The organism is Phyllobacterium sp. 22229 (assembly GCF_052056495.1).
In the GTDB taxonomy this organism is placed as follows: Bacteria; Pseudomonadota; Alphaproteobacteria; order Rhizobiales; family Rhizobiaceae; genus Phyllobacterium; species Phyllobacterium myrsinacearum.
Genome location: NZ_JBQEPA010000007.1, coordinates 173,014 through 262,287 on the forward strand (window position 1 = coordinate 173,014; position 89,274 = coordinate 262,287).

Consider the following 89,274-nt stretch of genomic DNA (forward strand, 5'->3'; position numbering starts at 1 on the left):
TGCTGCCCAGATGGCCCAGACCGATGAAGGTCGCAGGATTGGCGACGATGATCCCGGAATTCTTCAGCGCGATGAAGGCGAGGAAGAGGCCGATGCCCGCCGCAATGGAACTGCGCAGCGATTTGGGAATGCCGGCGACAAGCCAGCTGCGCACGCCCGTAACGGTGAGCAGGATGAAAATACATCCGGAAATGAAAACGGCACCCAGCGCCTGCTGCCAGGTGAAGCCCATCGCCGCCACGACCGTGAAGGCGAAGAAGGCATTGAGGCCCATGCCCGGCGCCATGCCGATGGGCCAGTTGGCGACAAGCGCCATGACCAGCGAACCGACCGCCGCGGCGATGCAGGTTGCGACAAAGATGGCATTGCGGTCCATCCCCGTGGACGACAAAATCTCCGGGTTGACGAAGATAATGTACGACATCGTCAGGAATGTCGTCAGTCCCGCGAGCATTTCGATGCGCGCGGATGTGTTGTGTTCTCGTAGCTTGAAAAGCTTTTCGAGCATGATTCCTCCCCCTGGCTCTCGCCGAGTCTCCGGTTGCTGCGTGACCCCCAGGATTGGCGAGTCGCATGGCTGCCTGTTTTGAGTTTTCGAACGTCTTCAATCAAGAGAAAACTGACGCATGCTCCTCCACGGCCAGCCTCTCCTCAGTGCTTCCACTGCGGGCTGATAGTGCGTCTTCCGGCGCGGCGATGCTAGGCCATGATTTCCGCAGACATGAGCGAAACAGCTTCAATATTTTATTGATGCCAGCTCAGTTTCGGATGGGAAAAGAGGCAGATAGCGGCGGCGGCTATCCCTCTCATTCATAGAAACATTTGCCGCATCCCGCAAGCGTCCTGCGTCGACTTAACTCAACCACAGACTGGACAGTGGCATTGCATGCAACTTTTCGCCGAAGGGCGTGATCCGGTCATGATCGTGCAGCACGATGCCATGAACGAAGCGGTCGCCGGCCGCCTCCTGCAGCTGGCGCAGCCCGCGCAGATCCTGCTGGCGCACGGTGGCCGCCGCCTTGACCTCAATGCCGATGACCCGCCCGCGCCTGTCTTCGATGACCAGATCAACCTCATCCTGATCCTTGGTGCGGTAATGCGAAAAGGTCAGGCGGCGCTCGGACCAGGCCGCCAGCTTGAAGATTTCCGACACGACAAAGCTTTCAAGAACCGGGCCGAACCGGGAACGGTCGCTGAGCACGTCGTCGGCATCGGTGTCGCGCAGGGCTCCGAGCAGGCCCGTATCGAGAAAATGCAGCTTGGGTGTCTTGATCAGCCGGGTCAGCCGGTTGGTGGACCAGGGCGGCACGGTGCGCACCAGGAACAGACGCTCGAGAATGGCGACGTATTTCTGCGCCGTCACGCTGGAAAGGCCGAGCGCCGCGCCGAAACTGGAATGGTTGGTCAGTTGGCCCGCATGTTCGGCCAGCACATCGAGGAGCCGCGGCAGGCGGTCGAGTTGGTCGATATTGGCGATGTCCCGCACGTCCCGGTCAAGAATGAGCGAAACATAATCCTCCAGCCAGGCCTTGCGGCGCGCCGGCTGCGACCGGCGCACCACTTCCGGATAGCCGCCGCGCAGCACGATATCGCTCAAAGCTTTGCCGGTGACGGGTTCGGACGTCAGCCGCAGGTCATCCCCGGCAAACAGCCGGTCGAGAAAGTCACCCGGCGTTCCCGCCAGCTCGCATTGGGCAAACGGCAGCAGCGGAATGACCGCCATGCGTCCCGCGAGGGAGTCGGCGATGGCCGGAACCGTGGCAAGATTGGCCGATCCCGTCAGCAGGAAGCGCCCCGGCTCCTGATCCGTGTCGACGCTCTCCTTGATCGCCAGCATCAGTTCCGGCGCGCGCTGCACTTCATCGATCACGGCCCGTTTCAGCCCGCGAATGAAGCCGACCGGATCGGCGCGGGCCGCCTGCAGGGTCGCGGCGTCGTCCAGGGTCAGATAGGGCCTGTCAGCCCGGGCGAACTGGCGGGCGAGCGTCGTCTTGCCCGCCTGGCGCGGACCGGCGATCAGCACCACCCGCGTGTCCGACAGGGCGGTTTCAACGTGCGGCCCGACGCGTCTTTCGATCAGGCCATGCTTTTCAGGCAGGGAATCACTCATGCGTCCATTCCTAAATCATTTACCGTCTGATTTAAAGCGAATAGACGTCTATTTTAAAATTACGTGCGCGAAGCAATACAGGCGAACGCCCGGCGCTTCAGCGCGGAACAGGCCGCGCCTGCCGCCTTCGCATCACGGAAACCGCCAAACCGCACGCGAAAGAGCTTGGCTGCGGGTTCAATATAGCCCTTGGCTTCTGGCAAAATGGACCGGACCAGTCTATCCGCCTTGCCAAGCAGGCGTTTGGCATCGGCGCGCGTGTCCACGGCACCGATCTGGATATTCCATTCCCCGCTTGTCTGCAAAGGCTGCAGCCCGCCATCGCCCTGCTCGATATCAGATTCATCGATCAGCCCGGCAATACTGGGTTTGCGTTGCGGTTCGGCTCTGGCGACAAGATGGCTGCCGCGCCTGGCACCATCGCTTGCCAGGGGCATGTATTGCGTCAGCAGCTGTGCCATGCGGTCATCGCGCGCGCGTCCGGTTTTGCCGCCGAGGACAACGCCGACAATATGCCTGTTGTTGTCGGAGAACGAGGAGACCAGATTGAAACCGGCCGCATCGGTATAGCCAGTCTTGATGCCATCGACCCCGGCATAGCGGTACATCAGGTTGTTGTGGCCGTTGATCTGCCTGCCGCGGAACACGAAAGAGCGCTGGGAGAAGAGAGGATATTCCCGCGGGAAATCCCGCATGACGGCCACGCCGAGCGTTGCCATGTCCCGCGCCGTCGTCACCTGCCCCTTCTCCGTCAGGCCGGAGGCATTGCGGAAGACGGTGTTCCTGAGACCAAGCTGGCGCGCGCGCTGCGTCATCTGCCGGGCAAAAACCGCTTCCGAACCGGCGAGATGCTCGCCCATGGCCGAGGCCGCATCATTGGCGGAGAGGATGATCATGGCGTTGACGGCTTCACGCACGCTGAGCGTATCGCCGCCGCGCATCCACAGCTTCGCCGGAATCTTGCGGGCGGCATTGGCCGACATGACGATCCGGTCATCCCATTTCAGCTTGCCCTTCCGGATCGCCTCGAAGGTCAGATAAAGCGTCATCATCTTGGCCAGAGAGGCCGGTCCGTGCGGGGCATAGCCGTTGCCCTCGCCCAGGACCTTGCCGGTCGGCACGTCAAGCACCAGCCAGGGCTGGTCCGCCGCCTGCGCAACGCCCGCCAGACCGGTGGCAAGCGCACAGGCCAGCGCAAGCGTTCTGGCGTGGCACAACAGGCTTTGACGAGCGAAACCGAGCAGCATTCCGGCATCTCCATGCGAAAAGGGGGCGAAGGGCATAATTCAGCGGACAGGGCGCCGGTTGAGACTACCGAGGCTGAGGTTGATAAGGTGTAAACAATCATGGTGAACGGCGCGATCTTCACCGCTGATTGAGCAGAAATTGCGGCAGGCCATTCCGCCCCGTCCATGGTGCACGGGGCACCGAGGTTCATCGAATTGTCATTGGCCTGAAACGCAGCTGTCACAGACCAAGCCTATGAAGACCCCGCGCCGGGGCCGGCCGGAATCGGCTTGCCTGCGGCACGCCATGCGCCCCTCATTGTTCGATTTTGAAGAGAGATATCCTGTGCGGATCATCCAGATTACCGACACTCACCTCAGCCCTTCCAAGGTCCATTTCAACGCCAATTGGTCGCCCCTGGCCCAATGGGTCGCGGAGCAGAAACCGGACCTGGTGGTGCATACGGGCGATCTGTCCATCGACGGCGCGGATATCGAGGATGACCTGGCCTTCTGCGCCGGATTGCTGAACGCGCTCCCCGTCAAGGTCCTCAGCCTGCCCGGCAACCACGACATCGGCCACATGCCCGGCAGCCCGCAGCCGGTCAACGCCACGCGCATCGACCGCTGGCGCGAAATGATCGGACCGGACCGCTGGATTCACGACATGGACGGCTGGCGCCTGGTCGGCCTCAACAGCCTGATCCTCGGCAATGACAGCCTCGAAGAGGAAGAACAGTTCGACTGGCTTGAGGACGCGCTGGCCGAGGCGCAGAACCGCCGCATCGCGCTCTTCGCCCATAAGCCCTTGTTCGTCGACGCCGCCGACGAGGGCGAAACCGGTTACTGGAGCGTTCGTCCGGCGCCGCGCAAGCGGCTGCTCGACCTGATCGCGGAATATGATGTGGCCCTGCATGCCAGCGGGCACCTGCACCGCGCCTGGCAGGGCATGCACAATGACACCAGTCTCGTCTGGGCTCCGGCTTCGTCGTTCATCGTCGGGGACCTGGAGCGCGACATGCCCGGCCAGCGCATTCTCGGTGCGGCGGTCCATACGCTGACCGATACGGCAGAAACGGAAATCGTCGAGATCGGCAGCCTCTCCCGCTTCGTCCTCGACGATGTCATCGAGGAGGTCTATCCGCGTGCACGCATAGCGCAGGCGCCGGAGACGGCCGCATGAGCGCGTTCGCCCTCAGGAACATCTCAAAATCCTACGGCACCAACAGCATCCTGAACGATGTCAGCATTGAAGCGGAAGACGGCGAGTTCATAGCCCTCGTCGGCCCATCGGGCTGCGGCAAGAGCACCTTGCTGCGCATCGCCGCCGGTCTTGACCACGGCGACACCGGCAGCATCTGGATGGGCGGGCGCGAAATCACCGCGGAGCATCCGGCCGACCGCAATGTGGCGATGGTGTTCCAGTCCTATGCGCTCTATCCGCACCTGACGGCCGAACAGAACATCGCCGTGCCTCTGGCCATGCGCACGCTTTCCACCCTGCAGCGCATGCCCTTGCTCGGCCGCTTCGTCGCGGGCAGAAGCGCCGCGCAGGCGGCAATCAAACAGCAGGTTCTGGCCACGGCAACCAGCCTGAAGATCGACCACCTGCTCGACCGCAAGCCGGGACAGATGTCCGGCGGCCAGCGCCAGCGCGTGGCGCTCGCCCGCGCACTCGTACGCCAGCCTGGCGTGTTCCTGATGGACGAGCCGCTTTCCAATCTCGACGCCAATCTGCGCGTGCATACCCGTGCGGAGATCGTCGACCTGCACCGGCGCACCGGCGTGCCGACCATCTACGTCACGCACGACCAGTCCGAAGCCCTCAGCATGGCCGACCGGGTTGCCGTCATGATGGGCGGCAAGGTTCTGCAGTTCGCCTCGCCCGCCGACATCTATGACGATCCGCGCCATGTCGAGGTGGCAAAGTTCGTCGGCAGCCCGCGCATCAACATCATCGACGCCGTCACCGCCGACAATGGCGCCGTGTTTTTCAGCGGCAAGGCCGTGGTCGACGGCGTCACCGGTCCGGCCGGCACCCCGGTCCAGCTCGGCATCCGGCCGGAGCGCATCAGGCTGAGACCGCAGGGCGCCAAGGGCATTGCCGCCATCGTCATCCGGCTGGAATTCCTCGGCTCGGAAGTGCTGGTGACAACACAGGCCGACGGCGCCGGGGACGGCATTGTCATCAAGGCCGCCCCGGCCGACGTGGCCCATCTGGGTGCGGGATCGCCCGTTGCACTTCAGATCGATGCGGATGCCTGTCTCGTCTTCGGGCAGGACGGGCTGCGCGTGCCCCTGCGGGCAACGGCAAGGATTGCCGTCGATGCATGAGACCGCAATAGCGAACCTTCTTCCAGCGGATCGGACCACCGCCCGGCAGGCAGCCATCCGCGCCGCCAAACGCGAGGAGCGCGTGGCCTGGCAGCTGGCTGCACCGGCGATCCTGCTCATCATCGTCCTGATCCTGCTGCCGACGCTGGCCGTCTTCGTCTTCAGCCTGACCAATTACGAGCTCGGCTATGACGACTTCCAGTTCATCGGCCTCGACAATTATATCGAGCTCTTCGGCGACCGGACGTTCCTCATCTCGCTGAAGAACACCGCCGTCTACACCGCCATCGTCACGCCCTTTTCCGTCTTCATCGGCCTTGGCGTCGCCCTGCTGATCGAGAGCGAGACGCGCGGCCGCGCCTTCTTCCGCACCGTGTACTTCCTGCCCGTCGCCTCGCTGCTGGTGGCCATGGCAACGGTGTTCCAGTACCTGCTGCACCCGACCATCGGCCCGGTCAACGCCATGCTGTCGATGCTGGGCATTGCCGGTCCCAACTGGCTGGGCAGCAGCAGCACCGTGCTGATCAGCCTGGCGATCATCGGCATCTGGCAATCGGTCGGCTTCAACATGGTGCTGTTTCTCGCTGGCCTCACCGCCATCCCGCGTGAACTCTATGCCGCGGCGGAAGTGGACGGCGCCAAGGGCAGCTGGGAGCGCTTCCGCCTTGTCACCTGGCCGATGCTCGGACCGACGACCCTCTTCGTGACAACCATCAGCGTGATCAATGCGGTGAAGGTGTTCGAGACGGTCAAGACGCTGACCGAAGGCGGCCCGAACAAGGCTTCGGAAGTGCTTCTGTGGACCATCTATCAGGAAGGCTTCGTCTATCTGCGCGTCGGCTATGCCTCGGCCATGACCGTCATCTTCCTCGCCTTCCTCATCGTGCTGATGCTCGTCCAATACCGGGTTCTCGACAGACGGGTGCACTACACATGAGAAACACCGCCTTCTTCTCCATGCGCAACCTGCGCCTCGCCATGCTTTCGGCCGGAGCACTCGTTTTCCTTGCGCCCTATATCTGGATGATTTCCACCGCGGCGAAATCCCGCGAGGAAATCTTTTCCTCCTCGCTCACCCTTTTGCCGCAACACTGGGCGCTGTGGGAAAACCTTGCCAAGGCGCTCACGCGGGTGCCAATGGGCCAGCTCCTGTGGAACGGGCTTGTCGTCTGCGGCCTGATCTTCTTCTTCCAGGTGGTCATCGCCATTCCCTGCGCCTATGCCATGGCCAAGCTGAAATTCCGCGCCGCCCGCACGATGATGACGCTCGTCATGCTCGGGCTGCTCATCCCCATCCATGCCACCGCCCTGCCCATCTATGTCGCCCTGAACAAGGCCGGCATGCTCAACAGCTATTTTGCCCTGTCCGCGCCGTTTTTCATCTCGGTCTTCGGCATCTTCCTGTTCCTGCAGTTCTTCCGCGCCATGCCCGATGACCTGATTGCAGCCGCCCGGCTCGACGGCATGTCGGAGCTTGCCATCGTCAACCGGGTGATCGTTCCCAATGCCTGGCCTGCGGTCACTGCCTTCGCCATCTTCTCGGTGGTGGCGCACTGGAACGACCTGTTCTGGCCGCTTATCGTCATCACCGGCAGCGAACGGGCGACACCGCCTTTGGGCCTCCTGTTCTTCCGCGCCGCTGAAGCGGGCGACGATTACGGCGCGCTGATGGCCGCAACCCTCATCATCACCCTGCCGCTCGTTGCAGCCTTCCTGCTGGCGCAGCGGCGTTTCATCGAAGGCATCACCCTCACCGGCCTCAAAGGCTGACCGTTCCCAAGACCAGGAGATAACCATGAGCTTCTTCCGAAAGACGATTGCGGCAGCCGCGATCGCCACCGCGTTCAGCGTTCCCGCTTTGGCGGAAACCACCCTCAACGTGCATTATCCGATGCCCGGTTTCTTCAAGGATGTGATGGATGTCATCTCCAAGAAGTTCATGGAAGAAAACCCCGATATCAAGATCAGCTTCGTCAGCCCCTCGGCCACCTATGAGGAAGGCATCCAGACGATCCTGCGGCAGGCGGGTACCGCCGAAATGCCCGATATCACCTTCATCGGCCTCAACCGCCTGCGCATGATTGCCGAGCGCGGCGTCAATGTCGACATGAAACCGCTGATCGCCAAGGAGCCCGACATGGCGGCCCAGGGCTTCAGCGACAACATCCTTCGCCTCGCTCAGGTCGGCGAGCAGCAGGTTGGCCTTGCCTTCGCCACCTCCAACCCGATCATGTACTACAATGCCGACCTGATCCGGCAGGCGGGCGGCAATCCCGACCAGCCGCCAAAGACCTGGGACGAGGTCATCGCCCTCGGTGCCAAGGTCAAGGCGCTCGGCAACGGCAATGAAGGCATCGACTTCCGCTGGCAGGGCGACGACTGGATGTTCTCGGCCCTGCTGTTCGGCGCGGGCGGCACCATGCTTTCCCCGGATGAAAAGAAAGTCGCCTTCAACGGCCCGGAAGGCATCGCTGCCTTCAATCTCGTCAGCCGCCTCGTCAAGGAGGGCGGCATGCCTGTCCTGACCAAGCAGGCGGGTGAACAGGCGTTCGTTGCCGGCAAGGTTGGTCTTTCCTTCCAGACGACCGGCGCGCTGCGCAACACGATCAAGAATGTCGGCACGAAATTCGACCTGCGCACCGGACCGCTGCCGCTGCTCAATCCGGAAAAGGGTCATCTGCCCACAGGCGGCAATGCCGTCGTCATCCTGACCAAGGACGCCGCCAAGCAGCAGGCCGCATGGAAATTCGCCAAATTCGCCGCTGGTCCCTACGGCGCTTCGGTCGTGGTTCCCGGCACCGGCTATGTGCCGAACAATGAACTTGCGGCCAAGTCGCCGGAATATCTTGCGGATTTCTACAAGCAGAACCCGCTGTTCCAGGCCGGGCTCAACCAGATGAACCGCATGATCCCCTGGTACGCCTTCCCCGGCACGAATGGTGTCAAGGTGACCCAGACCATCGTCGACAACCTGTCGCGTGTCGTCGAACAGTCGGCCACACCGCAGGAAGCCTTGAACAACGCCGCCGACGAGGTCCAGAAGCTTCTGCCACGCCGCTGAGGCTGACGCGATCAAGGACAGGCGCCCCGCCAAACCCGCCGGGGCGCCCGTCCGCATCTGTCATATTTGACACCTTGGTATAACGGTTTTGCAATGGTTTGAGGCTATGACCATCAGGGACAACCACCGGCTTGAAATATGTATCCCGGATACGTACTCGCGCCGGATCATCAATCCTTGCTGGACCCATCATCGATGCCACCAACCGAATCCGGCCACAAGACGGAAAAGCGTATTGAGGAACGCAAGCGCACACGCCTGCGCTCAGGAAAGCTTGCAACGCTTGAAGGCCAGTTTCTGACCGAGTGCCACTTTCACAACATTGCCGGCGGCGGCGCCCGCATCCGCACCGTGGGACCCTGCGCCATTCCCAACCGCTTCTGGCTGTTCGACGATCAGTATCGCGGGGCGCTGATGACCGAGATTGTCTGGCACCGGGATGGCGACTACGGCGTGCGCTTCATCGAGGATGCGCATGTGACGCCGCTGAGCGAAGCGGTCCTCAGCGCCCTTGCCGGAAAATACTATTCTCTCTGAATGGCCTATGGCGCCGCTGGCGCCTGCCGCGACAGGCCCTTGGTGTTCTGGTCGCGGATTTCCTTGGCGGTGATGTAGTTGAACTGCTCGATCAGGAGATCGCGCACCAGCGGTTCGGGGAATTTGGCGTTGACCCCGTCGATGACCGATTGCTTGACGCTGGCAAATTCAACCTTCTGCACGTCTTTCACATCGGAAAAGCGGCCGTAGAACTGGCGGAAGATCTCATCATTGATGAATGGCGCAACCGGCACGGTGACCATTGCCTTGACGCGGCTGTCGAGCGTGTAGCCGAGCTGCACCACGATATAGCCTTCCACTGCCCCGTCCAGAATGATCGGGACGCTGAAACTATCGGTCTTGCCGAAATCGAGCACATCCTTGCTCTGCGAGGAAACGGCTGCGGTCGCCGAATTCTGCCACACGGCAAAATACAGCGATCCCAGCGCCACGCCGCAGATCCAGAGGCCGATCAGGACGATACGGATCATGCGCCCTGCCCGTTCCTCAACTGCTGGGCGGTATAGGTGCCGTCGGCTTCCTGCGTTTCCAGCGCATCGCGGATCAGGCCGGTCAGCTCGGTCACGGCCCGCAGATGCAGTTTGATGGCGTCACAATTGCGGTCCAGCTTCTGCTTCAAGGCATCCAGCACCGGCTGCAGCGATTTCAGCGCCGGTACCCCGGCGGTTTTCGCGGCCTTGTTCATCGCCTTGTTGAAATCCCGCAGGCCGCGGCTCTTGTGCGCGTTGATTTCGGCGAGATCGATGGTCTCCCCGTCGAGCAGCAGGTTGGTTTCGCGCTCGACGACCTCTTCAAGGCGCTTGATGGCGAAGAGGACAGGCTCTAGCGCCGGTTCGATCTCGGGTACAAGGGGAGCGTGTTCGATCACGGTGCCGTTCTCTTCATTATCGTTGATTATATCCATATTCATTTCCTCCAATCTTGCCGGCATCAGCCCCGTTTGATCGCGTCAAGAGGTTTCGTCGTCTTCAATTGCTTGTGAATGAGTTGCCGTTCGATCTGGTACAAAATGACATTCGGGTCCGGGCTCTGATCGCCCGGGATTGCAGGCGCGGCGCTCGCCGCCGCGGTCTTCGCCTTGTTGGCGCTTTGCTGTTCCAGCATCCGCGCCACGCCAATGCCGCCGGCATCGGCCATCTGCTTGGCCACAGCCTCTGCCATCATCGATTTCCAGTAATCACCGGCAATGCCCTTGCCGAACACGGCCTGGTTGTCGCCGGTAAACATGGATTCGACAAAGGATTGCAGCATGAATGACTCGAATTTCTTGTAGGCGGGGTTCGGCGCGCCCGGCGCGCTGGTGCTCCCGATGGAAACCGTCGGTGTCCCGGCCTGCTGGATGGACGCGAATGTCTCGCGCGACAGCCGCGTCTGGGCTTCGACGCGCGCCGCGGCAAGGCTGCGCAGCTTCTCGACCGACGCCTGCAGGATTGCCGGATCGGCCGCATTGGCAACATCCAGCACCAGATCGGAAGGTGGATTAATGGCCATCGGTCACTGTCCCATCGTGTTTCATGCTTCGTACCTTAGCGCGCCAAACTTACGGGAGGCTTGTGCCGCCAACGATTGTATGGATGACATATTCCTCGATTTCCTCGGCGGACGCGGCCCGTTCCATCTCCTGTTCCAGCTGGCGCAGGCGGCCGCGCAGGATGTCGATGGTGCGCGATACCGCCAAAAGGTCGCGTTTTTCCCGCACCATCCGCTCGGACAGGCCCGCCTGCTTCGCCTTGTTGGTTTCCAGCCGCTTCATGATGAGATCGGCCGGGACGATCCCCGCGCCATTCTCGAAGCGGTCATTCTGCATCCTGAACAGCGCCGCATTCTCTTCCGTGATGGCACCGAACTGCGCATTCAGCCGCGACAGCTCCATCTCGTGCCGGGCCTTGGCCAGCACCTGCAGTTTGATCATTCCCCGCAGGGATTGGCGTGAACCGGGCTTGATGCTCATGTCAGAAGTTCCGCAGATAGGTGCCGGCCTCGCTGGTGAAGAAGCGCAGGAGATCCGGCATGCTGAAGTAGAGAAGCATCATGCCTCCGGCGAGAACGAAGGGCATGGAGATGAAGTAGACGGGAATGGTCGGCGTCAGCTTGTTGATCAGCCCGACCGCAATATTCACCACGACGGCGAAGACAATGAAGGGCGCGGCGATGCGGATGGTGCTGAAGAAGGCCTTGGACAGCGTATCGGTGAGATTGACCATGGCGGTCGCCGGCTGGAAAACCCCATCCACCGGAATGGCCGAATAGGATGAAAGCAAAGCGCGCAGCACTTCCAGATGCAGGTCCATCACGAAGAACATCAGCAATGCCGACAAGGTGACGATGGTGGCGACGGCCGCCTGCGCTTCCTCCGATTCGATGCCCGCCCCCGGCGCGCCGGAATAGCCCGTCGCCATGGCGATGGTATTGGCCATGAACTGCAGCGCCCAGAAATACATGCGCGCCAGAATGCCGATCAGCGCGCCCACGATGGCTTCGATGACGATGATGCGCATCAGGACGAGCGGCGCGGCATTGGCGGCCGGCGCCATCTGCTTGAACACCAGCGGCACCACCATGAGCGAACAGGCCAGGGCGAGGAAGAGCCGTATCTGCAGCGGAATGCGCGGGCTGGAAATTCCAGGCATCACCAGAAGGCACGAGCCGACGCGGGCGAACACCAGAAAGGCGGCGATCACCATGTCGCTGAGCGCCAGGTTCTGCAGCATGGGTCAGGGCCTCACGAGATCGTGCCGAGCGAACGCACTTCGACGCCACGGGCAATCTCGACATGGGACAGCACGGACAGCGTGGCGAACAGCCGCTCGATGATCATGCGGATATAGGGCCGTGCCTCCGGCGAGGCGACGAGCACGAAGCGCTCGCCCGCGTCCAGATGCTTGCGGATGGCGGTGCTGGCCTCGGTGCCGAACTGTTCGAGCAGGCGCGGGTCGATGTCGAACTCGACGATTTCACCCTTGGCATCGCGCTTCAGGCTCTGGTGGAACACCATGTCCCAGCGGTTGCCGAGGCGCAGCACGCTGAGCACGCCATTGTCCGCCAGATCGCCGCAGATCTGCTGCGACATGCGCATGCGCACATGCTCGACGATCATTTCCGCACGGCGGATATGCGGCGCGACCTCCGCGATGGCTTCCAGGATCAGGTTGAGATTGCGGATCGACACCCGTTCCGACAGCAGCAGTTTGAGCACGGCCTGCAGGCCGGAATAGGACAGGTGCACGGGGCAGATATCGTCGAGCAGCTTGCGGTATTCCGGGCCGAGCCGGTCGAGAAGGGCCCGCATGTCCTTGTAGGACAGGAGCTGCGCCAGGTTGTTGCGGACGATCTCGCTCAGGTGGGTCAGCAGCACAGAGAGATTGTCGACGGTCATGTAGTTGTCGCGCTTGAGGTCGGCGGCAAAGGTTTCCGGCACCGAATAGGCCTTCATGCCGAAGGCGGGCTCGCGCACCTCTTCACCCGGAATTTCCGGAATGGGCCGGTCGCCGGGGATCACCAGGATTTCACCCACCCGCAGCTCCTGCGAGACCACAACCGTGCCGTGGATCTTGATGCGATAGACCTTCGGCGGGATGAGGAAATCATCGGTCACCTTGATCTCGGGAACCACGAAACCGTATTCGGTGGCGAATTTCTTGCGCATCTTGTTGACGCGGTGCGCCAGCTCCAGCTGCGAGGCCATCAGGCGGGTCGACAGCTGCTTACCGAGGCACAGCTCGATCTGTGCGGTTTCCAGCGAAGCGCGGACCGAGTTGCGGTCCTCGTCCTCGGCCTCCTTCTTGCGGGCGTTCTGTTCAGCCACGGCTGCTGCCGCCACCCGGGCGATCTTGCGCGGAACGGCAATGCCGATGGCGACAAGACCAAGGGCGAGAATAAAGAACGGGAATGCCGGCAGTCCCGGCAGGACACCCAAAACGAACAGCAGGAGCGCAGCGACGAACAGGGCCTTGGGATAGGCGCCGAGCTGGCCGAAGACGGCCTTGTCGGTGGAGCCGCGCGTGCCGCCCTTGGACACGAGCAGGCCGGCCGCCAGCGAGACGATCAGCGCCGGAATCTGCGTGACCAGACCGTCGCCGACCGACAGCTTGGTGAAGACGTCGGCCGCCTGGCTGACTTCCATGCCATGGCGGGTGACGCCGATGATGATGCCGCCGAAAATATTGACGGCGGTGATGATGAGGCCGGCAATGGCATCGCCGCGCACGAATTTCGACGCACCGTCCATCGAACCGAAGAACGCGCTCTCCTCTTCCAGCTCGCGGCGGCGGTGCTGCGCTTCCTTTTCGTCGATCAGGCCGGAGGAAAGATCCGCATCGATCGCCATCTGCTTGCCGGGAATGGCATCGAGCGTGAAGCGCGCGCCGACTTCCGCGATGCGCGTGGCGCCCTTGGTGATGACGAGAAAATTGACGATGATCAGGATGGCAAAGACCACGAGACCGATGACGAAATCGCCGCCCATGACGAATTGGGAGAAACCGTGGATCACCTGCCCCGCGGCGGCATAGCCTTCATCGCCATGGGTGAGGATGACGCGGGTTGTCGCGATGTTGAGCGACAGGCGCATCATGGTGGCAATCAGCAGCACCGTCGGAAATGCCGAGAAATCGAGCGGGCGCTGAATCCACAGGGACACCATGAGAATGAGAACCGAGAGCGCAATGGAAAAGGCCAGGCCGATATCGAGCACCATCGGCGAGACGGGCAGAAAGAGCACGGTCAGAATGATGACGATGCCAAGCGCCAAACCGACGTCGCTGCCGGTCAGATAGCCCTTGTCGCCCAGTTTCTTTACGGCAGCCTGTTGCACAGCATTCTCCTATGATCGCTGCAAGCATAGGGAGCGAAGCTTACGCGAAGCCAAAGCGGCCGCGCTGGCCGGTTGCCACGCCCGCTTCTGCGTCTGGCTGTTGAAAGAGGAGAATGACGGGCGGTCCTTGGAACGCGGGTCTTGGGGTATGCTGTATGCGATGCTTGCGATCCAAGGACCACCCGCTCCGGCGGTTTTGAGGTTTTACCCAATGGGCCAGCATTGAGCCAAACCTCCCCGGCCGCTCGAGGTTTTCTTCCCCGTGAAGCCGAAGCGCCGGTCCTTTCCCGACTTTCGAAAGTTTCCGGAAGCATTCCCGCCGGAAAGGACACGAGAAAGATAACTTGGGTTGGGAGAACGTGGATAAGTTGGCGTGGTTTTTATTTGGGTGGAAAAATTACAGTGCGCGGTTCGACAGGCTCAAAAGCCCTTTTCGATCCGCGAATAGGTGAGCAGGGTCAGCGTGTTGATCTGCGAGCCGACAAAGGGAGCCGTCAGCGCCAGCACGGCGAGAATCACGATGATCTTCGGAACGAAGGTCAGCGTGACTTCCTGGATTTGGGTCAGGGCCTGGAACAGGGCGATGATGACACCGGCCAGCATGGCGGCGCCCACGGCCGGGCCAGCGGCGACAATCACCGTCCAGATCGCCTGGTTGACGATGTCGAGCGCATCGGCCTCATTCATAGTCGGCGGCGGGCGGTCAACTGATGACGATGCCGGCGGTGATCGGCAGTTCCGCCCCGCCCTTGAGCTTGGCGATCATGCCGTCGCTGTAAATCTTGACCGATTCCACCACGCCGGTGACCTTGCCGTCGGCGCTGGTGACGGTCCGGCCGATGATCCCGTCCGCCTGCGACAGCGAGGAACTGGCGAGAATCTGGTCGAGCTTCTTGTTCATCAGCGTCGCCTGCTCGACATTGGAGAACTGGGCGAGCTGCGCCACGTACTGGGTGCCGTCCATCGGCTGCGTCGGATCCTGGTTCTTCATCTGCGCCACGAGCAGCTTCAGGAAGGACTGGTAGTCGACGCTTGGTCCGCCGGTCTTGGACGTGTCCGGTGTATTGCCGGTTGATGATCCTACGGGAGGTGTGGTGGTCATGCGATTGCCTCCGGCCGGTTTGGCTGATCCGAATGGGTGGGATGGGTGGTTTCAAGCGTGCCGGAGAGGATTTGCGCCTCCAGCGGATAGAGCAGCCGTATGGCCTTGAGCGCCTCGAACACCCGGTCGTTGCAAACGATCTCGTCGATCAGCTTCAACTCCTTGAGCATCAGCGGATTCTCGAAGGTGGCCAAAAGGTTTGCCAGCATGCGCTTGAAGGTGATGTTGGCTTCGTTCCTGATCAGCGGATTGATCAGCATGATCTGTGCCGCATAATAGAGCTGGCGCAGCGGCGTCGTCGTCTCGTCCGCCTGCAGGACGTGGCTCTCGAGCAGGAACGTCACATCGTTGAGAAACTCAAGGGAAACCTTGCGGTCAGCGCACAGGATAGCGCCGTTGATGTAGACTTTCTCGCCGGCGCGCAGGGTGATTTTCATGGTGCTCAGATCCCGTCCCGGATGGTTCTGGTGATCTCGATGATGCCGTCATAATCGGTCGACCGGCCCTGGCGGATCTCTTCGAGCTCCTTGAGGATATAGATGCCGATCGAGATCAGCGATGCCCGCAACTGCGGCGGCAGGCCGTTTTCCGGGCTGCCGAGATCTTCGATCACGATCACCCACAGGCGCGAGGTGAAATGCACCGCTTCAATGCTCTTGAAGGAATGTCCGTCTTCGTCGCGCGCTTCCTCCAGCATCATGATCGACTGGTCGAACAGCGAGCGCTCGCGCTCTTTGGCGCTGGCTGCGCCGTCGTCCATGATGTCGTTGTATCGGGCCTGGTACATATGTCTTTCCGGTATCGGCACAAACGGGCACGGCCACCGCGCCCGCCATGGCTATTTCAGGTAATTGAGCAGGCTCAGGCTCTGCAGCTTGACAGTCAGGGCGTAGGAAGCCTGGATCTGGTTGGTCAATGCACTCACGCGGTTTGCCGCCTCATAGGGATCGACAGCCTCCAGATCGAGAACGGAGCTGTTGAGCACCTTGAGCTGCACGGTCAGGCGATCCGTCGCATCCTTGGTCCGCGCCTGGGCGTCGCCGAGGAAAGCCTGTGCGCTGGTCAGCGAGGTGACAGCCTGGGTTGTCGTGGAGATCGCCTTGTCCATGACCGCGTCGAAAGCGCCCTGGTTGAGGCCGATATTGCTCAGTTCGGCAACCATGGTGTAGCTCATGGCCATCTGCCGGAACCCGGCATTGTTGGCGCTGACCGAGGTCTCGGCCAGTTCCGTCGGTGCGATCCGGCTTTTGACCAGCGTGTCCGAAGCCGACGACCAGTTGCTCGACCAGGAACCGGCACTGAACTGGGCCGTCATCGTGGTGTCGAGGAAAGTCTTCATCTGGTCGGCGGTGATGTTCTTCACCTGCGGATCCGTCATGGGGAAGCCGAACTGTGTCTGGAAGGCGGTCTGGATGGCTGCACGCGCCGGGTTGCCGGCAGCGTAGTAATCATCCATCGGCTGCACGTCCGTATTCACGCCAGCAAACACGTACTCGCCATTGTAGTTGGTGTTGGCAAGGCCCGTCATGGTCTGCAAACCGCTTTTCGCCTTGTCCAGGGCGACCGAATGACCGTCGGACGAACCGCGCAGCGCGGTCACGGTGCCGAGAAAATCCGTCGCGCCCTTGACGAGATTGCCAAGCGCATTCTGCGATGTCGTCATGCGCTGGCCGATCAGATTGTTCGTTTCGGTCAGAACCGTCAGCCGGTCATATTCCTTGCGCAGGGAAATGGACTGGCCTGTGCGGCTGCCGAGCGCGAGACCCGTGTCGGACACGAATCCGGTGGTCGACTCTTCCTTTGCCTTGATCAGGTCGGCCTGAGCCTTGGCCAGGATGTTCCGGGTCGAATTGGCCAGCATGTAAGATGAAATCGATTGGGTTTTCATCGTTATTTCACCGCGTTCATGAGTTCGTTCAACATGGCGTCCACGGCGGAGAGAATCCGGGCGGATGCCTGATAGGAATGTTCAAGCTGCAGCATGGATTGCATCTCGACATCGATGTTCACGCCCGATGCATTGGAAATTGCATCTTCGGCCCGCGATGCCAGCACGCCATTGTAGGTATTGGTCTCGGTGACGGATTTGCGTTTGGTTTCGAGCGAACTGATCGAGGCGGCGGAATAATCCACAAGGCTCTTCTGGCCGGTGATGCCGGCATTCGCATCATAGCTGCGCGGTGCATTGATGGCACCGATCAGCCCCTGCAGGCGGTTTGAAAAGCCGGCCGATCCAGAGGGGTTCTGCACATAATCCGGATTGGCCGGATTGGTGCCGCCATCACGCAGGAGCGTCGGGCTGCCGCCCTGCGACTGAATATAGGCCGAGGAAACCTTGATGGTGCCGGCGATACCGGGCGATATCGTTCCATCCGCAGGCATGGCCGGCGCACCGGAATAGGTGAAAAGCCCCGGCACATCCGGCAGGGTCGGCGGCGTCTTCTGGTCTTTTTCGGCAAACATGCCGACAAGGCTGCGCGCGATCTCGTCGAGCTGGTTCTGGTAGGCGGGCGCTGTCTGGTCGCGCAGCTGCAAGAGGCCGCTCAGCCGTCCCGTCCCGTAGGGCTGCTGGAATGTATCATGCGACAGCGGCACGCCATCGACATAGACCTGGTTGCCGGTGGTTCCCGCAGCGAATGCGGCCGTGGGCGTAAAGCTGACCTTGCGCGGCGAGCCCTCGAACAGCGTGACACCGGACTCGGCGAAGATCACGACATCATTGTCGCCGCGCACCATCGTGGTGATGCCGATTTCACCGGAAATTTCCTTGAGCAGGCCATCGCGCTGGTCGAGGAAATCCGACACATCGGCGCCCGAACGGGTACCGTTGACGACGCGGTTGTTGATGGTTTCGAACTTGGCCAGCAGCGCGTTCAGATTGCTGACGGAATCCTTGATGTCATTGTCGGCATCCTGCCGCAGCTTCTGGACCTCGCTCGTTCCCTTGTTCAGGGCATTGGCCAGATTGACAGCCTTGGACACCGCCGCCTCGCCGACGGAATTATTGCCTGGCTGCGATGCATAAAGCTGCAGGGAATCGCGCAGATCACCCAGGAGCGCGCTTGGCGAGCCCGACGCATTGTTGGCGGAGTAGATACCGGAAAGCCTGTCGAGGCCGCTCTTCAGCGTCGAGGACGAACCGAACTGGCTGTTTGTCTCGATATATTTGGACAGGAGCGCATCATCGGCTGACCGGCTGACGGACAGATAGGTCGATCCGTTGGGCCCGCTGACGACTGAACCGATGCGGCGCGAGAAATTGGGATCGTTGGCACCGGCAAGATTGCGCGATACCAACGCTGTCTGTTTCGACGTCGTCGTCAGAGCACTCTGAGCGGTAAGGAGCGCCGAGCTTAATGACATGCCTTAGGTCCAATCAACATTTGGGATGCTACCTCTTCAGATTGACCAGCACGTCCATCAAATCCGCGCCGGTCTGGAAGACCTTGGAATTGGCCGTGTAGCTTCTCTGCGCCTCAATCATCTCAGTCAGTTCCTGCGCGATATCAGCGTTCGATTCTTCCAGCGCGCCGGATGTCAGCGTTCCGAAGCTGCCCTTGCCGGGCCGGCCGAACTGCACATCGCCGGATTCGGCGCTGGGCGAAAAGACGTTGCCGGAGAGGACAAGAAGTTTATCGGGGCTGGGAACTTCGGCCAGCGCAATCTGATAGATGGCGCGCTGCGCGCCGTTCTTGTAGCGGGCAACAACCGTACCGTCGGCCGCGATGTCGACATTCTCGATCGGGCTCGGCGTGCTGCCGTCGATCTTTGCCTCGATCGGCGTGTAATCACCCGCCAGCTGCTTGGTGGCCGACATATCGATCTGCAGCAGCTGACCGTTGGGAATCTGCACCGAAAGGGACTTGTCGGCCGACGTCATCTTGCCGGTGACGCCGTCGAAATTGTAGGTTTCGGTGGTCAGGGCCGGCTTTGAATAGGGGAAGCCGCCGCTGGCTGCCGCATCGGCCTTGTTGTAGACGGTGGCCTCCCACGTGGCGTTCTTGGTGATGGGATCCTCACCCGTCTTGGTGAAGTAGACATCGAGCACGACCAGATTGCCGAGATTGTCAAAGCTCTGCAGCGAGGTCTTGGCGGTGTATTTGGCCGTTCCGGCGGTGTTGGCCGCCGCATTGGACGGAAGGTCGGCGGCGGCAACAACCGCCGAACCCGCTGGCAGGTTGGCCGTGAAGGTGCCCTTGCGGCTCGGATCGGCGACAAGATCGTTCTGCTTGACGTTGATCTTCTCAAGCCCCTGATATCCGTTGATGACCGAATTGGTCTGGCCGTTCACGATCGGGTTGCCCATGAGATAATAGCCGGCCGCATTGACCAGATTGCCCTGCGCATCGGGAACAAAGGAGCCGGCGCGGGTCAGATAGGGCGTTCCGGCGCTGTTGCTGACCACGAAGAAGCCGTTGCCCTTGAGGGCAAGGTCCGTTGACGACGTGGTGAAGCGCAGCGAGCCATCGTCGGAAATATGGTGACGCACAACCGTTTCGACGCCGCCGGAATTGTAGGCGCCGCCCGAGCTTGGCAGGACCAGCGAAGCAAACTGTGTGCTGGCGCGCTTGTAACCGGTGGTGCTGGAATTGGCGATGTTGTCGGACACGGTCGACAGGCGGTTGGCCTGGGCGTTCATGCCCGATACACCCGTCCGCATCATTCCATAGAGGCTCATTTCCGTCTCCTTGCGCGATGATTCCGTTGCGGATCGTAACCTGACGATGCTTGCGTGAACCTGACGCCTTGAATGTTTCGAGAACTTAGCAAACACCCCGCCGCCGGCGGAGCGGTACGCGGACTCAATCGAGATTGATGCAGTAACCGAGGAAACGCTTCGAATCGATCGGATCGTGGCCGAGCTGCTCGCGCAGTTTCTTGCGCAGCTTGCTGATATGGCTCTCGACCACGCTTTCCTCGACTTCGCTGTCGAAAATGCCGTAGATCGCGCTGAATATCTGCGCCTTGTTCAGGCGCCGTCCACGGTTGGCGATCAAATATTCCAGGATGCGGCGTTCACGCCGCGGCAGCGAGAACTCGACGCCGTTGACCTGCGGATCGCGTCCGTCGGAAAAGACGCGGATGGGGCCGACCTGCGTGCCCGTATCGCCATTGCCGTAGCGCCGGCGGATCGCATTGATGCGGGCGAGAATTTCGCGCACATGCATCGGCTTGCGCACCACGTCGTCGACACCGGCCTGGAAGAGTTCAAGCGTGTGTTCAAGCGACTGCGTTTCGTTGACTGCAATGACCGGCGCCGAACAGCGCTCACGAATCTTGTGGGGAAACTGGCTGCGGTTCGCACATTCCCCTATCAGAAACGCCTCAACCGCCATAATGTCGCTCTGCTGGACGGTCGAAACCCAGTCACCGAAATCATCGGGAGCGAACCCTGTTGTTGTAATGCCCTCACGGGCGAACCACGCCGAATACCCACTCGTCACCAGACTTCGTTCGTCGACGACTACAATCACGACCCCACCTTCCGAATCAGTAAAAACCCCACACAACACACACCTAGCGGGGTCGATGACTCGCCGACAATCCCCAACTAATTGACCGCAATTAATTGGGAGTCTGAAATGGGGATGATGGAGGGGAAACGGGAGGGAAACGCGATGCGACTCGCATGGCTGAATGTCTACCGGTCACACCTTAACGAAAGATGACCGCGTCAACAAATTCACGTTTTATTACCGATCATTAACACCTTCACTTATCGCAGAACATTCGCGCCTTCTGCGTCCAGTTGCCGAAGCCCGATGCCACCATATTTTCCATGACCCGGCAAACATATTGCTTCTGGGCCGGATTGTTGTTGGGACCCGCGTGGTAGCGGGCCACGGCCATGGTCCAGTTGCCTTCACGTGCGCGCAGCTGTTTGAGAAAGCGCGCGGCGTAATCGACATTGGTTGCAGGATCCAGCATCGCCCCAACGGAGGGGAACGCGCTGGCATGAAAATAGTGATTGATCTGCATGCAGCCGAGATCGATCAGCTTGGCACCCTGGCTATGCGCTTCGTTGAATTTCATCACGGCGGCGGCCGCGGACGGCATGAAAACCGCCTTGCCTTCGATGTTCATGGCATAGGGCTGCAACGAGTCCTTGCGCCCGGTTTCGGTCAGTCCCACCGCATAGAGAATGCCGATCGGTATATCGTATTTGCTCGACGCCCGGTGCATTTCGCGCTCGCAGAGATTGTCGGCGCGCGCGGCCTGCACGGTCAGCAGGCCGCTACACGACCAGACCGCGAGACAGAGTGCGATCAGCCATGGATTTGGCAGTCTTGTCGTCGCTTTCATCGGGTCTGCTGTCTCCAAAATGCTGCTGGCCGGACGAGCGGTCGCCCTGTGTTCCCTGCGAACCGGCATCGGCCTGCCCCCGGCTTCCCGTCTGCTGGTCCTGTCCGGTCGTGGCCTGCTGGCCCGGCTGTGCGCTGGCCGTTGCTGCGCTGCGATCAATCACGGAAATGGTGACGGCGGATGCGTCATCGGCCACACCGGCGCGCTGCAGAGCCTTGCCAAGCGCTTCATGGTCGCGGGCCAGATGCTCGGCTGCCGCCTTGCTCTCCGCCATCAGCTGGATATGCATGCCATCGCCGGTCAGGCGCAGGCGCGCGGTCACGGTGCCAAGCTCGACCGGCTGCAATTGGATCACCAGCGTTCGTGCCGCACTGGTGCTGTTGTCCGAGATGATCTGGACATTCGCGATGGCGGGACGGCTTTGCGGCGCTGCTGGTGCTGTATCGGCAAGGGTTGCCATGGCGGCACGCGGATCGGCGGCGGGGGCCGGCTGGACAACCGGAGCCGGAGTGCTGACGGCGGGCGGCTGCGCCTGTTCGGGAGCCTGTCTTGCGCTGACGCGGGCCTTGGGTGCATCGGTGGAGGCAGTCTCGGCTGGCTGCGGCGAGGTATCGGACTTGTCCGGCTGAGCCCCGGCTGCAGGACTGGCAGCGGTCTTTGCAGCCGGCTTGTCAGCCGCATCAGCAATGGACGCCGCATCCGTGCGCGGCGCAGGCGGGAGCGGTTCGTCCTTGCCATTCGCGCCAGCATCAGGCGCCGTTTCTCCATCGGCCAGCGCATTGGCGTCCACGGCCTGCGCCAGCTTGTTCCCATGCCGCAGCTGACTGCCGCCATCCGGCGGCTGCCGGTCAAGCAGCTGTTCCAGGGCGAGGATCGACTGGCCGAACAGGGCCTGCACCGACGGGCCGGTGCTTGCCTGATCATCGTCCGTTTCAACCTCCGGCTGGTCGTCCATCGCGGCAACGTCATCCGGCGCCATCCCGTCGCCCGCCTCGGCCGGCAGGCGCAGCGGCTTTGCCTCCAGCATGGACCTGAAGTCAACCGCGTCGTCCTTGCCCTTGGCCGTCTTCTTGTCGGGCAGGCGGTTTCCCTTGCCTGTCTCCCCGACAATCGCGTCCTTGAGTGATCTGAGCGGCATATCCGGTCCGATGGTCATTTCCTGGCCTTCCCTAGAAGCGCATCGATTGCGTCGAGCTTCTTGCGTGTTTCATCGATCATCGGATCAACCGCGATTGCCGGCCTCGATGCGCCGGTCCTTGCCTTGGCGTCCGCCGGTGCTGCGCCGGCTTTCACAAGGGACCGCTGCGGTGTTTCCGCGGTGTCGGCAGACGGCTGTTCGAGGATTTTTCCGCCCATCGCTGCCGCTGCTTCCAGCAATTTGACATCGCGCTCATGCAGGCGGTCGCGCGGCAATTCCGAAAGCATTTTCATCGCATCGTCGGTCTTCTCCGTACCGACATTGCTGATCCCGAGATAGAGCCGTGCCTGCGTGTCATCAGCTTTCAGCGATTGCGCCAGGGCTTCGGCTTTTTCCGACATGAAGCGGGCGCGCTGCATGTCGCCGCCGACGATGGCGCCGCGGGCGATGCGCAGGTAAAGCGGCAGCCGTGCACCGGTCCAGGCCAGAGATGCCATCTCCTCGATCTCGTCATTGCTGATCTTGGCCTTCAGCACCATGACCGCATCGACCAGCTGGCGGAAGAAGTCCTCCGAATAGGGTGAAAGGGCAAAGCGCTGCAGATAATTGCGGGCCAGCAGCCTGACCTTGTCCTTGTCGCCCAGATTGGCGGCCATCATCAGGCCGCGCCGCAAAGCCGCCTCTTCCAAGAGGGTTCCCGGCGCCGTCAAGCGGATATAGTCCAGACGCTTCAATGCCGTCGGCACGTCGATGGCGGCAAGCTGCGCTGCCGTCACCAGCGAGATCGAGGCGATCAGTTCGCTCGGCACATCCGGCGGCAGCTCTTCGCTGAAGTTCTCGACGATGCCAAGCGGGTTGCCATCCGCATAGGCGAGCGAACCGGCAATCAGTTTGGGACTGATGCTCTCAAGCTTCGTCGTGGTGAGGATGGTGCGCACGACCTGCGGATTGCCGCCATTGAGGAGATAGATGACAATGGCATAGGCGTTGGCGGGCTTGTGCCAGACATCCGGATTGGCGGCCTGAAGCTGTGCCGCAATGTGCCCCAGCACGCGGTTGAGCATGGGCAGTGCCTCCGGCTTGCCGGAGGCCACCTGATCCTGCAGCATGCGCATGGAGCGCACCAGCAGATAGGGCTCCGGCGACGGCATGTCGGCCTTGGCCGTGCCAAGAGGCAGGCTCACAAGGCCGATCAGCAGCCATCGCAGACGGGAGCCCCACTTCATCTCTTGGCCGTTTTCAGAAAGATGTCGATGCGCCGGTTCTGGGCGGCATAGGGATCGGCAGGCACTTTGGGATCGCGGTCGGCATAGCCTTCCACGCGCAGGATGCGTTTTGAGTCGAGGCCGCCGCGCGTCAGCATGTAATAGGCCATGTGCGCGCGCGCCGACGACAAGCGCCAATTGTCATAGGTCTCGCTCTTGAACGGGCGCGCATCGGTGTGGCCGCTGATGATGACGTCGCCCTTGCGCACGGCAATGATCTTGCCGATCTGCTCGAGAACCTGCACCACCCGCTTGTCGGGCTTGGCCGATCCGATGGCGAACATGCCGTAATCGACCTTGTCGGTCAGCTGGATCATGACCCCCTCATCGGTGGGAACCACCGTAATATCCGGGGCCTTTTCATCGGCGGCAGTGCTGGTCTTCTTCGAAATTTCCGAGGCAAGTTCGCGTGCCGATGCAAGCTGGCCCGCATCCGGCTGCTTGTCGCCCTTTGCCGCGTCAACAGCGACATTTGTTCCGGCGGGCGCACTGGCGGAGGCACCGGCGGGTTGAGCTGCAGTCTTTTCCAGCTTCTGCGCCTGCTGCGCTGCATCGGCCGCCATTGCTCCGGCCGTTTGCGCCTGCGCACCGGCCTTGTCTTCCACGCCCGCAGCCCGCTTTTCCAGCTGCTCCTGCGAGGGCGGCGGCACGGCGGGACTGTCGGTCAGCGGGAAAAGATCGTCCTCCACATGGGTCGACCAGTAATTGGGATTGAACGGATCGCGATAGGCGTCGCCACCCTCCGCCCCGGTGGACGGACCGGCAGTGTTGGACCCGCCGTCGCCCTTGGCGGAACGGTTCTGCAAGACACCGGAATCGGTGGCGATTTCCGCCAGCACCGCATAGGGGTCCTTGAACATCTGGCGTTCTTCGGTCTCCGGCTTCGCCTGCTGTTCCTTTTCGTTGCGGGCACTCTTGGTTTCCGCATCGGTGGAATTGGGCCGTTCGAAGCGAACCTTGCCTTCCTGATTGTCCGTGGCTTCGATGCCTTTCGGCCGCGCCTGCCGGTCCATCAGCTTGACCGGGTTGAAATAGCTGGCAACGGCCGCCTTGGTTTCCTCATTGGCGGCATTGATCAGCCACATGACCAGGAAGAATGCCATCATCGCGGTCATGAAATCCGCATAGGCGATCTTCCACACACCGCCATGGTGCCCGTCTTCGCCATCGTTGCGGCCGCGCCGGACAATGACGATTTCGCGGCGGGTTTCCGGGTCGATATTCATCGGATCGTATCCTTCACCGCGTCAATCAGGTGACCAAGCCGCGTTTCGACAACCACATCATCGAGTTTCATCGACAGTTCCGGCTGTTCCGACCGGGTGAACGTGAAGCGCATGAGATCGATGCCCGGACGGTTGCGCAGGGCATCGATGAGGTGCTGCGGCCCGGAAATATCGATCATCACGCCTTCCAAACCCTGTGTCAGCCGCGCAATTTCCCCGGCAAAACCGGCAACGGCGCGCTCGCGCAGATTCTTTTCAACCAGAGGGGAAAGAACGGTTGCAAGACTGCTCGACAGCCCCGTTGAGATCACCGCCAGCCCCGCTTCCACCTGCTCGTACAGGCGGGTTCCGATCCGATCCATGAAATCCGCTTCCGCCGCGGCCAGCTGTTCCTGGAAATCCCGTTCCAACCGCAGCTTCTCCGCGTCGAACAGCACGGAGGCTTCCGACTGCCCCTCGGCCCGGCCGAGCTCGAAGGTCTCCTTGATCTTCAGCTCGATATCGATGAGGTCGACGACATCGTCGGCAACCGCATCATCCTCCGATATTTCAACCCGTTCACGCGTCGCGGCAGCAAAAACCGTCACCCGGTCATCGGGCACGTGTTTCGGCGTGAAGTCGGTGAGCATGCTGGCAATCGAACGGCCCATATCAAGCTGCCTCATGAACCCATTGCTTCAGGATCGCTGCCACGCGCTCTTCATCCATCTCGATCATCTGCTCAAGCCGGTTCTGCGCGGGAACGCGCATGCGCCGCCGCAGTTCACTCAGGTCGTCATAGGGCAGGCTCTGGTCGGAATTGGCGGCCAGCGCCGGCTGCGGCCGCGATGCGGCGGTGAAATCGGGCACAGTCACGTCGGTGCCGGCAGCCAGCTGCAGCGCATCCTGCGGCTTGGTCATTTCACGCATCAGCGGACGGACGCCGAACCACAGGATGAGACCGACGGCCACGACAAGCGCAGCGGCATTGACGAAGCTGCCGGCCTGGCGGAAAATCGTCTCCGACAGCGGCGTGGCGGCCGGCTGCAACTGATCGCCGGTCGCTTCCATGAAGTTCAGCGCCGTCACGTTGATGACGTCACCGCGCTTCTGGTCAAGGCCTGCCGCGGTTGCCACCAGTTCTGTGATCTTGGCGATCTGCTGCTCGACGAATTTGTCCGGAACAGGGGTAACGCCCGCTGTTGCCAGCAGCCGCGCCTGGTCGATGACGACGGCAATGGACAGGCGCTTGATCTGGTAGCTGTCGCTGACGGTCGAGATCGTCTTGGAATTGACCTCGTAATTGGTCAGCTCTTCGCGCTTGTCGGTTTTTTCCGTCGAGCTGTCGCCATTCTTGCTCTGGATTTCCTCCTGCGGGATGTTCTGTTCCACGCCGGTCGCGTTGTCGCTCTTCGAATTCTTTGAATCGCCGCTCTCGCGCACGACGCGCACCGACCGCTCAACCTTCGATTCCGGATCGAACACGGTCTCGTTGGTCTGGCGCTTGTCGGTGTCGAGCGCCACCTGGACGCTCGTCTGGAAATGGCCGATGCCGAGATAGGGCGCCAGCGCCTTGCGGATATTGTCGTCAACCGAGGCGGAAACATTCTGCTCCAGCGTCGCCGACATGACGGCACCGGCATTCGAGCCGTCGTCCTTGGAGGCCAGGAGCCGTCCATTGGTATCGAGAACGGTGACTTCGGACGCGGTGAGCTGCGGCACGGCGGCCGCGACAAGCTGGCGGATCGACTGCGCCGATTCCATCGAGAACCCGCCCTCGGTGCGGATCACCACGGAAGCGGACGGCGCCTGGTCGCCGCGGCGGAAGCTGCCCTTTTCCGGCAGGACGATATGCACGCGGGCCGCCTTGATGCCGCGGATCGCCTGGATCGTCCGGGAGATTTCGCCTTCCAGCGCCCGTACCCGGGTAATCTCCTGCATGAATGAGGTAAGGCCCAGCGAGCCCATATTGTCGAAGAGTTCATAACCGGCATTGTTGCTGGTCGGCAGTCCCTTTTCGGCCAGATACATGCGGGCCTGGTCCGCCTTGCCGAACGGGACGAGCACCGAGGTGCCGTCGGCCTTTACGTCGAACGGAATGCCGGCTTCGCCGAGAGCCATGCCCATGCGGTTGACGTCATCGCGGCTGAGGCCGACATAGAGCGTCTCATATTGCGGGCGGTTGAGATAAAAGCTGGAGACAAGAATAGTGGCAAACAGGGTGACGCCGACAAGGGCGAGCCCGATGAGCCGCCGCGCGCCAAGCTTCTTCATGGCACCCAGAAACTGCTCCAGAGACTGTCTGATATTCTTTTCCATCAATGCCCACCACGCTTGCGTCGTCCGACCATAGAGGCCGAAGCTTGCGCGAAGTTAGAGCCGGAAAGAAAAAGGCCACGCGCAAGGCGTGGCCCAATTCAGAACCGATCCCGAGGGATCGTCATCCTTAGCGGAACAGCTGCTGGATGGTCTGGTTGCTTGCATTGGCAATCGACAGCGCCTGAACGCCGAGCTGCTGCTGAACCTGCAGAGCCGACAGACGAGCCGATTCCTTGTTCATGTCAGCGTCAACGAGCGTGCCGATACCACGATCAACAGCGTCCGAAAGCGCGCTGATGAACGACTTCTGGCTGTCGATGCGGGTCTTGGCAGCACCGAGCTGCGAAGCGCCGGAAGCCAGGCCCTTGGCAGCAGCTTCGATACCGGTCAGCATGCCGTCAATCGCCGTGTTGTCGACGCCTGCAGCAGAAACGTCGATCGTCAGGATCGAGGTCTGTGTTGTAACAGGTGTGGTTGCCGCGTTGGTTACAGCAAACTGCTTGTCGAGAATACCGGTCTTGGTTGCAGCAGTGCCGCCCGTGTCGATAAGACGGGTGTTTGCCAGAGCAACGTCGATCGAACCGGTCGTTACCTTGCCGGTCGAATCACGGCTGTAGGAAGCGATCGTGCTGAAGTTTGCCGTTGCAGGAGCGGCGTCAACAGCCTGGTCGGTGGTCAGCAGGTTGGAACCGGCATAGGAAGCGCCTGCGTTTTCCTTCAGGGCACCGATAGCCGAGTTGATCAGCAGCTGGTTCTTGGCGCGGTCTTCAGCGCTGGCGTTCTTGGAAGCCAGAACCAGGTTCTTGATGGTGTTTACCGAATCAATGGCCTTGTTCATTGCGGAATAGGCGGTATCGATCTTGGAGCTGCCGAGACCGAGAGCGTCCTGGATAACCGAGTTGGCACCGTTGTCCGAACGCATTGTTGTGGCGATCGACCAGTAAGCGGCGTTGTCGGAAGCTTCGGAGATCTTCAGGCCCGTTGCAATGCGGTTCTGAGTGGTGGCAAGATTTTTGCCGGTTGCAGTCAGTGTCTGGAGCGCGGTCATTGCTGACGCGTTGGTAAGAATGCTGGCCATGAAAAAAGCCCCTATAAAAGATACATGTGATGGGGACATGTCGGATCGGAACCGACCTAACAGAGCGGCATGATGCCTGTAACCGAAGCGGTCACCTGTTATGCCGAGCAGGAGTACGCCAGAATTGTTACCGTTTCAATAATGGGCAGGATTAATTTTTGTCATGGTTACGAAAACGACCGGATCAGACTGCCGACCAGAATGTTCCAGCCGTCGATCAGCACGAAGAACAGAATCTTGAACGGCAGCGACAACACCGTCGGCGGCAGCATCATCATGCCCATCGACATGGTGAGCGTCGCAACGATCAGGTCGATGACGAGAAACGGCAGGACGATGAGAAAGCCGATCTCGAAACCGCGGCGCAGTTCGGAAATCATGAAGGCGGGCACGAGAATGCGCATATCCACGGCCTCATTGGCCTTGGTGCGGAAGGATTCGTCCGCCAGATCCTCGAACAGCCGCAAATCCTTGTCGCGCACCTGCCGCAGCATGAATTCACGGAACGGCGACGTGATCTCGCGGATCGCGACATCCTGGGTGATCTGGTTGTTGACCAGCGGCTGCACGCCGTTCTGCCACGCCCGGTCAAACACCGGCGCCATGACATAAAAGGTCATGAACAGCGCAAGGCTGATCATCACGAGGTTGGCCGGTGTCGTCTGCAGGCCGAGGCCGGAGCGCAGCATGGAAAAGGCAATGGCAAAACGGGTGAAACTCGTTGCCATGATCAGGATGCCCGGCGCGATGGACAGCACCGTCAGCACCGCCAGCATCTGCATGATCTGGCCGCTGGTCGACGCGCTGCCCTGCGGGATCAGGCCATCGAGCAGCGACGGCGTCTGGGCCATGGCGGTGCCGCCGAGCACGAGCAGCAGCAGGGGTGTCAGCAGACGCCGTTTCATTCCATCACCAATGCCCAGATGTACACTTTCTCGATCTTGCCTTCGGAGCGCATGCGCGCCCTCTCCTGCAGATCCATGCGCAGATATTCCAGCCCCGCTGCCCCGCGCAGCTGCATCAGATTGACGGTGCGCAGGAAGGCCATGAAATCGCCGGCAACGGTTGCCGCCAGTTCGTCGGATATTTTCTCGCCGGGCTTGGCCACGACGCCCGCCTCCAGCCTGATCCAGACGTCCTGCGGGATTTTGACGTTGGTCAGGATCGGCTTGAGCGCCACGACATTGCCGGATGGCACGTCGGCACCGGCAGGACGCGTCTTCTCGCCGGTTCCCGCGGCCTGACCGGCCGGGACATTCAGGCCGAGCTGTGTTCCGAGAAACCAGCCACCGGCCGCCGCAATCAGGGTGAGAACCGCCACCGCAGCAATGATCGCCACGCTGGACGGTGCTTTCGGTGCGGGTGTCGTATCGTCGGCGAGCGTGCTCATGTCGGTCAGATCGGCGATACTTGATCGAGGATCTGCTGACCCCATGCCGGCTGCTGCGTCTCGCTCTGGCGCCCGCGGCCGCCATAGGAAATGCGCGCTTCGGCGATCTTCTCGTAGGAAATGACATTGTCGCCGGAAATATCACGCGGGCGGACAACGCCAGCGACGTTCAGCACCCGCAACTCGTAATTGACGCGCACTTCCTGCGAACCGCGGATCACCAGATTGCCGTTGGGCAGGATATTGGTGACGATGGCCGCAACCCTCAGCACGATTTTCTCCGATCGCTCGATCTTGCCCTCGCCCTTGGTGCGGCTATCGGATTTCAGATCGAGATTGCCGCCGATATTGCCAGCAGAGAAGCCGCTGCCGCTGATATCCGCCTTGCCGCCGACATCGGATGAGGCGACGCGCGAACGGCTGTTCTTGTTGTCGAACGTCGCTTTTTCGTCGATCAGAATGTTGACGGTCAAAACATCGCCCGGATTGGTCGCACGCGGATCGCGGAAGAACCCGGCGGCGCGGTCCTGCCACAGCGAATAGCGTTTCGGCTGCGGCTGGGTCGGATAGTAGGACGGATCGGAAACGCTGAAGCTCTGCCCGACGCCCGCGCCCACCGGCGACATCTGCGGCGTGCGGTTCAGATCGCGGAAATTGTCGGCGCATCCCGAAAGGGCAACGGCACTGGCGATGGCAAGCAGGGATGCCGCTTTTTTCATTGCGCGGTTCTTTCTTTCTTTGTGACCACGCGGGATCCGACAATCACGCGGGCAAGGCGCGAGGATTTTTCCGCGGGCATTTCATTCAGGATAACGCTGGAAACACGGGGATTGAGCTTCAGCAGCAGCGCGGCGGCGGGCTCGTCGCCCATCAGCGCCATCTGCGCTGCAGCTGCATCCGGCCGCATCTTGGAAATGATGCCCACGAGCGAATCCTCAGCCTTGTCGACGAATTCGTCGCGCCGTTTCAGCCAGACTTCATATTCCTTGCGCTTGGCTTCCAGTTCCTGGATGCGGCTGTCGATATCGGCCCGCAACTGCTCCAGCTCGCGGGTTTGCATGGCATAGCGGGCATCGGCGGCCTTGTCGGTGATGTTGGTGCAATAACGGCCGATTTCCTGCCCGGTTTCATCCTTGGGAGCCGCATCCTGCGCCATCGAAGCGGATGGCAGCAAGCATATCGCCAGCAGGAATAGAGCAGCCTTGCAGGACGCCGTCATGTTCCGTCCCATGGTCATTGCAGCACTCATTGGACCACCAGCTCCGCATGCAGCGCGCCCGCCGTCTTGATGCCCTGAAGGATGGCGATGATGCCCTGCGGCTTCACGCCGATCTGGTTGAGACCCTTCACCAGGCTTTCAAGGTCGGTTCCCCCCAGCACGCCGATCTTGGAGGTCTGCTGGACCTGGATATTGGTGTTGGGCTCAACCGCCGTCACACCGTCACTGAACGGTTCCGGCTGAATGATCGTCGGTGTCTCGGTGACCTTGACTGAAAGGGTGCCATGGCTGATGGCGACCCGCGATATCCGCACTTTCTCACCGATGACCACGGTCCCGGTGCGCTCATCGACGACGACGCGCGCCACTTCATCCGTCGGCACCGGCAGGCCTTCGATTTCCGCGAGAAAGCGCGCTGCGGTCATATCCTTCGGCTTGCGCAGACGGATGGACTTGGCGTCGCGCTCCTTGGCAACTGGCTGGTTGTAGCGGCGCTTGGCGAAGGCATTGATCGTATCGGTGATGCGCACGACCGTGGTGAAATCCGGCTGCCGCAACTCGACCAGAAGTTCACCCTCCTGGCCGAAATTTCCGGAAACCTCTTTTTCGACCAGGGCGCCGTTGGGAATGCGTCCGCTGGTTGGCACACCCTGTGTAAGGGTGGCGGCGTTGCCCGACGCCGTGAAACCGGACACGATCAGGTTGCCCTGTGCCGCCGCATAGACCTGCCCGTCGGCACCGGCGAGCGGCGTCATGACCAGCGTACCGCCGGAGAGCGACGTGGCGTCACCCAGCGATGAAACGGTGATATCGATCCGCGAACCGCGCCCGGCAAAGGGCGGCAGATTGGCGGTGACGATGACGGCCGCGATATTCTTGGAACGCGACGCGCCGGCCGGCGGGCTGATGCCGAGATTGTCGAGCATGGCGCGCATGGACTGCTCGGTAAAGGGCGCGTTGCGCAGGCTGTCGCCGGTTGAATTCAATCCGACAACGAGACCATAGCCGACGAGCTGGTTTTCGCGCACGCCCTGAATGGCGGCAATATCCTTGAGCCGGACGATGACCCCGCCTTCGCCGAACTGGGAAGCCGGCCCGCCCCAGCGTCCTTCGTCAGCTTCCTTCTGCCAGGCGGCCTGGGCCTGTGCAGGTGTCTTGTAACCCTTCTCCTTGGGCGACGATTCGCCCGCATGCAGCGCGGACGTTGCAAGGAAGGCCAGAAGGGCAATCGCGATACGCCGCATCATTGCATGCCCACCTGTATGCGCCCGTCAGCAAGGATGGTGCCCGATACGGTGATACCGCTGTCGATGTTGCGCACCTTGATGAAATCCCCGACGCGCCCGGCCTCCAGCGGCGTGCCGCGCGCCGTGATGACGAGAGCGCCGGCGTCATAGACCAGCACCGCCGGAACCCCGCGCTGCACCATGTCGGGTTCATTGACCGACGACAGGAGGATAGGCTGGCCCGGCAGCAATGTCCGGCGCGAGACCTTGCCGACCAGCTGATCGGGCGTGAGCACATACTGGGCGGCAGCGGAGGCGCGGATGGTAAAATACTTTTCCGTCAACCCGGCATTGCCGATGGTCTGGCCGGGATAGATGATCTGGGAAGGCACCAGGAACGCAATGCGCTCGGCACGGGCGGCAACGGAAAAGACCAGCGCGCACAGGCCGGCTGCCAGCACGCGCAGAGTCCAGTTCCCAATGATCTTTGCCGCCGCCATGATCGTCCTCAGCGCAGGTTCTTCGACACGACCGATGCCATTTCATCGGCGGCCTGGATGACTTTCGAATTCATTTCATAGGCGCGCTGGGCCGTGATCAGGTCGGTGATTTCCTTGACCGGGTCCACGTTGGAGTTTTCCAGATAGGCCTGCTTCAGCGTACCGAAACCGGGATCGCCGGGAACGCCGACAACCGGAGCGCCCGACGCATCGGTCTGTTTGTAGAGATTGTCGCCCAGCGGCTCGAGACCCGCTTCATTGGCAAAATTGGCAATGGTCAGCTGGCCGAGATTGACCATGGGCGTCTGGTCGGACAGTTTCGCAAAAACCTGGCCGGAATCGGTGATCTTGACTTCGATGGCATTGGTCGGGACAACGATGTTGGGCTCGACCAGATTGCCGTTGAGCGTCACCAGCTGCCCTGTCGCATTGGTGTTGAACGCCCCGGCGCGGGTATAGAGAGTTTCACCGGCGGTGTTCTGGATCTGGAACCAGCCGCGGCCCTTGAGGGCGACGTCGAACGGATTGCCCGTCTGGTTGAGACCGCCCTGAATATGCAGGTTGCGAACGGCCGATGTCTGCACGCCGAGCCCGACCATCGCGCCCTCGGGAATGATGTTCTGGTTTGCCATGTTCGGCACACCGGCACTGCGCTCGGTCTGGTACAGCAAATCCGAGAACTCGGCCTTTGCGCGCTTGAACCCGGTCGTGTTGATGTTGGCGATGTTGTTGGCAATCACTTCCAGATTGAGCTGCTGGGCATTCATGCCTGTTGCAGCGATGGTGAGCGCTTTCATTCTTTTTCCTTAAATCGGCATACGGCTGATTTCGAGATAGGCCTGGACGATCTTGTCGCGGATGGCGATCGCCGTCTGGAGCGATTTTTCCGCATCCATGACCGCATTGACAACGTCACGCGTCGGCACATCGCCGGTCATGCTCTTGAGCGAAACCGCTTCGGCATTCTGGAGCTTGCCGGTAACCTGCGACAGCACGCTGTCAAAGGAGGGCTGGCCGGTTGCCGCTGCCGGAGAAGCGGCGCCGGGCATGGATGCCGGGTTGACGGTTTCCGACAGCTTGGAAAGAGCGTTGCGGGTGGAGACACTGAGGAGCTGGTCTATCATCAGGAATTCCTTAAGAGATCGACGGTCATGGCAATCAGTTCACGTGCCTGCTTGACCACCTGGAGATTGGCTTCGTAGGAGCGATTGGCTTCGCGCATGTCCGCCATTTCGACGACCATGTTCACATTCGGATATTTGACCATGCCCTTGGTGTTGGCGGCCGGGTGGCTTGGATCATATTCTTCGGTAAAGGCGGAAACGTCATGCCCGACTTCGGCGATGCGCACGGTCTCGACGCCGCTGCTGCGGTCAAGCTCGGTGGCAAAGGAGACAGTCTTGCGGCGATAGGGATCGCTGCCCGCCGTCTTGCCGGTCGACTGGGCATTGGCCAGGTTCTCCGAAACGATGCGCAGGCGGGTCGACTGGGCGTTGAGGCCGGAAGCGGCAACCTTGAGCGCGGCCTGGAGCGGATCTGACATCGGTTTCAGCCCTTTACTGCGGAGAGCATCATGCGGTGAAAGGCCTTCACGATGCTGGTGTTGAGCGCGAACTGGCGATTGATCTCGCCGGACTTGACCATTTCGGCTTCGAGACTGACCGTGTTCTTCGAATGGTTCTGTTCCGTTACTTCGTTCTTGCGCAGGGCGGTGGCGGCGATGCCGGATGCATTGATTTCAAGGTGTTTCGCATTTGTCGCCGCCATGGTCAGCTGCGTCTGCTGCAGCACGTCCTTGAACGGCTCCACGTCCCGCGCCTTGAAACCCGGCGTATTGGCATTGGCGACATTGCCGGAAACCGCGGCCTGCCTGACGGACAGCCACTCGGCCTGACGTGATGCCAATTCGAACAGATGAATCCCCTGCATGTGCCTGCCTCGCGTCCCGGACCAATCAATGGAGGTCACTCTATGCGGTCAATCTTGCGTGAGACTTGCGGCACGGACAGCCACGGAACTTATGCGCCGGCCACGAGGCATTTGATCAGTTTGTCCGGCTGATCACTTCGCCGTCGGATGTCTTGATCTGCCACGAACCATTGCCATTGCCGCGCTCTATCGCCACCAGTGTGCTTCCATCCGGCAGGGGCGATCCCTTTTCGACAAACCAGTAGCCGGTATTGTCTTCGATCATCACCAGACCGCCGACCACTTCGCGCACCAGGAACACCGGCTTGTCGGGAAAAGGCTGCTTGCTGGCGGCGTTGATCCCGGCGAGCCGGTCGCCGGTGAGCGCCGAGGTGGTTGCCGTGGTCATGAGGTCCAGTTCGCCGCTTTTGGTTTTCGACAGCGAAACCTCGGTTCCGTTGTTCTTGCGCACGACCTTCTGATTTGTCCGGTCCAGGGGATCGCGGACGGTTTTACCGGTCGCTTCCGGCTTGGGCCGCGCTTCCCAGATGTCGTAATACATCACGAAGGGCAGGATGGCGCAGATGGTTGCAAGGACAAATCCCGCGCCCTTGATATAGCCGTCGAAACGCTTGTCACGCTGGCGGGGCACGGGAATCTCCGCTGCCGGATCGCTTTCAGGCGCCAGGCCCGTGGTCTTCTGTTTGGTCATGCCCCCTCCTTTGGCCGAAGTGCCGCCGCCAGATCGCTGTAGGGATCGAGCGAAAGCGGCGAGGCCGGTGTCTGCTGCATAGCGTCGTAAATGCGTGGAACCAGATGCACGGCCTGATCGAGCAGGGGATCGCCCCCCTCCTGATAAGCACCGATCATGCGCAGGTCGCGCGTCTCCTCGAAGCGCGCAATCAGCCCCCGCATGCTGGTGGCAAGTTTCGCCTGTTCCGGCGACCAGTTGTGCTGCGCCAGGCGTGAAATGGACCCGAGAATATCCATGGCCGGGAAACGGCCCTGCGCGGCAATGCTGCGGTCGAGCACGATATGCCCGTCCAGCGTGCCGCGGATCGCATCGGAAACCGGATCATTGTGATCGTCGCCATCGACCAGAACGGCATAGATGCCGGTGATCGTCCCGCTGTCCGACAATCCGGGCCCGGCGCGCTCAAGCAGGCGCGGCAACTGGCTGAACACGCTCGGCGGATAGCCGCGCGAGACCGGCGGTTCACCGGCGGCAATGGCGATTTCACGCGCCGCATGGGCAAAACGCGTCACGGAATCTACGATCAGAAGAACATTGTCGCCCAGATCACGAAAATATTCGGCGATGGCCGTTGCCGTGTTGGGGGCGAGCCGGCGCATCATCGGGCTTTCATCGCCGGTCGACACAACGGTGACGGTCTTGCCGAGCTTGCCGGCCATGGTGTCTTCGAGCATGTCGCGCACTTCGCGGCCGCGCTCGCCTGTCAGGGCCAGGACAACCGTGTCGAAATCCGTCGCCTTGGTCATCATGGCCAGCAGCGTGGATTTGCCGACGCCGGACCCGGCAAAGACGCCCATGCGCTGGCCGAAACACATCGGTGCAAAGACATCAACGACATTGACGCCGGTGCGCAGGCCGATTTCGACGCGGCTGCGGTTCATGGCGAGCGGAGCCGGGCAATCCACGGGCTTGGGGTTGTCGCCCGCAGTCAACAGGCCTTTGCCGTCGAGCGGCAGGCCAAGGGCATTGATGACCCGCCCCTTCCAGTCGGGTGCGGGCGCAATGCGAAACGGCCCCTCGGGAAAGACAGGCGTTCCAAGCGACGGCACGATCCGGTCATCGAACGGCTTGACCAGCACGCGCGACTGTTCGATCCGTACCACTTCGGCTGGATGCAGCTGGCCGCCGCTGCGGATGGTCACCATATCACCGAGCTGCGCCCGTTCCGAAATACCGCGCACGCCGATGGCGGAGCGCGACACCTCGTTGACGTAACCGCCGATGGCCACTGGCGCGGGCGCCGTCACGACCTGCGAGACAAGCCGCGCCAGCGCCTCGAGACTGCCTGTCCCGGTGCTCATTGTCGGCAGCGCTGCTTCCAGATCCTGCATGCTTATCCGGCCGGGTCAGAGAGACGGTGCATCAGGTCTTCGATCCGAGTGTCTTGATGGCTTCGGAAAAAGTGCCCTCATTGCCGCGCAGCAGCGCATCGACCCGTTCGAAGGCACGGGTAACACTCATGAGCCGGGTCATCTCGCCGATCGCGTCGACGTTTGATCCCTCGATGGCGCCCTGCACAACGCCCGCATGCGGATTGTCGATGGTCGGCTGCGCGGCGACACTCGGAATAACAGCCGAATTGTCGAAATAGGTCAGCTTGGCATTGGGACTGATCGTGAACAGGCCGATGGAGCCCAGCTGGCGCTTGTTCTGATAGATCGCGCCGTCGGCCGAGATCTCCGGCGGACCGGCGTTGGGATCAATGACCAGGGGCTGCCCGCCCGCATCCAGGATAGGATATCCCTTGACTGAGCGCAGCTCACCCGCCGACGTCATCTGCATGCGGCCGTCACGGGTATAGACCTGCCCGGCCGGTGTCTGCAGCGAAAACCACACGTCGCCCTTCGCGGCGATATCCAGGGGGTTGCCGGTCTGGCTGATCGGGCCCGCTTCCGTCTTGATATAGCTCTGACCGGCCGAAACGAAGCTGGAATCTTCGGCCGCCTTCGACACCATGGTTTCGAATTTCATGCCCGTGGCGCGAAAGCCCGGCGTCGACATGTTCGCCACATTATGCGCCAAAGCGTCGAGACGGCGCTCCAGCGATATCTGCGAGGACAGGCCGACATAGATCGAGTTTTCCATCAGCGGCCACCCAGCTTGAATGACTGCAGGGTCATCAGGATGCTTTGCGAGATACCGACTGGCGTGTCGCCGCCAATCAGCAGCGAGGGAATGGCGGAAGCGGTCGAGGGATTGTTCATTTCATACATCGCGGTAAACCGGGTGAGGAGTTTTTCGAGCTTCACCGGGTCCCTTAGGGATTTCAGGTCGAGCTTGTCGGTGACCATCTTGGCCTGCCGGTCGATATCCATGTTCGACGTCTGCGCCGGAATGGAAAAGGTCGTCTGGAACACCTTGAGCAAGGCCTTGTCGCCAAGGATTTCATAGGCATTGGTGATCGTGGGCGCCTTGCGGGCAAAATAGAGCGCAAGCCGCACGCCTTCATTGTCCTGCCCGGCTTCCTGCTCCAGCGTCTGGCGCGCATATTTGTCCGTCACCGGCTTGAGCACGGCCGGCTGGCTCGTCGCCTTGTCGCCAAGCTTGGCAAAATCGAAGGTGGTGGCAAACTCCATGTAGCGCTTGTCCGTCAGCTTGCTGGCAAAGCTGTCCTTGCCGGTGCCCTCGGTGAGGACCTTGCGGATAAAGGCCTTGGCGAAGGCCATGTCCTCCAGGCCGACGGCCTTCAGGGCATATTTGTACAGCCGGTCATTCTTCATGAAGTCGTCAATGGTTTTCACCTTGCCGATATTCTTCAGATAATAGTCCGTGTCGCGCTGGACGGCCGGTTCCTGCGCCACCCTTGTCAGCGAACGTGTCAGATTCGAAGAGATCAGTTTGTAGCTGGTCATCGTGTTGATCATGGCAATGGCACTCCCAAGGCTTTCGCCTATCTGTGCCAAAGCAAGCTTGCCTGAAGCTGTCCGCGCAATTCCAGCCAAGGCTCCCCTGCTTCCGTCTGCAAGGTTCACGCAAGCCGCACTTGCTAGTACCAGCTGGCTGGCAATATTTGCAGGAGAGTGCTTTGGGTATCCTTGTTGGACTTGTTGTAACGATGGGATGTCTCCTTGGCGGCTTCATTGCCATGGGCGGGCATGTCAGTGTCCTCATGCAGCCGTGGGAATTCGTCATCATCGGCGGCTCGGCGCTCGGCACATTCCTGGTTGCCAATCCTTTCTCGGCAGTCAAGGATACCGGACGCGCCTGCATGGAAGCCTTCACCAACAAGGTCCCCAAGCAGCGTGATTATCTCGATGTGCTCGGCGTGCTCTACGCCCTGATGCGGGAACTGCGCGCCAAATCGCGCAACGAGGTGGAAGTCCACATCGACAATCCCAATGAATCGGCGATTTTCCAGGCCTTTCCAAGCGTCCTGAAGAACCATGATCTGACACAGTTCATCTGCGACTACTGCCGCCTGATCATTATCGGCAACGCCCGCTCGCACGAAATCGAAGCGCTGATGGACGAGGAAATCCACACGATCTCCCGTGACAAGCTGAAGCCATACCATGCCATGGTGGCCATTTCGGAAGGTTTGCCGGCACTCGGCATCGTTGCTGCGGTGCTCGGCGTGATCAAGGCCATGGGCGCGCTGAATGAATCGCCCGAGGTGCTGGGTCACCTGATCGGCGCCGCGCTGGTCGGCACCTTCGCCGGCATCTTTCTGTCCTACGGCGTGGTCGGCCCGATTGCCACCAAGATCAAAACGACGCGCGAAAAGCAGAACCGTCTTTACATGATCGTCAAGCAGACGCTGCTTGCCTACATGAACGGCGCCCTGCCGCAGATCGCCCTCGAATATGGACGCAAGACGATTTCGGCCTATGATCGTCCGTCCATCGACGTGGTCGAGCAGGAAACCATCTCCACCGTTCCGATGCAGCAAGCGGCATAGGCTGAACAATGGATGTCGAGACAGAACAGAAACGACCGGATGTGCTGGCGGAAAGCATCCTGCGCGCCGCCGGCATGTCGGTGGACGATCTCAAATCCCTTGAAGCCGTCTTCCGCGATCTCGTAACGACATTTGCCGGCAAAATAGCCAGCCAGTCCGACGTCGCCGTAGCGGCGGAATTCGTCCGCATGGAATCGATCGAGAAGGATGCCATCACCAGCACCCTCATGCGCTCGGGGCTGGTTGGAACTGTGCAGGTGGTCAAATGGGCATCGCGCCTGCTGCTGGCCGCCGACCGCGCCTTCGTCGATTGCGGCGTCGATGCGCTTTTCGGGTCCGGCGCCAACCAGGATCACCAGCCGCACCGGCCAATGACATCGGTCGATCTTGGCGTTGCCCGGCAGATTTTCACCGATGTCACAGCTTCGCTGGATCACATGTTCGCCGGCGGCAGCGACACGCTGTTCCAGACCGCCGAACTGACGGAAGCCGCGCATTTTTCGGTTGCCTCGGTGACCGACACGCGCATGATATGCTGCACGATGCTCCTCAAGGTTGGCGGGCACAGCGGCCAGATCATCATCATGATGCCGCGCTCGAGCTTCCGCCCCATGCAGGATGCCATCGCGCGGATGCTGCAACAGCCGGCACACCATTCCGATCCAACCTGGGCCAAGAAACTGCGCCTGGAAGTGAGCCGGGCGCATATCGACATCGAGGCCTTCATCCAACAGGGATCGATGACGCTCGAACAGATCGCCCTCCTGAAACCCGGCCAGATTCTGCAGCTGCCCAAGGACGCCATCAATCAGGTGCGCCTGCGCAGCGGCAAACAGGCACTCTACAAATGCCGTCTGGGCAAGACCGGCACGGCATTCACGGTGCGCATCACCGACCCGATCAATGAAGAAGAGGACCTGCTCGATGAGCTTGCTGCTGGCTAATCTCATTTCCGCTGCCCTGATTGCAACCGGGCTTGCGGTCTTCTTCGTCGCCCTGCGCAAGGCCAACCGGCTGACGGCCATGAGCCGCGCCATGGCGCAGCAGGTGGCGGGTTCAGCCCGGAGCCTCGAGCAGGCGCTGCTTATCCTGCAGAATGAGCGTGAGACCTGCCGCGACGAAAGCGTGCGCCTGGAAGCCAAACTCAAGGATTCCGATCGCGCCCGTTCGGAAATGACGCGCACCATCCGCATGGTCGAACGCGCGAAAAACGAGTTCAAGGACAATGTGCGCCCCTTCCCGGCCGCCGATGCCGCCCAGCGCGTTGCCGCCCCCGCCTTTGTGCAGCCGGTTCCGGCGGCGCCGGCCGAGGCCCGTCACGGCACGCCTATCCACAACCAGCCCGCGGCTCCGGCGAAAGTCCTGCCCGTGTTCGTCAATCGCATCGTCCGCAGTGCTGACGTGGCGAATGCCGTCCTTTAACCCAGTGTGAACGGGATTTCCCATCATGGCCATTTCCGACAAGAATTCCATCGAAGACGAGCTCAACGAAGCAATCGAAGATCTCAAGCGCGACGAACCGCAGCCAAGCCGCAAGCCCGCCGGATCGAAACCGAACATCGATCTCATCATGGGCATTCCCGTTGATGTACAAGTTGTTCTCGGCAGCACGTCGATGCCGGTGGCCAATCTCATGAAGCTCGGCCGCGGCGCTGTCGTGACCCTCGACAAGCAGATCGGCGATCCCGTCGATATCGTCGTCAACGGGCGGGTGATTGCGCGCGGCGAAGTCATCGTCCTCGAGGATGACTCCTCGCGCTTCGGCGTCAGCCTGACCGAAGTCATCGGCAGCGGCAGCTAAGCCGTCCGCCGCCAGACCGCCTTCCTCCAGAAAAGCACGAGAAGCCAGACCGCATGAGCGATCAAGACACACCTCAGGGCGAAAACACCATCCAGGACCTGACAGGCCCGGAAAAGGTGGCTGCATTGCTTGTGGCGATCGGGCGGCCATCCGCCTCGCGGCTTCTCAAACATTTCAATGCGGACGATCTACGTTCGCTTGCCGGCCATGCCCGCAAGCTCGAGCCGATCACCCCCGGTGATTTCGAAGAGCTGGTCAAGGAATTCGAAAACGCCTTCGCCGACGGCGCGCCGGTTTCGGAAGCCGGCATGCGCTTTGAAGGGCTGCTGCGCGAAACACTGTCGGCGGAAGAGGCCAGCGCGGTCATCGAGAACCGCCGTCCTGAGCTGCTGACGCAGGAATCCGTTTGGGATATCCTGCCGCGCGTGCCGCTTGACGTCCTGCAAGCCTATCTGTCGACGCAGCATCCCCAGGTGACGGCCTATGTGATTTCGCGCCTGCCTTCCGATATCGCCGCGCGGCTGCTGATCGGCTTTGGCCCGCAGGAGCGCGGCGCGATCATCCAGCGCACGCTGCATATCCGCAAGGTGGGGCCATCGACCATAGCGATGCTGGAAGGCATCCTGCAGCGCGAGGTCACCGGAAAGGACAATGGCGGCGGAGAGAAGAGCCATCACGGCACCGTTGCCAATATCATCAACCAGCTGGAAAAATCGGAGATCGACGAACTGCTGGCGAGCCTCACCGATCTTGGCGCCGAAGACCTTGCCAAGATCAAGGCCAAGCTCTTCACCTTCGAGGACATCGTGCGCATATCGCAGCGCGCCCGCCTCATCCTCTTTGATGAAATCCAGACGGATGTGGTTACCTCGGCGTTGCATGGCTGCGAGCCACGCCTGCAGGAACTCATCCTGCAGTCCCTGTCGACACGCGGACGGCGCATGGTTGAAACCGAACTGTCGAGCCAGACAAACATCAACGCCAATACCGTCACCGAGGCACGGCGCTCGATTGCCCGCACGGCGATTGCCCTTGCCGAACGCGGCGATATCAAGCTCGAACCGCAAGAACCCGAAGCATGATCGGCAGCCTCTAGAGCATGTCGGACGGACCCGACAAAGAGAGTAAAACCGAGGAAGCAACTGAGAAGAAAATCAGTGATGCGATGGAGAAAGGCAATCTGCCGGTCTCACGCGAAGCGCCGATTCTCGCCTCCATCGCCGCCTTTCTCGTCATCATGGTTTTCGTTGCCATTCCCAGTGGCTCGAAACTGGTGGCGTTCCTCTCGGCCCTGCTCGACAAGCCGGAGGAATGGCGGCTCAACAGCGCGCAGGATGCCCGGCAATTGTTCGGCATCGTCGGCCTGGCGGTCGGCGCGGCCTTGCTTCCGGTGTTCATCATCATTCCCACCGCCGGCATTCTGGCATCGGTGCTGCAGAACGCCCCACGCATGGTTTTTGACCGCATCCAGCCGCAGTTTTCGCGCGTGTCCATCGCCAAGGGCTGGACGCGCATTTTCGGCGCATCCGGGCGCGTCGAATTCCTCAAGTCGGTGTTCAAGTTCGCGGCAGCCAGCATCATCGTTTTCATGATGTTCTTCCGCAACAGCCATTTTTTCGTCGATACGATCATCACCGAGCCCAGCCAGCTGCCCGAGCTCATCCGCAGCAACATCACCCGGCTTCTGGCGTCGGTGACAATTGCCGTAACCGCGCTGGCAGCCTTCGACCTTGCCTGGGCCCGCATCCACTGGCGCAGCGAACTGCGCATGACCAAGCAGGAGATCAAGGACGAGCACAAGCAGGCGGAGGGCGATCCGCTGCTGAAGGCGCGGTTGCGCTCGCTCGGCCGTGACCGGGCACGCCAGCGCATGATCGCCTCGGTTCCGACCGCCACGCTCATCGTCGCAAATCCGACACACTTCTCCGTTGCTCTACGCTACAGTCCGGCGAAAGATCCGGCCCCTATCGTGGTCGCCAAGGGGCAGGATCTGATTGCTCTCAAAATCAGGGAGATTGCCTCGACACATGACATACCGGTTTTCGAGAATGTGGAACTGGCGCGTGCATTGTATAAGCAAGTTCAAGTGAATAACGCCATTGCGCCGGAATTCTACAAAGCCGTGGCAGAACTGATCCAATTCGTTAATGTACGACGTAAATAATAAAGTCGTTTCCAATCGGGTAAACAGCAGATGAAGAGAACGCAATATTCGGTTGCCCGGGTTGAAATCATTTCAAACCACCTGACAGAAGTCATCCAGGATCTCCGTCTCGTGGATGTTGCCGACTATATTGCCTTCATCCGCTGCGAACTGTTCGGCAACATTGCCGACATCGTCAATTCAGCAACGGAGCTGACATTCTATCCGGATACGCTGACATTCGGCCTTGGCGGTGAATATGCACTGGACTGGAACACCGCACCGAAAGTCATGCTTGATCTCGAATTCAGCAATATGGGGGTCAATGCCTATTTCCGCCTGACGCTGTCATCCGAAAGCGCCGAGATCGACCTGCACCATCTGCGATTTGCCGAGACCGGCCACAGCCCGGCGCAAAACACCGCATTGCTGGCCCAGGCATTCGAGAATGCCCGCCTGCCGCAACTCTCAGCATCGGCAAAGGCGCAATAGCCGCCTCCCTAGAGATAGGCCTTGGCAACCGTGGGTATGTCGATCACGCCGAGAGCAAGGGCTGTCGCCACGGTCGATGTCCGGTTGGAGCAGCCAAGCTTGTTCTTGGCATTCTGCAGATAGGTCACCACCGTCCAGCGTGCAATGTTGAGAATCTCGCCGATTTCACCATCGGTCTTGCCATTCGCCGCCCAGAACAGGCAGTCGATCTCGCGCTTGGTCAAAAGATTGGCGACAATCGCAGCCAGGGCCGGATTGCGGGTGCCGTGCAAGGCGTTGTGAATCCGGGCGGATGCTGCGGATAATTGTTTGCGCCTGCGCTCGACAAAGGCACCTTGCTCCGCCTTTTCCACGTCGAAGCTGAACAGCGTGATCCCGCGGAAACCGAAGGCATTCGTCGCGCAAATCGCAAGGTACAGATTGCCAAGCCCGCGCCGTTCCGCATCCATGAGATACCGTCTAACCGCCAGCGAAAGGGTCATGTCGGCGGTCAGGTCGCTGATCGTGCCGGGCGCGTCGGCACGCGGCGGAAACAGCGCCATTCCCTGCATCACCGGATCGATCTTCAGATAATCCTTGGCAAAATAACGCAACATCCAGCTGACCGGATAGGTCATCAGCAGCGGAACGTTCTCATCCACCACTTCGCTGCCGGGACGCGGTTCGGGGTGGCCGACATGGGCGATGTGGCGGCAGCCAATCTGCGCTTTGACATCGTTGAGCATTGCAAGCGTATCCGAAGCCACCGCGTCCTTGAACAGACCCTTTTGAAAATCGGGAAAATGAGCCAGTTCAAGCAGCATTGGATACAAGTCATTCCTCTTGGCCCGCAAAGTGCCGGCTTCCGCAACGGTATTCTTCTGGATTTCAGATGGCTCTTAATCGCATGGAACTAACAGCTCCTTCATGCTCGCACGAGACAGACAGGCAGACAAGGCGATGAACAATTGTATTTGCAGTTTTTCACATAATTGCTGCAAAAAACAATTAGCAGTTGTTCTATCAAAGATTGAAAGCCGCTTGCAACCTCTGATTACCAGTATCAATCTCAACAAACCAGACATACGCGTGCCTTTTGAAGTAAATTATCCGGCATTTCCGGTCATTTTACCTCAAAATTCGGGCATTGCCTCCGGACTGTTGCGATCGCCCGACGTGTGGCTACAACTCCTGCGCGTATGGTTCGTCCGGCCCTGTTTTGCCCTGGCGGCAGGCCCGCGCCATCGCCATATTCACCCTGCCCGTCGCCTGTTCCCGCACAATATGCTAATTGCCTTGCATGGGCGCCATCGCAAATGACGATTTCTTCGATTCGCTTCCCGTCTTCGTTGAATTCGAAGGCGTGGCCGATGCGCGCAATTATCAGCCTCTCCCCGGCGACTGGCTGCTCGCCGTTGCCGATATTGTCGGTTCGACCAAGGCGATCGAAGCCGGTCGTTACAAGGCCGTGAACATGGCAGGCGCAAGCGTCATCTCCGCCCTGCTCAATGCGCTCGGCAGGCACAACTACCCCTTCGTCTTCGGCGGCGATGGCGCGCTTGTCGCCATTCCGGCCTCCGCGGCCGCGCGGGCGCGGGAAGCCCTTGCCGCGGTGCAGGCCTGGGTACATGCGGACCTGCAATTGACCCTGCGCGCCGCCCTCGTGCCGATGAGCGAGATCAAGGCGCAAGGGCTTGACGTGCGCGTCGCCCGCTTCAGCGCCAGTCCCGAGGTCTTCTACGCGATGTTCACGGGCGGCGGCAGCAGCTGGGCGGAAGCACAGATGAAAGCCGGCAAATATGCCATCGCCGCCGGTCCATCCGAATCGCGCCCCGACCTGACGGGGCTTTCCTGCCGGTGGAATCCCATTCAGGCGCGCAATGGTGAAATCCTGTCGATCATCGCAGTTCCCGGCGATGCGGGGGCAACAGCGCCGTTCCAGCAGCTTGTTGCCGAGATTGTCGCGATTGCCGCCGAACAGAATCGCGGCGCCCATCCTCTGCCGGAGGACGGGCCGCCGATCACGTTCAACACCAGCGGCGTGGAGACGGAAGCGCGCGCGACGGCCCGCAAGGGACAACGCCTCATCCGCAAGATCGCGATCCTCGCGCAGATCGCCCTGACCGTTACTCTGGACAGACTTGGCCTGCATTGGGGAAAATTCGACCCGAAACAGTACAAGCGCGACGTGGCGCAGAACTCGGATTTCCGCAAGTTCGATGACGGGTTGAAGATGACGATTGATATCGATTCCACCCGGTTGCAGCGCATCGAGGCCCTGCTGGAAAATGCATCCAAGGCGGGTACTGCCCGTTTTGGCCTGCACCGGCAGGATTCTGCCCTGATGACCTGTCTTGTCCCCACCGCCATGGCGCGCAACCACATGCACTTCATCGACGGGGCATCGGGCGGCTATGCCATGGCGGCCGCCAATCTCAAGGCCAAGCTGTCCTAGTCCTAGGATTTGACGATATGCCCGGCGGCGAGCCCGCGCCTGGTGAAAATATTGCGCGTATCGACGATCAGCGGCGACCATTCGGCCAGCGCCGCATAATCCACGCCGTCATGGTCGGTCGAAACCAGGACAGCATCGTAGGATTTCACGGTTTTCTCATCCAGAGGCACGGATGCACGGCCTTTGAGCGCCATATATTCACGGGTCGAGGGTATCTCGCCGACAAACGGATCGTGGTAGTCCGCATGGCCGCCACGCTCCTCAATGATTTCAATGAGGCGCAGCGACGGGCTTTCGCGGATATCAGGCACGTTCTTCTTGTAGGCAAGCCCGAGAACCAGCACGCGCGAGCGGCTGAGCGCCTTGCCTGCCCTCATATCCAGCGCTTCGGCCAGTTTGCCGACCACATAGCGCGGCATGGCGGAATTGATCTCGCCTGCCAGCTCGATGAAGCGGGTCGGCAGTTCATATTCGCGCGATTTCCAGGTGAGATAGAAGGGATCGATCGGTATGCAGTGGCCGCCGAGGCCGGGGCCGGGATAAAACGGCATGTAGCCAAAGGGTTTTGTTTTGGCCGCCTCAATGACCTCCCAGATGTCGATACCCATGGCGGCATAGACAGTCTTCAATTCGTTGACAAGCGCGATGTTCACCGCCCGGAAGATGTTCTCCGTCAGCTTGACCGCCTCGGCCGTGGCATTGGACGAGACGGGAACAACGGTCTTGACCGCCGCACCGTAGAAAGCCTGCATCAGTCGGCTGGCCTCCTCCCCATCGCCCGCAACGATCTTCGGTATGGTCGAGGTCTGGAAGTCGCGATTGCCGGGATCTTCCCGCTCGGGCGAAAAGCCGAGGAAGAAATCCGCACCGGATGTGAGGCCGGTCTTTTCCAGAATGGTTTTGACGATGTCATCGGTGGTTCCGGGATAGGTTGTCGATTCAAGCACGACAAGCTGGCCGGGCCGCAGCGTCGCCGCAATCGAGCGGCAGGTTGCTTCGACAAAGGACAGGTCGGGATCCCTGTGCTTGGTCAGCGGCGTCGGCACGCAGATGACGATCACATCGCACTGGGCAAGCCGGGTAAAATCGCTTGTCGACCGGAACCGGTTCTGCGCCGTTTGCGCACCGAGCGCCGCGTCGGTCACCGCCTCGATATAGGAACGGCCGGCATCGAGCGCGACAATCTTCTTCGGATCGATATCAAAGCCGGTAACGGAGAACCCGCTCTGGGCAAGAGTAATGGCGAGCGGCAGCCCGACATAACCAAGCCCGATCACCCCCGCCTGGGCGGTGCGCGCATCGATTTTGGCGGAAAGATCGGAGAAGGGAGAGGAGGAAACGGCCAAGGCGATCTCTTCTTTGCGAAGCACGCCGCGTGAGCGGATGCGGTTGAGGGCGCAGCGGCGGCCCGGAATGCGTCCGGTTTAGATGGCTGGTCCGGCCACCGCTGTCAAGCAAGGCAGGCTTCATCCGGCCTGTCACAAACAGTTGATGCGCCGGCAAGCCCGGTCTGGCGGCCTGCTGACAGGAGGTTGTCAGGAGAACGCCCCGAACCGGCGAATTAACCGCCGCGGCTCTATTGTTTCAGATCGGTGACATGCCCATCTCACTGTCACCACACAATCAGGATCGATAGAGAACCATCCGCCCAGCCATCCATCCGCACAGAACCGGACACTGCGTTTGCAGCTGGCAGCTCCCCTGCCAGCGTTGACACCGCCGTCCCGTTCGCTCATCTTGTTTCCGTATCTGCTTGTTTTGGGTATGATTTTTCATGTGCCCCGCCGATCACGGAACAGCGCATCGAAGCTGGACGCGGTTCGCAAGGACAAGGACGAGTGATGAGCACGCAAACGGATGTTTCCACCATACTTCTCGACAAGGTCGCAGACTGGCTCACACGTTCTTCTCTCGCCGGTGAGAATCTTGAGACAATCATACGCGGTTTTTGTGAACGCATTGCCGCGGCCGGGCTGCCGATTGCGCGGGTCCATCTGACCTTCTCCATGCTGCACCCGCTTTACGATGCGCTTGGCTTCACCTGGCAGCGCGCCAGCGGTCTTGTGGTGGAAGGCTATCGCCACAATGCGGGTGAAAAACCCGAACGTTTCCTGCTCAGCCCCTATTACTATCTCCTGTGCAACAATCTGGAGCATGTGCGCCGGCGCATCGATGCGGACGGGCCGCATGAATTCCCCATCTTCGACGAATTGAAGAAGCAGGGCGTGACGGATTATCTGGCCTTCGTGCAGCCCTTCAGCGGCGAGTCGACACAGGGCATGATGGGCTCCTGGTCGACGGACAGCAGCGCCGGTTTCAGCGAAAGCATGATCGGCGCGCTGCTGAAGTTGCAGAACCATCTGGCTGTCGCCGCCAAAATGGCGGTTCTCGGCAAGCTGGCCGACAACATGCTGACCACCTATCTCGGCGGCAATGCCGGCAAGCGCGTTCTCAACGGGCAGATTCGCCGGGGTGACGGCGAAACGATCCGCGCCGCCCTGGTGATGGGCGACATGCGCCAGTCGACCATGCTGGCCGAGCGAGAAGGCCGCCAGGCCTATATCGATACGCTCAATCATTTCTTCGATGCGATCGCAGCGCCATTCAATCGCGGCGGCGGCGAAATCCTCAGCTTCATGGGCGACGGATTTCTGGCGGTCTACCCCTGCGGCCGGCACAAGGACCCGTCAAAGGTCGCCTGCCAGGCGGCCCTTTCGGCTGTCTTCAAGGCACAGGCCCGCGTGGCGGAGCTTAACCGGGACCGGCGCAAGGACGGCCTGAGCGACATTCGCTACGGCATTGGCCTGCATGTCGGCAATGTCATGTTCGGCAATGTCGGCCTGAAGGACCGCCTGACCTTTTCCGCCTTCGGTTCCGCCGTCAACGAGGTGCAGCGGCTGCAGGGCCTGACCAAAAAGTACGCGCGCGAGATCGTCGCCAGCCAGGCATTCGCCAATTACTGCGGCGGTGACTGGACCACCCTGGGTGAAGAGAAATTGCGCGGTGTCGGGCAAAAGGTCACTGTTCTCCTGCCCAAACAATCGGCTACTGTCGTGGCGGACGAAGCCTTTGATGAAGTGGCCTATGACGGCCTGTCGGAGGCAGAACAGGTCATGCTGCTGCACCGCGACGCCAAGACCCAGGATCAAAGGCCTCTTCTGGAGAAGTTCATGCAATGAAGCGAAAGACCGTTCTGATGGCTGCTCTGGCTGCAAGTATGACCCTCTCATCCCATGCCGGCGCAGAGCCAGGGAGCGACGTGCTCATCGATCGTTTTGACGGCAAGGACTTTTCTCCGGCCGGCGGCCTCTATTACCGCAAGAACTTCGAGCAGAGCGCCGGAACGGTCGAGTTTCAGTCCGATGTCATTCGCAACGGCCGCGGCGCCCTGAAGCTGAGCGTCAAGCCCTTATGTCCGGGCACGAAGCACAATTGCAGTGAACGGGCGGAAATCTGGGAAAAGACCGACAAGCGCGTGCCATACAATCAGGGGGTCTGGTACGGATTTGCCGTCAAGTTTGCCGACCCCATTCCCAGCGACGATCACCGTTATCTGATTGCCCAGTGGAAACGCGAAATCGGGCCGAAGGCAGTCGGCGATTTCAGCCCCTTCCTGGCGCTGCGGCTCAACCAGGGAAAACTCTTCGCCACCATCGAGACCAATTACATCGCGCCAGCCAAAAAGAACGGGATCGCGGCGGATCAGCCATGCACCGGCGGGCAGACGCCGGTGTGGCTGCGCCCTGAAACCAACCAGATGCGCGCCCTGGTCGCCACCGATTCCAACTGGTCATCCGGTGATGGCGGGCAGTTCACCACCTGCACCAGCGCCATCACGGTGACGGACCGCGGCAACAGGCTGCCAACGCCGGATTCCGGCTGGATCGACTTTGCGATCTACACGAAGCCCGGCCCTGACGGCTCGGGCCATGTCGAGATTTTTGCCAACAACAAATGGATCGTGACGGTCAAAGGCCATATCGGCCATGCCGACAAGGGACTGGGCAAGAACCAGTACTTCAAATTTGGCCCGTACCGTGCAGCCGACGACAAGGAATGGACGCTCTATTACGACGATTTCCGCCGTTCGCCGCGCTGCGAAGACGTCATGGACGCACAGTTCTGCCCGGTGCTTTAGCGCCCGGCCATACAAAAATAACCCTGAAATGCCAGAGTGATGTCATCGGCGTGTGACCTAGCTAGACTCACTGTATATCGTGCGATAGTCTTGATCGTAATGGCGATAATAAAAACGCTCTGGGGGAATGAAAAACTGGCATGACGTCGGGGTCTGATCTGTTGCGTATCGAGAATCTCGGCATTTCGTTTTCGATGCTGGGCGGGCGTATGCATGTCGTCAAGGGCGCGAATCTGCGCATCCTTCCGGGAAAAGTAACGGCATTGGTGGGCGAATCCGGATCGGGAAAATCCGTCATCAGCCAGTCCGTCATGGGAATTCTGCCCAACACCGCCGCCGTAACCGGCAAAATCCTGTTTACGGACCCGGTCGACGGCAGAACCACCGATATCCTGCAACTGGAGCGCGATGGTCCCGATATAAGAGCTCTGCGCGGCAGCCGCATGGCCAAGATATTCCAGGAACCCATGACGTCGCTCTCGCCGCTGCATACCGTCGGCAATCAGATCAGCGAAGTTTTGGCCATCCACACCAAGGCGACCAAATCCGAACGCCGTTCGCAGACCGAGGAAATGCTGGGACTTGTCGGATTCTCCAATCCCAAGCGGACCTACGACATGTATCCGTTTGAGCTGTCAGGCGGCATGCGCCAGCGGGCGATGATTGCCATGGCGCTGATCTGCCGTCCTGCCCTGCTCATTGCCGACGAGCCGACCACCGCGCTTGACGTCACCATACAGGCGCAGATCCTGGAACTGCTGCGCAATCTCCAGCACAAGCTCAACATGGCCATGCTACTGATCACCCACGATCTCGGCGTCGTCGCCAACATGGCCGACGAGGTGGTGGTGATCTACCACGGCGAAATCATGGAGGCGGGGCCGGTCGACGCGATTTTCCGCAACCCGCAGCATCCCTATCTGAAGGGGCTGATGGCCGCCATTCCGCATTTCGACATGAAACCCGGCGAGCGCCTGAAGGCTCTGCGGGAGGTGCCGGTCAATTCCGGTGCCCTGTGGGGCAAGCGAACGCATGAAGAAACGGCACCCGAAGTGCTTGTGTCCGTGCGCAACCTTACCAAGAGCTATGGTATCCGCAAAGCCGGTCTTTTCGGCAAACAGGACAAGACCCGCATACGCGCCGTCGACGGTGTCAGCTTCGATATCCGGCGCGGTGAATGTCTTGGCCTCGTCGGCGAGAGCGGCAGCGGCAAGACCACCGTCAGCAAGATTCTCATGCGGGCGGTTACCCCCGATGGCGGTTCAGTCACCTTCGATGACGGCAAGGGCAAGATCGATGTTCTCGCCGCGCAGGGTGCCAAGCTCCTGGAATTGCGCACCAAAATCCAGATGGTATTCCAGGATCCGGTGTCGTCGCTGTCGCCGCGCATGACCGTGCAGAACATCCTCAGCGAGCCGCTGGAAATTCACGGGCGCGGGGATCGGGCATCCCGGCTTGAAACGGTGCGCGCGCTGATGCAGGCGATCGGCCTCGACCAGCGCTACCTCAACCGTTACCCCCACAGCTTTTCCGGCGGCCAGCGCCAGCGCATCGGCATTGCGCGGGCGCTGGCGCTTGGACCGCGCCTGCTGATCTGCGATGAACCGGTTTCGGCGCTCGACGTCTCGGTTCAGGCACAGATTCTCAACCTCCTGAAGGACCTGCAGAAGGAACTCGGCCTGACCTATCTGTTCATTTCGCATAACCTTGCCGTGGTTGATTACATGGCTGATCGTATTGCCGTGATGTGTGCCGGGCGCATTGTCGAGATCGCACCGCGCGAGATTATCCTGCGCGATCCCGTCCATCCCTACACCAAGGCACTTTTGGCCGCCGTCCCGTTTCCGGACCTCGACCGGCCGCTGGACTTCATCACGCTCAAGGCCAGCGGTGCATCGGACGAACGGGCCTGGGGGCCAAAATTCTCCGGCGGCGACAGCGATGACCCGCTCTCTCCGGCGGATCTCGGCAATGGCCACCTGGTGCTCGCCCGGCGCAATGTCGACACACGGGAACTACGCTCGTGGTAACGCGGCGGACAGTCCTGGGCGCGCTGGCGTCCGCCATGGTCCCGGTGACGGGCAAGGCAGCCGATCGCGAACGCGAACCGGATTTCCTCGAGGACCGGCTGCGTGCCACCAGCCTGCCGCCGCTCGCCCAGCGCATTCCCAAGCGGCCGCGCATCGTCAATCTGAAGGAGATGGGCCGCGTTCCCGGCCAGTATGGCGGGACGCTGCGCACCATCATCGGCAGCCAGAAAGACATCCGGTTCATGACCATCTACGGTTATGCCCGGCTGGTGGGATATGACGAACATCTGGTCCTGCGTCCGGATGTGCTTGAATCGTTCGAATCGGAAAACGACACCGTTTTCACCTTCAGATTGCGCGAAGGGCACAAATGGTCCGACGGTTCGCCGCTGACGACCGATGATTTCAGCTACTGGTGGAACGATGTTCTGCTTAATTCGGATTTGACCCCTGCCGGCGGCGCGCTGGAACTGCGCATCGACGGGAAGCTGCCTAAGTTCGAGGTGCTCGATCCGCTGACCGTGCGCTATTCCTGGGATGCACCAAACCCCGATTTCCTGCCCAGCTTGGCGGCCCCGCAAGCCCTGGTTGTGGTTGGCCCCTCTGTCTACCTGAAACAGTTCCACAAGGATTATCAGGACAAGTTCCGCCTTGCCGCCCTGATGAAGGAAAACCGGGTCAAGAAGTGGGCTGATCTCCACATCAAGATGGCGCGCCAGTACCGTCCGGAAAACCCCGAACTGCCGGTGCTCGACCCCTGGCGGAACACGACCACGCCGCCGGCCGAGCAGTTCGTGTTCGAACGCAATCCCTTTTTCCATCGCGTCGATGAGAATGGACGGCAGCTGCCCTATGTCGACCGCTTCATCCTGAACATCAGCTCATCCGCGATCATCCCGGCAAAGGCGGGTGCCGGCGAAAGCGATCTGCAGGCAACCGGCGTCGATTTTGCCGATTATACCTTCTTGAAGGATGCCGAGAAGCGCTATCCGGTGAAGGTCGACCTGTGGAAACTGACCCGGGGTTCACGCGTCGCCATCCTGCCCAATCTCAATTGCGCGGACGATGGCTGGCGCTCGCTTTTCCGCGATGTGCGCTTCCGGCGTGCGCTTTCACTGGCCATCGACAGGCATGAAGTCAACATGGCGGTTTTCTACGGCCTGGGCACGCCGAGTGCCGATACCGTGCTGCCTGAAAGCCCGCTCTACCGGCCGGAATATGCCAAGGCGTGGATTGCGTTCGATCCGGACAAGGCCAATGCGCTGCTGGATGAAGTGGGCATGGACAAACGCAACGACGACGGCATCCGCCTGCTCCCCGATGGCCGCCCTGCGGAAATCACCATCGAAACCCCAGGCGAGAGCACGCTGGATTCCGACGTGCTCGAACTGATCGTCGACCATTGGCGCAAGGTTGGCCTGGCGCTGTACACCCGGACCTCCCAGCGCGATATTTTCCGCAGCCGCGCCAAGGCGGGCCGGATCATGATGTCCATCTGGTTTGGTATCGCCAACGGCGTGGCGACACCGGACATGAATCCCGGACAGCTGGCCCCGACGGCGGACGATCAGCTGCAATGGCCGCTCTGGGGCATGCACTACCTGTCGCTCGGACAGAGCGGTCAGGCGCCCGACCTGCCGGAAGCCCTGGAGCTTGTTGCGCTGCAGAACAGCTGGCGCAAATCGACCCACATGGCGGAGCGAACCGAAATATGGCACAAGATGCTGTCGCTCTACACGGATCAGGTGTTTTCGATCGGCCTGGTCAACAGCACATTGCAGCCCATCATGCGTTCGTCCCGTTTGCAGAATGTTCCGGAGAATGGGCTATACGGGTTTGACCCGACCTGTTACCTCGGAATCTACATGCCCGACACGTTCTGGCTGAGCGGGGAGAAGTAGACGTGCTGCGATATATCCTCTGGCGCATCGCCGCGATGGTCCCGACGCTGCTGATTATTTCGGCGCTGGTTTTCGTCATCATAGAACTGCCGCCCGGCAACTTCTTTGAAAGCCAGATCGCCGAAATGCAGGCCCAGGGCGAAACGGTCAACCTGCAGGACCTGGAACAGCTCCGCCACCAGTATGGCTTCGACCAGCCGCCGGTCCTGCGCTATTTCCATTGGCTCGGCGGCATGCTGCAGGGGGATTTTGGCTACTCCTTCGAGTATCAGCTGCCCGTCACCGCCGTGGTGGGCGACCGGTTATGGCTGACCGTCCTCGTCTCGTTCGTCACAATCCTGGTCACCTGGCTGCTTGCCTTCCCCATCGGCATGTATTCGGCAACGCATCAGTACAGCTGGAGCGATTACGGGCTGACGCTTTTCGGCTTGCTCGGCATCGCCATTCCCAACTTCATGCTGGCCCTGATCCTGATGTATTTCGCCAATATCTGGTTCGGCACATCGATCGGCCATCTCATGGACCAGAAATATCTGAGCGAACCCATGAGCTGGGAAAAGGCGCGGTCTATCCTCGCCCATCTGTGGATTCCCGTCATTATCGTGGGAACGGCCGGGACGGCCGGCATGATCAGGCGCCTGCGCGCCAACCTGCTTGACGAGTTGCAGAAGCAATATGTGATGACAGCGCGGGCCAAGGGGCTGCATCCCTTCCGCACCCTGGTCAAATACCCCCTGCGCATGGCGCTGAATTTCTTCGTTGCCGATATCGGTTCAATCCTGCCGCATATTATTTCCGGTGCGGAAATTACCGCCATTGTGCTCTCGCTCGAAACCACCGGGCCCATGCTGATCAAGGCCTTGCAAAGCCAGGACATGTATCTCGCCGGATCGTTCCTGATGTTCCTGGCGTTTCTCACGGTGATCGGCGTGCTCATATCCGACATTGCCCTGGCCTTTCTCGATCCACGCATCCGATTGCAAGGCAGGAGCACGAAGTGACAGCACAGCTCCCCCTCCCCGGCGCACCCCTGCAGCACTACGTCTCCAGCGCACCGTTCGATCCGCTGTCGATCGAGGCGATGACCGACGCCCAGGCCAAGGTCCATCTCGCATCGCAATTGCGGCTGATGTGGTGGAAATTCAGGCGCCACCGCCTTGCGCTTGCATCCGGCATCTTCCTGCTCGCGCTCTACGGCATGATCATTATTGCCGAGTTTGTGGCGCCCTATAATCTGCACACACGCAATGTTGATTTCATCCATGCCCCGCCGCAGCGGGTGCGCCTGTTCCATGACGGAAAGCTGATCGGACCATATGTCTACGGCCGTGAAATGGCGCTGGATATGGACTCGCTGAAACGCGTATACACGGACAACAAGAGCGACGTGCAGCCGCTGCGCTTCTTCTGCCGCGGCGACGATTATCGCTTGTGGGGCCAGTTTGCGACCAATGTCCATCTGGTCTGCCCGGCCAAGGGCGGACAGCTGTTCCTGCTGGGAACCGACCGGCTGGGCCGCGACGTGCTTTCCCGGATTATCTATGGCGCGCGCATTTCCCTGACCATCGGCCTCATCGGCATCACCATCAGCTTTGTCCTCGGCATCATCATCGGCGGGCTTGCGGGATATCATGGCGGGTGGTTTGATCTGCTCGTCCAGCGCGTCATCGAGGTATTGCAATCATTGCCTAGTCTGCCGCTATGGATGGCGCTTGCCGCCATCATGCCGGTGACATGGAGCCCGATCATCATCTATTTCGGTATTACGCTCATTCTTGGCATGCTGGACTGGACGGGCCTTGCCCGTGCGGTGCGCTCCAAGATTCTGGCGCTACGCGAAGAGGACTATGTTCTGGCCGCCCAGTTGATGGGCGCGAAAAGCGGACGCATCATCGGGCGCCATCTCGTTCCGGGATTCATGTCACATCTGATTGCAACGGCAACCATATCCATTCCAGGCATGATTCTCGGTGAGACGGCGCTGAGTTTTCTCGGCCTCGGCCTTCGCCCGCCCATCACCAGCTGGGGTATTCTGCTGACCGAAGCCCGCAGTGTCAGTGTGATCGCCTTCTACCCCTGGCTGCTTTTTCCAATGATTCCGGTCATTCTTGTTATTTTGGCGTTCAATTTTCTGGGAGATGGGTTGCGCGACGCCGCAGACCCCTACAGATAAGTGGAAAGTTGACATACCAATGGATTTGCATTCTCCCAGCCGTCCCGAATGTGCTGTGCAGGTGAACCTGCCAAGGCCATTCGTCTCAAAGAGGTTTTGACCATGATGCGGCGTTTTGAAGATGCTCGGATCCTCATGTACAGCCATGATACGTTTGGCCTCGGCCACCTCAGGCGCTGCAGGACCATCGCCCACTCGCTTGTGGAGGACTATCGCGGGCTTAATATACTCATCATCTCCGGTGCGACCATCGCCGGGGCATTCGACTATCGCGCCCGCGTTGACTTCGTGAAGGTTCCAAGCGTGATCAAGCTGCGTAACGGCGAATACACCTCGCTTGCCCGGCACATCGATCTGCATGAAACCCTGAAAATGCGCCAGTCGATCATCCGGCACACCGCTGAAACGTTTCAGCCGGATATATTCATCGTCGACAAGGAGCCCATGGGCCTGAAGGGCGAGGTCGAGGAAACCCTGGCCTACCTCAAGTCACGCGGCACGACACTTGTGCTGGGTCTGCGCGAGGTCATGGACGCACCGCATCTGCTCGAGGCCGAATGGAAAAAAGCCAATGTGATGCAGAAGATCGACCAGTATTACGACAATGTGTGGGTCTATGGCCCGCCGGATTTCTACGATCCGCTGGTTGATCTCGACGTGCCGTCCGGGGTGCGCAACAAGATGGAGTTCGTCGGCTTCCTGCAGCGCAGCCTGTCGCATGACAAGGCTTCGGTGCATGTGCCGGAGGGCGACTACATCCTGGTGACGACCGGCGGCGGCGGTGATGGCGCCGATCTCGTCCACAACGTCATCCATGCCTACCAGCAGGACCCGACGCTGACGCACAAGGCCTTCATCGTGCTCGGGCCCTACATGCCCGCCAAGCAAAGGGCCAAGCTGGTGAAAAAGGGCGGCAAGATCCCCTATATCGAAGTCATCGAGTTCGACAACCGCATGGAAGAGCTGATTGCCGGTGCCAAGGCCGTGGTGGCCATGGGCGGCTACAACACCTATTGCGAGATCCTGTCGTTCGACAAGCCGGCGCTGATTGTGCCGCGCATCCAGCCGCGTGAGGAACAGCTGATCCGCGCGCAGCGCGCCTCGGAGCTTGGTCTTGTCGATATGCTCCTGCCGGAAGAGGCCGAAAATCCGCAGCTGCTGGCCGAAGCGCTCAAGCGCCTGCCCGAACGCGCGCCGCCATCGAAAAGCGGCAAGGGGGAAGGCATGCGCCTGGAGGGACTGGTGCATATCTCGACCATCGTCGGCGACTGGCTGGATGAACGCCAGCAGCAGCAACCTTTGGCCGTTGCCGAGTAAAGAGCCGATTTTGCCCCTACGCCGTAAAACACTGGTGGTGCTGAAAGGCTATCCGCGCCTGTCGGAAACCTTCATCGCCCAGGAACTGCTCGGGCTGGAACGCGCCGGGTTCGACCTGACGCTCATCTCCATGCGCAAGCCGACCGACAAGAAGCGCCATCCCATCCATGATGAGATCAGGGCGCGGGTGGTCTATCTGCCGGAATATCTGCACGAAGAGCCGCTGAGGGTGCTCCGGGCACTGTTTGCCGGCCGGTCAAAGCCGGGTTTCAAACCTTTGCTGCGGCGCTTCTGGGCCGATCTTCGCCGCGATCTGACCCGCAACCGGTTCCGCCGCCTCGGCCAGGCCCTGGTGCTTGCCCATGAATGGCCCGATGCCGGGGAATGGCTGCATGCGCACTTCATCCACACGCCCGCGTCGGTGACCGCCTATGCCAGCATCATGACCGGCGTGCCGTGGACATGCTCTGCCCACGCCAAGGACATCTGGACCTCGCCGGACTGGGAACTGACGGAAAAGCTGGCGGAGGCCCGCTGGAGCGTCACCTGCACCCGCAGCGGCTATGAACATATGCGCGCGCTGACCGATCGCCGGGAACAGGTGCACCTCAGCTATCACGGCCTTGACCTGGCGCGGTTCGGCCATTTCACCGAGGCACGATCCGGCCGCAATGGTTCGGACCCGGCCGATCCCGTGCAAATCCTCAGCGTCGGACGTGCGGTGGAAAAGAAGGGCTATGATGTCCTCCTGCGCGCGCTGGCGGCTTTGCCCGGCGATCTCGACTGGCGGTTTGTCCATATCGGCGGCGGTGACCAGCTGGCCAGGCTCAAGCCGCTGGCGCAGGAGCTTGGTATTGCCGGCCGCATCACCTGGAAAGGCGCGCTCGCACAGGAAGAGGTGCTGGCGCATTACCGCCGCGCCGATATTTTCGCGCTGGCCTGCCGCATTGCAGCGGATGGCGACCGCGATGGCCTGCCCAATGTCCTTGTGGAAGCCTCAAGCCAGAATCTCGTCTGCATCTCCACCAATATTTCCGGCGTTCCGGAACTGCTGACCGACCGGGAGAACGGTTTTGTCGTGCCGCCGGAAGACCCGGCGGCCCTGGCGCAGGCGCTGGAAGAAGCAATCCGCACACCGGCGCTGCGCCATCGTCTCGGCCATGCCGCCGAAGCGCGTGTGCGCGAGCACTTTGATCACAATTCCAGTATCCGGCAATTGACCAGCCTGTTTGAAACCGAATGGCGAAGGACGCAATGACCGCCCCCCGTGTCCTCATCTATGTCCAGCATCTTCTCGGCATCGGGCATCTCGCCCGCGTCAGCCGTATTGCCGCGGCGCTTGCCCGCGATGCTTTCGATGTGACGGTCATCACCGGCGGATTGCCTGTTCCGGGATTTCCGGGCCCCGATGTCAAAGCCGTGACCCTGCCCGCCGTTGTCGCCAGCAATGCCGGCTTTTCCGGTCTGGCGGATGCGAACGGCAATCCCGTTGACGAGGACTTTCTCCATCGCCGCCGCGATCTTTTGCTCGAAACATTTCATGCCGTCCGGCCCGATATCGTCATTATCGAGGCCTTTCCCTTTGGCCGCAGGCAAATGCGCTTCGAACTGCTGCCGCTGCTCGACGCCATAGCGGCGGCCTCGCCCCGGCCCAAACTCGTCACTTCCGTGCGCGACATATTGCAGGAGCGGTCCAAACCCGGACGGGACGAGGAAACCGTTGCGCTGATCAAGGCGCATTTCGATCATGTGCTTGTCCACGGCGACCCGGATTTCGTCACTCTGCCCGAGACCTTTCCGCTGGCCGCCGAAATCGCCGGGAAGATCATCTATACCGGCCTCGTGGCCGCGCCTGTTCCCGCACTCCCGGCGGAAAGCTTCGACATCGTCGTTTCTGCCGGCGGCGGTGCCGTCGGCCTCGACCTGATCCGCGCGGCCCTCGAAGCAGCGAGGATCTCGAGCCATCACGGCCGCTGGTGCCTGATAACCGGCCCCAATCTGCCTGACGCCGATTTCGCCGCACTTGCGCGCGGCACGCCCGGCAATATCAGCCTGGTGCGTTTCCGAAAGGACTTCCCTTCCCTGCTGCGGGGCGCGGCGCTGTCCATATCGCAAGCCGGTTACAATACGGTCTGCGACGTGCTGCGCGCGCAATGCCGTTCGATCCTTGTGCCATTCACCGCGGGCGGCGAAACCGAACAAACGGTGCGGGCAAACCGCCTTGCGGAACTCGGCCTGGCGGTGGCGCTGCCTGAGAACGGCTTGACCGGCCATCTGCTCGGCGAGACCATCAAGGCATCGCTCGCCCAGCCCAAGCCCGGTGCCCATCGTCTCGACCTGAACGGGGCGGAACGCACCGCGACGCTCTTGCGGGACATGCTGTAGCGGCACCTGGCTCCCGGCAACAGCGGCGGCCGGAGCATTCCAGGTTCATTACCACTTGTTATCCCGCCTGCTGTATAGTCGCCCCAATACAGTGTGGATGAGATCACGCGAATGCCAGTAATACGGCCTTACAAATGGCAGATTGTGCCGCAAGTTACTCTGGTTATCGCTCTCATCATCTTGGGAAGCCTTGCCGGATCATGGATCGGCAGGCTTGTCATCATCCGCAGCGACCGCGGGCACATGCTGTCCCTGTCGAACCAGTTGCTGAAACGCGCCGACTTCGTTTTCGCCGAGGCGGATACGATCCTGTCCAAAGCGAATGCAACCGGCTTTCCGTTCTGTTCGGCCAGCGAGATCGACTACCTGCGCGATACGCTCTTCGATACAAAATATCTGAAGGACATCGGACGCGTGCAGGATGGGGCATTTCATTGTTCCGCAGTGTTCGGTTCGGCAAAACCCTCGCCGCTCGCCAAGCCGGATCTGGCAACGAATGACGGCACTCTTGTCTACGCCAATACACCCCTGGCCATTTCCAACACCACGGCGCCCATCATCGGCAGGGGAAATGCGAATGTCGTGCTCGACCCCACCGCTTTCGACGCCATGACCGATCCGAACTATAGTTTCGGCATCCTGTTCAAGCCGCCCGGCGCGCAAAATCCCGTCGCGATGTTCGGCGGGCTGGAAGCGGGCAAGCGGTATGAAAAGCTGCCGGAGGGTGCCGGGCGGGACGGCGATATCGTCTTCCGCAATCTCTGCGGCGAACGGGCATGTGTTTCGCTGCAGGCCCATGTCACGGACCTGGAGGAGGACGCGTTTCCAATTGAGGCCAGCATCACCGGACTCGGCGGCACTCTCGGCGGGGCACTCGCCCTGATCGTCCTCCTTTTGCAGCGCAAGCGGCTTTCGCTGGGTGCCAGACTGGCCCAGGCGCTCGACAAGCGGCGTCTTACCGTCGTGTACCAGCCCATCTTCGATATCGGAACGAACACACCGCGCAGTGCCGAAGCACTGGTGCGCTGGGTGGACGGTAAGGAGGCCATCCCGCCGGACATCTTCATTCCGGTCGCCGAAGACGAGGGGCTGATCAAACGCGTTACGCTCTCTGTCCTTGACCGCGTTCTGGCCGATATGACTGCCTTCCTGCAAGCCGACCGGACCTTCCGCATCAATATTAACATATCCGCTGCCGACCTCATCGATCCGGCATTTGCTTCGGCGCTGGAACAGCGCCTGCGGCAGGCCAATGTCAGAAGCGAACAGCTCGGTCTTGAAATTACCGAGCGCTCGACAGCCAATGCCGCTGCGGCGGTTGATGCCATCCGGACGCTTCGCGCCCGCGGTCACAGAATCTATATCGATGATTTCGGCACCGGCTATTCCAGCCTGGCCTATCTCGGCAACCTCAACGTCGATGGCATCAAGATCGACAAATCATTCACCCAAACGATCGGAACCGGCTCGGTAACCGTCTCGATTGTTCCGCAGATCGTCGACATGGCCCGTGTCCTCAACCTCGGGATCGTTGTCGAAGGTATCGAGACGGCCACGCAGCGGGACTATTTCGCCGGGCTGCAAACGCCGATCGACGGTCAGGGATGGTTTTACGGCAAGCCTGTCAGCGCCGCCGCGATGCAGGAACTGGTGCAGGAAAAGTTCTAGAGCCGCGGCGCCCAAAACGGCGCGGTATCCTTGAATGCCCGCCATCTGCCAATCAGCTGCTTGCCGCCCGCGGCCTGGCGGTGCCCCTGCCAGCCGATGATGGCCCCGATGGCCCGGTTTGCCTCCGCGCCGAGGGAATCATGGTCGAGCGTCTCCATGAGCTCATGCGCGCTCCTGATGTCGTTCGCCTCACCCAGAAGATCCTGCAGCCGGGCCAGACGCTTGATGTATTTTGCGGTCACCGGCCGGCCGGAATAGAGCGGCAGAAAAAACTCCGCGGCATAGCGCAAGCGCTTCAGGCCAAGACGCAGCCGGTGGCGCGCATCGGCGTGAAGATGGCGAAAGCCGTGCCCCCGCCTGCGGACCTGCCGTTCCACCCGGTCCAGCACCCGTGCCGCAAACTGCCCCAGCGGCTCGGTCAGGATGCGCAGATCCTCGCTGGCAATATCGTTGCGCCAGCTCCTCTGTTCGATCACAAGCCCGAGGGACAACAGGAACCGGTTGGTCCTGGGATCGCCGATAATACGCCGGACGGTCTGGTAGGCCTGATCGTGAGCGGGCATGCATGCGGCACGAAACGCGGATATATTGACATGCGGCAGAGCGGCTTCTTCAATCTCCGTCAGGGTCGAATGCAGGAAAACGTCCCAGTTTCGGGCGGGACCCAGCGCCTGCCCGAACAGTTTTGCCTCGGTGTTGAGGCTCTCCAGCGACGGGGCCTGCAACTCGCGGCCGAGAAAATGCAGCGCCACGCGCAATCGCCGGAGCGCGACACGCAACTGGTGGACGCCCTCCGGCTCCAGTCCGGTTTGACTGGCGCCAAGATTGGCCATGATCTGCTGCTGGCAATTGGTCAGAAGCTTGGCGATCGCCTCGTCGACCGTGTCAGCCCTGACGAAGCCGGACGGTGCCGCCTTGACCGCCGATGGCTCATCGCCAAGCGCCAGGGCATAGCCCCGCGCCGACTTGCTCTGCGTTTCCAGGCAAAGCGGCGCAATGTCCATCAGATTGAGACCGAACTGATAAAGCGCCGCGACTTTCCCCTGCTTCAGCTCGAGTTCGACTTCCGACAGCGGCACGCGTGTCGCGCCAAATTCAATGACGCCGTCATCGAGCGCCAGTTCGATCCGGGCGTCCTGATGGTCGAGCACAAGCAGATGCCGCCGGACTCTGGTCGCAAAAACCGGTGCCAGCTCGTCCGCTGTCATCCCGTCCAAGGGCGCGCCGATTTCGGCAAGCGACAGCAGGGCAAGGTCCGGCGCCATGTCAGGCACCACCGCCTCCCACTCATTGCGCTGCAAAGAGCCGTGCGCCGCTGCCCGCTTGACGGTCTGGACATGATGACGGCCCTCGCGCCGGACACGCAAAGACAACCCCGCCGCAAACAGCCGATGGTCGGAGGTGTCGTAATAGGTGGCTTCAAGCCGCCGGATCAGGCCCTTGTTGCGGGCGGCCTGCTGAACCGCCGCGGAGGCGCGAATGTCATCGAGCATACCGGCGGGGGCGCGCAGCTTCAGCTCAATCTCGACAGGAGCACGCAGCGCAATGGCTGCGGCATCGGTACCCGAACCATCCTCTGTTCCCTGAACCGAAGCTCCAGCCATTCCGTCCGCTCCCATCGATCGTCCCGTTGCACAGGCCATACTATCGCGTGCGCGCCATCTTGGTAGCGCAAATATTGTTGAAGCTGCATGGCCCGCTGGACCGGGCGCCGTGGCGGTTGTCATGAGCGTATTACATTCCGGTTCTAGACCCTACCGGAAAGGTCTCCTTGCGCGATTGCGGGGGTGCGGTCTCTTCCCAAGACCGGCTCCGAGACCACCCGCCACACTGTCTTGTCAAAGGATTTTTCCATGCGCCACCTGCCGTCAATCCTGTTGCGGTTGCTTGCAACCTCCATGGCCATCTTTCCCGCTGCAGCCTTTGCCGATAATTCGGTTGCGATCAGCGGTACAACGCTCGTCAACAAGGGACTGGTCGGCGTCGGACGGATCCCGGCCAATCAGCGCGACAAATTCGGTGAAACCTTCGGTTCCGGCTCGGGCATGGCGATGAACCCGGCCGACTGGAGCCGCGACGGCAACAGCTACAAGGGCACGATGCTGCTCCTGCCCGACCGCGGTTACAATGTGGCGGGTACAACCGACTATCGCCCCCGCCTCAACATGCTGTCGATCCGGTTCACGCCGGTGGCCCCCGGTGCAACACCGTCCGCCGACAAACAGCAGAGCGGCGTCGAGGCGGCACTCACCGACACATTGCTGCTGGTGGACGACAAGGGTGCCGATACGACGGGCCTTGATCCCCAGTCCGATGTCCGCGCCGCAGCGGGGGATTTCCCGATGCTGCCGCAGGCCGCCAATGGCAAGATATCCCTGGACAATGAAGCCATCGTCCGCCTCGCGGACGGCACGATGTTCATCAGCGACGAGTATGGACCGAATATTTACCGCTTTTCCGCCGAGGGCCGCATGATGTCGGCAACCCAGCCTCCGGCAGCGCTGGTTCCCATGCGCCATGGCAAGGCGAATTTCTCCTCCAACAATCCGGGGCCTGGCGCACAGGCGCCCGATCCGAAGGATCCCGATACCGGCCGCCAGAACAATCAGGGCCTGGAAGGCATGGCGCTGACACCCGACGGCAAGTTCCTGATCGCCGTTCTCCAGTCGGCCGCCCGGCAGGATGGCGGCGATTCCAGTTCAACCCGCCAGAACACCCGCGCCCTCGTCTATGACGCGGCCGATTCCGCCCATCTGAAGCTGGTGCATGAATATGTCGTGCCGCTTCCTGTCTTCACCAATGCCAAGGGCAAGAAGGCTGTGGCCGCGCAGAGCGAAATCGTGGCTTTGTCCGATAAGGCATTCCTGATGCTGGCACGCGACAGCGGCAATGGCTATGGCCTTGACGGCGACACGTCGCTTTACCGCAACATCACCGTCGTTGACACTTCGGCGGCCACCGATATAGCCGGAAGCGGTTTTGATGCCGACAAGGCCGTTGCCCCCAAGGGCGTTCTCGACCCTTCCATTACACCGGCAAAGCTGACCCCCTTCATTGACATCAATGACAATGCAAACCTGTCGCGTTTCGGCCTGCACAACGGTGCGCCCAATGACCGCAACAACTTGTCGGAAAAATGGGAAGCCATGGCACTTGTCAGCGTCCTCGATCCCAAGCTGCCGGACGACTATTTCCTGTTTGTCGGCAATGACAATGACTTCCTGACCCAGGATGGCTTTCAGGTCGGCGCGAGCTACAAGGCCGAGGGCGGCGCCGATGTCGACACCATGTTCCAGGTGTTTCAGGTCACCATTCCCGGACTGCACAAGTAATCCGTTTGGCATATCAGCGGAGAGGGAAGCCCTCTCCGCTGATGCCGCCCTCCATGCATCCCCGTTCATGTTATATGGTCGGGTAAGCTGCGTACCATGGAGCAAAACAGATGCTGCGACTTCTCCTGCTTCGCCATGCCAAATCGGACTGGCCAGACGGTGTTGACGACCACGAGCGCCCGCTTGCAGAGCGCGGCCGCCGGGCGAGCCCCCTGATGGCCCGATATATGGCGGGGGAAGGCCTCATACCGGATCTCGCCCTGGTCTCGACGGCGCGGCGGACGCAGGAGACATGGGAACTGCTTCGTCCCGTCATCGGAGACGATACACGCTGGCGGGAGGAGCCGCGTATCTATGAGGCGCCGGCACGGGTGATCCTGGATGTTGTCAGGGCGGCGGAACCCGGAATCGGGACACTGCTGGTTGTCGGCCATAATCCGGGGTTGCACGACGCGGCCCTCCGGCTTGCTGGCAGCGGACGGGAGCCCGATCTCACCCGCCTCCGGCAGAAATACCCCACAGCGGGCCTTGCTGTCATGGATTTCACCGCCGGGCGCTGGTCCGATCTTGCCGATCAATCCGGGGAACTGGAACGGTTTGTGACGCCGAGGACAATCGGCCATGGGTGAGGCCATTCGCTCAAACCCCGATTCCATCGGCACTCATGCGCTGGAAATAGCTGCACGGAGGCGGTCATTTCAACTTTCAGCTGTTGATTATGACAATCATTTTTCGAATATGTGACAGGACCATTCACTGCAAACCGCGATTGGACGTCAGGATGCGCCTTAGAGAACTTCAGGAAATCAGGTACGAAGAGGAAACCGCCAACCTCAAGCTTTCGGGCCTCAACCCGTTCAAGGAAGTCAAGAGCGTCAACATTTCCATCGACAATCCCGAAGCATTCCTCAATGCGATCAAGACGGCGCTTGCGGACCCTGACGGCAAGCCTGTGAAATTCGGCAAGGTCAAATAGGCCTCCACTCCGGTTACCAAACAGCTTCTCCTGGCAAATGAAAACGTGGCAAGCCAGCAAGATAATGCTTGCCACGCCGCGCGTTATTCCGTTCATTCTCGGGACGACCCAGCCAAGGCCCCACGCGCTATCCACCATGTCCCCAGTGTTGAGCCAAAGGAGCTCCTGTGACTGAACCGACCATCGCGCCCGCTCCGCCCGTCACCCTGGTCATATTTGGCGCAACGGGCGATCTGACCCGGCGCCTGCTCGTTCCCACCGTCCTCAACATGACGCAGAGCGGGCTTGTGAGCGACAGCCTGCACATTCTTGGCATCGGCATTGAACCCGGCGACGACGAAATGCTGCGCGCCAAGCTTGAGGACTTTCTCACGACATCCAACATCAAGGCCAATTACAGCGCCGAGACATGGCAGGGGCTGCGCTCGCGCATTTTCTACCGGCAGGGCGACTTCACGCAGGATGCCATCTATGCGGAGATTGCCGGCCAGCTGGGTGCACAGGCCGGGCGGAACGCCGCCTATTACCTTGCGGTGCCGCCGCTTTTCTTCGGCGATATCGTCGACAAGCTCGCCGACCACGACCTGCTGAAAGAAACCGACGGCGCCTTCCGCCGCCTTGTGATCGAAAAGCCGTTCGGCACCGATCTCGCCTCGGCCAGGGCGCTCAATGCCAGGATCTTGAACCGGGTACCGGAAACGCAGGTCTATCGCGTCGACCACTTCCTCGGCAAGGAAACCGTGCAGAACATCATGACGGCACGGTTTGCCAACATGATGATCGAATCCCTGTGGAGCAACAATTTCATCGATCACATCCAGATCACCGCGGCCGAACTCGTCGATGTCGGCACCCGCGGCAAATTCTACGATGCGACGGGCGCACTCCGGGACATGGTGCCCAACCACCTGTTTCAGCTTCTCGCCATGGTTGCCATGGAGCCGCCCAACAGTTTCGATGCCGAGGCAATCCGCGACGAGAAGGGCAAGGTCCTGAAGGCCCTGCGGATCTACTCGGGCGAAGAGGCCGGACAGAACTCGGCGCGCGGCGCCTATACGTCGGGCGTTTCCGGCGGCAGAACCATACCAAGCTATACGGACATCCCGGATGTGGCGCGCGACAGCGCAACGGAAACCTATGTCGCCCTGAAGCTTTTTGTCGACACCTGGCGCTGGGCGGGTGTTCCCTTTTATCTGCGCACCGGCAAGGCCATGACGGCGCGCGATACCGAGATCGTCGTCACCTTCCGCCAGGTTCCCTTTGCCCAGTTCAAGGGGATGGGGCCGCAGCGCCGCCTGACGCCGAACCGGCTGATTATCCAGGTGCAGCCGGACGAGGGCCTGCACATCGAAATATCCATCAAGTCGCCCGGCCTTTCCGTCGAGACGGTGCCGGTATCCCTTGATTTCAACTATGCGGATTTCTTTGATATCGGCAAACTGACCGGCTATGAATCCCTGCTCTACGACCTGTTCGTCGGCGATCAGACCCTGTTTCAGCGGGCCGACAGCATCGAAGCGGGATGGGCGGCCGTACAACCCTTTCTCGATCTGTGGGCAACGTCGGCAGAACGCCCTGACCCCTATCCGGCGGGCAGCATGGGGCCGCAATGCGCCGATGCACTGATCGAGCGCGATGGCCGCAAATGGCACCAGCCCGATGTGGAGCACCGGGTGAAAGCCAAGGTTTCCTGACTTGATCTGACAAGAAAAACGAGAGGGACGGATATGAGCGAGACATTCGTAATTGCACAGGGCGGCGGGCCGACGGCAGTCATCAACCAGACCCTTGCGGGCGCCACGCTGGAGGTGCGCAAACGTTATCCCGGTGCCCGTGTGCTTGGCGCAAAGCACGGCGTGCGTGGTATTCGCGCCGGCAATTTCGTCGATCTTACGGCGCTGCCGGAACAGCAACTGCGCCTGATCGCGGCAACACCCAGCGCCGCGCTGGGGAGCACGCGCGACAAACCCGACGCGGCCTATTGCGAGGCGATCCTGAAAAGCCTGCGCGAGGTCGGGGCGACGGCCTTCATCAATATCGGCGGGAACGATACCGCGGGCACCCAGCAGATTCTGGTGGAAGCGGCAGGCGGGGATATTGCCTTTGTTCACGCGCCCAAGACCATTGACAATGATCTGGTTGAAAGCGACCACACGCCCGGTTTCATCTCCGCTGCCGAGTTCATCGCCGGCGCTTTCCTCAGCATCGATCTCGACTTCCGTGCGCTGCCCGGCATCTATGTCGGGATCGTCATGGGCCGCCATGCGGGATTCCTGACCACCGCGGCCGCCGCCTGGCAGCATGACGAAGCGAGTGCGCCTCATCTTGTCTATGTGCCGGAACGGGCTTTTTCGGCAAAGCGGTTCATCGACGACGTGCGCGAAGCGCAGAGCCGCCACGGCCGCTGCATCATTGCCATGTCGGAGGGCGTGACCGGCGAGGACGGGCGCACCGTGGTTGAAAACCTTGTTTCCGCCGATCGCCTTGAACGCGACGCCCATGGCAATATCCGCCTGTCCGGCGGAGAATTGGGAATGGCCATCGAACAGCTTCTGCGGGACGGCTTGCCGGGCGCCCGTGCACGGGTGGATACGTTCGGCTACCTGCCGCGCGGCAATATCGCCACAACCAATGCGACCGACGCACAAGAGGCTTTCGAGGCGGGCGCCTTCGCCGTCGAAACGGCTGCGCGGGGCGGCGGGTCAGTGGCGCTGCAATATGCCGATGGCAGCACCCGCCCGCAGATCGTTCCGCTTGCCAGCGTTGCCGGCAAAACACGCCACCTGCCACACGATTTTCTCGAACCGGAACGCAACCGGATTTCAGCACCGTGCCGCGCCTATTTCGAGCGGCTGCTGCCAAAGCGCTTCACGCTCGCCGACCCGCTCGCATAGGCGGCATCACCCGCCATTGACCAGGCGAAGCACAAGCTGCTGGATGTTGCCGCCCTCGCCCATCTCGACCCGGTCAAAATCCCGCCCCTTCTGCCGCTGGGCAAGGGAAAGCCCGGAAAGGCGCTTCGTCATCTCGACCCGGATTTTCCGGCAGCCGGGATCATCCGGCACCGACAGGCCGATGGTGGCGGCCTCGATCCCCTTGACCATGTCCTTGATCGTCTCGCCGTGCACCGCTTCATGGGTGCGCACACCGGTAATGAACGTATCCCAGCTCGCCTGCACCGAAGCCGGCAGCCGCTCGGCCGGCTTGGGCAGGGTATAGGTGATGATCAGTTTCGGCGTTGCGGAAACCAGGGTGCAGGCATTGCCCTGCCGCTCATACTTCCTTTGCCACGTCAGTTTGAAATTGGTGTGGGCGATCGTCCTTGTGGCACCGGCGATAATGGGGCCCCGCTCGCCGATCGACGCGTAGAGCGCTGCACCGGACGTTCCGGCAATGGCGTAGGTTTCCACCTGTTCCACGGCTTTCCATGCCGCCTGTGCCGCCGCAGGCATGCCGACAAGGCACGCGGCAACCAGGCAGTACCCTGCAGTTTTTATCATATGGCCCCTTCCCGCCGCATCCGGGCGAACTGCATCAGGCTCCCGATGCTGCCGTCTTGTCCCGCACGGGAAGCTTCCAGCCGGGCCGGATGAAATGGCAGGTATATCCGTTGGGGTACCGTTCCAGATAATCCTGGTGTTCCGGCTCCGCCTCCCAGAAATCGCCCACCGGCGCAAGCTCAGTCACGACCTTTCCCGGCCACAGACCGGAGGCATTGACATCGGCAATCGTGTCCTCGGCAATCCGCTTCTGCTCTTCATCCGCGTAGAAAATCGCCGAGCGGTAGCTCAATCCCAGATCATTGCCCTGGCGGTTGAGCGTTGTGGGATCGTGAATCTGGAAAAAGAACTCCAGAATCCGGCGGTAGCTGATCTGCTCGGGATCGAAAATGATCTCGATGGCTTCCGCATGGGTGCCATGGTTGCGGTAGGTCGCGTTCTCGACGTCACCGCCGGAATAGCCGACGCGGGTCGACAGGACGCCCTCATAACGGCGGATCAGATCCTGCATGCCCCAGAAACAACCGCCGGCAAGGACTGCGCGTTCGCTTGTCATCCGATTTCCTCCACCTGATTGAGATAGGCTCCATAGCCTTCCGCTTCCATGTCATCCCGATGGACGAACCGGAGCGAGGCCGAGTTAATGCAATAACGCAGCCCGCCGTGTTCCTGCGGGCCATCGGGGAAGACATGGCCGAGATGACTGTCACCATGGCTGGAGCGCACTTCAATGCGGACCATGCCGTAACTGTCGTCGCGCAGCTCGTTCACATGGGCAGGCTCGATCGGCTTGGTAAAGCTGGGCCAGCCGCATCCCGATTCAAACTTGTCGGATGAGGCAAACAGCGGCTCGCCAGAAACGATATCAACGTAAATGCCCGGTTCCTTATTGTCGAGATATTCGCCCGTTCCGGGACGTTCGGTGCCGTTCTGCTGCGTGACGCGAAACTGCTCCGCAGAGAGTTTCGCGATCACGTCAGAGTTCTTTTCATATTTGCGCATATGTTTCCCTTCCATCAGGGGTCAGCGTGATTGCGGCATGTCCGGCCAACCATGAAGTGTTGGTGCATATTTGTGTCCGCCCGCCCCGGTTATCAAGCCCAGAGCGGCGCAAACATCATCCGCTGCAAGCGTTTACACTGCACCATAGCGCGCACGGATATGGCCGATGAAGTGGTCCGCATTGAGCTTTTCGCCGGTGGCGCGTTCAAGCAATTCCGGTGTCGACCAGCGCGACGCCTGAGACCAGATCTTGTCACGCCGCCAGCCGTTGATGGCCGCAAACTCTCCCCTGGCGATATCCCTGTCGGCAGCCGGGTATTCCTTTGTCAGCGCCGCCCATTGCTGCGCCGCCATCATCGCCCCAAGGGTATAAGACGGGAAATAGCCAAAGGCACCGCTTGCCCAATGCACATCCTGCATGGGGCCGTCGGCCGGGTTGTCGATCGTCGATAATCCGAGGTACTCGCGCATCTTCGCATCCCATGCCTCGGGCAGGTCAACAGGCTGCAATCTGCCCTGGATCAGGTCCTGCTCGAGTTCGAAACGCAGGATGACATGCAGCGGATAGGTCACCTCATCGGCATCGACCCGGATCAGACCGCGTTCGACCCGGTGAACATGCGGAATGATGTCATCCATGGACCAGGATTCACCCAGATATTTGTCGACAACCGGCAGAGCCCATTGCCAGAATGCGGGGTTGCGGCCGAGCTGCTTTTCGACAAACAGGCTCTGGCTTTCGTGCACCGCCATTCCCCGCGCTTTCCCCAGCGGCCAATGCGACCACTTTTTCGGCAGGTTCTGTTCATAGAGCGCGTGGCCGGTTTCATGCAGCACACCCATCAGCGAGGAGAGAAACTCCGTCGTCCGGTAGCGCGTTGTTATGCGCACATCGCTCGGCACGCCGCCACAGAACGGATGGTGCGACACGGAAAGGCTGCCATGGGAAAGATCGAAGCCAACCGCCGCCATCATGGCAAGACCAAGCTCGCGCTGCCTGTCGACCGGATAAACGCCGGACAAGGGTTTCAGCGGGCGTTTTGCCAGCCTTTCCGCCTGCACGGCCAGCGCCTCCGGCACGAAGTCCTTGAGGAAGGTTTTCAACCTGTCGAATACCGGCGCGATATCCGCCGTGCGATTGCCGGGATCATATTGCTCGATCATCGAATCATAAAGACCAAGCCCGAGAACCTGCGCGCGCATGGCTGCTTCTTCGCGGGCCAGTGCAATGACACCTTCCAGCGCCGGCAGGAACCCCGCCCAGTCATTCTTGGCACGCAGGTCGCGCCACAACTGTTCACAACGCATACGTGTGTTCGTCTGGCGCTCGACGAATTCAGCGGGCAGGCAGGTCAGGTTGACATAGTGCCGCTTGAACTCCCTGACAGCTGCAGCCTGCTCCTCGTCCAGGTCCTCCCGCTCCGCCGCATCGATCCAGCCAGCGATTTCGGGCGCGGATGCCTGGCGATGGTACATCCCCGCCAGCGTGCCCATGGCTTCCGCCCGCTTTTCGCCACCGCCAACGGCCATGTGAGTGGCCTCGTCGGCGCCGAGAATGGCAAGCGCGTGTTCCAGGGCTTCAAGCCTGTGGCCGAGTTCATCGAGTTTCTGGAAGGACATTCTGTTCCCCTTGGGCGAATCCTGATTCAAAACAGGGCCAGAGAGGACTTCAATTTTCCAGCGAGTGCAAGATTGAATCACGCGCCGGTATGTCAGGAGTGTGCATCGGAGAGATTGACAACTGCGGTTTCGAGGCGTTGAAGTATGGCGTGCAAGCCGCAATTTGATGCCCCTTGCCGCCAACCCGATCCCGATCCCGCACATATACAGCTCGCCTGAGGTCTTCCGTGACCCGTCAACCACTATCCCGGCGAGTGGAAAGCCAGAACAACTCATGTCTCAATCGGTTGAACGTTCAAAACGTCCGTTGATTGTTGCCTCCATCATGCTGGCAACATTCATGGTCGCCATTGAAGCCACCATCGTCGCCACGGCAATGCCGCGCATTGTCGGGCAGCTCGGCGGTTTCACCTATTACAGCTGGGTCTTCTCGGCCTTCCTGCTGGCACAGTCGACGACAACGGTCATTTACGGCAAGCTGTCCGATATTTTCGGCCGCAAACCCATGCTCATCGGCGGCATTGTCATTTTCCTCGCTGGCTCCGCACTGGCCGGTTTTGCCTGGTCGATGACGTCATTGATCGCATTCCGCCTGCTACAGGGGCTCGGCGCCGGGGCCATCCAGCCCGTGACAATGACCATTGTCGGCGATCTCTACAGGCTTGAGGAACGCGCCAAGGTGCAGGGCATTCTGGCCAGCGTCTGGGCGATTTCCGCCGTGACCGGCCCGCTCGCCGGCGGCCTGATCGTCGATCATTTTTCCTGGGCGTGGATCTTCTGGATCAACCTGCCGATCGGCCTGCTAACGATCATCGGCTTCACGCTGTTCCTGCATGAAAAAATCGAGCCGCGCAAAGCCCGCATCGATTATCTCGGCACCATCCTGTTTTCGATCGCGATCGTCTCGCTGATGGTCATCCTGACGGAAACGGATGCCGATCTGTCGATCCTCGCTGCGCTGGCCGCCGTGTTCATCGTGACTGCCATCCTGTTCTTCCTGCAGGAGCGCCGGGCGCCGGAGCCCATCATTTCGCTTGCCCTGTGGAGCCGCCGCCTTGTCGCCACCAGCAACATAGCAACGCTCCTTGCCGGCATGGCGCTGATCGGGTTGACCACCGTCCTGCCGATCTACGTGCAGGGCGTACTGGGACGCTCGCCGCTCGTTGCCGGTTTCACGCTGACCATGCTGATCGTCGGCTGGCCGCTTGCCGTGATGTTGTCCATCCGGCTGTTTCGCGCGTTTGGAATCCGCAGGACCCTGCGCGCTGGCAGCCTGATGTTTCCAATCGGTGCATCCTTTCTGCTCTTCCTCACGCCCGAAAGCAGTCCGGTCTCGGCCGGCATCGGTTCCTTCCTCATGGGTTTCGGCATGGGGCTGATCAGTGTCACCAGCGTCGTCCTGGTCCAGGAAAGTGTCGAATGGTCGATGCGCGGCAGTGCCACGGCCTCGATCATCTTCTCGCGCAGCCTCGGCAACACCCTCGGTGCAACGACCCTCGGCGCCATACTCAACATCGGGATTGCACATTTTGGCAGCGGCGATCTTGCCAGCAAACTGCATGAGGTGATCAACCAGCCATCGGGCTTGTCCAGCCTGGCGACCAACCCCGGCATCCGCCTCGTGTTTCACTCCGCCTTGCACTGGAGTTTCTGGGGCGTGTTTACCGTCGCCATCCTCACCTTTGCCACGACCTGGCTGATCCCCGTTTCACGCGAGGCCGGCCGCAAGCCGCCGACACAAACCGAGATGCAGGAGGCGCTATCGTCCTGACGGCAAGCCGCGGTTCCGGCGATGCAGGGGCTGCCGCATCATTCCGGCAGCCCTGCCTTGCGCAGCGCATCGAGATAGCGCTGCAAATGCTCGGGGTTGCGCCAGGGAACACCGGCACGTGTCGTGGCAATGCTGGTCCCCGGGGCGACATGAAGAAGGCGGTCAAGCGCGGCACGCGTCGCGTCTGCATTGTCCATCTCGCCGAGTGCCGCCAGAAGAACCCTATGACCGGTCGGAAAATTGGGATTGAGATGCAGCGCCTTGCGCGCCCATTCCGCCGCAGCATCATAATGCCCGTCGGCAAACTCGGCCATGCCGAAAAATGCGAACGTCCAGTAATTGGCCGGATCGCGCGGGCTGAGCCGTATGGCCATCTTCAGCGTTTCACGCGCATTGCCGCTTTCCCCCGCGAGCGCATAATATCCGCCGCCCCACATGCGCGCGAACGCCAGATTGGGATTGATATCGATGGCCGTTTCCAGGCATCTGCGCGCATCGTCGAACCGCCGCATGAACAGGGCGACCGAACCGAGGATCGTATGCGCCTCGGCATCCCGCCCATCCAGTTCAACCGCGACGCGCGCCATTTCGTGGGCCTCGTTCATGGCCTGCGGCGGATTGGGGCTCCAGGCGTACAGCACATCGATGATATCGCACATGGCATGCACCACCCGTGCCCGTGCCAGATTCGGATCAAGGGCTATCGCCTTCAGGGCGAAATCCTTGGCCGCGGCACTGTCTTCCCTTGTCCAGCGCCAGGCATGCCAGTTGGCACGCATCACATAGTCCCATGCGCTGAGGTTGGCGGGATCTTTGCGGCGCGCCCGCTTCATCTCGGCGCCGATGAGTTCGGGCGTCACCACGCCAACGATGCTGGCCGTGATGTCGTCCTGGACGGCGAAAATATCGTCCATCTGCCTGTCGAACTGCTCGGCCCAGATATGATTGCCTGTCGCCGCATCAATCAGCTGCGCGGTGATCCGCACCCGGGGACCGCTGCGCCGCACGCTGCCTTCCAGCACATAGCGCACGCCGAGTTCTCCCGCGACCTGCTTTATGTCAACGGCACCGCCCCTATATGTGAAGGATGAATTGCGGGCGATGACGAAGAATGCCTGGTTGCGTGCCAGGCCTGTAATAATGTCTTCGGCAATACCGTCGGCAAAATACTCCTGGTCCTTGCCGGCGCTCATATCCTGGAACGGCAGGACGGCGATGGCCGGCTTGGCGACATCCCCGGCCGATGGCGCATCGGATCGGGGGCGTCTGGCACCCGCCATGATCTCCAGCACAACCCGATAGACGCGTATACGCTTCCTGATGTTCTTGACCTGCCGTTCGCCAAGATCTTCAAAGGTAAAGGCCACCTTGCCGGCGACCTGTTCAAACACATTCGCGGTGATCGAGATTCCACCCGGTTCAGCCAAGGCTTCCATCCTTGCGGCGATATTGACGCCGTCGCCAAAGATATCATCACCATCAATGACGATATCGCCTATGTTGATGCCTGCACGATATTGAATGCGATGTTCGCGCGGCATATCCGCTTCAGCGTCTGCCACGCCGCGCTGGATCAGAACCGCGCTTTCGACTGCGTCGACCACGCTGGCGAATTCGACAAGCAGCCCGTCGCCCGTCGTCTTGACGATGCGTCCATTGTGTTCCCGCAGAACCGGATCGATGAGCTGCTGACGATGAACACGCATGCGCGCTATCGTGGCAGCCTCGTCGGTTTCCATATGGCGCGAATAACTGACCATATCGATTGCCAGAATGGCAACCAGTTTGCGTGCAACGCGGTCGATAGCCAACACTGCTCCCCATCTGAATGGCTCTGCAACCGACTTTATGAGTCTCTGCCAGCCAAGTCCATGTGTAACAGGCGATCGGAACAGCAATCACCAAGCCGCGATCCCATCGATAACTTCGGTCTCTAGGTGGAACTACCAATTTCCAAATCGATTTAAATGACTAAAGTGTGTTGTGAGGGCTTTAGTCTTCACATGCACTCTTTTTCAATGACCAAGATCTTTTTCAACGATCGAAGGCACCGGTCTGGCAACAGACCGGTGTTTTATTGTGTATTCCCCTGCGGCAATCCCAGGTGGATGGCGTCCCAACAACCATGCCACGTTGATTATATTCAGCAATTTCGAAAGCTTTCATCAAAACGGATTTAAAGCGCCGATCCCACGATTTTGCCGGAATCGAGGAGCACGATTTTTGCGTGCCGCCTTCAAAGCACACCCTAGTCCTGCTGCACATCTGTGCTTTGCAATGAGGTGATCAAGATGCGAATGATCCGGACTTGTCTTGCCGTGCTTCTGGTGCTCGGCTCCCTTTCCATTCCCGGCCTGGCCCGGGCCCAGGCGCCGCTGGAGAAAAGAATAGCTCTCGTCATCGGCAATTCGGCCTATCAGACCGCTCCGCTGCCGACACCGGCCAACGATGCCGGCCTGATTGCACAAACATTGCAGGCCGCCGGGTTTGATGTCGTTGGAGCGAGGGATCTCGATCAGGATTCATTGCGCCATACATTCCGGGATTTTCTCGACAAGGCAACGGCCGCCGGACCCGACGCCGTCGTCTTCGTCTATCTCTCCGGTTACGGACTGCAGTATGAGGGCGAAAACTATTTCGCCGGGATCGATGCGAAAATGACCCGTGCGACCGACGTTCCCGTTGAAGCCATACGGGTCTCCGACTTCACCAAATCGCTTGCCGCATTGCAGAACAAGGGCACCATTCTGGTGCTGGACGCAGCCCGAACCAATCCGTTCGTCCGATCGGATCAACCGCTGGCAGGCGGATTGTCCATCGTCGATCCCGACCCCAATGTCCTGATCGGCTTCAACGCAGCGCCCGGCACCGTCGCGCCGCCGGAGGCCGGACCTTACGGTGCCTATGCGCACGCCCTTGCCGAGATGATGCGTGTCGGCGGGCTGGCGCTTGATGACATCTTCGATCGCACGCGCCTGCGGGTGAGCGATGCGACCAAGGGCGGGGAACTGCCCTGGAATGCCTCGAAATTCCGCACGCCTTTCCTTTTCTTCGACAAAGGCCCCGATGCGCCGGCACAACAGGTCTCCGCGCTGCAAGGCAGCGCCATGCGCGCCAAGGCCATCCGCGATTTCGATGCCCGCGATGCCTATCTCGCCGCGCTCGATCGCGATACGCTGCGCGGGTATGAAGATTTTCTCGCCGCTTATCCCAATGACCCCATGGCCAAACGCGTACGGGCCATTGTCGCTGCCCGGCGCGAGGCGATCACGTGGCGGCAAACCTGGGTCTCTGATACACCGGAGGCCTATTGGTCATATCTGCGCCGCTATCCGCATGGTCCGCATGGCTGGGATGCCCGCCGGAGGCTTGACCATTTTGAAGCCGCGCTGGAGCCGCCCGCATCCTTCACGGTGATTGCCTACGACGTGCCGCCGCCGCCCGAAACGGAAATCATCTATGTCGACCGGCCGGTCCTCTATTTCGATGATCCCGAGTTCGACTTTGCGCCGCCACCACCGCCGCCGGTGATTTTTCTGCCGCCGCCCCCGCCGGATTTCGTCGTGCTGGCGCCACCGCCCGCACCCGTCGATCTCTACGTCCTGCCGGTGCCTGCCTTCGTGCCCGTGGCCGAGTGGGTGCGCCCGGCGCGTGACATTGCCCCGCCCGAGAACAATGTGATCTTCAACAATATTCATAACACGGTGATCAACAACACCACGACAATCGTGCAGGAGCCTGCGGCCGCCCCCAGCCCCGGTCTGAGCACCGGCGCGAAAGTGGCAGGCGCCGCCGTTGTGGCCGGAGCAGCGGCCGCTGCCCTGCACGTTGCCCTGCCGCCATCGGTGCAGAAGAAGGCGGCAGTCATGCCAAAGCAAAATCCCGTTGCGCCCGCCAAACCCGCCGCGCCGGGCCCGGTACCCGCAGCGGTCAAACCGCAGGACAGCCATTCGCTCCCCGGCACCAATGGCAGCCGCCTGCCTCTCATCAATGGCAAACCCGCACTGCAAAACCCGGCGCCGGCGCAGACACCGGCCCCGCAGGCTGGAACCAAAGCACCCGGGAAAGCCAGCACCGCGGCGGTCAAGCCGCCTTTGCCGGGGCACGCACTCCCGGCCCAGGCGACCCCAGGCAGTGCCGCACCGCTTGCGCCCGGCAAAACGGCAGTCTCCACCGGCTCGGGCAAAGCGAGGAAAAATGCCCTGCGCGCTGCCACCCAGCCCAATGTCACGGTACAGGCCAGCCACAAGGCCGCGCCAAACGTTCAACCACGCCGGATTCCGCCAGTGGCTGCAAAACTGAATGCCAGTCCGCGCCCGCACGATCAGGCGGCTCTCCATCCGCCGGTTCAACGGGTGCGGCAACAGAACCAGGCACGGGTCAATGCGCCGGTGAGCAGACCGTCCGGTGCCATGCCGCAAGCGCATGCGCAAATGCAAATGCAGCCGCGCCGCCAGGTCCAGGCACGGCCGGCGGCCGCAAGGCTCCAGCCGCATGCGCCGCAAAAACCCGGCATGAAGAAAGAGTGCGGCGGCCGGGATCAGCCCGCCTGCCCCAAGTGAGAATCGGCATCTGCAACGGGAAACGCCGTTGCGATGCACCACCCTTTATTCGGCGGAGTGAGAGCATGCGCAGAGGTCGAATAGCACGTTTTTCAATCTGTGGGCTGGTCCTGCTCAGCCCGCTCCATGCGGCGGCAGCGCCGGCCGCCGACAACCCTGCGGCGCAGATCGTGCGCGATCTTGCGCTGGTTGACGCGGTCACATGGGGCGTCACTCCATCGGCCATGGCGGCCTATCACACACTTGGCCGGGAAAAATGGCTGCAAACGCAACTCCATCCCGCGTCGGACATACTGCCGGCGGCGGTCCGGACACAGATCGATGCCTTGCCGGTCAGCCAGAAATCCGCCTTTGACCTTGCCACGGACTTCGACGCACAGGCGCGCGCCGCCAGCCAGACGGCCGATCCCGACCAGAAAGCCATTGCGCAAAAGGCTTTTCAGGATGGCATGAGCGACATGGCCCGGCAGGCCGCAACCGCCAGCCTGTTGCGGGCGCTCTATTCGCCCGATCAGCTGCGCGAGCGGATGACGTGGTTCTGGTTCAATCATTTCAACGTGCACCAGTACAAGGCCAATCTGCGCATCCTCGTCGGCGATTACGAGAACAAGGCCATCCGTGCGCACGCGCTCGGCCGGTTTCACGACCTCCTGGAGGCGACGCTACGTCACCCCGCCATGATCCGCTACCTCGACAATGCCGACAACGCCGTCGGCCATATCAACGAGAACTACGCCCGGGAGATCATGGAGCTGCACACGATGGGTGTCGGCTCCGGCTATACGCAGAAGGATGTCGAGGAACTGGCACGTATCCTCACCGGCGTCGGGATCGATCTCAAACCGGACAATCCCAAGCTGAAACCGGACCAGCAGCCGCTGCTCGTGCGTGACGGCTTGTTTGAATTCAATCCGGCACGCCATGATTTCGGCGACAAGGTGTTCCTGGGGCGAACGATCAAAGGGCGCGGTTTTGCCGAAGTTGAAGAGGCACTCGATATACTGTGCAAACAGCCGGCAACGGCCCAGCATGTGTCCCGGCAGCTCGCCACCTATTTTGTCGCCGATGTCCCGCCCCCAGCCCTGGTTGACCGGATGGCGCAGACCTTCATGCGGACGGATGGCAATATCGCCAGCGTCCTCGACACACTGTTCCATTCCCCCGAATTTACGGCTTCGCTTGGCGGGCATTTCAAGGATCCGGTCCGCTATGTCCTTTCCGCCATCCGTCTTGCCTATGACACGAAAGTCATCGTCAACAGCGCCCCGGTGCAGAACTGGCTGAACCGCCTCGCGGAGGGCCTCTATAACCACCAGACCCCCGACGGTTATTCCATGATGTCGACGACGTGGAACGGATCGGGGGCAATGATGACGCGCTTTGAGATCGCCCGCCAGATCGGGTCCAATTCAGCCGGGCTTTTCAAGGCGGCAACACCCGACGCAGTGGACCAACCGGCGTTTCCGCTCATCGAAAACGGGCTGTATTTCTCCAGCCTGCATCTGAAGCTTTCAACGCCGACACAGATCGCCTTGGACAAGGCGATTTCACCGCAGGACTGGAACACCCTGTTCCTGTCCTCACCCGAATTCATGCAGTAATGGTAACCCGAGGAGAAGACGATCATGCATATCAATCGCCGTGATCTCATTGGTGGACTGGCAGCCCTGACCTCCATGACGGTTGCCGGGCGTGTCTGGGCGGCGCCCAAAACGGACGCACGCCTGCTCGTGGTGTTCCTGCGCGGCGCCTATGACGCCGCCAATGTGGTGATTCCAGTCAGCAGCGATTTCTACTATGCGTCGCGGCCAAACCTTGCCATCGCCCGTCCCGACGCGGCCAATGCCGCCTCGGCGCTCTCCCTCGACGTCAATTGGGGCCTGCATCCGGCCCTGAAGGACACGATTCTGCCCTTCTATCAGAAGGGGCAGGCAGCCTTCATTCCATTCGCCGGTACCGACGACCTCACACGCAGCCACTTTGAAACCCAGGACACCATCGAGCTTGGACAGGACGTCAACGGCACACGGGATTACCGGTCCGGCTTCATGGCGCGCCTCGCCGGCGCCCTCACGCGCGTGCGGCCGATCTCCTTCACCGATCAGATGCCCCTCACCTTCCAGGGCGGCGAGCCGGTCCCCAACATCGCCATCAACAGCGTGGGCAAGCCAGGCATCGACACCCGCCAGGCGAGTCTCATCAGCGCCATGTATGACGGACAGTCATTGGCCGGGTCGGTGCGGGAAGGCTTTCGCGTCCGCGACGATGTCTACCATGCGATCACCGATCACATGATGGAAGCCAGCCGCGGCGCCGTTTCCCCAAAAGGGTTCGAGCTGTCTGCACGCCGGATTGGCCGCCTTATGCGCGAGCAGTTCAACCTGGGTTTCGTCGATGTCGGCGGCTGGGACACCCATGTGAACCAGGGCGCTGCGAACGGCTATCTTGCCGACAGGCTGAGCGAGCTTGGCCGGGGAATTGCCGGGTTCGCCGAAGAGATCGGCCCGCAATGGCAGGACACGGTCGTGGTGGTCCTGTCCGAATTCGGCCGCACGTTCCGCGAGAACGGCAATCGCGGCACGGATCACGGCCATGGCAGTGTCTACTGGGTTCTGGGCGGCGGTATCAAGGGCGGCCGCATCGCCGGTGAACAGATCGCGGTCGATCAGGCCCATCTTTTCCAGAATCGCGACTATCCCGTTCTGACCGATTACCGCTCCCTGCTCGGCGGACTGTTCCAGCGCATGTATGGCTTGGACCAGACCGGGCTCAACCGCGTCTTTGCCGCCGTGCAGCCGCGCGACCTCGCCTTGATATGAAAGCCGGCCAGCGCCAGTGTCTCCGTAGACTCAGCTTCCGGCCAGGCTTTTGACTGAGTCCCAGAATGGTTTCATCTGGTCGGACTGGGTGGAGAAATAGCCCGGAGCGATGACGAGAAACGCCCAGAGGAAACCCGACGGAATATTGGCGAGCTGGAACCTGAATTCGCTCATTCCAGCCACCCCGGCGACAACCGGAATGACGGCCCGGACCGGACCAAAGAAATGGCCGAGAAAAACGCTGAAGACGCCGTATCGCTCGAAAAACCGCTCCGACCGCTCGACCATGGCCGGATAGCGGGAAAATGGCCAGTTTCTCAATATGGGCTCGTGAAAGTACCGCCCCACCCAAAAGGAAAGCGTATAGCCCACGCATGCGCCGATGCCGCCGGAAACAAGCAGCGGCCAGAAGGGAAGCCCGCTCGCTCCGAAGAGGCCGCCGATGCCCAGAAGGATAATCGTGGAGGGAACAAGCAGGGAGAGCAGGGCCAGGGATTCAACCAAGCCGAGCGCAAAGACGATGACTGGCGCCCATTTTTCATGTTCCCGCGTGAAGGAAATCGTCGCTTCGATAATGTTGGAAAGGTCCATTGTACCTGACAAAAACGAGAAATCGTGGTGGTTGCAAAATGGTGGCAACAGAAAGGGACAGACCAGACAGGCCCGTCCCTCTCATGGTGGTCTCCGGCCTTCCGGTTATTTCGAGAAACCTTTTGTCGGATCTGCCGGGAATGCCGCATTGGCCTGTTCGCCGCGCAGCAGTTTCAGGGCTTCGATCAGCTGCAGGTCGTCCTTCGGATCCGGCGGGACATAGGCGATCGAGCCCGATCCTTCCGCATCCTCCTGAACGCCCTTGATATGGCCCTTCAGGCTGGATTCGCTCATCGGTTCGGCCCGGCCCTTCAGATCGTCCGGCAGCGGCTGTTCGACCGCGATATCCGGCACGATGCCCTTGCCCTGGATCGACTTGCCCGCCGGGGTGTAATACAGCGCCGTCGTCAGCCGCAGCGCGCCGTTCTCACCCAGCGGAATGATCGTCTGCACCGAGCCCTTGCCGAAGGACCGCGTGCCCAGCACCGTCGCCCGGCGTTGATCCTGCAGCGCACCCGCAACGATTTCAGCCGCACTGGCGGAACCGCCATTGATCAGGACGATCATCGGCTTGCCATTGATCAGATCGCCCGGACGGGCATCGAAGCGGGTGATGTCCTGCGGGTCGCGGGCACGGGTGGAGACGATCTCGCCCTTGTCGAGGAAGGCGTCGGAGACGGCAACCGCCTGGTCCAGCAGGCCGCCGGGATTGAGGCGCAGATCGAGCACAAAGCCCTTGAGCTTGTCGGCGGGAACCTTGCTCTGAATGTCCTTGATCGCCTTCTGCAGGTCTTCGAAGGTCTGTTCGGTGAAGGAAATGACCCTGACATAGCCGACATCGTTCTCGACGCGGTATTTGACGGCCTTTACCTTGACGACATCGCGCACGATGGTCAGCTTGATCGGCTTGTCGGCACCCTGGCGGATCAGGGTCAGCTCGATGGGAGTGTTGACATCGCCGCGCATCTTGTCGACGGCATCGTTCAGTGTCAGGCCGCGAACCTCGGTCCCGTCGATCTGCGAGATGTAGTCGCCAGCCAGAACACCCGCCTTGAACGCGGGCCCGTCTTCCGTTGGCGTGATTACCTTCAACAGCTGGTTTTCCATGGTGACTTCAATGCCAAGGCCGCCAAACTCGCCCTTGGTTTGCACCGACATTTCCTTCGCCTGGTCGGCATTCATGTAGGACGAATGCGGATCGAGCGATGTCAGCATGCCATTGATGGCGCTTTCGATCAGCTTCTGGTCATCCGGCGGCGTGACATACTGGTTGCGCACGCGCTCGAACACTTCACCGAAAAGCGACAACTGCTTGTATGTGTCACTGCCCGCAGCTTGCGCGGCGGTTATATGCAGCCCGCCCTGCACAGCCACCATTGCCGTCGCCCCCATCAGGGCTCCGGCCATGAGAAGCGTTAACCTGCGTACCATTTGCATTCCTTCCAGAAAATCTGCTTGCCCAAAAAAGAGCAACAGGATCATTATATGCCAACCAAGGCAGGATTAACACGACCAGAATATGACCGACGCAGGCCGCGATCCAGAATGATACACTGCCGCTTCCGGTAAATTACACAAGAGCCGTTCGCATGGCTTTTTGGCCTGAGTGCAACATATTTCGCTTGCTCCTATAGCCACTGGAGGATGCAGATTGGCAGCCGATTGTCAAACAGCAGCCGTGGTGTTGACGCCCTCAAACGACGAGCGGCGCGCAAATTCCGGTGGCAGGGCGGTGCGCAATGCAGAACAGCAGCAGTGAACTGGACCATATCCTGGCAAAGCGCCGCCAATTGCGCCAGAACACGGCGCAGGCGCTTGCGCGCATCCAGAAAGCGCACCGGCAGCACCGCCAAATCCGTACCCCGCACATCCGGTCCGGTTTTCACCTCCAGCTGTGGCTGCAGGCGTGCCTGCGCTCCATGGAGGTCAGGGCCTGCGCGCATCTGGTTGCCCTGTTGAACTGGTGTTCCCTGCGCCTCGTCTGGTTCGCGCTGCCCCGGCTGGCCACCGGCCGCCTGACAAAGCGGCATGCCCGATCCCTGTGGCGGGTCATCGGAAAACTCAACCGGATTGGCATGGGGATTGTGCGCTGGCAACTGCGCCGCCATGGTTGAAACAGCGGCAGCCAATCCGGCGATCCGCGCAATTTTTTCCGCTGCCCATTTTCCGTCATGACACTGTCATGATCGTCCTTCTTAAGTCCCTTGCAAATGCTTCGGCAACGATGGCAGATTACCGCGAATAGCGTTCTTTATTCATTGCATTCAAGCCATTAAGGGCCTGGCTCATGGCGTTTCAAAAGTATACACCGCCTGCCATCGGGCGCTCGATGTGGCTAAGCATGTGGGACCTGATGGCTTTGCTGCTGGTAATCGGCGCCATCGTGCTGATCGCCTACGGCGCCCGCGTGACCACGGTTCCGCTGTCGACACTTGAGGCTGCCCCGCTCTCCCTCGATCCATCCAACCTGCCGGTTTACGCGCTTCGCACCATGCTGCGCATGCTTCTGGCCATCGCCCTGTCGCTTGTCTTCACGTTCATCTATGCCGCAGCCGCAGCCAAGAGCCGGCGTGCCGAGATGGTGCTGGTTCCCATTCTCGATATTCTCCAGTCCGTGCCGATCCTCGGCTTCCTGACCTTCACGGTTACCTTCTTCCTCAACCTGTTTCCCGGCAGTGTTCTCGGCGCTGAACTGGCGTCCGTGTTTGCCATCTTTACCAGCCAGGCCTGGAACATGACGTTCAGCATGTACCAATCCATGCGCAACGAGCCGAAAGACCTTGAGGAGGCAACGCAGAGCTTCCACCTGACGGGCTGGCAACGCTTCTGGCGGCTGGACGTCCCGTTTGCGATGCCCGGTCTTGTCTGGAACACCATGATGTCAATGTCGGGAGGCTGGTTCTTCGTCGTGGCCTCGGAGGCGATCACCGTCGGCGACACCACCGTGACCTTGCCGGGTGTGGGCTCCTACGTCGCCCTTGCCATCAAAGAGCAGAACATCATGGCAATCCTCTATGCCACGATGGCGATGCTCGCCGTCATCCTGCTCTACGATCAGTTCCTGTTCCGGCCGCTCGTCGCCTGGGCCGACAAGTTCCGCTTTGAAACAACTTCGTCGGAGACCGTTCCGAGTTCCTGGATGCTCGACCTCTTTCGCCGGGCCCGGATCACACGCCTGCTCGCCGCCCCGCTCGCCTTTCTTTCCCGTCTGGTCTGGAACCTGCGCTTGCCGGCGCTGCCGACATTCGGCTCGGGTGGTGCAAAACCCGCGACGTCGCGCCTTCTCGACCGGCTCTGGCTCGCCTTCATCGTTCTGGCCGCAGGCTATGCCGCCTATATCAGCATCATCTATCTCAAGGCCAACATATCCTGGTCCGACGTCGGGACCGCCGTCGGCAACGGGTTCATCACCCTGTTGCGGGTGACCGTTCTGATGATACTTGCGACCCTTGTCTGGGTGCCTGTCGGTGTATGGATCGGATTGCGGCCGAAACTCGCGCAGAAAGTCCAGCCGCTAGCCCAGTTTCTGGCCGCTTTTCCAGCAAACATCGCATTCCCCGCCTTTGTCGTGCTGATCGTGCATTTCGGACTTAACGCCAATATCTGGCTCAGCCCGCTGATGATCCTTGGCACGCAGTGGTACATTCTTTTCAATGTCATTGCCGGGGCCAGTGCCTTTCCCAGCGATCTCAAGGAAGCCGCGAACAGCTTTCATCTCCGTGGCTGGCGCTGGTGGTTCAAGGTCATTCTCCCCGGCATTTTCCCCTATTACATCACCGGCGCGATCACGGCATCCGGCGGCGCATGGAACGCCAGTATCGTTGCCGAAGTGGCCAGCTGGGGTGATACGCAGCTGACGACACCGGGGCTTGGATCATACATCGCCAATGCCACCACGGCCGGAGATTTCCCGCGTGTCGTGCTTGGCATCACCGTCATGTGCATCTTTGTAACGCTGTTCAATCGCCTGTTCTGGCGCCCGCTCTACGCCTTTGGCGAGCGGCGCCTTCGTCTCGGTTAGTGCCGGATTATCGGATCAAAGGAATGTTCAATGCTTGATCAAGCTGACAGAAACCTGCTCGTTGACATCCGCAATGTTTCCCGGTCCTTCAAGAAGGGCAGCGGCAACGATGTCATGGTGCTCGATGATGTCGATCTGAGCATCAGGGAAGGCGAGATCGTCGGGCTGCTTGGACGCTCCGGCTCGGGAAAGTCGACGCTGCTGCGGATCATCGCCGGTCTCATCGCACCGTCTTCGGGGGAAGCAAAGTGCCGTGGTTCCGTCATCCAGGGGCCGCCCCTCGGCATTTCTATGGTGTTTCAGTCCTTTGCGCTTTTTCCCTGGCTGACAGTCCTCCAGAACGTGGAACTTGGTCTTGAAGCGCAGGATGTCGACCGGTCGGAGCGGCGCAAGCGGGCGCTTGCGGCCATCGATCTCATCGGTCTGGACGGGTTCGAGAACGCCTACCCCAAGGAACTGTCCGGCGGCATGCGCCAGCGTGTCGGTTTTGCCCGGGCGCTGGTGGTTCATCCCGACCTCCTGCTGATGGACGAACCCTTCTCGGCCCTTGATGTCCTGACCGCCGAGACCCTGCGCACCGACATGATCGACCTGTGGATCGAAGGGCGCCTGCCGATCAAATCGGTGCTGATCGTGACCCACAACATCGAAGAAGCGGTGCTGATGTGCGACCGTATCCTGATTTTCTCGTCCAACCCCGGACGGGTCGCGCAGGAACTCAGGGTCGATCTTCCGCATCCGCGCAATCGCCTCGATCCGGTCTTCCGGCAACTGGTCGACAATATCTATGCCCGCATGACCCAGCGCACCGAGCCGCGGCTGCCATCCGTAGAAGGCATTCCGGGCACGGGAATGGGCATGATCTTGAACCCGGTTTCAACCAATGTCCTGGCCGGCCTGATCGAGTCTCTGGCGGGCGAACCATATAATGGGCGCGCCGACCTGCCCGTGCTTGCCGGCACGCTGCAGATGGAGGCCGACGAGCTGTTTCATCTCGGCGAAGCCCTGCAGCTCCTGCGCTTTGCCCATCTGAACGAGGGCGACCTCGTCCTGACCGACGCCGGCATGCGCTTTGCCCATCTCGATACCGATGCGCGCAAGAAGGTTTTCGCCGAACACCTCGTCACCTATGTTCCGCTCATCGGCCTTATCAGGCGCGTGCTTGACGAGCGGCCGACGCATACGGCTCCAGCAGCCCGTTTCCGCAACGAACTGGAAGATTTCATGAGCGAAGACTATGCGGATGAGACGTTGAAGACGGTGGTGTCCTGGGCGCGCTATGCCGAGCTGTTTGCCTATGACGAGCAGGCCGAGCTTTTCAGCCTGGAAAACCCTCAGTAAGGGTTGAGTCGTGGACGATCGGCATTTATGGGAGTTGGGGCCGGTTTCGCGGCGAACCGCCCTTGGCGCGTTTCAAGATCAGTATGGCGATGAAGCCGGATGCCACGACGCCGAGCAAAATAGCGCTCGGCGCTTCGATGCCAAACAGGGATGCAACCCCAAAAAGCAGCAGAAGCCCCAGCAAAGCCAGACCGGCCGTCCGCTCGGTCCGCCATTGATACCGGCATGATGCCCACAGAACGGCCATGCCGACGGCAAGCGCCAGCACGCCGATAATCATTGAGCTCAAGACTTCCGAAAACTCTGCCACTGTGATCCTGCCAACGGTCGATGGTGCGCTTTAAACTTCACACAATCATGATGCTATATACTGCATCGCGAGATGCGGCTTATTAAAGTCGCAGCCGCGTCAATTGCGTGGCGGACATTGCCGGACAACCGTGACATTTCGCGCCGCTGTTTTCTGTTGTTTCAGCAGCTCCAGACGCGCATGGCGTCTACACTCGGAACACATTTGCCTGTAGCCTGCGCCACGGTCGAAGCAATCGATCGACATCCATCAGCCAGATTGAGGGAAACGCTTTATGAGTGGCGTATGCACGCAAGGGGTAGACACCGGCTTTGTGGCCTTGGGTACCGCCAAGGTCGCCGTGCTGGGCGTGGTGCAGGGCATTACGGAATTGCTGCCGATATCATCAACCGCGCATATGCGGCTGGTTCCGGCACTTCTCGGCTGGCAGGATCCGGGATCAGCTTTTTCAGCGGCAATGCAGTTGGCCGCCTTGACGGCGGTGATCTGCTATTTCCGGCGCGATATTTATACCATAACCGGCGGATCGCTCAGTGCGATCAGGACAGGCGACTGGATGTCGCCCCAGCTGCGCATGGCCATCGGCATCGTGCTCGGCACTGTGCCGATCGTCATTGCTGGCCTGCTTCTGGCGCCGGTTCTCAACGCCTGCGACAGTCCCTTGCGGACCTTGCCGGTCATCGGCTTTTCCTGTCTCGTCATGGGTGTTCTGCTCGCCGTTGCCGAATGGGTGTGCCAGCATAAACGCCCAGCGGAGAGCATGCGGCTGCGCGATGCGCTCATCGTCGGCGTTGCCCAGGTCGGCGCCCTGATCCCCGGCGTTTCACGCTCCGGCTCAACCCTGACAGCGGCCCTGTTTCGCGATTTCACGCGGCAGGACGCTGCGCGCTTTTCCTTTCTGCTCGGCATTCCGGCAATCGCGCTGGCGGGCCTGCATGAGCTTGTTGTCCTCGCCCGCGCACATCTTCCCTTTGAAGGCTGGATGATCCTGCTCGTCGGACTTGTCGTCGGATCGCTGTCATCCTTTGCCGCGCTGTGGGGACTGATGCGTATTCTGGAGCGTTTTTCAACGCTGCCCTTCATCTGCTACCGGATTCTGCTCGGCGTGGTGATCCTCTGGATCTCATACGCCTGACGGATCTGCAGTGAAGGACGGGCGATAAACAGGGCGCTGTCCCGTTTATCGCCCGGAGTATCACGCTACATTGTCGTCATCAGTATCGCTGTCCTGTGCATCATCATAGGCGTCATCAAGACGATCCATTTCGGCATAGTCGTTCTGCGTACCGGTGCCTTTGTCATCGTTGTAGTAATTGTTGATGACCGTCTCACCGGCTTGCGGCGTATTGCCGGTGGCGCCGCCCGAGCCGCCAAACAGCGAATTGCCGCCCATCATATTCTTGATGCCTTCAAACATGAGCGCGCCACCGGCCACGCCGGCTGCCGTGGTCAAGGCGCCCTGCAGAAAGCCGCCGCCCTGGGCCTGCGGTTGGTGCAGACAAAACGGCGATCTGGAACGGGGCGCATGGCATTACTCGAC

89 protein-coding genes (1 of these 89 only partly in view) are annotated in these 89,274 nt (G+C 60.9%); 39 read left to right on the plus strand and 50 right to left on the minus strand.

Annotated elements, in window-relative coordinates; translation table 11 throughout:
* Positions 1 to 508: the start of an NCS2 family permease gene (locus tag ACTJJ7_RS10760; protein ID WP_105735176.1), read on the minus strand. Its footprint begins 785 nt before the window's first position; only the first 508 of its 1,293 coding nucleotides appear in the window; the start codon lies at positions 506 to 508; its stop codon lies beyond the left edge, outside the window.
* A gap of 65 nt (positions 509 to 573) precedes the next feature.
* Here ACTJJ7_RS10760 and ACTJJ7_RS10765 point away from each other — a divergent pair, with 65 nt between their 5' ends.
* Positions 574 to 816 (plus strand): hypothetical protein, encoded by a 243-nt coding sequence (locus ACTJJ7_RS10765; RefSeq protein WP_130272242.1) that lies wholly within the window; start codon positions 574 to 576, stop codon positions 814 to 816.
* Positions 817 to 853: 37 nt separating this feature from the next.
* Here ACTJJ7_RS10765 and ACTJJ7_RS10770 read toward each other — a convergent pair whose 3' ends face one another.
* The gene (locus ACTJJ7_RS10770; protein WP_105735177.1) at positions 854 to 2,110 is read right to left on the minus strand and encodes an ATP-binding protein; all 1,257 of its coding nucleotides are present in this window, start codon (positions 2,108 to 2,110) and stop codon (positions 854 to 856) included.
* A gap of 59 nt (positions 2,111 to 2,169) precedes the next feature.
* Entirely contained in the window at positions 2,170 to 3,357 is a 1,188-nt protein-coding gene (locus ACTJJ7_RS10775; protein WP_440967043.1) for a serine hydrolase, read from the minus strand.
* Between the two features lie 325 nt (positions 3,358 to 3,682).
* Here ACTJJ7_RS10775 and ACTJJ7_RS10780 point away from each other — a divergent pair, with 325 nt between their 5' ends.
* The 6 genes from ACTJJ7_RS10780 to ACTJJ7_RS10805 all read left to right on the plus strand — a co-directional run bounded on the left by ACTJJ7_RS10780 (position 3,683) and on the right by ACTJJ7_RS10805 (position 9,268).
* The gene (locus tag ACTJJ7_RS10780) at positions 3,683 to 4,519 is read left to right on the plus strand and encodes a metallophosphoesterase family protein (protein ID WP_440967045.1); all 837 of its coding nucleotides are present in this window, start codon (positions 3,683 to 3,685) and stop codon (positions 4,517 to 4,519) included.
* The gene (locus ACTJJ7_RS10785) at positions 4,516 to 5,670 is read left to right on the plus strand and encodes an ABC transporter ATP-binding protein (RefSeq protein ID WP_440967047.1); all 1,155 of its coding nucleotides are present in this window, start codon (positions 4,516 to 4,518) and stop codon (positions 5,668 to 5,670) included. Before ACTJJ7_RS10780 ends, ACTJJ7_RS10785 begins: the two co-directional genes overlap by 4 nt.
* A complete protein-coding gene (locus ACTJJ7_RS10790; protein ID WP_130272246.1) occupies positions 5,663 to 6,607 on the plus strand; it encodes a carbohydrate ABC transporter permease in 945 nt (314 codons plus the stop codon). The genes ACTJJ7_RS10785 and ACTJJ7_RS10790 overlap by 8 nt, the downstream gene beginning before the upstream one ends.
* Positions 6,604 to 7,440 (plus strand): carbohydrate ABC transporter permease, encoded by an 837-nt coding sequence (locus ACTJJ7_RS10795; protein ID WP_105735181.1) that lies wholly within the window; start codon positions 6,604 to 6,606, stop codon positions 7,438 to 7,440. The genes ACTJJ7_RS10790 and ACTJJ7_RS10795 overlap by 4 nt, the downstream gene beginning before the upstream one ends.
* A gap of 25 nt (positions 7,441 to 7,465) precedes the next feature.
* Complete coding sequence (locus ACTJJ7_RS10800; protein ID WP_130272247.1) at positions 7,466 to 8,731, plus strand: ABC transporter substrate-binding protein; 1,266 nt, start codon at positions 7,466 to 7,468, stop codon at positions 8,729 to 8,731.
* A gap of 195 nt (positions 8,732 to 8,926) precedes the next feature.
* Positions 8,927 to 9,268 (plus strand): PilZ domain-containing protein, encoded by a 342-nt coding sequence (locus tag ACTJJ7_RS10805; protein ID WP_130272248.1) that lies wholly within the window; start codon positions 8,927 to 8,929, stop codon positions 9,266 to 9,268.
* Positions 9,269 to 9,273: 5 nt separating this feature from the next.
* Here the strand turns inward: ACTJJ7_RS10805 and ACTJJ7_RS10810 are convergent, their stop codons facing one another.
* The 35 genes from ACTJJ7_RS10810 to ACTJJ7_RS10980 form a co-directional block, all read right to left on the minus strand.
* A complete protein-coding gene (locus ACTJJ7_RS10810; protein ID WP_440967049.1) occupies positions 9,274 to 9,759 on the minus strand; it encodes a hypothetical protein in 486 nt (161 codons plus the stop codon).
* Positions 9,756 to 10,193: a flagellar protein FlgN gene (locus ACTJJ7_RS10815; RefSeq protein ID WP_342588469.1), complete on the minus strand. Its 438-nt coding sequence runs from the start codon at positions 10,191 to 10,193 to the stop codon at positions 9,756 to 9,758. The genes ACTJJ7_RS10810 and ACTJJ7_RS10815 overlap by 4 nt, the downstream gene beginning before the upstream one ends.
* 26 nt (positions 10,194 to 10,219) lie before the next feature.
* Positions 10,220 to 10,780: a rod-binding protein gene (locus tag ACTJJ7_RS10820; RefSeq protein ID WP_440967051.1), complete on the minus strand. Its 561-nt coding sequence runs from the start codon at positions 10,778 to 10,780 to the stop codon at positions 10,220 to 10,222.
* 49 nt (positions 10,781 to 10,829) lie between these two features.
* The gene (locus ACTJJ7_RS10825) at positions 10,830 to 11,240 is read right to left on the minus strand and encodes a hypothetical protein (protein ID WP_105735185.1); all 411 of its coding nucleotides are present in this window, start codon (positions 11,238 to 11,240) and stop codon (positions 10,830 to 10,832) included.
* A gap of 1 nt (position 11,241) precedes the next feature.
* A complete protein-coding gene (gene fliR / locus ACTJJ7_RS10830) occupies positions 11,242 to 12,000 on the minus strand; it encodes a flagellar biosynthetic protein FliR (protein WP_440967053.1) in 759 nt (252 codons plus the stop codon).
* Positions 12,001 to 12,011: 11 nt separating this feature from the next.
* Positions 12,012 to 14,102 carry a flagellar biosynthesis protein FlhA gene (gene flhA / locus ACTJJ7_RS10835; protein WP_105735187.1) on the minus strand — a complete coding sequence of 697 codons (2,091 nt, stop codon included), beginning with the start codon at positions 14,100 to 14,102 and terminating at the stop codon, positions 12,012 to 12,014.
* Positions 14,103 to 14,522: 420 nt separating this feature from the next.
* Positions 14,523 to 14,789: a flagellar biosynthetic protein FliQ gene (locus tag ACTJJ7_RS10840; RefSeq protein ID WP_105735188.1), complete on the minus strand. Its 267-nt coding sequence runs from the start codon at positions 14,787 to 14,789 to the stop codon at positions 14,523 to 14,525.
* A 16-nt stretch (positions 14,790 to 14,805) separates the two neighbouring features.
* Positions 14,806 to 15,204 carry a flagellar hook assembly protein FlgD gene (flgD, locus tag ACTJJ7_RS10845; protein ID WP_105735189.1) on the minus strand — a complete coding sequence of 133 codons (399 nt, stop codon included), beginning with the start codon at positions 15,202 to 15,204 and terminating at the stop codon, positions 14,806 to 14,808.
* Positions 15,201 to 15,641, minus strand: a complete 441-nt coding sequence (gene flbT / locus ACTJJ7_RS10850; protein ID WP_105735190.1) for a flagellar biosynthesis repressor FlbT — start codon at positions 15,639 to 15,641, stop codon at positions 15,201 to 15,203. Before flbT ends, flgD begins: the two co-directional genes overlap by 4 nt.
* A 5-nt stretch (positions 15,642 to 15,646) precedes the next feature.
* A complete protein-coding gene (flaF, locus tag ACTJJ7_RS10855) occupies positions 15,647 to 15,991 on the minus strand; it encodes a flagellar biosynthesis regulator FlaF (protein WP_105735191.1) in 345 nt (114 codons plus the stop codon).
* Between the two features lie 51 nt (positions 15,992 to 16,042).
* Complete coding sequence (locus ACTJJ7_RS10860; RefSeq protein WP_440967057.1) at positions 16,043 to 17,092, minus strand: flagellar hook-associated family protein; 1,050 nt, start codon at positions 17,090 to 17,092, stop codon at positions 16,043 to 16,045.
* A gap of 2 nt (positions 17,093 to 17,094) precedes the next feature.
* Positions 17,095 to 18,567 (minus strand): flagellar hook-associated protein FlgK, encoded by a 1,473-nt coding sequence (gene flgK / locus ACTJJ7_RS10865; RefSeq protein ID WP_130272251.1) that lies wholly within the window; start codon positions 18,565 to 18,567, stop codon positions 17,095 to 17,097.
* Positions 18,568 to 18,595: 28 nt separating this feature from the next.
* A complete protein-coding gene (locus tag ACTJJ7_RS10870) occupies positions 18,596 to 19,882 on the minus strand; it encodes a flagellar hook protein FlgE (protein WP_105735194.1) in 1,287 nt (428 codons plus the stop codon).
* Between the two features lie 124 nt (positions 19,883 to 20,006).
* Entirely contained in the window at positions 20,007 to 20,678 is a 672-nt protein-coding gene (gene ftcR, locus ACTJJ7_RS10875; protein ID WP_105735195.1) for a flagellar transcriptional regulator FtcR, read from the minus strand.
* 238 nt (positions 20,679 to 20,916) lie between these two features.
* Positions 20,917 to 21,387, minus strand: coding sequence for a transglycosylase SLT domain-containing protein (locus tag ACTJJ7_RS10880; RefSeq protein ID WP_440967135.1), 471 nt, complete (start codon positions 21,385 to 21,387; stop codon positions 20,917 to 20,919).
* Positions 21,388 to 21,439: 52 nt separating this feature from the next.
* A complete protein-coding gene (gene fliK / locus ACTJJ7_RS10885; RefSeq protein WP_440967059.1) occupies positions 21,440 to 22,663 on the minus strand; it encodes a flagellar hook-length control protein FliK in 1,224 nt (407 codons plus the stop codon).
* Entirely contained in the window at positions 22,660 to 23,871 is a 1,212-nt protein-coding gene (locus ACTJJ7_RS10890) for a chemotaxis protein (RefSeq protein ID WP_440967061.1), read from the minus strand. The genes fliK and ACTJJ7_RS10890 overlap by 4 nt, the downstream gene beginning before the upstream one ends.
* Positions 23,868 to 25,136, minus strand: coding sequence for a MotB family protein (locus ACTJJ7_RS10895; RefSeq protein WP_440967063.1), 1,269 nt, complete (start codon positions 25,134 to 25,136; stop codon positions 23,868 to 23,870). The genes ACTJJ7_RS10890 and ACTJJ7_RS10895 overlap by 4 nt, the downstream gene beginning before the upstream one ends.
* Positions 25,133 to 25,801, minus strand: coding sequence for a hypothetical protein (locus tag ACTJJ7_RS10900; protein ID WP_440967064.1), 669 nt, complete (start codon positions 25,799 to 25,801; stop codon positions 25,133 to 25,135). Before ACTJJ7_RS10900 ends, ACTJJ7_RS10895 begins: the two co-directional genes overlap by 4 nt.
* Positions 25,788 to 27,434, minus strand: coding sequence for a flagellar basal-body MS-ring/collar protein FliF (gene fliF, locus ACTJJ7_RS10905; RefSeq protein ID WP_440967066.1), 1,647 nt, complete (start codon positions 27,432 to 27,434; stop codon positions 25,788 to 25,790). Before fliF ends, ACTJJ7_RS10900 begins: the two co-directional genes overlap by 14 nt.
* A 127-nt stretch (positions 27,435 to 27,561) precedes the next feature.
* On the minus strand, positions 27,562 to 28,512 hold the full coding sequence (locus ACTJJ7_RS10910) for a flagellin N-terminal helical domain-containing protein (RefSeq protein WP_440967068.1): 951 nt from the start codon (positions 28,510 to 28,512) through the stop codon (positions 27,562 to 27,564).
* Between the two features lie 167 nt (positions 28,513 to 28,679).
* Positions 28,680 to 29,417, minus strand: a complete 738-nt coding sequence (gene fliP / locus ACTJJ7_RS10915; protein ID WP_105735203.1) for a flagellar type III secretion system pore protein FliP — start codon at positions 29,415 to 29,417, stop codon at positions 28,680 to 28,682.
* Positions 29,414 to 29,947, minus strand: coding sequence for a flagellar basal body-associated FliL family protein (locus tag ACTJJ7_RS10920; RefSeq protein ID WP_425374729.1), 534 nt, complete (start codon positions 29,945 to 29,947; stop codon positions 29,414 to 29,416). Before ACTJJ7_RS10920 ends, fliP begins: the two co-directional genes overlap by 4 nt.
* On the minus strand, positions 29,908 to 30,621 hold the full coding sequence (gene flgH / locus ACTJJ7_RS10925) for a flagellar basal body L-ring protein FlgH (protein WP_105735205.1): 714 nt from the start codon (positions 30,619 to 30,621) through the stop codon (positions 29,908 to 29,910). The genes ACTJJ7_RS10920 and flgH overlap by 40 nt, the downstream gene beginning before the upstream one ends.
* A complete protein-coding gene (locus tag ACTJJ7_RS10930) occupies positions 30,618 to 31,121 on the minus strand; it encodes a MotE family protein (RefSeq protein WP_440967137.1) in 504 nt (167 codons plus the stop codon). The genes flgH and ACTJJ7_RS10930 overlap by 4 nt, the downstream gene beginning before the upstream one ends.
* A 26-nt stretch (positions 31,122 to 31,147) precedes the next feature.
* Positions 31,148 to 32,365 (minus strand): flagellar basal body P-ring protein FlgI, encoded by a 1,218-nt coding sequence (locus ACTJJ7_RS10935; RefSeq protein WP_105735206.1) that lies wholly within the window; start codon positions 32,363 to 32,365, stop codon positions 31,148 to 31,150.
* A complete protein-coding gene (gene flgA / locus ACTJJ7_RS10940; RefSeq protein WP_105735207.1) occupies positions 32,365 to 32,847 on the minus strand; it encodes a flagellar basal body P-ring formation chaperone FlgA in 483 nt (160 codons plus the stop codon). The genes ACTJJ7_RS10935 and flgA overlap by 1 nt, the downstream gene beginning before the upstream one ends.
* 8 nt (positions 32,848 to 32,855) lie before the next feature.
* Complete coding sequence (gene flgG, locus ACTJJ7_RS10945; RefSeq protein ID WP_105735208.1) at positions 32,856 to 33,644, minus strand: flagellar basal-body rod protein FlgG; 789 nt, start codon at positions 33,642 to 33,644, stop codon at positions 32,856 to 32,858.
* A 9-nt stretch (positions 33,645 to 33,653) separates the two neighbouring features.
* Positions 33,654 to 33,971: a flagellar hook-basal body complex protein FliE gene (locus ACTJJ7_RS10950; protein WP_130272256.1), complete on the minus strand. Its 318-nt coding sequence runs from the start codon at positions 33,969 to 33,971 to the stop codon at positions 33,654 to 33,656.
* A complete protein-coding gene (flgC, locus tag ACTJJ7_RS10955; protein ID WP_105735210.1) occupies positions 33,971 to 34,390 on the minus strand; it encodes a flagellar basal body rod protein FlgC in 420 nt (139 codons plus the stop codon). Before flgC ends, ACTJJ7_RS10950 begins: the two co-directional genes overlap by 1 nt.
* 5 nt (positions 34,391 to 34,395) lie before the next feature.
* The gene (flgB, locus tag ACTJJ7_RS10960; RefSeq protein ID WP_105735211.1) at positions 34,396 to 34,776 is read right to left on the minus strand and encodes a flagellar basal body rod protein FlgB; all 381 of its coding nucleotides are present in this window, start codon (positions 34,774 to 34,776) and stop codon (positions 34,396 to 34,398) included.
* Positions 34,777 to 34,891: 115 nt separating this feature from the next.
* Positions 34,892 to 35,467, minus strand: coding sequence for a hypothetical protein (locus tag ACTJJ7_RS10965; RefSeq protein WP_105735212.1), 576 nt, complete (start codon positions 35,465 to 35,467; stop codon positions 34,892 to 34,894).
* Positions 35,464 to 36,840 carry a flagellar protein export ATPase FliI gene (fliI, locus tag ACTJJ7_RS10970; protein ID WP_440967071.1) on the minus strand — a complete coding sequence of 459 codons (1,377 nt, stop codon included), beginning with the start codon at positions 36,838 to 36,840 and terminating at the stop codon, positions 35,464 to 35,466. Before fliI ends, ACTJJ7_RS10965 begins: the two co-directional genes overlap by 4 nt.
* Before the next feature lie 31 nt (positions 36,841 to 36,871).
* Positions 36,872 to 37,597, minus strand: coding sequence for a flagellar basal-body rod protein FlgF (flgF, locus tag ACTJJ7_RS10975; RefSeq protein ID WP_440967139.1), 726 nt, complete (start codon positions 37,595 to 37,597; stop codon positions 36,872 to 36,874).
* Positions 37,594 to 38,373 carry a DUF1217 domain-containing protein gene (locus tag ACTJJ7_RS10980; protein ID WP_440967141.1) on the minus strand — a complete coding sequence of 260 codons (780 nt, stop codon included), beginning with the start codon at positions 38,371 to 38,373 and terminating at the stop codon, positions 37,594 to 37,596. Before ACTJJ7_RS10980 ends, flgF begins: the two co-directional genes overlap by 4 nt.
* 161 nt (positions 38,374 to 38,534) lie before the next feature.
* Here ACTJJ7_RS10980 and motA point away from each other — a divergent pair, with 161 nt between their 5' ends.
* Genes motA through ACTJJ7_RS11015 form a run of 7 tightly spaced genes read left to right on the plus strand, consistent with a single transcriptional unit; the run spans position 38,535 to position 43,843 of the window.
* Complete coding sequence (gene motA / locus ACTJJ7_RS10985) at positions 38,535 to 39,407, plus strand: flagellar motor stator protein MotA (RefSeq protein ID WP_105735215.1); 873 nt, start codon at positions 38,535 to 38,537, stop codon at positions 39,405 to 39,407.
* Between the two features lie 8 nt (positions 39,408 to 39,415).
* Positions 39,416 to 40,351 (plus strand): FliM/FliN family flagellar motor switch protein, encoded by a 936-nt coding sequence (locus ACTJJ7_RS10990; protein WP_440967073.1) that lies wholly within the window; start codon positions 39,416 to 39,418, stop codon positions 40,349 to 40,351.
* Complete coding sequence (locus ACTJJ7_RS10995) at positions 40,332 to 40,829, plus strand: BAB2_0123 family type IV secretion system effector (protein WP_440967075.1); 498 nt, start codon at positions 40,332 to 40,334, stop codon at positions 40,827 to 40,829. The genes ACTJJ7_RS10990 and ACTJJ7_RS10995 overlap by 20 nt, the downstream gene beginning before the upstream one ends.
* Positions 40,830 to 40,854: 25 nt before the next feature.
* Positions 40,855 to 41,208 (plus strand): flagellar motor switch protein FliN, encoded by a 354-nt coding sequence (gene fliN, locus ACTJJ7_RS11000; RefSeq protein WP_105735218.1) that lies wholly within the window; start codon positions 40,855 to 40,857, stop codon positions 41,206 to 41,208.
* A gap of 53 nt (positions 41,209 to 41,261) precedes the next feature.
* On the plus strand, positions 41,262 to 42,290 hold the full coding sequence (locus tag ACTJJ7_RS11005; protein ID WP_130272261.1) for a flagellar motor switch protein FliG: 1,029 nt from the start codon (positions 41,262 to 41,264) through the stop codon (positions 42,288 to 42,290).
* 17 nt (positions 42,291 to 42,307) lie between these two features.
* Positions 42,308 to 43,372, plus strand: coding sequence for an EscU/YscU/HrcU family type III secretion system export apparatus switch protein (locus ACTJJ7_RS11010; RefSeq protein WP_440967077.1), 1,065 nt, complete (start codon positions 42,308 to 42,310; stop codon positions 43,370 to 43,372).
* A 30-nt stretch (positions 43,373 to 43,402) separates the two neighbouring features.
* Positions 43,403 to 43,843 carry a hypothetical protein gene (locus ACTJJ7_RS11015; protein ID WP_105735221.1) on the plus strand — a complete coding sequence of 147 codons (441 nt, stop codon included), beginning with the start codon at positions 43,403 to 43,405 and terminating at the stop codon, positions 43,841 to 43,843.
* Positions 43,844 to 43,851: 8 nt separating this feature from the next.
* On the opposite strand, the gene ACTJJ7_RS11020 is transcribed toward ACTJJ7_RS11015, so the two are convergent.
* On the minus strand, positions 43,852 to 44,646 hold the full coding sequence (locus ACTJJ7_RS11020; protein WP_105735222.1) for a helix-turn-helix transcriptional regulator: 795 nt from the start codon (positions 44,644 to 44,646) through the stop codon (positions 43,852 to 43,854).
* A 103-nt stretch (positions 44,647 to 44,749) separates the two neighbouring features.
* Between ACTJJ7_RS11020 and ACTJJ7_RS11025 the strand changes: the two genes are divergently transcribed.
* Positions 44,750 to 45,142: a hypothetical protein gene (locus tag ACTJJ7_RS11025; protein ID WP_440967079.1), complete on the plus strand. Its 393-nt coding sequence runs from the start codon at positions 44,750 to 44,752 to the stop codon at positions 45,140 to 45,142.
* Entirely contained in the window at positions 45,123 to 46,277 is a 1,155-nt protein-coding gene (locus ACTJJ7_RS11030; protein ID WP_440967081.1) for a DUF3095 domain-containing protein, read from the plus strand. The genes ACTJJ7_RS11025 and ACTJJ7_RS11030 overlap by 20 nt, the downstream gene beginning before the upstream one ends.
* A gap of 2 nt (positions 46,278 to 46,279) precedes the next feature.
* On the opposite strand, the gene ACTJJ7_RS11035 is transcribed toward ACTJJ7_RS11030, so the two are convergent.
* Positions 46,280 to 47,623, minus strand: coding sequence for a nucleotide sugar dehydrogenase (locus ACTJJ7_RS11035; RefSeq protein WP_440967083.1), 1,344 nt, complete (start codon positions 47,621 to 47,623; stop codon positions 46,280 to 46,282).
* 495 nt (positions 47,624 to 48,118) lie between these two features.
* Here ACTJJ7_RS11035 and ACTJJ7_RS11040 point away from each other — a divergent pair, with 495 nt between their 5' ends.
* From ACTJJ7_RS11040 to ACTJJ7_RS11085, 10 genes are all read left to right on the plus strand, one after another.
* On the plus strand, positions 48,119 to 49,456 hold the full coding sequence (locus tag ACTJJ7_RS11040) for an adenylate/guanylate cyclase domain-containing protein (RefSeq protein WP_440967085.1): 1,338 nt from the start codon (positions 48,119 to 48,121) through the stop codon (positions 49,454 to 49,456).
* Complete coding sequence (locus ACTJJ7_RS11045) at positions 49,453 to 50,415, plus strand: polysaccharide lyase (protein ID WP_105735226.1); 963 nt, start codon at positions 49,453 to 49,455, stop codon at positions 50,413 to 50,415. Before ACTJJ7_RS11040 ends, ACTJJ7_RS11045 begins: the two co-directional genes overlap by 4 nt.
* A 140-nt stretch (positions 50,416 to 50,555) precedes the next feature.
* A complete protein-coding gene (locus ACTJJ7_RS11050) occupies positions 50,556 to 52,445 on the plus strand; it encodes an ABC transporter ATP-binding protein (protein WP_105735227.1) in 1,890 nt (629 codons plus the stop codon).
* A complete protein-coding gene (locus ACTJJ7_RS11055; RefSeq protein ID WP_440967087.1) occupies positions 52,439 to 54,346 on the plus strand; it encodes an ABC transporter substrate-binding protein in 1,908 nt (635 codons plus the stop codon). The genes ACTJJ7_RS11050 and ACTJJ7_RS11055 overlap by 7 nt, the downstream gene beginning before the upstream one ends.
* 2 nt (positions 54,347 to 54,348) lie before the next feature.
* On the plus strand, positions 54,349 to 55,347 hold the full coding sequence (locus ACTJJ7_RS11060; protein WP_105735229.1) for an ABC transporter permease: 999 nt from the start codon (positions 54,349 to 54,351) through the stop codon (positions 55,345 to 55,347).
* Positions 55,344 to 56,519 carry an ABC transporter permease gene (locus tag ACTJJ7_RS11065; RefSeq protein WP_105735230.1) on the plus strand — a complete coding sequence of 392 codons (1,176 nt, stop codon included), beginning with the start codon at positions 55,344 to 55,346 and terminating at the stop codon, positions 56,517 to 56,519. The genes ACTJJ7_RS11060 and ACTJJ7_RS11065 overlap by 4 nt, the downstream gene beginning before the upstream one ends.
* 102 nt (positions 56,520 to 56,621) lie before the next feature.
* Complete coding sequence (locus ACTJJ7_RS11070; protein ID WP_130272267.1) at positions 56,622 to 57,836, plus strand: glycosyltransferase family protein; 1,215 nt, start codon at positions 56,622 to 56,624, stop codon at positions 57,834 to 57,836.
* Between the two features lie 10 nt (positions 57,837 to 57,846).
* Entirely contained in the window at positions 57,847 to 59,094 is a 1,248-nt protein-coding gene (locus ACTJJ7_RS11075) for a glycosyltransferase (protein WP_440967091.1), read from the plus strand.
* On the plus strand, positions 59,091 to 60,221 hold the full coding sequence (locus ACTJJ7_RS11080; RefSeq protein WP_440967093.1) for a glycosyltransferase family protein: 1,131 nt from the start codon (positions 59,091 to 59,093) through the stop codon (positions 60,219 to 60,221). Before ACTJJ7_RS11075 ends, ACTJJ7_RS11080 begins: the two co-directional genes overlap by 4 nt.
* A 111-nt stretch (positions 60,222 to 60,332) precedes the next feature.
* The gene (locus ACTJJ7_RS11085) at positions 60,333 to 61,889 is read left to right on the plus strand and encodes an EAL domain-containing protein (protein WP_440967094.1); all 1,557 of its coding nucleotides are present in this window, start codon (positions 60,333 to 60,335) and stop codon (positions 61,887 to 61,889) included.
* Here the strand turns inward: ACTJJ7_RS11085 and ACTJJ7_RS11090 are convergent.
* A complete protein-coding gene (locus ACTJJ7_RS11090; RefSeq protein WP_440967096.1) occupies positions 61,886 to 63,493 on the minus strand; it encodes a CYTH and CHAD domain-containing protein in 1,608 nt (535 codons plus the stop codon). The two genes, ACTJJ7_RS11085 and ACTJJ7_RS11090, sit on opposite strands and share 4 nt — an antisense overlap.
* Before the next feature lie 294 nt (positions 63,494 to 63,787).
* On the opposite strand from ACTJJ7_RS11090, the gene ACTJJ7_RS11095 reads away from it, so the two are divergent.
* The 5 genes from ACTJJ7_RS11095 (at position 63,788) to ACTJJ7_RS11115 (ending at position 69,091) form a co-directional block, all read left to right on the plus strand.
* A complete protein-coding gene (locus ACTJJ7_RS11095; RefSeq protein WP_440967143.1) occupies positions 63,788 to 65,221 on the plus strand; it encodes an esterase-like activity of phytase family protein in 1,434 nt (477 codons plus the stop codon).
* 110 nt (positions 65,222 to 65,331) lie between these two features.
* Complete coding sequence (locus ACTJJ7_RS11100) at positions 65,332 to 65,850, plus strand: SixA phosphatase family protein (RefSeq protein WP_440967098.1); 519 nt, start codon at positions 65,332 to 65,334, stop codon at positions 65,848 to 65,850.
* 152 nt (positions 65,851 to 66,002) lie between these two features.
* Positions 66,003 to 66,197 carry a hypothetical protein gene (locus ACTJJ7_RS11105; protein WP_440967100.1) on the plus strand — a complete coding sequence of 65 codons (195 nt, stop codon included), beginning with the start codon at positions 66,003 to 66,005 and terminating at the stop codon, positions 66,195 to 66,197.
* A gap of 167 nt (positions 66,198 to 66,364) precedes the next feature.
* Entirely contained in the window at positions 66,365 to 67,891 is a 1,527-nt protein-coding gene (gene zwf / locus ACTJJ7_RS11110; protein ID WP_440967101.1) for a glucose-6-phosphate dehydrogenase, read from the plus strand.
* A gap of 33 nt (positions 67,892 to 67,924) precedes the next feature.
* On the plus strand, positions 67,925 to 69,091 hold the full coding sequence (locus ACTJJ7_RS11115; RefSeq protein ID WP_440967103.1) for a diphosphate--fructose-6-phosphate 1-phosphotransferase: 1,167 nt from the start codon (positions 67,925 to 67,927) through the stop codon (positions 69,089 to 69,091).
* A gap of 6 nt (positions 69,092 to 69,097) precedes the next feature.
* Here ACTJJ7_RS11115 and ACTJJ7_RS11120 read toward each other — a convergent pair whose 3' ends face one another.
* The 4 genes from ACTJJ7_RS11120 to ACTJJ7_RS11135 all read right to left on the minus strand — a co-directional run bounded on the left by ACTJJ7_RS11120 (position 69,098) and on the right by ACTJJ7_RS11135 (position 72,319).
* Positions 69,098 to 69,697: a DUF922 domain-containing Zn-dependent protease gene (locus tag ACTJJ7_RS11120; protein ID WP_130272276.1), complete on the minus strand. Its 600-nt coding sequence runs from the start codon at positions 69,695 to 69,697 to the stop codon at positions 69,098 to 69,100.
* A 34-nt stretch (positions 69,698 to 69,731) separates the two neighbouring features.
* Positions 69,732 to 70,253 carry a peptide-methionine (S)-S-oxide reductase MsrA gene (gene msrA, locus ACTJJ7_RS11125; protein WP_440967105.1) on the minus strand — a complete coding sequence of 174 codons (522 nt, stop codon included), beginning with the start codon at positions 70,251 to 70,253 and terminating at the stop codon, positions 69,732 to 69,734.
* Positions 70,250 to 70,699 carry a peptide-methionine (R)-S-oxide reductase MsrB gene (gene msrB / locus ACTJJ7_RS11130; RefSeq protein WP_440967107.1) on the minus strand — a complete coding sequence of 150 codons (450 nt, stop codon included), beginning with the start codon at positions 70,697 to 70,699 and terminating at the stop codon, positions 70,250 to 70,252. Before msrB ends, msrA begins: the two co-directional genes overlap by 4 nt.
* 132 nt (positions 70,700 to 70,831) lie before the next feature.
* Positions 70,832 to 72,319, minus strand: a complete 1,488-nt coding sequence (locus ACTJJ7_RS11135; protein ID WP_440967109.1) for a carboxypeptidase M32 — start codon at positions 72,317 to 72,319, stop codon at positions 70,832 to 70,834.
* 274 nt (positions 72,320 to 72,593) lie between these two features.
* On the opposite strand from ACTJJ7_RS11135, the gene ACTJJ7_RS11140 reads away from it, so the two are divergent.
* Positions 72,594 to 74,090, plus strand: coding sequence for an MDR family MFS transporter (locus tag ACTJJ7_RS11140; protein ID WP_440967111.1), 1,497 nt, complete (start codon positions 72,594 to 72,596; stop codon positions 74,088 to 74,090).
* 38 nt (positions 74,091 to 74,128) lie between these two features.
* Here ACTJJ7_RS11140 and ACTJJ7_RS11145 read toward each other — a convergent pair whose 3' ends face one another.
* Positions 74,129 to 75,901 carry an adenylate/guanylate cyclase domain-containing protein gene (locus ACTJJ7_RS11145; RefSeq protein ID WP_440967112.1) on the minus strand — a complete coding sequence of 591 codons (1,773 nt, stop codon included), beginning with the start codon at positions 75,899 to 75,901 and terminating at the stop codon, positions 74,129 to 74,131.
* 480 nt (positions 75,902 to 76,381) lie between these two features.
* On the opposite strand from ACTJJ7_RS11145, the gene ACTJJ7_RS11150 reads away from it, so the two are divergent.
* From ACTJJ7_RS11150 to ACTJJ7_RS11160, 3 genes are all read left to right on the plus strand, one after another.
* Positions 76,382 to 78,652 carry a caspase family protein gene (locus tag ACTJJ7_RS11150; protein WP_440967114.1) on the plus strand — a complete coding sequence of 757 codons (2,271 nt, stop codon included), beginning with the start codon at positions 76,382 to 76,384 and terminating at the stop codon, positions 78,650 to 78,652.
* Between the two features lie 65 nt (positions 78,653 to 78,717).
* Positions 78,718 to 80,253, plus strand: coding sequence for a DUF1800 domain-containing protein (locus tag ACTJJ7_RS11155; RefSeq protein WP_440967116.1), 1,536 nt, complete (start codon positions 78,718 to 78,720; stop codon positions 80,251 to 80,253).
* Between the two features lie 30 nt (positions 80,254 to 80,283).
* The gene (locus ACTJJ7_RS11160; RefSeq protein ID WP_440967145.1) at positions 80,284 to 81,471 is read left to right on the plus strand and encodes a DUF1501 domain-containing protein; all 1,188 of its coding nucleotides are present in this window, start codon (positions 80,284 to 80,286) and stop codon (positions 81,469 to 81,471) included.
* Between the two features lie 30 nt (positions 81,472 to 81,501).
* Here ACTJJ7_RS11160 and ACTJJ7_RS11165 read toward each other — a convergent pair whose 3' ends face one another.
* Together ACTJJ7_RS11165 and ACTJJ7_RS11170 are read right to left on the minus strand one after the other, a co-directional pair.
* On the minus strand, positions 81,502 to 82,062 hold the full coding sequence (locus tag ACTJJ7_RS11165) for a DedA family protein (protein ID WP_440967118.1): 561 nt from the start codon (positions 82,060 to 82,062) through the stop codon (positions 81,502 to 81,504).
* Positions 82,063 to 82,167: 105 nt separating this feature from the next.
* Positions 82,168 to 83,493 (minus strand): S41 family peptidase, encoded by a 1,326-nt coding sequence (locus ACTJJ7_RS11170; RefSeq protein WP_440967120.1) that lies wholly within the window; start codon positions 83,491 to 83,493, stop codon positions 82,168 to 82,170.
* Between the two features lie 308 nt (positions 83,494 to 83,801).
* On the opposite strand from ACTJJ7_RS11170, the gene ACTJJ7_RS11175 reads away from it, so the two are divergent.
* The 3 genes from ACTJJ7_RS11175 to ACTJJ7_RS11185 all read left to right on the plus strand — a co-directional run bounded on the left by ACTJJ7_RS11175 (position 83,802) and on the right by ACTJJ7_RS11185 (position 87,424).
* Positions 83,802 to 84,176, plus strand: coding sequence for a hypothetical protein (locus ACTJJ7_RS11175; RefSeq protein WP_440967121.1), 375 nt, complete (start codon positions 83,802 to 83,804; stop codon positions 84,174 to 84,176).
* 173 nt (positions 84,177 to 84,349) lie between these two features.
* Positions 84,350 to 86,083, plus strand: a complete 1,734-nt coding sequence (locus ACTJJ7_RS11180; RefSeq protein ID WP_440967122.1) for an ABC transporter permease — start codon at positions 84,350 to 84,352, stop codon at positions 86,081 to 86,083.
* Between the two features lie 30 nt (positions 86,084 to 86,113).
* The gene (locus ACTJJ7_RS11185; RefSeq protein ID WP_440967124.1) at positions 86,114 to 87,424 is read left to right on the plus strand and encodes an ABC transporter ATP-binding protein; all 1,311 of its coding nucleotides are present in this window, start codon (positions 86,114 to 86,116) and stop codon (positions 87,422 to 87,424) included.
* Positions 87,425 to 87,449: 25 nt separating this feature from the next.
* On the opposite strand, the gene ACTJJ7_RS11190 is transcribed toward ACTJJ7_RS11185, so the two are convergent.
* Positions 87,450 to 87,713, minus strand: a complete 264-nt coding sequence (locus tag ACTJJ7_RS11190) for a hypothetical protein (protein WP_130502115.1) — start codon at positions 87,711 to 87,713, stop codon at positions 87,450 to 87,452.
* Positions 87,714 to 88,008: 295 nt separating this feature from the next.
* Between ACTJJ7_RS11190 and ACTJJ7_RS11195 the strand changes: the two genes are divergently transcribed.
* Positions 88,009 to 88,869, plus strand: coding sequence for an undecaprenyl-diphosphate phosphatase (locus ACTJJ7_RS11195; RefSeq protein WP_130272289.1), 861 nt, complete (start codon positions 88,009 to 88,011; stop codon positions 88,867 to 88,869).
* A gap of 60 nt (positions 88,870 to 88,929) precedes the next feature.
* Here the strand turns inward: ACTJJ7_RS11195 and ACTJJ7_RS11200 are convergent, their stop codons facing one another.
* A complete protein-coding gene (locus ACTJJ7_RS11200) occupies positions 88,930 to 89,232 on the minus strand; it encodes a DUF2076 family protein (RefSeq protein WP_440967146.1) in 303 nt (100 codons plus the stop codon).
* Positions 89,233 to 89,274: the final 42 nt, after the last annotated feature.

What these genes read in the sequence shown, in the direction of transcription:
- ACTJJ7_RS10840 (WP_105735188.1), bottom strand. Translation starts at nt 14,789, where the DNA reads ATGAATGAGGCCGATGCGCTCGACATCGTCAACCAGGCGATCTGGACG.
- ACTJJ7_RS11015 (WP_105735221.1), top strand. Translation starts at nt 43,403, where the DNA reads ATGAAGAGAACGCAATATTCGGTTGCCCGGGTTGAAATCATTTCAAAC.
- ACTJJ7_RS11090 (WP_440967096.1), bottom strand. Translation starts at nt 63,493, where the DNA reads ATGGCTGGAGCTTCGGTTCAGGGAACAGAGGATGGTTCGGGTACCGAT.
- flaF (WP_105735191.1), bottom strand. Translation starts at nt 15,991, where the DNA reads ATGTACCAGGCCCGATACAACGACATCATGGACGACGGCGCAGCCAGC.
- ACTJJ7_RS11100 (WP_440967098.1), top strand. Translation starts at nt 65,332, where the DNA reads ATGCTGCGACTTCTCCTGCTTCGCCATGCCAAATCGGACTGGCCAGAC.
- ACTJJ7_RS10965 (WP_105735212.1), bottom strand. Translation starts at nt 35,467, where the DNA reads ATGACCAAACAGAAGACCACGGGCCTGGCGCCTGAAAGCGATCCGGCA.
- flgG (WP_105735208.1), bottom strand. Translation starts at nt 33,644, where the DNA reads ATGAAAGCGCTCACCATCGCTGCAACAGGCATGAATGCCCAGCAGCTC.
- ACTJJ7_RS11195 (WP_130272289.1), top strand. Translation starts at nt 88,009, where the DNA reads ATGAGTGGCGTATGCACGCAAGGGGTAGACACCGGCTTTGTGGCCTTG.
- ACTJJ7_RS11165 (WP_440967118.1), bottom strand. Translation starts at nt 82,062, where the DNA reads ATGGACCTTTCCAACATTATCGAAGCGACGATTTCCTTCACGCGGGAA.
- ACTJJ7_RS11150 (WP_440967114.1), top strand. Translation starts at nt 76,382, where the DNA reads ATGCGAATGATCCGGACTTGTCTTGCCGTGCTTCTGGTGCTCGGCTCC.
- ACTJJ7_RS10805 (WP_130272248.1), top strand. Translation starts at nt 8,927, where the DNA reads ATGCCACCAACCGAATCCGGCCACAAGACGGAAAAGCGTATTGAGGAA.
- ACTJJ7_RS10775 (WP_440967043.1), bottom strand. Translation starts at nt 3,357, where the DNA reads ATGCTGCTCGGTTTCGCTCGTCAAAGCCTGTTGTGCCACGCCAGAACG.
- fliN (WP_105735218.1), top strand. Translation starts at nt 40,855, where the DNA reads ATGGCCATTTCCGACAAGAATTCCATCGAAGACGAGCTCAACGAAGCA.
- msrA (WP_440967105.1), bottom strand. Translation starts at nt 70,253, where the DNA reads ATGACAAGCGAACGCGCAGTCCTTGCCGGCGGTTGTTTCTGGGGCATG.
- ACTJJ7_RS10935 (WP_105735206.1), bottom strand. Translation starts at nt 32,365, where the DNA reads ATGCGGCGTATCGCGATTGCCCTTCTGGCCTTCCTTGCAACGTCCGCG.
- ACTJJ7_RS11120 (WP_130272276.1), bottom strand. Translation starts at nt 69,697, where the DNA reads ATGATAAAAACTGCAGGGTACTGCCTGGTTGCCGCGTGCCTTGTCGGC.
- ACTJJ7_RS11180 (WP_440967122.1), top strand. Translation starts at nt 84,350, where the DNA reads ATGGCGTTTCAAAAGTATACACCGCCTGCCATCGGGCGCTCGATGTGG.
- ACTJJ7_RS10815 (WP_342588469.1), bottom strand. Translation starts at nt 10,193, where the DNA reads ATGGATATAATCAACGATAATGAAGAGAACGGCACCGTGATCGAACAC.
- ACTJJ7_RS11095 (WP_440967143.1), top strand. Translation starts at nt 63,788, where the DNA reads ATGGCCATCTTTCCCGCTGCAGCCTTTGCCGATAATTCGGTTGCGATC.
- ACTJJ7_RS10890 (WP_440967061.1), bottom strand. Translation starts at nt 23,871, where the DNA reads ATGAAGTGGGGCTCCCGTCTGCGATGGCTGCTGATCGGCCTTGTGAGC.
- flgK (WP_130272251.1), bottom strand. Translation starts at nt 18,567, where the DNA reads ATGTCATTAAGCTCGGCGCTCCTTACCGCTCAGAGTGCTCTGACGACG.
- ACTJJ7_RS11005 (WP_130272261.1), top strand. Translation starts at nt 41,262, where the DNA reads ATGAGCGATCAAGACACACCTCAGGGCGAAAACACCATCCAGGACCTG.
- ACTJJ7_RS10920 (WP_425374729.1), bottom strand. Translation starts at nt 29,947, where the DNA reads ATGGGGTCAGCAGATCCTCGATCAAGTATCGCCGATCTGACCGACATG.
- ACTJJ7_RS10980 (WP_440967141.1), bottom strand. Translation starts at nt 38,373, where the DNA reads ATGATCAACACGATGACCAGCTACAAACTGATCTCTTCGAATCTGACA.
- ACTJJ7_RS11030 (WP_440967081.1), top strand. Translation starts at nt 45,123, where the DNA reads ATGGGCGCCATCGCAAATGACGATTTCTTCGATTCGCTTCCCGTCTTC.
- ACTJJ7_RS10770 (WP_105735177.1), bottom strand. Translation starts at nt 2,110, where the DNA reads ATGAGTGATTCCCTGCCTGAAAAGCATGGCCTGATCGAAAGACGCGTC.
- ACTJJ7_RS11155 (WP_440967116.1), top strand. Translation starts at nt 78,718, where the DNA reads ATGCGCAGAGGTCGAATAGCACGTTTTTCAATCTGTGGGCTGGTCCTG.
- ACTJJ7_RS11175 (WP_440967121.1), top strand. Translation starts at nt 83,802, where the DNA reads ATGCAGAACAGCAGCAGTGAACTGGACCATATCCTGGCAAAGCGCCGC.
- flgA (WP_105735207.1), bottom strand. Translation starts at nt 32,847, where the DNA reads ATGGCGGCGGCAAAGATCATTGGGAACTGGACTCTGCGCGTGCTGGCA.
- ACTJJ7_RS10860 (WP_440967057.1), bottom strand. Translation starts at nt 17,092, where the DNA reads ATGAAAACCCAATCGATTTCATCTTACATGCTGGCCAATTCGACCCGG.
- flbT (WP_105735190.1), bottom strand. Translation starts at nt 15,641, where the DNA reads ATGAAAATCACCCTGCGCGCCGGCGAGAAAGTCTACATCAACGGCGCT.
- ACTJJ7_RS10930 (WP_440967137.1), bottom strand. Translation starts at nt 31,121, where the DNA reads ATGACGGCGTCCTGCAAGGCTGCTCTATTCCTGCTGGCGATATGCTTG.
- ACTJJ7_RS11070 (WP_130272267.1), top strand. Translation starts at nt 56,622, where the DNA reads ATGATGCGGCGTTTTGAAGATGCTCGGATCCTCATGTACAGCCATGAT.
- ACTJJ7_RS10900 (WP_440967064.1), bottom strand. Translation starts at nt 25,801, where the DNA reads ATGAGGCAGCTTGATATGGGCCGTTCGATTGCCAGCATGCTCACCGAC.
- ACTJJ7_RS11185 (WP_440967124.1), top strand. Translation starts at nt 86,114, where the DNA reads ATGCTTGATCAAGCTGACAGAAACCTGCTCGTTGACATCCGCAATGTT.
- flgC (WP_105735210.1), bottom strand. Translation starts at nt 34,390, where the DNA reads ATGTCAGATCCGCTCCAGGCCGCGCTCAAGGTTGCCGCTTCCGGCCTC.
- ACTJJ7_RS11010 (WP_440967077.1), top strand. Translation starts at nt 42,308, where the DNA reads ATGTCGGACGGACCCGACAAAGAGAGTAAAACCGAGGAAGCAACTGAG.
- ACTJJ7_RS11105 (WP_440967100.1), top strand. Translation starts at nt 66,003, where the DNA reads ATGCGCCTTAGAGAACTTCAGGAAATCAGGTACGAAGAGGAAACCGCC.
- msrB (WP_440967107.1), bottom strand. Translation starts at nt 70,699, where the DNA reads ATGCGCAAATATGAAAAGAACTCTGACGTGATCGCGAAACTCTCTGCG.
- ACTJJ7_RS10870 (WP_105735194.1), bottom strand. Translation starts at nt 19,882, where the DNA reads ATGAGCCTCTATGGAATGATGCGGACGGGTGTATCGGGCATGAACGCC.
- fliF (WP_440967066.1), bottom strand. Translation starts at nt 27,434, where the DNA reads ATGGAAAAGAATATCAGACAGTCTCTGGAGCAGTTTCTGGGTGCCATG.
- flgH (WP_105735205.1), bottom strand. Translation starts at nt 30,621, where the DNA reads ATGAAAAAAGCGGCATCCCTGCTTGCCATCGCCAGTGCCGTTGCCCTT.
- ACTJJ7_RS10800 (WP_130272247.1), top strand. Translation starts at nt 7,466, where the DNA reads ATGAGCTTCTTCCGAAAGACGATTGCGGCAGCCGCGATCGCCACCGCG.
- fliR (WP_440967053.1), bottom strand. Translation starts at nt 12,000, where the DNA reads ATGCTGCAGAACCTGGCGCTCAGCGACATGGTGATCGCCGCCTTTCTG.
- ACTJJ7_RS10995 (WP_440967075.1), top strand. Translation starts at nt 40,332, where the DNA reads ATGAGCTTGCTGCTGGCTAATCTCATTTCCGCTGCCCTGATTGCAACC.
- ACTJJ7_RS11115 (WP_440967103.1), top strand. Translation starts at nt 67,925, where the DNA reads ATGAGCGAGACATTCGTAATTGCACAGGGCGGCGGGCCGACGGCAGTC.
- ACTJJ7_RS11045 (WP_105735226.1), top strand. Translation starts at nt 49,453, where the DNA reads ATGAAGCGAAAGACCGTTCTGATGGCTGCTCTGGCTGCAAGTATGACC.
- ACTJJ7_RS10880 (WP_440967135.1), bottom strand. Translation starts at nt 21,387, where the DNA reads ATGCACCGGGCGTCGAGCAAATACGATATACCGATCGGCATTCTCTAT.
- ACTJJ7_RS11025 (WP_440967079.1), top strand. Translation starts at nt 44,750, where the DNA reads ATGCTCGCACGAGACAGACAGGCAGACAAGGCGATGAACAATTGTATT.
- flgB (WP_105735211.1), bottom strand. Translation starts at nt 34,776, where the DNA reads ATGCAGGGGATTCATCTGTTCGAATTGGCATCACGTCAGGCCGAGTGG.
- ACTJJ7_RS10765 (WP_130272242.1), top strand. Translation starts at nt 574, where the DNA reads ATGGCTGCCTGTTTTGAGTTTTCGAACGTCTTCAATCAAGAGAAAACT.
- ACTJJ7_RS10810 (WP_440967049.1), bottom strand. Translation starts at nt 9,759, where the DNA reads ATGATCCGTATCGTCCTGATCGGCCTCTGGATCTGCGGCGTGGCGCTG.
- ACTJJ7_RS11020 (WP_105735222.1), bottom strand. Translation starts at nt 44,646, where the DNA reads ATGCTGCTTGAACTGGCTCATTTTCCCGATTTTCAAAAGGGTCTGTTC.
- ACTJJ7_RS11135 (WP_440967109.1), bottom strand. Translation starts at nt 72,319, where the DNA reads ATGTCCTTCCAGAAACTCGATGAACTCGGCCACAGGCTTGAAGCCCTG.
- ACTJJ7_RS11080 (WP_440967093.1), top strand. Translation starts at nt 59,091, where the DNA reads ATGACCGCCCCCCGTGTCCTCATCTATGTCCAGCATCTTCTCGGCATC.
- ACTJJ7_RS10790 (WP_130272246.1), top strand. Translation starts at nt 5,663, where the DNA reads ATGCATGAGACCGCAATAGCGAACCTTCTTCCAGCGGATCGGACCACC.
- ACTJJ7_RS10910 (WP_440967068.1), bottom strand. Translation starts at nt 28,512, where the DNA reads ATGGCCAGCATTCTTACCAACGCGTCAGCAATGACCGCGCTCCAGACA.
- ACTJJ7_RS11085 (WP_440967094.1), top strand. Translation starts at nt 60,333, where the DNA reads ATGCCAGTAATACGGCCTTACAAATGGCAGATTGTGCCGCAAGTTACT.
- fliK (WP_440967059.1), bottom strand. Translation starts at nt 22,663, where the DNA reads ATGACCATCGGACCGGATATGCCGCTCAGATCACTCAAGGACGCGATT.
- ACTJJ7_RS11170 (WP_440967120.1), bottom strand. Translation starts at nt 83,493, where the DNA reads ATGGTACGCAGGTTAACGCTTCTCATGGCCGGAGCCCTGATGGGGGCG.
- ACTJJ7_RS10795 (WP_105735181.1), top strand. Translation starts at nt 6,604, where the DNA reads ATGAGAAACACCGCCTTCTTCTCCATGCGCAACCTGCGCCTCGCCATG.
- ACTJJ7_RS10825 (WP_105735185.1), bottom strand. Translation starts at nt 11,240, where the DNA reads ATGAGCATCAAGCCCGGTTCACGCCAATCCCTGCGGGGAATGATCAAA.
- fliI (WP_440967071.1), bottom strand. Translation starts at nt 36,840, where the DNA reads ATGCAGGATCTGGAAGCAGCGCTGCCGACAATGAGCACCGGGACAGGC.
- ACTJJ7_RS10785 (WP_440967047.1), top strand. Translation starts at nt 4,516, where the DNA reads ATGAGCGCGTTCGCCCTCAGGAACATCTCAAAATCCTACGGCACCAAC.
- ACTJJ7_RS10990 (WP_440967073.1), top strand. Translation starts at nt 39,416, where the DNA reads ATGGATGTCGAGACAGAACAGAAACGACCGGATGTGCTGGCGGAAAGC.
- fliP (WP_105735203.1), bottom strand. Translation starts at nt 29,417, where the DNA reads ATGAAACGGCGTCTGCTGACACCCCTGCTGCTGCTCGTGCTCGGCGGC.
- ACTJJ7_RS11050 (WP_105735227.1), top strand. Translation starts at nt 50,556, where the DNA reads ATGACGTCGGGGTCTGATCTGTTGCGTATCGAGAATCTCGGCATTTCG.
- ACTJJ7_RS10950 (WP_130272256.1), bottom strand. Translation starts at nt 33,971, where the DNA reads ATGATAGACCAGCTCCTCAGTGTCTCCACCCGCAACGCTCTTTCCAAG.
- ACTJJ7_RS11040 (WP_440967085.1), top strand. Translation starts at nt 48,119, where the DNA reads ATGAGCACGCAAACGGATGTTTCCACCATACTTCTCGACAAGGTCGCA.
- ACTJJ7_RS10895 (WP_440967063.1), bottom strand. Translation starts at nt 25,136, where the DNA reads ATGAATATCGACCCGGAAACCCGCCGCGAAATCGTCATTGTCCGGCGC.
- flgD (WP_105735189.1), bottom strand. Translation starts at nt 15,204, where the DNA reads ATGACCACCACACCTCCCGTAGGATCATCAACCGGCAATACACCGGAC.
- ACTJJ7_RS11140 (WP_440967111.1), top strand. Translation starts at nt 72,594, where the DNA reads ATGTCTCAATCGGTTGAACGTTCAAAACGTCCGTTGATTGTTGCCTCC.
- ACTJJ7_RS10820 (WP_440967051.1), bottom strand. Translation starts at nt 10,780, where the DNA reads ATGGCCATTAATCCACCTTCCGATCTGGTGCTGGATGTTGCCAATGCG.